Raw genomic sequence first — 115,055 nt, forward strand, 5'->3', positions numbered from 1 at the left:
CCACTGTCGCACCCGGCGCCTGGCCGGGACTGGTGGGAACGGACGAAGATCGCCGGCCCGCTTCGTCGGTTCGCGCATGGCGGCCTGCGGGCGATATCACGTAGCCCTGCCGATCTTGGCCCGCTACACTGGACGACGCGGTCCGCTCAGTTCTGCCTCGGGCCGCGCTTCACTGTTGTCGACGACCACGCGCCGCAGCCGTCCGAGGCCGCGCCGGGCAGGACAACCGCCGCAACGTACGGAGATACCGGACGCCTCTGCGCGTCCATACCGCCATGACGACTTTCACTGAACTCGGCCTGCCCAAACCCCTGGTCGACGCCCTCGCGCAGCAGGGTGTCACCGAGCCGTTCCCGATCCAGGCCGCGACGCTGCCGCACACGCTCGCCGGCCGCGACGTGCTCGGCCGCGGCCGCACCGGCTCCGGCAAGACCTACGGCTTCGTGCTGCCCGTGCTGGCCCGCCTGGCGGCCGGCCCGACCCGGCGCCGGCCCGGCCGCCCGCGCGCGCTGATCCTCGCGCCGACCCGTGAGCTGGCCACCCAGATCGAGGCCGCGATCGTGCCGCTGGCGCGCCCGCTGGGCCTCAAGGCCACCACGATCTTCGGCGGCGTGAGCGCGAACCCGCAGATCACCCGCCTGCGCGACGGCGTCGACATCGTCGTCGCCTGCCCCGGACGGCTCGCCGATCACATGCGCTCCGGCGAGGCGAAGCTGGACAAGATCGAAATCACCGTCCTCGACGAGGCCGACCACATGGCCGACCTGGGCTTCCTGCCCGAGGTCCGGCGCATCATGGCGGCGACCCCGGAGCGCGGCCAGCGCCTGCTGTTCTCCGCGACCCTGGACAACGGCATCGACGTGCTGGCCAAGCAGTTCATGAACGACCCGGTGCTGCACAGCGTCGACTCGGCGCAGTCGCCGGTCTCCACCATGACGCACCACGTGCTGCACCTGGAGGAGACGCACCGGCTCCCGGTCCTGGTCGATCTGACCGCCGCGCCGGGCCGCACTCTGGTGTTCACCCGCACCAAGCACCGCGCGAAGGCGCTCACCCGGAAGCTCATCGCCAACGGCGTCCCCGCGGTCGAGCTGCACGGCAACCTGGGCCAGAACGCTCGCACCCGGAACTTGGAGGCATTCTCCTCCGGCACCGCGAAGACCCTGGTGGCCACGGACATCGCGGCCCGCGGCATCCACGTGGACGACGTGACCCTGGTGATCCACGCGGACCCGCCGGTCGAGCACAAGGCGTACCTGCACCGCTCCGGCCGTACCGCCCGAGCGGGCGCGTCCGGCACCGTCGTCACGCTGATGACCGACGAGCAGGTCTCCGACGTCCGGGCGCTGACCCGCAAGGCCGGGATCTCCCCGACCACCACGCGGATCTCGCCGTCGCACCCGCTGCTGTCCGAACTGGCCCCCGGCGACCGGTCCTTCACTGCCTCGCCGCGCCGCCCGGTCGTGGACGACCGGCCGTCCAAGGTGACCGCTACCGGTGCCGCGCCTGGTGCTGGCCGTCGCCGCGGAGCCCCTTCGGAAAACCGCGGCGGGCAGGGGGCGCGGGCCGCTTCGCAGGCGCGTCGCGCCGCCGGGACGCGAGGTGGCCCTCGACAGGGCGCGGAGCCGCGAGGCGCTCGCGCCGGGTCTGCTGAGCGGCAGCCCCGCCGGGAAGACCAGCCCCGCGCTTCGAACACGGGCGGTCGCCGCGCCGCCGATGGCAGCCGCGCTTCCGGCAACGCCCGCCGCGCGTCCGGCGGACAGCCGTCACGGGGCCGCCGCAACGGCAGCTCCGCTGGCGGACGCCGGGATTCCTGAACCGGGGCACGTCCAGGCAGGCGCACCAGGCAGACCGGGTGCCGGGTCACCGCACTGGGAACACCAGATGGGTGACCCGGTCTCCTTGGACGCAAGCGGTCGGGTTGCCGAGCAGGACGTCCGGCGACGAGAGCCGGCCGAAGAAGGGCCGGTTCCCCTCGCCCATCACCACCGGCACGAGGTCGATGGCTACCTCGTCGAGCAGTCCCAGGTCCAGGCACTGCTGGGCGATGGTGCCGCCGGTGACCGCGACGACCCGGTCGCCGGCGAGCTCCTGCGCGGCCGCGACCGCCGCCTCGACGCCGTCGGTGACGAAGGTGAACGGCGCGTCGGGATGGGCCTCGATCCAGTCTTGCGGGACCCGGTGCGTCACGACGACGACCGGGACGTCCATGCTGTGCCGGCCCTGCCAGCCCTGAGTCACGTCGAACAGCGTCCGGCCGCAGATCAGCGCTCCCACTGACGACACCCAGTTCCGCCAGTGCTGCGCGCTCGCCGGGTTGAGGTGCACGGTGAAGTCGCCGGCCGGGGTCGGGATCGCGACCTCGCCGTTCTGCAGCCAGTCGAACAACCGGCCGATGCTGTTGTCCTGCTTGGCGACGTACCCGTCGAGGGACATGATGGCGTTCGCTACTACCTTGCCCATGGCTTCTGTCTCCTGACTTGTGCTTCCGTGCTTGCCATCCCGTCGAACGAGACCAGCGGATTTCGACACGGCTCCCCAGCCGCCTTCCGAGCGGGTACTTTTCGGCGCGCCGCCCGGTAACGCGTGCGCGCAACGCCAGGCGGCTTCGATCGCGTCCCGAGGTGCGGATTGGCGCCCTTCGCCGGGCCGGGCCGGTCCGGTCCGGGACGCCTTCGCCAGGTGCACCCGAATGAGTGACAGCGGTACCGAACACCTGTTCTATACACTGGTGGCAGGCGTTTCCCGCTGTTTGACAACTCCATCAAAGACCGAAACCGGACGGCGTCGGCTACCGTGATCACGGTGGAGCATCAGGGAAAAGTCGTGCGCTGGGACCGGGAGCGCGGCCTCGGCGTGCTCGAATCGTCCACTGTAGAAGGCCCAGTGTGGGCCCATTACTCGATGATCGACGAGAACAGCCGCGGCGTGCGCGAAGCTGGCGGGTTCCGCGCATTGGCCGTCGGCGACGAGGTGCGGTTCACCGTCGAGCAGGCGGAACAAGACGGGTACCACTGGCGCGCGATCTGGATCTGCACCGTCTGATCAGCGCGCGTACCAGAACAGCAAGAACGGTCCGCCGGCCAGCACGAGCAGCACCAGTGCGTTCGTCTTCCGGTACTGCAGCAACAACGCCACGAATTCCCGCAGAAACGCGCTCGGCACGAAATAGGACGCCGTCTTCGCGCCGATCACGTTCAGCTTCAAGCCCAGCTTCCGGGCGAGCACCGCGGTGCGGAACACGTGGTAGTTGTTCGTCACGGCCAGCACCGCGCCGGAAAAGCCGCGCCGGTCCAGCACCGCGACGCTGAAGCGCAGATTCTCGCCGGTGGTCGTCGCCCGGTCCTCCAGCAGCACTTGATCCGCGGGGACGCCGGCCTCGACCAGGTAGCGCGCCATGGCGTCGGCTTCCGAGGTCAGTTCGTCCGGGCCCTGCCCGCCGGACACCACCAGCAGCGCCCCTGGCGACCGCTGGTGCACCTGCACCGCCCGGTCGAGCCGGCTGGCCAGCAAGGGCGGCACCCGGTCGCCAAGCAGGCCGGAACCGAGCACGATGACCGCGTCGGCCCGGGCGAGGCGGTTCACCCGGCTGTACAGGATCGAGTACAGCATCAACGCCACGAACAGGAAGGCCAGATAACCCGTCACCAGCAGCACCGTCGCGGCCAGCACGAGCAGCCACGGCGGGTCGTTGAGCGCCAGCGCGCTCACCGAGAGGACGAAAACCGCCAGCAAGCCCAGGCCGGCCAGCAGCGAGAGCAGGTTCGCCAGCCGCCGCCCTTCCCGGCGCAGCATCACCACGCCGTTGGCGATCAGCGCCCACGGCAGCACCAACGCGGCCAGAGCGCCGGCGATCGCGACGCCGGCGATCACCGCCAGCTGCGCCCATTCGGAGTGCCGCAGCAAAGACAGCAGCCACAGCCCGGTGAATCCGAGCGCGATCGCGAACCAGATCGCGTTGCCCACCCGCCTCGGCTCGCGCGCGAACCGCACCACGAACACGAGCACGGAAGCCGCTGCGAACACTCCGGGGATCATGATCGAACATTCTGACCGGCCTGCCTGGGCAGCGCTCGTCAGGCGCGGTCGCCGCGCCGGGCCGTTCCGAGGAGGAGACCGGAAGACTTCTCCCTCACAGCGACGCGGTCAGCCCCCGAGCCCGCAGCACCGACCGCTCCAGCGGGCGGAACACGATCAGCTCGATCGCCACCCCGACGAACAAGATCAAGAAGATCGCCGCGATCACCTTGGGCATCGAGTTGTACGACGAGCCGTCGTTCAGATACGTCCCCAGCCCGACGCCGAGGCTCGGCGAGCGCGCGATCAGCTCCGCCGCCATCAGCGACCGCCACGAAAACGCCCAGCCCTGCTTCAAGCCGGCGAGAAACCCGGGCAACGCTGCCGGCAGCAGGATGTGCCGCGCCGCCGCCAGCCGGCCGGCGCCCATCACCTGGCCGACCCGCGGCAGGATCGGCGGAATCTGGTCGATCCCGGACACCAGGCCGTTCGCGATCGACGGGACCGAGCCCAGCAGCACGACGAAGTAGATCGCCGCGTCGTTGATGCCGAACCAGATCACCGCGGCGGGCACCCACGCGACCGAGGGCAGGCTCTGCAACCCGCTCAGCAGCGGTCCGATCGCGGCCCGCACCAGGCGCACCTTGGCCACCAGGATGCCCAGCGGCGTGCCGATCACCACTCCGGCGGCGAAGCCGAGCGCGGCGCGGTGCACGGACGTCCAGATGAAGCCGAACACCGAACCGTCGGTGACCGTGCTCCAGAATTCCGCCCACACGTCCAGTGGCGCGGGCAGAGTGGTTTCCGGCCAGAACGCGGCTGCCCACAGGATCTGCCAGATGAGCACCAGCAGCACGAGCGCGCCGAGCGGCGGCAGGAAGCCGCGCGCGAAGCGGCGGCGCAGCGACGGCGGTCGCGCGGCGGTGGGCGCGTCGAGCCGGTCCAGGCCGGCGCCGACGGCTTCGTCGAGGTCGGGGGCCGCCTGGTCAGGCTGCGGCATGGGTGCTGATCACCTCTCGCAGATCGGCCGTGATCTCCTCGGCCAGCAGTTCCGCGGCAGCGGACGCGACGTCGGTCCACTCGCGCACCACACGGCCGGGGCGCGACGAAAGCAGCACCACCCGCTGGCCCAGCCGCACGGCCTCGCGGACGTCGTGTGTCACGAACAGCACCGATGTGCCGGTGCTGCGCCACACCCGCAACAGTTCGCTCTGCAGCACGTCGCGCGTGATCGCGTCCAGCGCGGCGAACGGCTCGTCCATCAGCAGCAACGCGTTGCCGTCGTCGCCGCCGACGCGATGGGTGGCCGCCAGCGCCCGCGCCAGCGCGACCCGCTGCCGCATCCCACCGGACAGCTCGTGCGGTCGCTTGCGGGCGGCGTCGCCCAGCCGGACCAGGTCCAGCAGCTCGGCCGCCTTGTCGCGCCGCTCCGCGCGGCCGAAGCCGGCCAGCCGCAGCGGCAGCTCCACATTGCGGGACGCGGTGAGCCACGGCATCAACGCGGCCTCCTGGAACATCACCGCGGGCCGCGAAGTGGTGAGCGTAATCCGGCCGGCCGAGGGCCGGTCCAGGCCCGCGACCAGGTTCAGCAGCGTGCTCTTGCCGCAGCCGGACGCGCCGAGCAGGCAGACGAACTCGCCCGGCGCGACGGTCAGGTCGACACCGTCGAGCGCGGTCACCGCGCCACCGGCGGAGCCGAACACCTTGCCGACGCGGTCGAGGTGCACGGCCGCGACGGTGGCGGCGACGGGTCCGGGCAGGGTGGTGGTCATCGAGGATCGCCTTCCGGTCGGGACGTCACTTGGCCAGCTCGGGCGCGTTCACGGTAGGCAGCTGCTGTGCCTTGAGGACTTCGTTGAGTGGGCCGAAGTCGGCGAACCCCTTCAGGTCCACGACCTGGTCGACCACGCCCGCGGTTACCGAGTCCTTGGCCAGCTGCGGGAACTGAGCGGGCACCGGGTCGGCGGTCAGCTCGATGTTCGCGAACGCGCGGTCGAGCACGGCTGGGCTGAGCGAGCTGCCGGACAGCTCCTTGAGCGCCGCGTTGACGACGGTCTTCGCCTCGGCCGGGTTCCGCTTCGCCCAGTCGATCGCCTGCAGCTCGCCCTTCAGCAGCGCGCGCACGGTGTCCGGGTGCTGCTTGAGAAACTCGCTACGCACGATCGCCACGGTGCTCGGGAACCGGCCGTCCGGCCACAGCGACTTCTCGTCGACCAGCACCTTCGCGCCCGCGTCCGCGACCAGCCGCGAGGACCACGGCTCGGGCAGCCAGCCGCCGTCGACCTCGCCCTTGCGGAACGCGTCGAGCGTCTTCGGGTTGTCCAGGTTCGTCACGTTCACCTGGCCGGTCAGGTGCTTCCCGGCCAGGAACTTCTTGAGCGCGACGTCCTGGGTGTTGGCCAGCTGCGGCGTCGCGATCGTCTTGCCCTTGAGCTGGTCGACCGAGGTGATGTCCGGTTTCACCACCAGCTGGGCGCCGCCGGTGACCGCGCCGGCCACCAGCTGAATCGCGCCCTTGGACTTGGTGAACGCGTTGATGGCCGGCCCGGAGCCGATGAACGCGACGTCCAGCGAGCCGCCGAGCAGCGCGTTCACCTCGGCCGGGCCGGCGTTGAAGGTCTGCGTGGCGAGCTTCGTCCCGCCCAGGTTCTGTGCGAAGAAATCCTTCTTGACCCCGATCAGAGCGGGCGTGTGCGTGACGTTCGGGAAGAAGCCGACGCGGACCTCGCCGGCCGCGCCCTCGTTCGTCGCGGCCTCGCCGCGGTCCGCGCGGGAACACCCGGCGAGCGCTCCGAGCACCGTGAGCGCGGTCAGCGCGGAAGCGATCGATCGAGTTCGCCGAAATGTACGCACAATAGCCCTTTCCCGGTAAGCAGAACGGAGCGAGAATGGCACGTTCACCCACCGGGTTGCCTACGCATCCGCATCCCGGGAAATTGCGCGGAATTACTTGACAGCCGCGGGGCTCACCTGCTTGTCAGGAGCGAGACGTCGCCGAACTCGTGCCACAGATACCCGCGCTCCACCGCGGCGTCGTAGGCCCGCTGCACGAGCTTCGGACCCACGACCGCTTCCAGGAGCAGCAGGTGGGACGCCTCGGGCGCGTGCAGGCCGGTGAGCAATCCGTCCACCGCGCGAGCCGGCCGGTCCGGGCCGAGGACCAGTTCGGTCCACCCGGCCGCGGCGGTCGCCAGGCCGCCTGGGTCCGTCGCGGATTCGAGCGCCCGCACCGCGGTAGTCCCGACACCGATGACGCGTCCGCCCTGGTCCCGCACCCAATTGACGAGCGCCGCAGTGGTTGCTGGAACGCGGAACCGTTCGGCGGATGGCGGTTCTCCCGCCTCGGGCGACGAGACGCCGGTGTGCAGCAGCACCGGGGCGAACAGGATGCCGCGTGCGACGAGCCGGGTCACCAGCTCAGTGGTGAACGGCCGGGCAGCGCTCGGCATTTCCGCCGATCCCGGATCCAGCGCGAACACGGTCTGGTAGTTCGGCAGCGGCCAGGCGCGCGGAACGTAGCCGTAGCGAATCGGGCGACCGACTTTGGCCAGATAGCGCGCGACGTCGCCTTCCAGGTCGATTTTCGCGCGCCACAACCGTTTAGCCCCGGCGACCGATGGCTCGATCAAAGTAATTGCCGCGCCCGCGGGCAATGCCAATTGTTCTCCGGGGTGCCCGTCGAGCAGCGGGCCGCCCGGGGCGCGCAGTTCCGTCACCCAGGTACCGTCGTCGAGTTCAGTGGAAAAATGCACGGTGACCACCTGGTCGCCGCGAATCGCGTCGACCGCGGCGGGCAGCGTGCCGGAGGTGTTGACCACCAGCAGATCGCCGGGCCGCAGGAAAGAATCCAGGTCCCGGAAAACCGTGTGCCGGATGTTCGCCGGATCGGCCGCGAGCAAGCGGACCTCGTCACGGGCCAAGCCGCGGGCCTCCGGCGGTGCGGAGGCGCTGCGGTCGGCGGTCAGGTCGAATCGAGTGCGCGGGACGGTCATGACCGCACCCGCAGGTCCGCCGCCCGGTACCGGCCGCTCGGCGGGCGTTCGGCCAGCAGCCGCAGGAAAGCCGGCACCGCGGTCTCCGGCAGCGGCCGGTCCGAAATGTCCTCGCCGGGGAAGGCGGCCTGGTGCATGGCCGTGCGCAGGTCACCGGGGTCGACGGCATACACCGCGACCTTCGGGTTCTCGACGCCGAGCACGGCGCTGACCTGGTCCAGCGCGGCTTTCGCCGAGCCGTAGCCGCCCCAGCCCTCGTACGGCTCCGCCGCGGCGTCGGAGCTGATGTTCACCAGCACGCCGTGCGCTGCGGTGAGCGCGGGCAGAAGCAGCCGGGTGAGCGCCAGTGGAGCGAAGACGTTGGTGCGGAAGACAGTTTCCAGCTCGTCCGGCGGATACTCGGCCAACGGCGGCAACGGGCTCGCGCCGAGCGTGCTGGCATTGTTCACGAGCAGGTCGAGCCGCGGGCCGGCGGCTTCCGCGAGCCGCGCGCGGTGCGACGGGTCGGTCACGTCGCCGGGCACCGCGGTGAACCCGAGCTCCGCGGCGGCGGCGCGCAGCGGTTCCGGGTCGCGCGCGGTGCCCAGCACTGTCCAATCGCGACGGACGAGGGCCGCGGCGAGCGCCCGGCCCAGACCGGCGGAGGCGCCGGTGACTACTGCTGCTGGCATGGTCCCTCCAGAGATAGGCACCTGCCAGCGTGCGACCTCAACCTTACTTGAGGTCAACCGTACGGCGGCCGCGTAGCAGCAAATACGCCACGAGCGAAACGACGAACCCGGCGTAGTAGGCGAGGTCCGCGCCGTGCAGTGCGGCGGCGACCGGCCCGGTGTAGACGGTCGTGTTCATGAACGGCACCGCAGCCGCGAAGCCGACCACGAACGCGACCAGCGCGGCCCAGCTCCGCACCGGACGCCGCAACTCGGCCAGCACGTCGACGTCGCGGCCACCGCGGGTGCGGCGCAGCCAGTCCGGTGCCACGACGCCGAGGAACGGCGGGATCCAGTAGCTGACCACCAGCAGCACATTCTGGAATTTCGCGGCCAGATCGCCGGTGTGCATCCACAGGATCAGCGCGAACGCCAGCACCGTCACGACCACCGCCGAGACCGGCCGCCGCACCCGCACGCCGACGGTCTGCAGGGCCAGCGAGCCGCTGTAATCGTTCATCGCGTTGGACGAGACCGCGGCCAGCGCGATCACCAGCAACGCCACCGCGCCGAGCACTCCCCCGCCGAGCAGCGTCGCCACCCCGGCCGCGGTCTGGTCGCCCAGCGCGGTGCCGAGCGCGAGGCCGATACCCTCGCCGAGCGCGTACGACGCGGTCAGGCCGAGCAGGGTGAACCAGAAAACACCGCTCGGCCGGGTCGAGGCGGGCAGATAACGGCTGAAATCCGAGGCATACGGCGCCCAGGAAATCGCGAGGCTGAGCGTGATCGTGGAAAACAGCACGACCGCGCCGGCGAAATCGCCGCCGGTCGCGGAATCGGTGAAGGCGATCGGGTGATCGAGCACCACTTTGACGGCGAGCGCGACGAATGCGACCACCAGCACCACGCTCATCACCGCCTGCACCCGGTGGATCACCGCGTAGCCGAACACGCCGAGCGTGCACTGCAGCACCAGTACCACGAGCACCGCGGCCCAAAACGGCATGCCGGTCAGCTGTGCCAGCGCTTCACCGCCGAACAGCCCGACCAGCGCGTCCCAGGCGATCGAGCCGAGCCACTGCACCAGGCCGGGCACCACCACGCCGCGGCCGAACGGAAGCCGGGCGAGCGGCAGCTGGCCGGTGCCGGTGTGCGGGCCCCAGGTGGACAGCCAGGCAACCGGCAGCGAGCCGATCACGGTGCCGATCAGCGCGACGACGAAGCCAGTGGTGAAGCCGAGTCCGAGCGTCGCGCCGAGAGTGCCGGTGAACACCGCCGTCATGGTCAGGTTCGGCGCGAACCACACCCCGGCCAGCCGCCACGGGCGGCCGAACCGGTTGGCCTCCGGAATCGGGGTGATTCCGTGCGTTTCGATCGCGAAATCCCCTGCTCCAGACGGCATCCGGCCGCCGAACACCTCGGCGTCGATCCCGTTCATGCGTTGCCCTTTCTCCTGGCTGACACGTGAGTCTGGGCCTCCGCTCGCCCGCGCGCCAATATTGTGTGGCGTTCCCGACCCGGCGGCGGCACGATCGGCGGGTGGGGGATCAGCCGCGCACACCGCTGCGCCATCGTCAATTCGCCGTTTTCTTCACCGGTCGCCTGATTTCGCTGCTGGGCAGTGCCATGACCCCGGTCGCGCTCGCCTTCGCCGTGCTGGACAGCAGCCACCGCACGACCGACCTGGGGGTGGTGCTCGCCGCCGGGATAGTGCCGATGCTGGCTTTCCTGCTGGTCGGCGGCGCGGTCGGCGACCGGTTCCCGCGCAACCGGGTGCTGCGGCTGTCGAACTTCGGCGCGGGCGCGGCCCAGCTGGCAGCCGCGACCATCCTGCTGACCGGCAACTACTCGCTCGCCGCAATGGCCGCCACCGAGTTCGCCGGCGGCATCTGCACCGCGTTCACCACCCCGGTGCTGCGCGGGATCGTGCCGCAGATCGTCCCGGCCGAATCGCTGCGCCAGGCGAACTCGCTGCTGTCCACCGGCCGGAACCTCACCAAGATCGCCGGTCCGGCGGCAGCCGGGGTGCTGGTCGGCACCGTGGGCGGCAGCTGGGCGATCGCCGCGGACGGGGCATCGTTCCTGCTCGCCGCGCTGCTATACCAGACGATCCGGCTGCCCGCCGCGGAGCCGGCCGGGCAGGCGGCCGGGGTGTTGCACAGCGTGCGGACCGGCTGGCGCGAGTTCTGGCAGATCGGCTGGCTGTGGCGGGTGGTGACGGCGTTCAGCGTCTACAACATCGCCTTCACCGGCTGCTGGCTCGTGCTCGGCCCGGGCATCGCACAGCAAACCATCGGAGCGGCCGGCTGGGGCGTCGCGCTGAGCATGCGCGCGGTCGGCGGGCTGCTGGCCGGGCTGGCGATGTACCGGTTCGCGCCGCGTCGGCTGCTGCCAGCGGGGCAAACGTTTGCGGCGCTGACCGCGCTGCCATTGCTCGCGCTCGGACTGCACGCGAGCTTCGCGGTGCTGGTGGCGACCACGTTCGTGTCCGGGTTCAGCCAGGGCTCGATGAGCGTCGCCTGGGACACCACGATGCAGGAGAACATTCCCGGGCACCTGATGTCCCGGATGGCCGCCTTCGACGACTTCGGCTCCTACGCGGGCATCCCGATCGGCGAACTGCTCGCCGGTCCGCTGGCCGCCGCGTTCACGCCGCAGTCGGTGGTGCTGGCCGGCGGGATCGTGCTCGCGATCGCCGCGCTTTCGCCGCTGCGCTCCGCCGAGGTCCGCGCGCTGCGGCATCCCCCGGCGCCCGTCCCCTGACGGCGAAGGGCCTGCCAGGGAAACCCTGGCAGGCCCTCGGTCAGCGACCGCCGGTCAGACCAGCAGCAGGAACGCGACGCCGTTGGGCGAGCCGAGGCCCGTCACGTCGTCGTAGCCCTTGGTGGTGTGGATCGTCAGGTTCGGGTAGTCGAGCACCCGGGCGGAGGTCTTGAGCCCAGCCTTGTCGTCGACCCCGTTCGCGAAGTCCACGCGCTGGACCGCACCGTCCACGTGCTGCACGTCGTAGATCGCCGACGTGTGCGACGTCAGCTGGTACAGCACCGGGTTGATGAACCCGTGGTGGAAGTGGTCGAGGCTGTCGGCGACCGCCATCACGCCGGCGAACACCGGCGAGGCGAGGCTGGTGCCGCCGATCCGGTACTGGTCGTAGTAGACGCCGTCCGGGAAGGTCTGCGTCTGGCCCACCAGGAACCCGGTGTTCGGGTCGGCGATCGCGGAGATGTCCGGGACCACGCGGCCCTTCGCACCACCGGTCTGGTTCTTCGTGGACAGTGCGTCCGGCACGACTCCCTTCTGGTAGAAGGGCTGGCCGAACAGCCGGCTCGTGCCGCCGCCCGCGCCGCCGAAGAACGCGCCCGGGAATGCCGGCGAGTAGGTGCCGTTGGCGAGCGTCGACTTGCCGGTCTCCCAGCCGGTCTCGAAGATCCGCTTGCCGTCCTTGCCGACCGCCAGCGAGGTTCCGCCGACCGCGGTCACCCACGGCGCCGAGGCGGAGAAGTCGGGCGACGGCGTGCCAAGCCGCGCGACCTCGTCGCCGTTGTCGCCGGAGGAGAAGTACACGCCGATGCCCTCGAGCACCGCCTGCAGCGAGATCTGGTTGAACACCTTGACCTCGGCGGCCGGGATGTCCTCGCCGGTGTCGCCGTAGGAGTTGGAGATGATGTCGGCCTTGTGGCCCGCGACGACGTAGTTCAGCGCGGTGTCCAGCGACAGGTCTTCGCAGTCCTGCCCGCCGACGTACAGGATGTTCGCACCCGGCGCGAGACCGTGCGCGGCCTCGACGTCGAGCGTTTCCTCGCCGTACCAGCCGGACGCGTCACACTGGTCCGGCGGCTCGAGCACCGGGTTCGGCGGGAAGATGTGCTGTTTGAACTGCCCCTTGGTGAGCGGGTGCGCCGGGTCGTTGCGCTTGGCGTACTCCGCCGCGTCGGCGTAGATGGTCGGCGACGCGAAGGCGTCGACGATGGCGATCGTGGTGCCGTGCCCGTCCGCGCCGAACTTCGCGACCTGGTCGAGGCCGTACGCCGAACGCAGCTGCGCGGGCGTGTAACCGCACGGCGCATACGGCAGCTGCTTGCCGTTGTAGGCCGGGTCGGTCGTGTCGGTCTTCTCGCCGTAATAAGCGCTGCACGGCCCGGAGTTGCGGAACCCGTTGCTGGGCGGCGCGGTCGTCGGACTGCTCTTCGCCTCGGCCTGCTTGGCCGAAGACGGGTCCGCGCCGTCAGTGTGGTTCGGCTTGAACAGGTTGGTCGCCTGGTCGACGCCGACCACGCCGAGAACGTCGTTCGCCAGCGAGGCGGGGACCGACAGGTCCTTGTCCGCCGCGCGCAGCGTCTGGCCCTTCACCTGGTACTTGCCCAAGGTGACAGCGAACGCGCGCTGCACCTGGTCCGCGGTGCCGGTCGCCTCGACGTACGCCTTGTTCGACGGCACCTCGCCGATGCCGAAACCGCTTGCCGACAGCCAGTTCTTGACCGCCGACACCGTCTGGTCGGTGGCCGCGAACTGATCGCGCACCTGGTCCGGCGACAGATAGTGCCGGTAGTTCCCGCTCTTCGGGTCCGAAACGGACTGCGCGGCCGCCTCGGCGGCGGCCTGGTCCTTGAGGTTCAGGTAAACCCGAAAGTCCATAGTGGACGACGCAGCCGTGTCGGCGACCTTCGTCTGCGGGTTGGCCCAAGCCGGGTGCGACTGCGGGATGTCCGCTCGCCCCTGGGCCGACGCTACGGCAGGCGAGGCGGCTAAGCCGCCCACCACCGCCAGCGAGAGAAACATGGTGACGCTTCTACGCACAGCAACTCCCTCGTGTTTCGCGACCTCCACGACGCGACGCGCGATCGAGACTAGGACTGGGCAGCAGGACGGGGGAAGCGTCCCATTGTCCGGTGCGGAACCGTTATCTGGTTCACCCGAGAGGCGCTCGGGAACGATGGGGACAAAGTCTGGTTCGTCCATATTGGATTGGACTGATTGCACGGTTTTATCCTCTTTGTACTATATGGGTGGTTTGCCGGAGAACGCGGTAAGGCCCGCAGGGGTAGCTACGAAGGTCGGGGGTTGTTGATCAGGCGGGGGATGTTCCGTGGGCAGGGCAGGGTTTGCGCGTTGTTTTCGCCTCGGCCGATGAGGACGACAACGGATATGCGGCGCAGGGCGAACAACGGTGCGCGGCCGTCCCCGCAAGACCGGCCTGCCCACGGCTGCCAGGCCTCCGTCGGCGCGACACAGCCGCCGAAGGCGCATCGGCACCACCGCGGCACGCGGCGGGCAGGGCCTCCTCGTTCGCGCCCTTCATCCGACCACCGCTATCCCTCGCGACCGGCCCAGCCCGCGATCGCCACCCTCACAACCGCCCCACCCTCGCAACTGCCTCAACCCCGAGCGTCCGCGACCGCCTCCCGTTGGACACGGCGCCCGCTCAGCCCAAGACCGGCCCCGCGCAGCCGCCCCGTCGAAAAGGCCAAGCCGAACAGTGCGACCAGCGCTCCCATTCCCGTCCCACCTGAAAACGTTTCACAACGCCCTCTGCGAACAGACAGTGACAACCCCGGAAAGAAATAACGCCGTACGGAGGATTCCGCCCCAAGTGGATCTAGCAAACTGGCACAAACGCTCCTAGCATGCCGACCTATGGGGACCTTGCCGCCAAGGCGGGTAAATTGATTTCGCTGACCTTCCGCATCCTGGGGCCGCTGGAGGTCGCAGCCGAAGGGCAGGCCGTGCCGCTGGGCGGGCCGAAGCCTCGGCTGCTGCTGGCCGCGCTCGCGCTGCAGCCCAACACTGTCGTGTCCACCGAATCGCTGGTCGAAACGCTCTGGCCGGCCACCGCGCCGCGCTCCGCGGCGGCCAACATCCGGACTTACATCCACTCTCTGCGCCGCCGGCTCGGCGAGATCCACCCGGACCTCGCCGACCGGATCACCAGCCGGGCGTCCGGCTACCTGCTCACCGTCCGGCCGGAAGAGCTCGACCATCTCGCTTTCGCCCGGCTCGCCGCGGAAGCGTGGCGAATGCTCGAGGAAGGCAATCCGGAAGCCGCGCTCCCCCTCCTCGACGAGGCGCACGCGCATTGGCGCGGCGAAGTCCTCGAAGGACTCCCGCACGACCCGAGCTGGGGACCGGCGGTGGCACGGCTCGACGAGTTGCGGCTTTCTGTCCGGGAGCAACGCTTGCGCGCCCGGCTCGCCCTCGGCCGGCACAGCGAAGTGATCGCCGAGCTGCGTGCGCTCGTCACCGAACATCCGTTGCGCGAAGAACTGTGGCACCATCTGATCACCGCTCTGCGGGACGCGGGCCGAAGCAGCGAAGCAGCAGAAGCGTACGAACAAGTGGAACGCATTCTCGCCGACGAACTCTCCGCCCGTCCGGGTGCCGCGCTGCGCGAACTCCGGGCGACTCTGGAATTGCCTCGCGCCGAGTTGCCGCCGGTGTGCCAGCTGCCGCTCGATCTTCCGGATTTCACCGGCCGCGCCGAGGTGATCAGCAGTCTCGTCGCGAAGCTGCACCGGCACGCCGAGACCGGGCGGCCGACCGTCGCGGTCCTTTCCGGGCCGCCGGGGATCGGGAAGTCGTCGATCGCGGTCCGGGTCGCGCACGCGGTGCGCGAGCTGTTCCCGGACGGGCAATTGCATGTCGACCTGGCCGGCACCTCATCCTCGCCGCGTTCTCCGATGAGCGTCCTGGCCGAGCTGCTCCGCGCGCTCGGCATCCCCGATTCCGGGCTCCCGCGCGACCTGGCCGAACGTGCCGCGCTGCTCCGGTCCCAGCTGACCGGCCGCCGGATGTGCGTCGTCCTGGACGACGCGGGCAGCGCCGCGCAGGTCCGGCCGCTGCTGCCGGGCGCGGGCACCTGCGCGGTGCTGATCACGAGCCGGATCCGGCTCCCCGGCCTCGCCGGGGCGCTGCCGGTGGACGTCGACCTGCTGCCGGGGCCTGAAGCCGCGCGGCTGCTCGAAGGGATCGTCGGCCACGACCGGGTCGCGGCCGAGCCCGAGGACGCGGCGGCGATTCTCCGCCAGTGCGGCCATCTTCCGCTGGCGATCCGGGTCGCGGGCGCGAAGCTGACGCATCGGCCGAGCTGGTCGCTGCGGATCCTCGCCGACCGGCTCCACGACGAGCACCGCCGGCTCGACGAGTTGCGGGTCGGCGACCTGGCCGTCCGGGCGAGCGTGACGTTGAGCTACGACCTGCTGCCGATGTCGGCCGCCGCGGCGTTCCGGCGCCTCGGCGTGCTCGGGCCGGTGCAGTTCCCGGCGTGGACGGTCGCGGCGGTGCTGGGCCGTCCGACCGCCGACGACGTCCTCGACGTGCTCGTGGACGCGCACCTGGTCGAGCTGGTCACCACCGACGTGGCCGGCCAGCCCCGTTACCGGCTGCACGACCTGCTCCGGGTGTACGCGGCCGAGCTGGCCGATCCGGAGGAAACCAGAGCCGCGGTCCACCGGGTCCTGGAGGGCTACCTCGCCCTCGTGATCGAAGCCGACGACCGGATGCCCATCCACTTCTTCGGCCAGTACCGCGACCAGCCCGCGCCGGCGCTGCCGCCGGAAGCGGACCGGCTCCTGGCCGACCCGGCGGCCTGGTTCGCCGCCGAACGGGCCACCTGCGTCGCCGCCGTCGCGCTGGCCGCCGAACTCGGCTTCGATGATCTGGCCTGGCGGCTCACCGCGGCCCTCACGCCGTACTTCGACCTGCGCGGGCACCAGGACGACTGGCACGCCACGCACCTGATCGCCCTGGCGGCGGCCCGGCGCGCGGGCGCGACCCGCGGCGAGGCGATCGTGCAGCGCAACCTCGGCCAAGTCCTGCTCTACCAGGACAACGACGCCGACGCGCTGCTCGCTTTCCAAGCCTCGCTGGAGCTGTACCGCAGCATCGGCGACCCGCAGGGACTCGGCGAGGCGCACGCGGGCATCGGCACCGTGCTGCGGCTGCAAGGCCAGTCCGAGCGGGCGCTGGAACCCAGTCACGAGGCGCTGCGATTGTTCGGCGAAGCAGGCGACCCGCACGGCGAAGCGGTGATCCGGATCGCGATCGGCTCGATCTGGGTCGCGCGCAAGTGTTACGCGACCGCGCGGCGCTGGTTCACCGACGCGCTCGAACAGTCCTGCGAGATCGGCGACCGGCACCGCGAAGCCCATGCGCTGAAACGGCTCGGGCTGCTGTACCAGCGCGAAGGCAACCTCGCCGAAGCTCGCGAGCACGTCACCCGCGCCATCGCCGTGTTCACCGACCTCGGCGACGACCATTGCGTCGGATACGCGAACCAGAATCTCGGCGAACTGTGCCTCTACAGCGGCGACCTCGCGCACGCGCAGCTGCTGCTGGTGAACTCGCTGAGCGTGCACCGGCGCAACGGTGACCGCCGCTCGGAGGCGGAGGTGTCGCAGCTGCTCGGCGAACTCCACGCGGCGCTCAGCCAGCCGGAGCGGTCTCGCAGCTACACCGAACGCGCCAGTGCGATCCGCCGGGAACTGTCCGCCGACCTCCCGTTCCCCGACCCGCGTCGCGAAACCGGACCGCACCGGATCGTGTCCGCCTAACGTGCGGGCGCGCATTACGCGTCCGCACGCCGTCAGCGGGTCAGGATTCGCTGGTGAAGACCCGGAATGCCGCTGCTCACGCCCTCCTCGTCGGCATCCTTGTCGCTATGTCGATTTCGGCCCCGGTCGAGGCGCGGCCCAAACACGACCGGAGAGCACTGGAAAGACCCTTGACCTATCGGCTGTTCGCGACCCGCGAAGGACTCGTCGGCGGCACAACGGCGAGCGGGCACCAGATCGTCGAACGGGACCATTTCGTCGCGCTCCCTTCGCCGAAAACCCTGCCCCGCAAAGGAAACTTCACCGTCCGGGTGTGCCGGACCGACGGCCGGCGCTGCGAGTACGCGCCGGTGTGGGACGTCGGCCCGTGGAACGAGCACGATGACTACTGGAACCCCGCCGGAGTGCGCGCCCAGTTCGGTTCGCTGCCGCAAGGCGTGCCGGAAGCCCAGGCGGCGTACGAAAACGGCTTCAACGGCGGGAAAGACGAACGCGGCCGCACGGTGCGCAACCCGGCCGGTCTCGACCTCGCCGACGGCACTTTCTGGGACGGCCTCGGCCTCACCGGCAGCAGTTACGTGGACGTCGCGTTCCTCTGGACCGGCACCGCGCCGGACACCGCTGTCGTGACCACCGCCGGAGCGCCGCTGGTCCTTCGCACCGGGACCGGCACCACCGCCCCGGAAGCCGGCTTCGCCGCCAATGGTGCGCAAGTGCCGGTCGAATGCACTGCGGAGGGCGAAGCGGTGGATGGCACGACCGCGTGGGACCGGATCGGGCCAGGTCATTACGTGTCCGAGGCGTATCTGCGGCGGAGCCGGGCGGCCGTGCCGGTGTGCTGACCCGGCGGCCGGGAAGCGGAGCGCGGACTACGCCATCCAGCGGTTGAACTCACTTGAGTAACCGTTTGCACACTAACGGTTGACCCCGGACAGCAGTACCCCTACCTTCGCCTCCAGGTCGAGTTGCCGGGGAACGGTGGGGGATGCGAGGGCGGACGAAGACGCTCGTTCTGGGGGGCGCGCTGCTGGCGAGCGCGACGATAGTCATCGGCAGTTGCACACCGGCATTGCACAGTTCCGCGCCTCAACCGACCACCATCGCGTTCGTGCCCAAGGTCGCCGGCATCCCGTACTTCGACGCGATGAACGCCGGCGGCGTGCTGGCCGCCAGCCGGCTCGGCGCGAAGTGGATCACCCGTGCCCCGGCGACGGTCGACCCTGCCGCGCAAACGGCGATCGTGAAGCAGCTGACCGCCGAGCACGTCGACGTGATCGCGGTGGCTCCCAACGACCCGGTCGCGCTCGCCCCGGCGATCGCCGACGCGCGGGCGCAGGGCGTCCACGTGCTCACCACGGACACCGACGCGGCCGGTTCACGGCGCGAGGTCTTCGTCAACCAGACGACCGCCCCCCGCCTCGGCGCGGCGCTGATCGACTCGCTGATGCGGAAGACCGGCGGTTCCGGCGAGTACGCGATCGTCTCCTGCGGGGCCGCCGCGGAGAACCTCAACTCGTGGATCGCAGCCGAGAAAAGCTATGCGGCGCAGAAGTATCCGCGCGCGAAGCTGGTCGACACGGTATATGCCGGGGAAGACACCACGAAAGCCACTGCGCTCGCGAAGGAGCTTCTGTCCGAGCATCCGCGGCTCACCGGGATGATCGGCCAGTGCACGACAGCCACGCCGGGCGTCGCGCAGGCCGTGCGCGATCAGCAGAAGATCGGCCGGGTGTTCACCGTCGGCACCGGCACGCCGCAGACGATGAAGCCGTACCTGACCGACGGTTCCTGCTCGATGACCGTGCTGTGGAACGTCGAATCCCTCGGCTATCTCACCGCCTGGACCGCCGAGCAGCTCGCGACCGGCACCGCGCTCAAGCCCGCCAACAACGTCAGCCCCGAGCTTCCCGCGGTGCGCTACGACGCGGCGACGCGGACGGTCCTGCTCGGCGATCCCTTGCTGATCACACCGGACAACGTCGACCAGTTCAAGTACTGACGCACGTCCACCGGGACCGGCAGCGTGCGTGGGCGGCACGCCTGGCTCGGCGTCGGCGGCACGATGCGGAACGCTCGCAGGTCAACGTCCCGGCCGGGTCAGCCCGTCGTCTCCCGCCCCGCGTGAAAGCACCACCCGGTCGGTGTTCGCGAGCGCGTCCTTTCCGCGCGGCGTCGGCGGGGCCGTGGTCAAGTCGCGCAACCGGATCGGCGGTCCGAGATCGATCAGCGTCGGCACGTACTCCGCTTTCCGGACCGTCCAGTTCCCGTCCGTGCGCGCGAAGGTGAACCGGGCCGCGACGCCTTCTTCGGTCGAGCCGCGCGGCTCGTCGTGCCGGGCGATCTCGTTGCCCAGCCCGAACGCGACCCACTTCCCGTCGATCTTCTGGAACGGCTGCACCACATGCGCGTGATGGCCGATGATCAGGTCGAGGTCCGGCGACGCCATCAGCTTTTTCGCCAGCTTCTCCTGATCCGCGGTGACGTCGTGCTGGTACTCGACGCCCCAGTGCAGGCTCGCGATCACCACTTCGGCACCGGCCGCTTTCGCCGCCTTGGCCGCGGCAAGGATCTCGTCGCCGTCGATTTCGTTGGCCAGCCACGGTTTCCCGGCTGGCCGCTTGATCCCGTTGAAACCGAACGCATACGACAGCTGCGCGACTTTCACCCCGTGCACGTCCAGGATCAGCGGCTTCCCTGCTTCCTCGGCCGAACGCGCGGAGCCGGTGTGCTTCAAGCCGGTCTGGTCGAGCTTGTCCAGCGTCCGCGTGACGCCCGCCGCGCCCTGGTCGAGCGTGTGGTTCGACGCCGTCGAGCAGGTGTCGTACCCGGTGTCCTTCAGCGCATCCGCGATTTCCGGCGGTGCGCTGAACGACGGATACCCGCTATAGGGACCGCCTTCCGGCGCGAGCGGCGTTTCGAGATGGCAGATGCCGAGGTCGGCACCGGACACGAGCGGCTTCACCCCGGCGAGCAGCTGGCGGTAGTCGATGCGGCCGCCGCCGTCCGTCTCGGCCTGATCGGTGAGGCGCGGGTGGATGAGCACGTCGCCGGTCGCCACGACGGTGAAGGAGTCCTGCGACGCGGCGGCCGACGGCACCGGTCCGCCCGATGCCGGTGCGGACGCGGCAGGCGCGGGGGCAGGGTCACCGCCACACGCCGCCAGCAGCAGCGCGACCCCGGCGAGGGCGGCGGCGCGGCGTACGTTCGTCATCATCATCCCCTTTGCCCGGCTGCCCGGCCCATCCTGCCGCATCACTCTTGTGGGTCGCCTTGCTGGTCTTGACCAGGGGAAAGAGCCAGGCAGTCGGCTGGCTGCCCCCGCGTCAGCGCCGGGTCGGACTGGTCGAACGTCCGCGCGACGCCCGGGCCGGATACGCGCGTCTCGAACCGCACGGTCACCCGGCCGTGCCCCGCGCCCTGCACCCAGCCGGTGCCGTGCTCGGCGTGGACCACGTCGTCGCCTGGCCGCCAGCCCGACGACGGCGGCGCGCTCCCTCCGGGCGACGGCTCCGAAGAGGTGAGCACTGGTTCCGCCGCCGGAACCGTCAAGCTGAACAACGCGTCCTGATGCGGCACGGAAAGCCCGCTGAACGCGACTCCCGCCAGCCGGACGCCGCCGAACTCCTGCGGGTCGAGCAGCAGCCGTTCGGCGGTCGCGGCAAGCTGTTCCAGATCGTCAGTCGGCGACGCGGCGGTCTCGGAACGAGTCACCGTGCTCATGTCGGTGTGCCGCAGCTTGATCACCACCGTCCGCGCGACGCGTCCCGCCTTCACCAAGCGCGCGTGCGCACCGGCAGCGATCTTCCGGACTTCCGTGCGCAGCCGGGCGAGGTCGACCACGTCCACGTCGAACGTCGTCTCGGCGCTGACTTGCTTGGCCTCGCCGCGTTCGGCGACCGGCCGGTCGTCGAATCCGCTGGCCAGCCGCCGCAAGTCCCGCCCGACCACGCCGCCGAGGGTCGACACCGCGTCCGGCTCCGGCAAGGCCGCCAGCTCGCCCAGCGTGAGGACGCCGATCGCGCGGAGCTTGGCGTCCGCCACCGGCCCGATCCCCCACAACGCGCGCACCGGCAGCGGCGCGAGGAATTCGCGTTCGGTTCCCGGTGCCACCACGAGCAAGCCGTCCGGCTTCGCCCGGTCCGAACCGATTTTCGCCACCTGCTTGCCGGTCCCGGCCCCGATCGACGCGGTCAGCCCGGTTTCGCCGCGGATCCTTCCGCGCAGGTTCTCCGCGAACTCGACCACCTGCTCGACCGAGGCCCCGGCCAGCGCGGGCGGTTCGGCGAACGCCTCGTCCAGCGAGATCCGTTCCAGTACCGGCGCGACCTCGCTGACGACGTCGAAGACCTGCTTGCTCAGGATTTCGTACAACCGGAACCGCGGCGGCAGCACCACGCTGCCCGGCGGGAGCATCCGCCGCGCTTGCGACATCGGCATCGCCGAACGCACGCCGTACTCGCGCGATTCGTAGCTCGCTCCGGCGACGACCCCGCGCGGCCCGGTGCCGCCGACGACCACCGCGCGCCCGCGCAGCGTCGGCCGGGTGAGCTGTTCCGCGGAGGCGTAGAACGCGTCGAGGTCCAGGTGCACGACCCAGCGGGACATGTCAGGTCCCGGTGTCCAGGAGCCGGTGCAGCGCCTTCGTGTAGCTCTCGAACGCGGCGCGGCCGGTGCTGGTGAGCCGCACCAGCGTGACCGGCGTGCGGTGCTCGTACGCCTTGGTGATTTCGACGTACTCGGCGTCTTCGAGCTTGCGCAGGTGCGTGGAGAGGTTGCCCGCGGTCATTTCCAGCAACTGCTGCAAACGCGGGAACGTGATCTGGTCGCCGGGACGCAGGCCGGCGAGCGCGACCGTCACGCGCAGCCGCGCCTGCGCGTGGATGACGGGGTCGAGTTCCGGCAGCTCAGTCACCTGGCCGCACCACAGAGACCAGGGCGGCGACCGCGAATCCGCCGCCGCCGGCGAGGGAGAGGACGAGGAAGTTTCCCGGCACGCCGACCAGCACGCTCGCCCCGCTGCACACGATGATCCAGCCGCCGAGGAAGTACTGCCGGAAGTCCTGCCAGAGAATCCCGCCGGCGAGGTAGATCGTCCCGGTGAGCAGCAGCGACGTGCCCGACCACAGCAGCGGCGTCAGCTCCGAGCCCTCGGGCAGGAGCTTGGTGATCCGGATGTCGATCAGGCTCATCCCGGCGTAGGAAATCAACCACATCCAGCCGTACATCGCGCTGATCCGCTTCGACGGCCCCCGGATCCCGCGGCTGCCCTTGCTGCCGTGCCAGGCCGAATAGACGATCGCGCCGATCATCAGCACGCCGACGACGACGCCCGCGACCCAGCCGGGCACCAGCGCCGCGGTCGTGTCGTCGGACAGGTAGACCAGGCCCCAGCCGACCAGCCAGGTGAACGACCAGACGGCGAACAGACGCGCCGGGCTGACTCGCAGCTCCCGGCGCGTCCGTTCGTGCTGACGGGCGATGAGTTCGAGCGATTCCGCCGCGGACAGCGGCTCGCCTTCGTCCTCCACGGGGTCCCCCGCGTCGTCGTTCACCCTGACCGCCCTTCCCCCGTACTGACCCCGCATGCAGCACGGAAGCTAACACGTCACGCGATTTTCACCGGTCCCAGCCGGAACCGCCGCACCACCACGAGAGCGGGCACGACCAGCCACGCCGCCAGCACGCCGGCCGCGACGCCGAGCCCTCCGCCGTGGTCGACCGGCAGCGTGCCGACCCGGCCGAGCCAGTAGGTGGGGAAGAAGTGCGCGAGCGCGGTCATCCATTCCGGCATGATCGACAGCGGCATCCAAAGCCCGCCGAACACGCCGAGCGGCAGCATCAGCGCACCGGTCATGGCACCGACCGTGTCGCCCTTGCCGAAGAGTCCGAGCAGCAGCCCGAGCACCGCGAACGGCAACGCGCCGAGCCACAGCGAAATACCGCTGAGCAGCCACTGCGCCGCGGTCAGGTGCACGCCGCGCAACGCGCCGGCGAGGAAGATGACGACCACGACGGGCAACGCCATCGCCATCGCGGACGCCAGTTTGACGGCCACATAGCCCGGCCCGCGCATCGGGGTGAGCCGCAGCTGCCGCTGCCACCCGTCGGTGCGCTCGGTGGCGACCCGGGTGCCGGTGAACAGGGCGCCGCTCATCGCGCCGTACGCACCCATGTTGATCATCGTGGTGACACTCGCCTTGATGCCGTTCACCCCGACCTGGTTCCCGAACAGCCCGCTGAACAGCAGGAACATCCCAAGCGGCACCGCGATGGTGAAGAGCGCGAACTGCGGGCTGCGAACGATCCGCACGATCTCGAGGCGGAGATAGACGAGGTTCATCGGAGCGCTCCCTGCGACTCGTCGGAAGTGAGGGCGAGGAACGCTTCCTCCAGCCCCGCGGAGGTGATCTCGATGGAACTGGCGTCAGGGAAAGCGCTGAGCAACGCCCGGATCGCACGATCGGAATCGGAGCAGTCCAGCTCAGCTCGCTGCCCCTGCATCCGCGCACTGGCCACCCCGCCGAGCGCGACGAGCGCGGCTTCGCTCGCCCCTGGCACGACGGCCCGCAGGACCCGTCCGGAAACGTTCGCCCGCACCTCGGCGACCGGCCCGTCCGCCACGACCTTCCCGCGCCGCATCAACACGACCCGGTCCGCGAAGTCCTCGGCCTCGGCGAGGTAGTGCGTCGCGAAGAGAACGGTTCGCCCGCTGGCGGTGAACTCGCGCATCGACGCCCAGAACGCCCGCCGCGCGTCGACGTCCAACGCCGCGGTCGGCTCGTCGAGCAGCAGCAATTCGGGGTCGCCGGTGAGCGCGAGCGCGTACCGGACCCGCTGCAACTGCCCGCCGGACAACTTGCCGCACCGCCGCTTCGCGAAGTCCCCGATGCCAGTCCGCTCGTAGACTTCCTCAGCGGACAACGGCTTCCGAAACATCGACCGCTGCAAGGCGACGAGCTCGGCCGGCGTGACGTCTCGCAGCAGAAACCCGTTCTGCACCATCGCCGCGAGCCGCCCGGAATCGAGCGCCGCCCGCGGCGGCCCGCCGAACACCTCGACGCTCCCCTCATCCGGCGAAGTGAGCCCGAGCAGCATGTCGATGGTGGTCGACTTGCCCGCGCCGTTCGGCCCGAGCAACGCGACCACCTCGCCTCGCTGGACCGACACGGACACGCCGTCGACCGCGCGGACCTGGTTGAACTGCTTGACCAGGCCGGTCAGCCGGAACGCTTCTGTCATCACTGCCCCCAGTGCTTCGGTGTCCTGAACTTTGTAACACAAAGTAGGTTGTGATGGAAAGTGGTGGGTGGGGCGAAGTCGTTCGCGGAAGCGAGTTGATCTCACCCCGGAGCCGCACCCAGGACCTCACCGCTGCGGGTCCGACGCCCGGATAATCCGGTTGCTCCCCCGTCCGGCCGGCACTACCGTCTTGATCATGTCCTTCGTCTTCGGTCGCCTCCGCCAGCACTGACCCGGCACGACTTTCCGGCCAGCCCGCACCCGGGCGGCCCTTCCCTGCGTGCCGTGCCCTTTTCCGTCCGGAAAGGACACTCTGCCTCATGGGCAAGCACATCGTCATGGTCGGTTGCTCGGCGCCGAGCCATGTCTACCCTTCGCTGGGCATCATCCGCGAGCTGGTGTCACGCGGGCACCGGGTCAGCTATGTCGTGGGCGCACCGCTCGCCGACCTGGTCGCGCCGACCGGCGCGGACGTCGTCGCGCATGCCACGATTTTCCCGCTCGGTCCGGAAGCCGCATGGCCCGAGGACCCGGCCGACGCGATGCGCGTCTTCCTCGACGAAGCCATCGCGATCCACCCGCAGTTGACCGAAACCTTCGATCAGGACCGGCCGGACCTGGTGCTGCACGACATCGGCGGCCTCGCCGCGCCGCTGCTCGGCCGCCGCTACGGCGTGCCCGCGGTGCAGCTCTCCCCGACTTACGTCGCCTGGGACGGGTACGAGGACGACCTCGCCGAAGTCCTCCGGCCGCTGCGCGCGTCCCCGTCCGGGCTGGACTACAACCGGACGTTCACCCGGTGGCTGAACGAAAACGGTGTCGACCAGGACGGCTGGACCTGGCTCGCACGCCCGGCGGAAATCCTGTCGCTGATTCCCCGCGCGATGCAGCCGAACGCCGACCGTGTACCGGAAACCGTCCAGTACGTCGGGCCGTGCCTCGACCCGGCGCGGCTGGCCGAGACCTGGAGCCCGCCATCCGGCGGAAAACCCGTGCTGCTCGTCTCGTTCGGCACGGCGTTCACCGACCAGCTGGACATCTACCGGCACTGCATCGCGCAGTTCCCCGACTGGCACGTCGTGCTCTCCGTGGGCAAGCACGTGTCGAAGGATGACCTCGGCCCGTTGCCACCGTCGGTCGAAGCGCACGAATCCGTGCCCCAGCTGGCGGTCCTGGACGTCGCGTCGGCCTTCGTCACTCATGCCGGCATGGGCGGCTGCACCGAATCACTGTGGTACGGCGTCCCGACGGTCGCCATCCCGCAGGCCGCCGACCAGTTCGGCAACGCCGCGCACCTGGAAGCCCTAGGCGTCGGCAGGCACCTGCCCGCCGCCGAGGTGACCGCCGAGTCGCTGCGGGAAGCCGTCGACAAGGTCAGCAGCTCGCCGGACATCGCCGCGCGACTGGCCGAACTGCGCACCGAAATCCTTGCCAACGGCGGGATCCACGCTGCCGCGGACGCGGTGGAGCGATTCCTTGAGTGATGACGAGGTGCGCGTCGCGGCCGGCTGAGCCGCGGACGTGTTCCCTAGCGTGGGTCGTCGCGCGGGCAAAGCGTCGCCGAGCCGGGTCTGGCAGCATCGCGCTGCCCGGCCCGGCTCAGTCGGCACGGCCCTGTCATCGACCGCACGCTCCGCGCACAGAGTCACCAACTCCACGACCGCAGCTGGGCTCGCACTCGGGGATGCGGCCCTCACGTCCCCCGAATCTCGTTGAGATAGTTGTAAATCGTGTACCGGGTCACCTCGAGCTGTCCGGCCAGATGATCCACCGCGTCCTTGATCAGGAAATACCCGGCCTCGTCCAGCTCCCGCACCACCGCCGACTTGTGCCGCTTCTTCATCAGCTCCACCGGGATCCCGGATTTCCCGATCGCCCGGCCGACCAAGAACCGTTGCAGGCTGTCGACGTCCGGCAGGAACGTCTCTTCCTGCCGCTCCTCCGCCGCGTCCCCCGCGACCGGCATCTCGCTGTTCACGCACAGACAACCGATCGCCACGCCGTCCGCGTCCCGCAGGAACAGCGTCGACGACCGGATCGCCCGCCCGTCCGGACTGTGCGTGCGGTAGTTCGTCAGATCCTGCGTCGTGCCCCGGCGCACCAAGCCGAGCAGCAGATCCGTCATCGGCCCGCCGACGGTCCGCCCGGTGAGCCCGCCCGCGATCGCGACGATGGAATCCGGCAGCCGCGACAGGTCGTGCAGCAGCACCTCATTTCCTGGGCCGAGCATCGCGGCGAGCCCGTCGACCGCCGGGATCAACGCGGTGAGCAGCTCGTGCGTCGCCGTGCCGGAAGCCGACGCGACCGGAACCGTCGTCCGCGGCCGCACCACCGACGCCAGCGCCTCCCGCACCAGTTCCGCGGCCGACGCCGGAGTGGACGCGTGCGGCGACAGCCGGACGTGCTCCGGCCGGACGGTCGCCGCGATCCCGGCCGCTGCCAGCGCCGCGCCGACCTGCTCGGATGGCTGGTCCGGCACCGAAAACGCGAGGATTCCGGCTCGCCGCTCGGTCGCTGACACGATCTGCGCGCCGGCCGCGCGCAGCACGTCCTCCAGCTCGCCGACGCGTTCGGCGATCCGGCTCGCGATCGCCTCTACGCCGGTTTCCTCGACCAGTTCGAGCGCCGCCGCGAACGCACCGGACGTGACCGGGCTGAGGTTCGAAAGCGACCAGCCCGCCGCGGTCGGGTCGGCCGGGTGGATCTCGTCGTCGAACAGGCCGGGGTCGCGCGCGCCGGTCCAGCCGGACAGGATCGGGTCCATCCGCTCCAGCGCCCGGTCCGACAGCACGGCGAATCCCGTGCCCCAGCCCGCCCGGAGCCACTTCTGGCCGCCGACGACGAGCACGTCCGCGACTTCCCACGGCGCCTCGATCACGCCGAAGCCCTGAATCCCGTCGACCACCAGCAGCCGATCGCCCACTACTTCGCGCAGCGCGGCCAGGTCGGCACGGTACCCGGTGCGGAAATCGACCGCGCTCACCGAAACCACGGCGGTGTCCGGGGCTAATGCTTCGGCGACCCGTTCCGCCGTGACGCAGCCGCCTTCGAGCCGTCGCAGCCGGACCCGGCCGGCCTGCTCGGCGCGCGCCCACGGGTAGGTGTTGGCAGGGAACTCCGCGGCCGACACCAGCACCTCGCCCTGGCTGTTGAACGCGGCTTGGAACAGCCCGAGGCTGGTGTGCGGCAACAGCACAGTGTGGTCGGTGTCGCTGCCGCACAGCCGCGCCGCCGCTGCTTTCGCCCGGATCTCCTGCCGCATCAGCTCGTCCACAGTGGACGGACCGGCCTTGGTGGCGGCTTCCAGCAGCCGCGCCGTGGTGTCGAGCACCGCGTGCGACGGCGGCCCGAACCGGGCGAAGTCCAGGTAGCCGGCCGGCTCGTCGAACTGGAGCAGGTACCGGGGCGGGATCCGGGTCACGCGAGCACTCGCGCGAGGAACTGCCGCGTCCGCTCATGTTCCGGTGCCTTCAGCACCCGCTCCGGCGGCCCGGTCTCGACCACCGCGCCATCGGCGAGGAACACCACCTCGTCCGCGGCTTCGGCGGCGAAAGCCATCTCGTGTGTCACGACCACCATCGTCATTCCCTCCCGAGCCAACGTACCCATCACCGACAGCACTTCCCCGACCAGCTCCGGGTCCAGTGCCGAGGTCGGCTCGTCGAACAGCATCAGCTTCGGCTTCATCGCCAGCGACCGGGCGATCGCGACCCGCTGCTGCTGCCCTCCGGACAGCTGCGCCGGGTAGGCATCGGCCCGGTGCGCGAGGCCGACCCGGTCGAGCAGCTCCAGCGCCTCCGCCCGAGCGGTCGCCGGATCGGCGCCCAGCACCCGCACCGGTCCCTCGACGACGTTCTCCAGCGCCGTGCGGTGCCCGAACAGGTTGAACCGCTGGAACACCATCCCGATGTCCCTCCGCTGCCGCGCGACGTCCTTCTCCCGCAGCTCGTACAGCTTGCCGCCGCGCAGCTTGAACCCGATCGGCTCGCCGTCGACCCAGACCTGACCGCCGTCGATCGTCTCGAGGTGGTTGAGGCAGCGCAGGAACGTGCTCTTGCCCGCGCCGGAGGGCCCGAGCAGGCACACCACTTGTCCTTTGCGTACTTCCAGGTCGATTCCCTTGAGCACCTCCGTGCTTCCGTAGTTCTTCCGTACTCCGACGGCCTTCAACAGCGGTTCAGACACGCGCACCTCGCACCAGCGGAATTCCCTTGAGCGCCTTCCCGGCGCGCGCGGCCGGGCTCCGGTCCGCCGTCCCGAACGCGCGCTCCAGGTAGTGCTGCCCGACGCCGGCCACCGTCACCACGACCAGATACCAGATCGCCGCCGCGATCAGCGTCTCCATCACCAGCAGGTTGTTGGAGGAGATGTTGTTCGCCGCGTGGATCAGCTCGGTCACCCCGATCACCGACGCCATCGACGTGCCTTTCAGCATGTTGATGAAGTCGTTGCCGGTCGGCGGGATGATCACGCGCATCGCCTGCGGCAGCACGACCCGGCGTAGCGTCTCGCCGGGCGTCATGCCGATGGACTTCGCCGCCTCGGTCTGCCCTTCGTCCACACTGGACAGACCGGCGCGGACGATCTCCGCCATGTACGCGCTTTCGTTCAACGCCAGTCCCAGCAACGCCGCGGTGAACGCACTGATCAGCACGTTCGTCGGCTCGTGCACCAGGAAGCCGCCGAACGGCAGCGGAATCGACACCGTCGGGAAAATGAGCGCGAGGTTGTACCAAATCAGAATTTGCAGCAATACCGGAAGGCCTCGGAACAACCAAATGTACGCCGCCGCGAACCACTTCGCCACCGGATTCGCGCTCAGCCGCAGCAACGCGATCACGATGCCGAGCACGATCGCGATCGCCTGCGCGATCACCGCGAGCACGACGGTGTTGAGCAGGCCGAGCGCCATCACTCGGTAGAAGACGAAGTCGGGCACCGAGCCCCACTTGATCTGCGCCTGCGCGAAAGCGACTCCCAGAAGGGCAAGCAGCGCAACGATGAGCACCGCACTGACCCACCGGCCCCAGTGCTTCAGCCGGACGATCGGCAGCGCGTCAGCTTCCGCCATTGACGGCCGCCTCCTTCACCGCGCCCTGCTCGACGCCCCACGACTGCAGGATCTTGCCGTACGTGCCATCCGCGACGAGTGACTGCAGCGCCTGCTTCACCGCGTCGCGCAGCTTTGCGTTGTTCTTGGCGAAGCCCATCCCGTACGGCCCGCCTTCGATCGGCTGGCCGGGTACGACCTCGAAGAAACTGCCATCGCCGGCGGTACGCGAAATGTAGACCGCGCTCGGCAAATCGTTGAGAATCGCCGCGACCCGCCCGGTACGCAGCTGATTCTGGTTCTGATTGTCACTGTCCGTCGCGGTAACCGTAATCGCGGGCTTGCCCGCCTGAACGCACTTCGCGCTCTGCGCGGTCGCGAACTTCTGGTGACTGGTCCCCTGCACGACAGCGACGTTCTTGCCGCACAACGTATCCGGTCCGGTGATGCCGTCCGGGTTTCCCTTGCGGATCATGATCGTGATGCCGGACGAGAAGTAGTCGACGAAGTCGATCTGCTTCTGGCGTTCCTTGGTGTCGTTCATCGCGGCCATGGTCAGGTCGACTCGACCGGACTGCAGGCTGGTGATCAGCGAGCCGAACGCCAGGTCCTGGTACGTGACGCTCACGCCGAGCTTCGCGCCGACCGCCTTGGCCAAGTCGACCTCGTAACCGATCGGGGTTTTGCCGTCCGCCGCGTAGAAGTTGTTCGGCGCGGACTGGATGTTGGACGCCAGATGCAGCGTCTTCGCCTGCGCGACGGCAGCAGGCAGCTGTCCGGCCAGCTGCGGGTCGGGCTTGATCGCGCTGAGCAGCGCCGTGTTGTCCGGGACAGCGCTCGGCTTCTGCTGTCCGCCGCCGCCGGCCCCGTCGGGGCCTCCTCCGCAAGCGGCGGTGAGCATTCCGGCCAGCACCAGGGCCAGCCAAGCGCGGGAACGAAGCGACGGCATGCCGGGACCTCCAGGTCGTCGTGGTCCGCCGGACGCTACAACTCGCTGTTTAAGAGGTCAACATGCAGTTGAAATTCTGTCTCGTCTAGCGTTCCGGACATGACACTCGGCGAGGGCTTCCGTCAGTTCTGGACCGAACGGCGGCTCGCGTCGCTCACGACGGTGCGCCCGAACGGGACGCCGCACGTCGTCGCGGTGGGCGTGACGGTCGACTTCGACCAGGGCATCGCCCGCGTGATCGCCTCCGGGACGTCGTACAAGGCGCGTTTGGTCCGCGCGGCCGGCGACGGCGGACTGGCCGGGGCGATCTGCCAGTTCGAGGGCCGGACCTGGTCGACGCTGGAGGGCCGGATCCGCCTGCTCGACGACGAAGCGTCGGTGCAAGACGCGGAGGCGCGGTACGCGGTCCGGTACCGCCAGCCGCGCGAGAACCCGCAGCGGGTCGTCCTTGAGCTCACTATCGGACGCGTGCTCGGCAACGCTTAACCCGCGCGCGTCAGACGTACTGCGCCAGAAGCCCTTCCGCGCTGCGCACCACAACCTGTGCCGCTGCCCGTTCCGCCGGAGGACGGTCCGGACGCTCGGCTTCGTACCGCCACCGCATCATCGCGTCGAGCGCAGCTTCGTAGATCTCTCGCGGCTCTATGCCGCTTTCCAGCCCCAGCCGTTCATCCGGCGCTGTCCCCTCCGCACCGAGCAGTCGCGCCGCTTCTTCGGCTGCTTCGCCCGCTAGCGCGGTACGCCCGCCGCGGATGTCCGCGATCAACCGCAGCTCGCGAAAGTCGTGCGCAGACGCCGAGAACCGCTCAATGCGCGCCGCCAGCCGGTCACTGTGCGGCCGAGGCTCCGCGGCGAGGACCATCTCCAACCGCAGTACCGCTGTGCGCGCGCGCAGCATGTCGGCGCGCGCAGCGAAACAGCCGGCGATGGTGTCGCGAAGCTCGCCGAGGCCGCTACGCCGCACCAGTTCGGTCGACAGTTTCATTCGGTTGTCACAGCCGGTGCGGATCAGCGTAAGCGCGAGTCTCACCCCGAACAGACCGAACCGCACTACCAACGAACGCCGCGTCTCGACCGACACGGGCCCGGGAAACGCCGGATCGGTGAAGGCGTCCACGGAAAGCAGATACCGCTCCAGCTCCTCTCTCGGAACAGCCGCGAAGGCCGCGAGAAGCTCAAACTCGTCGTCTGTGAACGCGCGCGCCCCGTACGCAAGCTGCGCGGCTACCGCGATCACGCCTTGGAATCCGCCGCACAGCGGATCTTCGCGCCACGCGCGCCGCGCGATCTGCTTCGCCGTCATCAGTGCGTCGATTCGTCCCGCGCCCACTTCGTCCGCGCGCGCAAGCACGAGGATCGTGTCGACTGCTGTCTGCCGCGCGAACGTCGAAGGAGCCACCGGACGCAACACTGCCAGCTCTTCCGGCTCTAGGTGCCGAAGCAGCCGTACGGAAACATCGGTGAGCACGGAAGGCGGCGGTGCGTCGACGAACTCCACGTCGCGCAACGCCCGGGTCGGCCAGTCCCCCAACGCCGCGGCGAGCATCGACTTCCCGGTGCCGGCAGCGCCGCCGATCGCGACCCGTAGCGGTTCGTCGAGGTGGTCGAGCGCTTCGCCCAACAACGCCGACGCCCGCGGACTGTCGCGGTAGTACGCGAAGGCGTCCGACAGCAGGCTCCGTACGTCCTCACTCACGCGCGACACCACTCCCCACTTCGCTCACGCCCGTCGCCGCAACATCTTTTACTACCCGGTCTTGTCCCGCCGCACGAACGTCACAACTCGTCCATCACCTGATCCGGCGCGGAGGTCCTGATGCGGAAGCCCGAGCGCTGCGAGGGATCACGGACAGTCGCACGGACGGCTCCCGGATCCGCGTGCCCCCGCCGACCGCGGCCTTCCGTCTGGCTTCGCAGTCGCCATGCCTGCCGTCCTTCAGCCAGCTCGCCCGGGTGCGTCACCTCGGACGCACCGCCGCCACCGCTCAAGCAGGAAGCTCCCGAGGCGTCCGGTTGGCAATCATCCCCAGTTCCCCGGCCCGCTTGTGGAGCCCGGCGAGCCGATCGATCTCCTTCCGCAGCTGCGCACTGCGCCGCTCTCGCTCCGCCGACCCGGCGATGATCATCTCGCGCTCGCGCGTCAGCTCGTCGGCGAGACCGTCCGCGAGCGCCGTGAAGTGGTCGCGCAACCGGCGATGCACGAGCCGGATCGCATCGCGGCATTCCTTGCTGAACCGGAGGAACACGTCGTCCACATGGCGTTGCGCGGTCAGCTTCGCGACCGCCTGCCGCCGCTGCAGCCGCATCCCGCCTTCGTCGCTGATCGTCTTCGCCGCGAACGCGACGCCCGCGCCCAGCGACACCGGGTTGATCAGCGGCAGTCCCGCCAATCCGGTCACCAGGCCGAACATCAGCACACCGCCGTACGAACCGCGCAAACCGGTGAACGCCTTCTGCCCGATCTTGAACCGTTCGATTCGCGGTTGCCGGACCTCGGCGATCCGGTCCGAGCCGGAGTCGGTCAGCGGCAGCTCGGGCAGGTCGTACTGCGCGCCGAAGCTCACCGCCACCGCCTGCGCGATCCACTCCGCGCGCTCGGCAGTGAACGTGTAGGTCGTCTCGACCGCTTCCGCGAGCGTCTGGTCCAGCCACGGCCCGAATTCGTCCCACACCTTCACCGGGTCGCCGCGGTCGAAGGTCTCGTCGATCGTCTCGACGATCTTCCGAGTGCGTTCGCGCAGGTCGTACTCCGCGTCGGACTGCAGGTCGGCGATCTCGTCGGACAACAGGTTCTGCCAGCGGCTGTTGCGCCGCCGCAGCTCGTCAGCCCGGCGCTGCGACCGTTGCAGCAACGTCGTCTGGTCGACGCCGACTTCCTGCCCCGCCGCCTCCGCGCGCGCCCGCAAGGTCTCGACCAGCTCCGCCGCGGCAGCCCGTACGCTCACCGCGGCCAGGACCGCCGCCGTGCTCTCCGCCGGCCGGGAAACCTGAGCCGCGATCCAGGTGAGCAGCTCCGGGAACCCGGAGCGCACATTCAGGTCCTGGTCGCCGCCCTTGGCCGCGGCGAAGCGCACCGTCGCGGACACCGGCAGCACCGGCGAGTCGATCCCCGCGCCGGACAACGCGGCGCGATTCTGCTCGGCGACCGCCCGCCAGCCAGCACTGACGTCGATCTTGGTCAACGCGACCACCACGTGCGGGCACCACGTGCGAATGTGGTGCGCCAACGCCAGCTCGGCCTGGTTCAACGGCGCCGCCGCATCGGAGACGAGGATGACCGCGTCCGCCTCGGCGAGAACGTCGAGCGCAGCCGCGGTGCGCGGCGATCGCGGATCACCGATCGCGGGAGTGTCGATGAGCACCAGCCCCGCCGACAGCAGGTCCCGCGGAACCCCGACCTCGACCCGCCGCAACGAGCCGGCCGGCCGGGCGCCGACTTCACCGGTCAGCTGCTCGACGTCGACCGGAATGCGTTCGTCCGCACGCCCGACGAGCGTCGCCGCGGGTTCGGCGGCGTAACCGATCTCGATCGGCACCGCCGGCGTCGCCGCGTCGCCGACCGGGCAGACCAGCGCGTTCAGCACCGCGTTGACCAGGTAGCCCTTGCCCTGCTTGGGGAATCCGAGCACCGCGACGCGCGTGCCGGAGGGCGCTCGGTCCCGCCGCCGGCGGAGACGTTGCGCCAGGTCCTCGCGACCGTGCGTCCGGCAGGCGTCCGAGGTCTCGTCGAGTACTTCGAGCCACGAAGGAGCCGTCACGACGAACCAGTGTCCCCCGTGTACGCGGAGTATCCGAACCGGGTAGCGGCTCCGCGGTCGCACCCAGACCGCGGAGCCGCTCCCGAATCACCCTTTGTCAGAGGGAAAGGTGCAGCTCACCGCCGCCGTGCGAGGTCTCCGCGCCGGCGTGCAGGTCGATGCCGAGACCCTGGTGGGCGGCATCCGACAGCGTCGAGACGGTGTCGTGCACCGCGCTGACGCCAGCGTCGGTGCCGGCGTGCGTCTCGGAAACCGCCTCGGACCGCTCGGCGTCGCCGTGCGACATGATCGAGTGCGCCTGCTGTGCCACGCCGTTGACGGCGTGGTTGAGGCCGTCCGCGCTGAGCGTGTTGCTCAGGCTGCCGACGTTGTCGGTGACGATCCCGGCGGCGTCGCTGACGTGCCCGGCGATCCCGCCGCCGACCTCGGTGGCGTGGTCAGCCGCCTGGTCGAACGCGTTCGCCCCCGGCAGGCTGCCGACGCCCGCCGGAGCCGCGGACTGGACTACGCCGCCGAAGTGCTGGACCTCGGAAACGACGCCACCCGCCGAAGCCGCCGCCTGCCCGTTCGCGAGCGCGACCGCGGTGGAGTCCAGCCCGTTGCCGAGGTCGTTGCCGAACGCAACCGCCCCGCTCGGGTTCTGCGCCAGCGCGGTGACCGAAGCCGCGGCGTTCTGCGCGTCGGCAAGGCCCGGAACTGCCGCAACGCCCGGAATCGCCGGCACGGAGGGCATCTCACCCGCGCCCGGCATGGCCGGCACGGAGGGCAGCTCGCCCGCGCCCGGCAACGCCGGAACGGCCGGGATCGCACCGGCGATGTTGCCGACGACCGGCAGCGAGCCGATGGCCGACAACGCGCCAGCACCCGGCACCGCGCCCACGACCGGCAGGGTCGGTACCGCGTCCGTGCCGGGACCCTGGAGCGCGCCCGGGCCCGGAAGCTCGCCAACCGCCGGCAGCGCCGGGGCCGCCGGAACCATGTCCGCGACATCGCTGACCGCGTGCAGCGCGCCAGCACCCGACAGCTCATTCACCGCGGGCAGCGCACCGGCGTTCGGCAGCGCACTGGCCGCCTCGCCGACGCCCGGCAGCTCGCCCACCGTGGGCAGCGGCGAAACACCGGCGACGTCGCTGACGACCGGCAGGTCACCCGCGCCCGGCAGCGCGCCAAGGCCGGGCAGCTCGCCCGCGCCCGGCACCGCGGGAACGCCCGGCAGGCTGCCAAGGCCAGGCAACGCACCGGTGCCCGGCAGTTCGCCCGCGCCCGGCAGCGCGCCCAGACCGGGCAGCTCTCCCGCGCCCGGCAGCGCACCGAGACCAGGCAGCTCGCCCAGCCCCGGAAGCGCCGGAACGCCCGGCAGTTCGCCGACGACCGGCAGAGCCGGCGCGCCCGAGGCCGACGCCGAACCGTTGGCCGACGCCGAACCCTCGAATGCGGCCGACCCACTGGCGGGGTGGCCCAGCGACGCCGTCAGCGCCTGCAGCTGCTCGATCGCGCCCTGCGGCCCGCTCGACAGCGCGCCAGCCAGGTCGCCCGGCTGCGGGAGGTGGCCGAGCGCGGCGTTGTCGACCGGGACGTAGTCGAGCACCAGGGGGACGACCTCGTGCACGTCGGCGGCGCTGATGTCGCCCAGACCGGCGGCAGCCAGTGCGGCCTGCGGATTCTGGCCGAACGCGGCGAGCGCGGACGGGTCTTGCAGCAGCGTGAGCGTGAAGTCGTGCAGAGTCTGCACCGGGTCCATCGAGGATCTCCACTTGTCGTGATTACGGGGGATGCCCGGCCCTCCCCGGCCGAGCGTGGCGCTCAAGCTAGGGAGGGGATACCCCCGCTCACATCGGGGTTTACACCCAGTCGCGCCTCGCTCAGCCGTTAGGGGGTCGATATGAGATCGTTAGGGAGTTAGGGGATCGGACACGCGGAACCCGGTTGGGTTAAATCCCACCCCACCCTTGCCCGACTGACCCGAACGGGTGAGGATGCGTATCCGTTCAGTCAATACGCCTCTCGGCCGAAACCCGACTGCGACGAAGGGAGGAAGCGGCGGTGCCCTACGTGCTCGGCATCGACCTCGGCGCTGCCCGGACCCACGCCGCCCTCCGCCGCCGGCAGGGGGACCGGTGGGACGACCCGGAGCCGCTGTGGCTGGGCGAAAGATCGCCCGCGACCGCGACCGCACTCTTCCTCGACGACGAGGGCTACCTGCTCAGCGGCGACACCGCGCGCCATGCCGGAGCGACTGAACCCACCCGGCTGATCACCGGTTTCCAGCGCCGGATCGGCGACGACGTACCGATTTTCGCCGGGACCGAGCCGTTCACGCCGGAATCGCTGACGACGGTGTTCGTCGAAGGCATCGCGGATGTCGCCGCCGGGCAGGCCGGCGGCCCGACCCGGCAGCTGGTTGTCACCCACCCCGGTGACTGGGGTGGTTACCGGCGCGAACTTTTGCGCCAGTCGCTCGCCGAGTCCGGTTTTTCGTCCGTTACGCTCGTTCCGAGCGCGATCGCCGCGCTCTGCGCACACCTTCCTGACCCCGGCCCCGGCGACCGGGCTGCCGCCGTCTGCGAGTTCGGCCCAGACGGAGTCGTGGTCACCTTGGCGACCGCGTCCGGGGCCAGCGGCTGGATCGCCCGGACCAGCACCGAAGGCGTCGCACCGGCTTCCGCGGTCAGCACCGCGTTCGGCCTCGCGCAAGCCGCCAACGTCTCCCCGGAATCGCTGGCAGGCATCGTGTTCTGCGGCGACCCCGCTCCAGGCCAGCTGCCCGCACAGCTGCCCTGCCCGGTCTTCGCCGGCCAGCAGCCCGCCCTCACCGCCGCGCTAGGCGCCAGCGTCCTCGCCAGCCAGCGGACCAGCCCGCTCGCCCGCCGCGAGGCCCCGGCTGCCGAAACCACCCTGCTGCCGCGAGTCGACCGCGAACCCGAACTTCCCGAGCGCCCCGAGCGACCGCCGGTGGAAATCACACCGTTCACGCTGCCGGAGCCCGACGGCGCTGCCAAACTGTTGCGTCGATGGCGACCGCTCGCCGCTACGGCGGCAGTGCTCGCGATCAGCTCTTCGATCCTGGTCGCGGTCCTCACCTCGCATGAAGCGACCGCGGACAAAGAACCGGCTTCTCCCCGTCCCCCTGCCCTGAGTTCGTGTGCCCACCCAGCCACAGCTCCCTCCAGCGAAGGCCACTGTTGAACGCTCTGCTGGCGAAAACCGGCAATGACGCTGTCCACCCCGCAGCCCGCCGCCTCCTTGCCGAAGTCGCCGCCACGCCGTCGACCCCGGTACGGCTCGTTGTGGTGGCACCAGGCGGGTACGGCAAGACTGCCTTGCTGGCCGCGCTCGACCGCAGCTACCGCGAAGCAGGCATCGACGCCACCGTCATCGACGACGCCGACCAACTCGGCGACGAAGACCTCACCCGGCTCACCATGCTCGCGGCCGCCAAAAACGCACCGCTGGTGGTGGCACACCGGCCGAACCCTCGCGGCCAAGCGCTCCGTGGCCTAGGCGAGACTCTGCTGCTGCCGCCGCTGACGGTCGACGAGGTCGGCAAGCTCGCGAAACAGCTCACCGGCCGCGCCGCAGACGCGGCTGCCCTGCACACCAGCACCGGCGGAGTGCCCAGGCTCGTCGAACGGGTCGTGACCGCCCGGCTCGGCGACTTCCGCGCCGAACTCGCCGCGCTCGACGACGACGTGCTGCGCTACCTCATCGCCGCCGAAGCCGGCGCGGCACGCAACCTGGATTTGCTCTGTTCCTTGCTGAACCGCACACCGGACGAACTGCCCGAAGTCGTCGACGGCACCCGCGCGACCGGCTTGCTGGACACCGAAGACACTCTGCTGCCCGCCGCGGCCGAGGCAGTCCGGGCGTACGGACCACCGGCCCGGCGGCTGGCCGTGCTGCAACAGCTCGTGGAGGTCCAGCTGACGCGCGGCCTGCCGGTGCTGGACCTCGCGACTTCGCTCCTCGACGCGGGCAGCTCCGGCGCTTCCGCCGCAGCCGCGTTCTCCACCGCGGCCAGCGAGGCACTGGTCAGCGACCCGAAGCTCGCCGCGCGTCTCTTCGAAGCCGCCGCCGACGCTGGCGCCCGCGACGCCGCGACCACCGCAGGCTGGGCTCGAGCCGCAGCGCTCTCCGGAGATCTGGACACTGCGCTGCGGCTGGGCGACGGGATGCTGTCCGGCGATGACCCGGAGGCCCGCGCCGCGGGTGCCGAGATCGCGGCGACGGTCTTGGCCCACCGCGGCGAATTGGCCCGAACCGCTGAGCTCTACCGCTGGGCCGCCGCGACGGACGCCTGGTCCCGAGTGCAAGCTGCGGCCGCAACTCACCTCGACGATCACCCCACTCCGCCCAGCGGTCAGCACACGACCCCGAGCGCCTTCGGCAACCAGAACCCGAATCTTCTTGCTCCGGATACGGCGACCAAGCACCCCACGCCGACGAACGTGCACAGCCTCGGCCCAACGCCTGCCGCCGACCACGGCCGCGTCCCCGTCTCGGCCGGGCACCGGAATGGCAGTACCGCACAGCCTGACGACCAGCGTGCGCCTTCCGCGTCTACCAGCAACCATTCCGCGCCGCAGCGGCCGTCTGTGAGTTCGGCTCAGCTGCACACCACCGCGTACGGTGCCGCCGAGCACTCGTTTCACACGGCGCACCAGCCAACCGGGGAAACCTACCGCTGGGCCGGTCCCGGCGCGGTCGAAGCATTCGCCACGGTCGCACTCGTCGGAACCGGCCAGGCGATCAGCGGCCACGGTCACTCCGCTCCGATGCCCGGCGTCGCACCGACGCTGTTCACCGGCGCGGCTGCCCGGACCGCAAATGGAATCGTGGAATCGGTATCCGGTTGCGGGACCGAGGCGTTGCCGACCTTGGTCGGCGCCGCAGCCATGCTGGAACCGGCGGTCGGCGGCGCACCCCTTTCGGACAGCCCGGCCGCCCTTGCCGCCCTTGCCGGCCTGCACGCCGGCGAACTGGCACTCGCCGAGTCCGTCCTGGAACGAGCACTGGCCAGCGGCGTCGGCGGCGACCTGCTGACTGTTCGGCACCGGCTGCTTCTCGGCTGGGTAGCGATGACCGGCGGCCACCTCGCCGCCGCGACCAGGCATCGCGACGCCGTCGCCGGTGCCAAGCTGGAAGCCCGCGACGAGCTTTTCTTCGCGACGCTGGAACTCGGCCTCGCTCGACGAGCGAGCGACTTGGTCGGGCTGCAGCAGTCGTGGGAGCGGGCATACCAGGCGTCGATGCGGCAGCAGGTCGATCTGTTTACCCTGCTGCCCTTGGGGGAACTGGCCATCGCAGCTGCCCGAACCGGTGCCCACGCGAAGCTGTCTCGTCGGCTCGAGCGAGCGCACGCGATGCTGGAACGGCTCGGATATCCTCCATTGTGGACAGTATCGTTGTCATGGCACGAGCTGCACGCCGCGATCACCACCGAAGACCGCGCGACAGCGGAGAAACAGCTGGCGGCGTTGACCCGATTCGCGGACTGTGGCCGCTATCCGGCCGCGCTCGCGCGCGCGGCCGGATGCTGGCTTGCCGTTCTCAGCGGAAGTTTCGACCCCGGAGCGATCTCCGCGGCTGCCGCGGAACTCCACGAGCTGGACTTGTGCTGGGACGCTTCCCGGCTGGCCGGCCAGGCCGCGATCCGCACTTCGGACCGCAAGGCGATGGTGCAACTGCTGGAAGCGGCGCGACAGTTCCAAGGCGCGACCGGACGTCTCGAATCCACCGCACCGGCTACTGGCACGGCACCAGGGCTGAGTGCGCTGAGCGAACGCGAACTGGAAGTGGCGCGCCTGGTCGTCGACGGCCTGACCTACAAACAAGCGGGCAGCAAGCTTTTCATCTCCGGCAAAACTGTCGAACATCACATGGCTCGCATCCGCGGAAAGCTTGGTGCCGCGGACCGTCGCGAACTGCTCGCGACCCTGCGAGAACTGCTTGCCAAACCGACAGCGCACTGAACGCCGCCGCCGGCTCAGTCCCGGCTGGGGCCGAACCGTTCGGTCCGAATCGAGTCCGGCGTGTGCCCCAGTTCCAGCATGAGGTCCGCCGCCGTCTCGACGAACCCGGTTGGCCCGCAGATGTATGTGGTGGCACCGAATTCGACCGGCCAGGACACGGCGCTCATCGTCGCCAGGTCGACCCGCCGCGGAACTCCGGAATGTCCGGCCGGCAGTTCCCGGGTATAGACGTACGTGATGTCCAGCCCCGCATAGGGTTTGCGGAGTTCTTCTGCGTAGTACAGCTCCGCCGGCGTACGCAGCGAATAGAGAAGCCGGAACAATGCCTTGCTGCCAGCTTGGCGGCGAGCCCGGATCATCGCCATCAGCGGAACGATGCCCGCGCCGCCCGCGATGAGCAGAACTGGAGCCGCGTCCGCCGGTCGCCATACAAACCAACCGCCGATCGGGCCGCGGATCTCTACCGGGTCACCGATCGCATACGGACCCGCGAGGTGTTCGGACACTTCGCCGTCCGGCACCCGCTGCACGGTGAGCTCGATCCGGTCGCCGTTCGGCTGCCCGGCGAGCGAGTAGCTGCGCTGCGCCGTGTATCCGTCCGCAGCGGTGAGTCGAACGTCGACGTGTTGCCCTGCGAGATGCCCGGGCCAGCCCTCGATGTCGAAGACAAGCGTGCGCGCCGTCGCCGTCTCCTGCCGGACGTCTGCGAGCCGAGCGACACGCCACGCTAGTCGCCCTGATACCGCTGTTCCCGCCATGGATCTCCGTAATCGTGGTAGCCGACCTTCTCCCAGAAGCCCGGTTCATCTTTCGTGGCGAGCCGCAGCTCGCGTACCCACTTCGCCGATTTCCACAGGTAGAGGTGCGGAACCAACAAACGCGCCGGCCCTCCGTGTTCCGGAGTGAGGGGCTTGCCGTCGTATTCGTACGCGATCCAAGCCTGGCCGTCGAGCAGGTCGGCGAGGGGAAGATTCGTGGTGTAGCCGCCGTAGGAATGCGCCATCAGGTAGTCGGCGCGAGTTTCGAGGTCACCGATCAGCGCGTCCACCGGAACACCACGCCAGCGCGTGTCCAATTTGGACCACTGAGTCACGCAGTGAAGATCTGTTGTGATCTTCTCGCTCGGCAGGTCCATCAGCTCACGCCAGGACCACGAACGGCGCTCACCGCTTTCCGCCACGACCGCGAATTCCCACCGATCCGTGCTGACCCGCGGCGTCGGCCCGGCCGACAGCACCGGGAAGTCTTCGGCCAGGTACTGCCCCGGCGGCAGGCGCGGGTTGGCACCGCGCTCGCGCCCGGTGAAACCTGGCGTGACAACCCCCATCGCTCTCCTTCCGATACCCCAGCCAGCTGCGAGGCTACCCGCGCACCTGCAGGCCAAGCGATGTGACGAGCACAGCGGCCTGATCGGGCGACACAATCGCACCGGTCAGCACCGCACGGGTCAGATCCAGCGCCGACAGGTCGCTCCCGCGCAGCTCGGCACGCGCGATGTTGATGTCCTGCAGGTCCGCCCCGGACAGGTCCACATCGGCGAACACCGCGCCGGAGCAGTTCGCCTTGGCCAGGTCTGCCTCGCGCATCCGAACGCCCTGGAACGTGACTCCACGCAGGTCCGCCCCGGACAGTCCAACGAATGACCAGTCGCCGCCCGTCACTCGCAACGGGCGAAGATCGCATTCCTGGAATCGGCTGCCGACCAGCTTGCACCCGGTGAACTCGGCGTCGAACAGGTTGCATCGCTTGAACTCGCATCCGGTGAATGCCGAGTCGGTGTGCCGGGAGGCGTTGAACTGCACGTTGCCGAAGACACAGTCCAGGAACGTGACGCCGCGGGTGACCGCCTCGGTGAGGTCGACCTGATGGAACTCGCAGCGCACGAACCGGCGCGACACGAACTCTTCCGCGTACCAGTCTTCCTTCCGGTAAGTGCGGCCTTCGACCGTCTCGACGCTGGCCGGTTCCTGGTCGTGCTCAGACATTCGCCCAGCGTAGTTCGACCATGCCGAACCGGACACCGTCCGTGGCCGCTCTCCTGCCGGACTCCACCCGGTGGCCAGGATCACCGCGGCCCGACAGGATGCCGTACCGCTGGCGAACTGCTGTCTGAGTGGCCGACCGCCCCCTCTCCGCAACGCTGCTCAGGCCACAGCGAGGAGCGCTCGCCGCGACCGCGCCATACGATGGCTGGATGAGCGAAGGCCGGTGGTTCGATGCCTGGCTGCCTTGGCCCGAACTGTCGGGCCTGGCTGCCGCGGGGCGAGCACTGCTGCCCGCAGTACCCGCGACCCCGGCCGCGCTCGCCCGGACCGTCACCGAACAACTGGTCGGCCGACGCCTCGCGACGACGGTGCAGGGCTACGAGGTCGGCCTGACCCTCACCGAACTCGACTATCCGGCTGACTCTCTTCGACTCGCCACGGGCAGAGTCGGTGATGTCCGCATCGTCGCGGAGGACATCGACTGGCCGGTCCCCGGCACTTCGGCGGGCCCCGCTCAGCCCACTGTCGACGGCCCTGACGGCCCTTCCGCCTCGAGGGGCTCGGCGCGAACTGGAACGGCCGGAGCAACGTCGCGCGCACGTGGTGAAACGACGGGCCCGCCCACCGCGGACACCTCGCACGTGGCTGTTCGGGGCGACTCCCGCGTTCGCGCTGGAACTCCCCGCCCAGCCGGCCCTCCGGACAACGCGCAGCTCGCACCCGGCCACAACGGGCAGCCAGACTCCACCGGCCGCCGCCCCGCCGAGGGGCCGACCGTCCGACGGGAAAACGCCGGAGCGCCGGGTTCTGCTCAGCCTGCACCCGACCGCCCGTCTGGCAAGAGCGCGACGGCTGGGGAGCGGAACGCCACGACTGCGCCTGGGGCACCGAACGCGCGATCACGCGAAGTCGCGCAGCCGACCTCACGACGCGATCCGGAATCTTTGCGCACTGAGCGTGAAGCCAGCTCCACGCAGCCGCCAACAGCCGGGAAACCCGCTCGGCAAGCCGTCGACCGCATTCCGCTGCGTCGCGTAACCGTGTTCGCCAGAGACGTGCGGCTTCGCGGATTGCCTTCACCAGCGGCGATTCCCGCCTCTGTCGAACTCGACATAGAAGTGAGCGGAACCGTGGTGCGGGATCGGGTCGCCACCGCTCGCCCGGACCTGATCGCGACCCCGCACTCGGACGGCTTCCGGGTGCGGTGGCGGAAACATCCGCACTGGGGCTATTTGGCACTCGCCGCGGACATCGAAGACTCAGCAGTGGTACTGACCCCCACCGAGCTCCACATCGGACGGTGGACGAGGCGTCCGCCGAAACGGATCCAGCCGATTGTGCTGCCGTTGCCAGATCTGCCGAAAGGCCTGCGGCTGACCGGAATCCGGCCAGACGAGGACGAGCTGACACTGACGATCGCAGCCGACGAATGGCCCGGCAGACTCGCCCGGATTCCCTTGCCGGACTTGCTGAGCTGGCTGACGACGGCGGCAATGACGTTGACGCTTCCCGGATTCGGAACACGGTCCCTCCCCTGAACCGGCAGCGGTGCCCACCGGACCCCTCGGGCCCGTCTCATGAGCACTGATGGTGCTCTCTGAATAGGGCCAGTCCTGCTCTCTGAAATTCCCCAGCTGGGGTGTCCTGTCGGCGCGTCGTTTGCGCTGGTCAGCGGCCTCGGGGTGACGGTTTCGGTGTTGATCACCGTGATCGTGACCGGAGGCGTGGATGCTCACTCTGGAGGAAGACGTGGAGGCGCAGGCGCTGCGTGCTCAAGGCTGGTCGGTCTCGGCGATCGCGCGACATCTCGGACGCGACCGCAAGACGATCCGCCGCTACCTGGCCGGCGAGGTGGTGCCGGGCAAGCGACGGCCAGCGGGGCCGGACCCGTTCGAGCCGTTCCTCGGCTACTGCCGCGCCCGGCTGGCCGACGACCCGCACTTGTGGGCGGCGACGCTGCTGGACGAGGTCACCGAGCTCGGCTACCAAGGCGGCTACTCGACGTTCACCCGGGCGCTGCGCCGCTATCAGCTGCGCCCGCACTGCGAGCCTTGCCAGGTGTCCCGCGGCCGGGACGTCGCGATCATCACCCACCCGCCGGGCGAGGAAACCCAGTGGGACTGGCTCGAGCTGCCGGACCCACCGGCGAGCTGGGGCGCCGGGAAGCAGGCACATCTGCTGGTCGGCGCGCTGGCGCACTCGAGCAAGTGGCGCGGCGTCCTGGCCGATGCCGAGGACTTCCCGCACCTGGTCGAGGCCCTCGACGCGGTGGTCCGGCGCCTGGGCGGGGTGACCCAGGTCTGGCGCTTCGACCGGATGGCCACGGTCTGCCACCCCGCCTCAGGCCGGATCACGCCCGCATTTTCCCAGGTCGCGAAGCATTACGGGGTCCGGTCGGTGACGTGTCCGCCGCGGCGCGGGAACCGCAAGGGTGTGGTCGAGAAGGCCAACCACTCGGCCGCGCAACGCTGGTGGCGCACCCTCGGCGATGACGTCACGATCGCCGAGGCGCAGGCCGGGCTGGATCGTCTCGCGGCCAAGCTCGATAGCCGCCGCCGGGTCCTCGACGGTGAGCGCACCACGGTCGCCGGCCTGGCCGCGGCCGAGCGGCTGCACGCCCTGCCGCTGGTCGCGTTCCCGGCCGAGTTCGACCTCGGCCGGATCGTCACGCCGCAGGCGCTGGTTTCCTTTCGCGGCAACTCCTATTCCGTCCCGCCCGGGCTGGGCGGCGCGCAGGTTCAGGTCCGTCACCGGCTCGGCGCGGACGTGCTGCGGATCGTCACCGAGGGCGGCGCGACGGTCGCGGTCCACCACCGCGCCCCGGACGGGGCCGGCCGGGTCGTCCGCGACGACGGGCACGTGATCGCGCTCGAACACGCCGCGATGGGCGCGTTCAGCACCGATCGGCCCTGCACCCACAAGACGCGCCGGCCGCCGTCGGCGGCGGCGTTGGCCGAAGCAGCACGACTGCGCGGCCTGCCCGCGACGGGGCCCGCGGCCCACGTCGTGATCGACCTGGCCACCTACGCCGCCACCGCGGCGAAGCTGGGCAGCGCACCCACCTATGAGTCCAAGGAGGACTGATCACTTGTCCGGAAACCGTTCAGGGCCACAGATGAGCGAGGCCCGCCGCTATCAGCAACTCCGCTCGCACTTCTCCTACCTCAAGCTCGACAACGCCGCCGAAGCCCTGCCCCGCATCCTCGACCAGGCCCGCGCGGAGAACCTGTCGATGACCGCGGCGCTGGAGAGGCTGCTGGAAATCGAGGTCAACGCCACCGAAGAACGCCGCCTCGCCGGCCGGTTGCGGTTCGCCTGCCTCCCGGATCCCTGGACTCTGGCGGACTTCGACTTCGCCGCCCAACCCGGCGTCGACGAGAAACTCATCCGCGACCTGGCGACGCTGCGGTTCCTCGACGACGCCTCCAACGTGTTGTTCGTCGGGCCGCCCGGAGTCGGAAAGACCATGCTCGCCACAGCACTCGCGCGCGGCACGGCCGAAGCCGGCAACCGGGTCTACTTCACCACCGCAGCCGACCTCGCCGCCCGCTGCCACAAGGCCGCGGTCGAAGGACGCTGGGCCACCTGCATGCGGTTCTTCGCCGGACCGAAACTGCTCGTGATCGACGAGCTCGGCTATCTCCCACTGCCCGGCGACGGGGCCTCAGCGTTGTTCCAGGTGATCAACCAGCGTTACCTCAAGTCGAGCACGATCCTGACGACAAACGTCGGGATCGCTGACTGGGCAACGGCTTTCGGAGACGCGACCGTCGCCGCAGCGATGCTGGACCGGCTGCTGCACCGCGCGACCGTCGTCGGTATCGACGGCCCCTCCTATCGACTCCGCTCACATCAGTCCACATCGGACAAGCTGCGCAAGGCGGTGAACGCACATGTCTCCTGACCCACACGACCCGAACTACAACGCGACCCGCAAGACCTGCCCGATCTGCTGGGAAGCGTTCGTCGCCACCGGCCGGCAAGCCAAGACCCGGCTCTACTGCTCGCGCCAGTGCAAACGCACCGCAGCCGCCCGACGGGAGGTCGAACGCACCACACCCGTCTCAGTCACCGCCAGGTCCTTCGGGACACCGCCTCCGGCGGCGCCCCCGCTGGCGCCTGCAGTGCCCCTGCCGCACATCGCGGCCCAGCGGGACTGCCCGCACTGCGGCGGCCCGGTCACCATCGTCGCGCTGCTCACCACACCCGAAGCCGCACGCCCGCAGATGCCCGTCGCGGCACCCGACGGAGTGATCCCGCTCCGCCGCTGACACCGGCTACGCTGCACTCCTCAGCTGGCCCATTTCGGAGAGCAGGACTGGCCCATCTCGGCGAGCGCCATCAGCACCGCACTGCCGCAATCCAGGATGCTCGAACAAGGGTTCGAAAACATCACCCGATCAGGGAAAAACTGAAAACCGTTGGCACACAAAGAAAACGCGAAAAAGGCCAAAAATCCGGTCGTCACGGTCAGCTAACCTCGGATGTGAGCCGTCAGCCCGCTCCGAGGGGGTAGCACCGATGACAGTTTCTGCCGAAAGAACCCGAAGACCTCGTCCCGCCGCCGAATCCGACAGGAAGGGAACCACGCGTTCAGAGCGACGCCTGCTCCTCCACCGGAAGACAGACCTCGAACCGCGTGTCGCCAGGTTCAGAAGTCACCTTGATGTCGCCCGAGTGCCGCTCCACGATGATCCGCCACGAGATGTCCAGCCCGAGCCCGGTCCCTTCGCCGACACCTTTCGTGGTGAAGAACGGCTCGAAAATGCGCTGCCGCACCTCTTCCGGGATGCCTGGCCCGGTGTCGCCGATCTCGACCCGCACTTGTTTGCCGACCTGCCACGTGCGCAAGGTGAGCGTGCCCTGGCCGCCCATGGCGCCGACCGCGTTGTCAATGATGTTGGTCCACACCTGATTCAGTTCGGCGGCGTAGGCGGGAACCCGGTCGACGGAGCAGTCGTACTCCTTGACCACGCGGATTCCGTCGCCGAGCTTGCCCGACATCATCACCAGGGTGGAGTTGAGCCCTTCGTGGACGTCGATGAACTGATGCGGCGCGCGATCCATCTGCGAATACTGCTTCGCCGCGCCGACGAGCGTGGATACCCGGCTGGTGGAATCTTCGATCTCGCCCATCAGCATCTCGGTTTCGAGCGCATACGCGAGCCAGCGAACCGCGCCGTCGAGCAGCCCTTCGCCTACGGACTCCAATACATGGTCGAGGTTGTCCGAGGTGAGCCCGGCGGCGACGAAGATACTCGCGAGGTCCCAGCCCTGGTCGATGCCGTGCTCGTCGAACCAGTCGCCGATTTCATCCTCGCGGTCGGCCTGCTGCATAGCGCTCAGCCGCGGCGCGTCGCCGACCTGCTTGACGAGCCGTTCCTGCACGTCGAGCAGCAGTTCGAGCAGGTCCGGGTCGATGTCCTTCTTGGCCAGTATCGCGAGCTTGTGCCGCATGCCGGCCACCCGTTCTCGCAGCGCCGCGGTGGCTCGCACCGCGGCTGCGGCCGGGTTGTTGAGTTCGTGCATCAACCCGGCGGAAAGTTCGCCGAGAGCAACGAGCCGACGGCGCGAGGACACCAGCGCGTCGGTGTTGCGCCAGCCGAGATACATGCCCTCGAGCAAGTGCGCCGCCATCGGGAACCATTGCCGGAACTCGACGGCGAACTCCGCGGCGGGAAGCGCGAGGAACGTCAGGTCGCTCACCGCGTAAATGGTCGCGCCGTAAGTGGCCTCGCTGTCCTGGTAGGCCAGGAATTGCGTTGCCCCGCAATAGGAACCGCGTTGATCGGACCGCTTCATCTCGACTTCGGCCCCCGCCACCACGCGCGTCATCCGCAACGCGCCGTTGAGCAGGACGTAGAAGCAGGTCGCCGGGTCGCCCTCGCGGATCACTACGGAGTCGGCTTTGAACTCCTCGCGGACCGCGTTCTGCTCGATCCAGTCGAGCTGCCGGTCGCCGAGGTGCTCGAACAAGAACAGGCCGCGCAGTTCCTCGCGCGGCAAAGCGGGCTGAGTCACTGTTCCTCCAAGTAACGGTGGACCAGGGTCACGGCCATGGCACCCTCGCCGACGGCCGAGGCCACGCGTTTCACCGACTGCGATCGCACGTCTCCGGCGACGAAGACACCGGGCACGGACGACTCCAGGTAGTGCGGATCGCGGTCCAGATGCCATCCCGGCGGCCGCCGGCCGTCCTCGAGCAGATCCGGACCGGTGCGGACGAATCCGTGGGCGTCCCGCAGCACGTCCGTCCCCAGCCACTCCGTGCGAGGAGCGGCTCCGATGAAGATGAAGAGGTGCCCGGTGTCCACTGTCTCGGTCACGCCGTCTTTGCAGATCGTGATGGCCTCGAGGTGATCGGCCCCGTGAGCTTTGACCACCGACGTGTGAGTACGCACGTGGATATTCCCGATGCCGGCGATCTGCTCGATCAGATAGTGCGACATCGACGTTTCCAGCGACGCGCCCCGCACCAGCAGGGTCACCTCGGCGGCGTGCTGCGCGAAGAACACCGCGGCTTGGCCCGCGGAGTTCGCTCCGCCGACGATGTACACGTGGTCGTCCGTGCACTCCGGGGCTTCCGTCGCGGCAGACCCGTAGTAGACGCCCCGGCCGGTCAGGTCCTCGACTCCGTCGGCTTCGAGAGCGCGATAAGTGACCCCGCTCGAGAGAATCACAGAGTGGGCCGCGATCTCGGATCCGTCGCCGAAGGACACCACCCGGCTCGATCCGCGCGCCTCGAGTCCCACCACGTCTCGCGCGGTGAGCACCTCCGCGCCGAACTTCTGCGCCTGTCGCCTAGCCCGGTCGGTAAGCTGCGCGCCGGAGACTCCGTCGGGGAAGCCCAGGTAGTTCTCGATCCGCGAACTGGTCCCAGCCTGGCCGCCAGTCGCTTTCCGCTCGACGAGAACGGTCCGCAGGCCCTCGGAAGCGCCGTAGACCGCAGCGCCGAGTCCGGCCGGCCCGCCGCCGATCACCACCAGGTCGTAGAAGTCCTGCGCTGGCTGCGTGGACAAGCCCACCGCGTCCGCGATCTCGCTGCCCGAAGGCTGTTTCAGCACCGCACCATCCGGCGTCACCACGACCGGAATGTCGGTCTGGCACGCACCGGCGGCCTGAAGGATGCGACCAGCTTCCTCGTCTTCCACCGAGTACCACCGGTACGGCACCGCGTTGCGGGCGAGGAAGTCGCGGATCTGGAACGACGGCGCCGAGTACCGGTGACCGATCAGCTTCGTCTGCTCCACCGGACGGTCGCCGACTGCCCGCCATGTCTCCACCAGGGAGTCGATGACCGGGTACAACTTCTCCTCGGGCGGGTCCCACGGCTTGAGCAGGTAGTGGTCAACATCGACGACATTGATCGCCTGGATCGCGGCGTCGGTGTCGGCGTACGCGGTCAGCAGGGCACGCCGGGCGTTGGGGAACAGGTCCATCGCCTTCTCGAGGAAGACGATGCCGTCCATGTGCGGCATTCGGTAGTCGGCGAGGATCGCCGCCACCGCGTCGCCGCGCAGTTTTATCTCGCGAAGGGCATCGAGGGCGTCAGCACCGGAATCGGCGCGGATGACGCGATAGTCCTTGCCGTAGCGGCGACGCAGGTCGCGCGCCACCGACCGCGAAACGGCGGGGTCGTCGTCGACGGTCATCAGGATCGGCTGGCTCACACGCGACAGCCTACGGCCTCGCGCCGGCGGCCGGGGCAAGCAACGGCATCGTGTGACGCGTGCAGCTGGCAAGCCGACCGGATGCTATGGATGGCGCGTTACGTTCACCGGCTGCGTGTCCGCCGGCGTCGTCGCTCCGGTGCCGTTGATCACGTGCGCGATGGTCCCCTGATAGTTGAGCGACACTGTGACCAGGCTGTGGAACCGCACACCCGGCGAATCCGGCCCAGAGAACGCACACTCCGAGGCCACCGACGGGTTGGCGTTGAAGTAGCAGTAGCTGCCCAGTCCCCAGGCCTCGTGCCGGGTCGCCGCCGAGGTGACGAGATACGCCGGGTAGCCCTCCGTCGCGCCGTTCATCCAGACAGCTTGGTCCGGGACGTCATAGGGCATCTCGTTCTGGAAGAAGTAGGTGCGCCCGCCGTCTCCGTTCCACACCACCTGGGTTTTCTGGAAGTGCTCGACGAAGAGGCCGTAGACCGTGACTTCGTCGCCGTTCACGACCAAGCCGGTGTCCCCGGTGTTGACGCTCCAGCCGACGCAGCTGTCGTCCGCTCCGTGGTCAGCCCGCCAGATCCACAGGTGATCGCCGATGACATGGTTGCTGTTGACGACCAGGCTGGTGTGCGCCTTGCCGGCCACCGCCCCGCCGACGCGGAAGAACACGTCGTGCAGCGAGACCGGGTTCGCCGAGTGGTCGGCGTCCGCGCCCGGCGGCCCGATCTGCATCAGGACAGCCGACGCGGTCGTCCCGGCTTCCACCAGCAGACCGGCGATCTTCACACCGTCCACATCGGCCACTTCGACCGCGGCGATCCCGCCGAGCGGCACGAAGGTCGCGATGCCGAGCCCCAACACCACCGTGTCCGGCCGAGTCACCCGCAGTGTCTCCTCCAGGCAGTACACCCCGGGAGTGATCAGGAGGTTCTTTCCCGCCGCAAGCGCCGCATTCATCTCGGCCGCGCTGGCACCCGGCAAAACGACGAAGAACTCCTCGATCGGCAACGAGACGCCTGGCCCACCGAAGTGCTCCCAGGTGACGCCCGAGGTAGCAGACCGGAGCGCGGGCACGAACACGCAGTAATTCCCGGCCTCGTCCACTTGCAGGCAAGGCTTCTCGCGAACGACAGGAGTTCGGTCCACCGTCGTGTACGGCGGGTCCGGGAACGTGCCAGCTGGCGCACCCTCCACGCCGACGAACACCATGTTCCAGGTCGACCCGGTCCAGCCGCCGAACTGCGAATCGCGCGAGATCCACTGCTGCTGAGACCCGGACCGGACCCGGCCGTCGATCTTCGTGTCCGAGATCCAGCCTCCACTCGACCAGCCGCCGTCGTCGAGCCGGAGGTCTCCGCGGATGTGCATCCGGCGATACGGGCTCGCCTGCGAAACCGCCCATTGATCCGCGCCCCCGACCGGGTTCACGGACAGGTTCTCCGCACCACGCCAGAAGTTTCGCGTCGCGTTGTTCGGCGGGAACCAGTCCGCCTCGACGTGCACGGCACCGTTGATCGTGACGTCGTCCGGAGTCCGGCCCAGGCCCAGAACCTGGGTATAGAAACCGACGTTGACGTCAGCGGCGTACTCCCCCGGCTTGAACAGCACGGCATAGCGCTGGCTGCCGAACTGGTTCTTCTCCTGCTCCGCGAAGATCCCGTCCACCGTGCGCTGGATCTCTGCGCCCGGCATGGACGGATCGAACACGACTACGTTCGGCCCCAGATCCGGCTGCCCCAGCGGCCGAGGAGTAATCCCACCCACACAGCCAGTGTGAAGGACCAGCCAGACTGCCGGAACGGCCGTACTGACGGCAAAGCGCGATGCCAGCAGCAGCCCGTTCCGCGGCCGGTTCGATGACCACGGCCGCTGCCCAGAGCGCGCGTAGAACGACGGATTCGCTGGCCATCGGGGTCCGGGCGGACTGAGCAAGGCCGCCAGACACCGACCCTGAATACCCCGTCGAGGCATGCGCGCGCCGCGTCGACGAGGCGAAACAGGGACCGAAGGTCGTCTCCGTATCGCTCTCCAGGGGTGAGTCGGAAGTGCCGATTGTGCGCGTTCGTTCCGCTGCCGGTGTACGGCCGGACTGGCAGACTTGATTTCGGACGACGCAAGCAGTGGCCGGCACAGGCGGGCTCGCCACGCAGCTCGTCGGCCCGAAGGCTCGGCAGGTCGCGTACTGCGGGGTTCACCCTCTGTCACCCCCGCCCCTTCCCGGCGATCCCGTCGGAGCGGTGACTGTCCGACAGCACCGATGCGCGAGGTGTCAGGACTGGGGCTCGGAACGCAGCTCCACCGACCACGCCCCCAGCCCGCATCTGCCACCGCGGCGGATCCAGGCTCCGGATTCGACCGACCGGCGCTGACGTGCCGGAGCGTCTCGCCGACCTGCACTAACCGGCCCCAGCAAGCGACAGCGAAGTGCGGTTCGGAGAAGGTCGAAGCGGGCACTTCGGGCTGCCGAGACGCCTAACCGACCCCCCTGAGGACGGCCTCAAACGTGCCGTGTACTGTATGTCCATACGAGATGCGGAGTTCACCTTCGCCTCGGGGCTATGGCGCAGCTGGTAGCGCACCTCACTGGCAGTGAGGGGGTCAGGGGTTCGAGTCCCCTTAGCTCCACCGTGACGAAACACCGCCCATCAGGTCGAAAGATCCAGGTAGGGCGGTTTTTTCGTCGCAGCGGATCTTGAGTTTTGCCGGGCCGGACTTCAGCTACTGTTCAGTAGCTGGAGCAATCCTGGAGCACGCCCTGACCCTATTTCGGGTTTGGCGCAGGTTCTGCTCCAGAACATGTCGCCGATCGGGTGGTTGTCGTGAAGGTCCTTCGGTGCACGACAAGCTGATGCTCGCCGCCTGACCACTCAAACGTCAGACCAACCAGCCGCCATCGGTGCCGGCCCGGCGCAGCTGGACCGGCACCGCAATAGGTGCGGTTCCGAGCCGCCGCTCGGAAGAGCTGGCACGCCGGCGCTCAGCCGCAACGACCCCGGGTCCCCACCGCTCCTGGTTCAGCAGGTGCGTACGCATTCACCAGGGAATGCGGCGGGGTACAGATGAACTCCGAACATGGCCAGAAAGCGACGAGTCCTTAGTCGACGACCTACTGCGCGTTCACGAGCGCGGCTGCTGAGATACATCGAAGGACGCGTCGGAGACACGGGCGTCGCCCAGAACATCCGTCAGACGACCCTTCTGTGCTTCCTGAAGTACTGGCGCGATCGTCCCGGGCAAGGCAGCGGCGAGCCTGTCCGCGTGCTGCATGGAATCGTCGGACACAAGATCGGCAACTGGCGCTGCGAACAACTCAACGCCAAAGTCGCCACCTGGGTGACGCGTTACATCGAAGCATGCACTCGCACCGGCCGGGACGCCGACGCTGCGGTTGCTCCGCCAGCGCGGAGCCCAGATACGGCCTCGGCCGGCCATCCCAGCAGTCGCCGCGCGCCCAGTTCTGCCCCGCGTGTCGAGCCGGACACACCAAACCCGAAACAGTCCCGGCTAGCGTGTAGGCATTGGAATGAAATCCACGGGGACGTCAGTGAAATCCCACTTCAGAAGGTTGGCTTCACCGGTGTTTGTCAGGATTTCGTAGAGAAGTCGCGTGGTCGGGCCCGGGTGTTCGCCACTCGTCAGCGCCTTGGCTGTGGCAAGCGATCTTCCAGGTGTCCGGGCCTGTCGATGCGGTGACCCAGCAGAAGGTTCCGCCTTGACCGTCGCGTCCCCAAAGCAGCAAGCCGCCCGGTTCGGGGAAGAGATGCTAGTCAACGTCGGCGAGGTATTCAAGGTCTTCGTCGCCGAGAATGTTCAGGAGTTCATCAAGATCGACCTTGTACTCGATCCAGGCTCGCTCAGTCGCGACCGGACCATAAATAGCGATCCTGCGAAATACGCCACCCGGGAAGCGATTCAAGAGTTACTTATAGTCGACTGGCTGTGGTGTGCAGAGTTCGCGTTCCACGTCTGTCCACCCTTTTTCGGAAGTGAACTCGTCGTGCCAGTCGAAGATTCGAGCGATCTCGTCGAAAAAGGAGGGGCCATGGGCTTCGGTCATCGGTTCCCCCAGGGACTGGCGGCGACAAGCAAGCGCATCTGACCTCCTGGTGCCAGCATCGTGTCTTCGTCTCGTTTCCATTAGGAAGGTTCTGTATTTCTGCGGAGCAGTTGAACCCTTTGGGTCCTACGGCATCGATGAAGATACATGCTGGCATAGCGGCTGTCGGACTGGAGTATTGTACCCACACTTTGTAGAGGACGGTCACACCCGAGTTATTGTCAAGCACCCCGGCAACTGCGTTCTCGATGATCCTGACGTCCGAGCAGTTGACCGTGAGGTACTGGGTGACGATGTCGTCTACCAAGTTGGAGCCGTGCAGTCGGGCTGCGACGAGTGTCCCTTCTCGACCTTTTTCCCGTTCAGCTGCCGTCGAGAGGGTGCCCGACCGGGGTGGCCCGAGGACTATCATCCTGGGGTTGCGTTGGTTGCGCAGACGATGCCGCCGGTAGCGCGCTGCGCGGGCGCGCCGAGCCAGAAGAACGGCTCCTTCGGGAAATTCTGCGGCACGTTGGCTTGCATCTGCCCCTGGAAGCAATAGTCACGGTCCGCTCTGCTGGTGACATCGGTGAGGCGACGTGCGGCCTTCGCGTCGACCTTGAACTGGCTGTTCTGCTCATCCATCTCGTCTTTGCGGCGCTTTTCCTGCTCGACGACAATACAGGTCTCTCCTCCGCTGCCGGCTAGTGCGGGACGATAATGAAACAGCTTTGCCCAGCTGGCGGGAACAATCGTCCGAGGGTGCGCTCTCCTGAACGACTCCGCCGGCCGCTGGTGCCTCGCCCCGGTTCGCGAAAAAAATCGGACGCCCTCTTCTGCCGCCGTGCGCGCCTTCCAACCAATACACGCACGTGCCGATTAGCGAATGTGGGCCGCTTAGGCGATTCGCCTCAGCAGTCGTTTAGCCGGCAGGAGGCGTTGCCGTTTCTCGGGTGGACGCAGGCGACTTGTCGCCGCGGCGTTGCCGCTGCGCGAGCAGCCGCAACGGCTGCAGAAGGCCTCCCTCATGAGCAACCGGTCGCTGCTGGGCCGGCCGCTGGCGGATCTCGACGGCTTCGATGATCGCGGCCAGCCCTCTCGTTCTCCTCGCGCGAGCGGGGTGGTCTCAGCGTGGAGGCGAACCCGGTGGCACGGCTCTTGCCTTCCCCGTGCGAGCGGGGGTTCGCCCTGGCTCAGTCCGGCCCCTCCGCTGTCCGCCGAGGGGTGATCACGCGGGTACGACTGCCCGCGTGATCACCCGCCCGCGCAACGTGAACTAAGTCAACCGTCGCGCTATATACTCCGAAACTTGATCAAATTTGACATAATCGTCGAACAAGCCAGCATCATCCTCAAATGCCGCGGTCTTTGTGTCATACGCAAGCAAGGCCTGGAATTCAGCACTGCCGACTTCTATCCACAGAAACCAGTCCCAGGACGTTTGCTCCGCAGGTTCCGAGCCCGGGTGCAGCTCGACCGAGACCGCCTCCGCGCCAGCGAGAAGGTTCGAGATTTCAGCCTGCCAGCGCTTAGAGTAGGCAAGCATGCCGGAGTGCTCCCTCGACCACTTGTCAGTGCTCATCCGTCCATTTTCCCTTGAAACTCATATGCCCGTGAAAGATATCGTAGTGCCGCTTCTTTCCTACTCCCACGCGGAAACTTGCCAGCCCCGCCTTCTTGATGCCCATGTGCTTGAGTCCGGTCACACTCCATCCAACTCTGACGCGGGATCCTTGACGGTTCAACCAGCCTTGCCGCGACCCGTTGATGGAGTGGTTCCCGAACAAACGGCTATTGTATCCGAAATACTTGCTCGTGAAAAGTTTCGGAGCGAACCTGGTCTTCACGGCTGCGCGGACGGCGCGGACAGCCGAAGTTGCTTTGCGAACGACGCTCACGGCTTTGGCCACACATTTGCCGATACCGCCGGTTATCGCGCCGAAGGCGCACTGTGCGGCCGCCGCCCAGTTTCCTTGGATCGCATTGCCGGCTGCTGCGACGCCGCCGGCGATCGCACCAATCGGTCCAGGAATCCATGAAACGGCCTCTGCGACGCGAGTAACGGCGCTGATTAGCGAGCTGAACCAGCCGTGCCCGTTCAGATCGAGGGTGTTAATGGGGTCGCCGGCGACGTAGTCGTAGTCGTTGGCGGAGCCGCTTTCTTCCGGGTCGACGGAGAGGAATCGGCCGAGCAGTGGGCTGTAGGGCCGGGCACCCATCTGCACCAGCGACAACGCGCCGGTGTGCTCGTAGGGCCGCTGGTACTGGCCGAGCCGGCCGTAGTCCATCGCTCCCGGCGAGTTGTCCGGGACGTTCTGCGTGTCCACAGCACCCGACGGGCCCAGGGGCTGGCCGTAGGGGTCGTAGGAACGCAGTTCGCTGACCTGGTGCCCCGCTGTGTCGGTAGTGAGAACGAGATCCCCCCGGACGGAGGGGTGGTCGTAGCTGGTAGTGAAGGCACCGTCAGTGCCAAGTTTGCTGGTAAAGAGAACGCCGCCAGGCAATGAGAGCGACAGCGAAGTGAGACGGTTGTCGGTGTTCAGGGTCAGGTCAGGCGTGTCGCCGTCGCCGGTGAAGCCGTAGCGGGTGACGGTGTTGTTGTCGCAGTCGCGGGGGTCGCGGCGGACGATGCGGTCGGTGGCGTCGCGGGTGTAGGCGATGTCGGCGTTGAGCGCCGTGGTCGGGCCGGTGGTGCGGGCTCCGGTGTTGCGATCGGAGCCGTCCCAGGTGAGCGTGGTGGTGCTGCCGTCGGCAGCGTTCCAGCTGGTGGTGTTGCCGTCGGCGTCGTAGGTGAACCCGGTCAGGGCGGTGGCGCCGTCGGTGGCCAGGAGCCGGTCTGCGGCGTCGTAGCAGTAGCGGGTTTCCGCAGTGCCGGAAGCTGTTTGGTCGAGCAGGCGCATCCGGTTGGTGTTGAGGCCCGCGTTGGCCTGGGTGCCGGTGGGGCAGGTCGCGGATGCGGCGGCGGTGTAATCGTAGGTGTAGTGGTGACCGGTGACGTAGGCCTCTGTCAGGCGTCCCGCGCCGTCGTACACGTAGTTCGGCGAGTTAGGCCGGGCGTCGTTGCCGGCGAGGGACTCGTCGATGATCGTGCCCGCCGCGGTGCGGCCGACTTGGGAGACGATGTGCTTGTCGTCGCTGGTTTTCCAGTCGAGCAACAGTGGCCGCGCGGCGTTGTCTTTGCCGACTGCGCTGAGGCTGGCGCCATTGGCATAGGTGACTGATGCGAGTTCGCCCGCGTTGTCGTAGGCGACGCTGGCCAGCACGGTGCTGTCCAGCGTCTGGGTCTGGACGCGTCCAGCGTCGTCATAGGTGGAGGTCAGCGTGTGCGGTGCGTCGGCACTGTCGGGCGGGGTGATGGTGCTGGACGCGGCCCGGCCGACCTGGTCGTAGCTGGTGGTCGTGCGTACGCCGTTGACGTCGGTGTAAGCGACGACTCGGCCGAGTACATCGACGGTCGTGGTGATGGTGCCCTTGTCGTCGGAGACTGAGCCGGTGAGAGGGTCGCCGCCAACTGCGTAGTCGTGCTTGACGGTGCGTGCCGGCGATGTCGCCGATGCGGGGATGCGTTCTTCGACCGGTCGGTCGCGATTATCATATGTGGTGCAGGTCCAGTCACCGCCGGTCGCCTCGGCGACCACCCGCCCGGACGCGTCGTAGACCTGTTCGTCCACGCGGGCAGGCCCGGCCGCCGGGGCTGCCGAGGTGACGAGTTTCGCCAGGCCACCCTGGTTGACCGGTGCGCTGCCTGCGACGCAGGGGTTGGCGCGGGTTTCGGTGTCGCCGTAGTAGGCGTAGGAGGTCTTGGCGCCGGTGGCCATGGTCTTCCCGGTCTTGCGCAGGTAACCGGTACCGGGTGTCTCGTAGGAGACCGAGCCGTTGATCTTCAGTCCCGCCGGGTTGCCCTGGCCGGAGGTGGCCAGGCCGTAGACAGGGTCAAGTCCGTTCTCGTCGAACCGGGTGGTTGCGGCCTTGTCCGGCACGCCGTCCGATTCTGACGCGGTCGTGGAGGTCTTGAGTCCGTAGCGCGGGCGCAGTGCGGTTCCGGGAACGAGTTCTTCGGCTTTGCCGGGGGCGATCCAATTGGCGGTTTATTCGGTGGCCCTTATCTTGAGTTTCGCTCCGCCCGAACTTCAGCTACCGCTCAGTAGATGGAGCAATCCTGGAGCAGTCCGTGACCCCATTCAGATCCGGGCATCAGCACTGCTCCAGAATGATCACCCGATCGAGCGGTGCCGAGAAACGTCTTCTGTGTGCGCCAAGGCGATGCTGACCGCGTCGCCGTCATCATCCGATCTGCCTATCTCCAGCCATGCCATGCCGAACGCCCGACCTATAAATTCCGTAGCAAGCATAGCCCGGGTCGCATTCTCGGGCCGACAAGGAATGCGACGTCCCTGCCTGGCCGCCGAGCCTGTGGTGATCGGGATGCTCGAGGTGTCCTGGCGTGCCGCGTCAACGGCGGCTCCCAGCGACATCAGCGGGGCGCGTGAGCGGATGCATTCGGTCAGCGCCCCGATGTCTTTGTGCAGCAGGACCACCGCCGCGGCTTCGGTCCCGACCGCTGTCAGGTCCCTGCGGGGGCGAGGACGATGTCGAAGCGAACGCGCGACCATGTTCGTTCGCCGAGGGGCCGGGCATCAGGCGCGGGTGTGCCGGACGGCTGTGGAGCGAACTGCTTGACCAGTGAATCCTTGACGCCGAATACGCTGTCATTGGCGAGAAGTTCGTCACCGGCAACGAATATGTGGGTGATCAAGGTGCGAAGGTTCTCGGCGGTGACCATGAAATGCAGGTGAGACGCGCGCATCGGTGAGCGGCCCGTTGCGGTGAGCAGTCTGCCGACCGGGCCGTCGTGCGGTATTGGGTATGGAGTGGGGGTGAGACCCCAGAATTTATAGGTGCCGTTCCGGTCGGTGTACAGGTGAGCTCGGCCTGCTATCCGGCCGTCGGGATACTGCACGTCGTAAAGTCCGGCCTCATCGGCTTCCCATACCTCGATCCGAGCCCCTGCGATGGGGTTTCCTGCTGTGTCGGTGACCGTGCCCTCGAACCAACAGGGCTCGCCTGGCGCGCCACCGGCGATGTCTCCGCCGAGAGGGACGCGCGGGGCGTCGTCGACGAAGAACGGACCGAATACCGTGGCTTCCGTCGCGTTTGCGTAAGCCTGGTTGTTTACCGCGACGGTTTGCATGGAGGCGCCGAGTACATCGGAGAGCAGGATGAACTCCTGGCGCTTGTCATCAGTGATGTTTCCGCATTCGGTCAGGAATGCGATGGCGCTGTTCCACTCGGCCTCGGTCAGCCGCACATCGCGGATGAAGGCGTGCAGATGCCGAGCCAATGACTGCATGACCTTTCGAAGCCTTGGGTCGGCCGTGTGGTCGAATGACGCAACCACACGGGCTACGAGGGCGTCCTCGACGGCCTGTTGCTGGTCGGATGGCTGTTTTGCGCCGACCTGGGGCTCGGTCGCCGGTGCGCGCTCTGTCATCGTTTGTTCCCCCTTCCGTATGCGAACGATGCCGGGTCGGCTCCGCTGTATGCTGCGTCGAGCAGGCGTCGCAGATCGTCGGCGGTGACCGGTCGGGGGTTGCTGACAGGCACGGCGGGAACGATGGCGTCCACAGCGCGTTCGATGTCGGACCGGTTCAAGCCGTATTCGCGCAACGCTGTCGGCGCGTTTAGTCGTTTCCGGAGTTGTTGGAGGCCGTCAAGTGCGTCGGTCGCGCTAAAGGCTGCCGCGATCTGCTGTTCTGCTTCCGGTGCCGCTGGTGCGTTGTAGGCGAGCACGTAGGGCAGCACGATCGCGTGGGTTTGCGCGTGTGGCAGGTCGAAGGTACCGCCGAGAACGTGGCAGATCTTGTGGTGCAGTCCGGATCCGGCCGATGAGAACGCGCGCGCGGACAAGTAGGCTGCGTACAGGGCGTGCTCGCGGCCATCGAGGTCAGCCGGGTTCGCGGTCACCTGCGGCAGGCCGATCCGCAGGGCGCGGATGCCTTCTTGAGCGAGTGCCCGGTCGATGGGGTCCGCGCGTGGGCCCCACATCGAGTCGACGCAGTGCGCCAGGGCGTTGAGCCCGGAAGCGACGCTCATCGGCACCGGCAGGGAGAGTGTCAGCGTCGCGTCGTAGATCACCGCCCGAGGCAGCACTCGTGCAGCGGAGCCGGTGGTCTTGCGAGCACCTTCGGTCAGGCCCCATACGGTCGTGGCCTCCGAGCCCGCATACGTGGTGGGAACCGCCACGATTGGCAGCCCGCTGGTCAAGGCGATCGCCTTCGCCAGCCCAGTCGTGGAACCACCGCCGACACTGACCAGCAGATCAATTTCATGCCGGGCCGCGGTCGCGCGCGCTCGCGCGGCGGTTTCCACCGGCACGTGCATCACGACCTCGTGGTGGTGATGCGCTACTGGCAAGTCAGCGGTGACGTCCTCTGCGAGCGCTGATTCTGCCGGTGCTGCGATCACCATCACCCGGGAGGCCCCGAGCCGCGCGATCTCGTCGGTCAGCATCGCGGCCGCTTGCCCCGAGCCGAAACGTACCCGTTGGGGAAAGCTTTCGTGTTCAAAAAACAACGTCAACCGCCTTCTCCGCGGAGCTGGTTGTCTTGGGCGCTTCGCGATCGGATTTCGCAAGCCGGTCGGCGAACCAATCCGCGACTAGGTCGTTTCGTTCGTCGGCGTGGTTGTAGATGGTGTGCTCGCCGTCGTCCCAGATCCGCACTGTGGCATCGTCGTTGGCCGCGCCGTCGAGGAAGGGTTGTTGGTCGTCGAGAGAGACAAGCGGGTCGGCGGCCCCATGGAGCACCAGCAGGGGACAACGGATCCGGTCGTTGGTCGGATCGAATCGAAGCCGGGCGAAGTTCGCGTCGATGGCAGCTTCGTCGGTGGTGCCGAGCATGGCCGCGGCTTGTTCGGTGAATGTCCGGAACGGCAGCAGCCGCGGCGCTGCGAAGGCGCCGTTGATGCAGCAGGCTCGAACGTCGGCATTACGGGCAGCGGTCAGGGCGGCGAACAGGCCGCCGATGCTGTTACCCCACATCCCGACCGGTCCGCCCGACGATTCCCGGGCGTAGCTGACGAATGCGCTGTAGGCGGCGGCGACGTCGGCATCCAGCTTGATTCCGTACCGCAGCCGGCTCTCGCCTTGCCCTGGGCCTTCGGCAAGGATCGCGGCCAGCCCTCGCTTGGCGAGGGCGTCGGCATAGCGCAGGTACGCCGCGCCCCAACCGCTTTGGCCGCCGAACACAACCACTGTCCCGACGACCGGCGAGGACTTCGGCTGCACGTGCCAGCCGACCAGCCGGCCGTCCGCGAAGGGCAGCTCGATCTTGCGCATCGTGGACGGCGGCACTGCCGCTGCGGCTGCGACTGCGCCGCCGAATCGCTCGTACAGTTCGCGTTTGCGGCCGGTGTCGAAATTGATCGACATCTGCGCGAACAGGTAGTCGGCGGCAGCTGCCCGGAAGGCGCTCCGGGCGGTCGCGGTGTGCCCGGCTCGCAGGGCGGATTCGGCCAGTGCCAGCCGGCGCTGTGCGAGTTCCGTTGCGGCAGAGTCCCACGTGCAGCCTGCTCGGGTGGCGCGCTCGAGCTGAACGACGTCGGCATAGAGCATGCCGCCGTCGACCAGCCGGGTCGCGGGCATCGCTCGCCAGTGGGCGGCGTTCTCGACTGACAGCGGGGGTTCTCCCCCGAAGTTCTCAGCCGGGGCTTCGCTGGCATTGCCATGTCGGTCGGGGTTGGCCACGTAGCAAAGCGCGGACCGCAGGGAATCGACGAGCGCGGGCAAGTCGCTCATCCCGCCGGCCCCGTAAACGTAGAAGTCAGGGCGCGCAACGTATGCCTCGATGTCGTGAGCGGCCATATAGCCGGCATAGGTTCCGTCGACGTCATCGATCGAATCGGGACACCCGCCTTGAGTGGTCGCGACGATGGCGCCGACGTCGTCCAGGAAGGCCAATCGGTCCTCGTCGAGCACCGAGCGGGGATCGCCAGCCGCGACGAGGACGAAGCCCCAGCCGAGGACGTCGTCAAAACGACCGGCCTTCCCGCCAGCGGAGATAGTGCCCTGCGGGGACAGCGTTCCCGCCAGATGCTGCAGCTCGCCGTCCGCCGCGGTGGCCAGGACACCTGCTGTGAGTGTCGGAAACTCCGGCAACGGGGGGACCTCGCCGCGCAGGAACGCGGCGTCGCGGGCTGCGGCCGCATCCGGATCCTTCAGGTTCGCGACCTTGCCCAGCTCAATCGCGCAGCGTTGGATGACCTCGACGTGCGGGCGGCGCTCGAGTTCGTACGTGTCGAGCAGGTCGTCGGCGGCCCGGCCCGACAACACCAAGTCCAGTTTCCAGGCCAAGTTGATCCCGTCGCGCATCCCCGAACACGCTCCTTGCCCCATGTAGGGCGGCATCGTGTGCGCAGCGTCGCCGGCCAGCAGAACACGTCCGCTGCGCCACGCCTCGGCCGTGCACGCGGAGAAGGTGTAGACGATATGCCGCAGGATCCGAACGTCCTCCGGTCCCAGGTCGTGACGTTCGCGGAACCAGCGCCACGCGAATTCCGGAGTCTCCATCTCCTCGGCATCGTCGGTGGGCAACACTGCCAGTTCGAACCGTTGTCGGCTGCGGCCGATCGGCATGAACATGTTCGGCTGTGCCGGATCGCAGATCTGACGGGGAGTATCGAAGTCGGGACCCAGCGGACGCACGCACTCGGTATCGATGTTGAGCCACCGGTCGTGCACTCCGTGATCGGAGCGTTCGATGCCCAGCGCATTGCGGACGAAGCTGTTGGCACCGTCGGATCCCACCACGTAGCGCGCAGTGACCGTGCGGTCTTCGGTCCCTACGGACCACTGCTCGTCCCGATCTCGCGTCCAAGGCCGGACCACCAGAGCGACATGATCGGGCTCGCGCTCGATCGCCACCACGCCCACGCCCTGGTTGATCTGGACGTTCGCACAGGAGCGGTTGCGATTGTGGATCGCCAGTTCGATATCCGGCTGATACATCGAGTAATGCGCCGCGAAACCGCTGGATTCTCCAGCCCAATCCACCTCGAGCAAACGATCGCCCAGTCCGTTGTGCCATTCGTAGGTCTGCTGAGGCGAGGCGTCGCGCAGCGCGAATTCGATATCGCCGGCCGCTTGTACGATGCGTGCGGTCTCGCCGTCGATGTGGGTCAGGCGCGGCAGCCCGTACAGGTCCGGCCATCGTTCGAACACGACCACGCGGTGACCTGCGCGGCCGAGAAGCGACGAGAGCACAAGGCCGGTTGGCCCGTACCCCACGACTGCGACATCGAAGTCTGTGGACACGGCTAAAACTCCCTGCTCATACCTGGGGCTTACTGATTGGGTGACCCAGGACGCTACGAGCGTGCGATCTGAGCTGCTATCCGCTTCGCGTCGGAACGAGCCGCTTCGCGCCAGCAGTCTTCGACGGGTGACCCCGGATGCCTCCCGCGCTATAGTCACCAGACAGTGGTCACCAATCGACCGAGGTAGACGTGGGCAATCGCGGCTCTGAGGGCCTCGTTCAGCCAAAGGCGCACCGGCCTGAGGCATGGTCGCCAGGGTCCGTGCGCGGAGCCGGTCCGCTCGCGCGCCACAGCAGGCTGGCCACAGCGAGCGTCGACGAATTCTGCGGTCAGGCGTCCAAGCTGCTGACCGCACACCGGATCCGCCGCGCCGATGCCGTCGATGCGTCCCCGTTTCGCGGACAGGTGCGCGCTGTCCAAATCGCCGACCTCCAGCTCATCTACCTCGAGCAGGGCGTCAACGTCCAGGTCGACATCCGTGACCCGATCGACTACTACGACTTGATGCTCGCGGTCTCCGGAACGAACGAGCTGGTCAGCGACCGCGGCGAGAGCACGCAGATCACCCGGCTGCACGGCGCTCTGCTCTCGCCTCGCAGGCGAGCGCAGATGCGCATGGACGCCACCTACCGGCAGCTGCACGTGCGGATCGAGCGACACGCCTTGGAACGCCGGCTCGAGGACCTGATCGGCCCCGTGTCGTCCAGTCCGGTGATCTTCGATTTGCCCGTCGACCTGGAATCACCGCGTCTCGCCACCTGGATGTCGTCTCTGCGGTTGCTGCTCAGCGATCTGGACCAGGACAACGGCATGACAGCGCATCCCCTGGCAGCCGCGAGCTGGCAAGACCTGCTGATCACCGGCCTGCTGCTTGCCCAGCCAAGCAATTTCACCGCAGCCCTCCATGACTGCGACCCGCCGAAGGCTCATCGCCGCCTGCTGCGCGAGGCGCTGGACTACTGCGAGCAACGCGTAGCCGAACCTGTGACTGTCGGAGAGATCGCCCGGCACGTCGGTGCCAGCGTCCGATCGCTCCAGCGCGCGTTCCAGGACGACCTGGGGATCTCGCCAACCAATTACCTCCAGTCGCTCCGTCTCGCCCGAGTCCGCCAGGACCTTCTGACGGCAGACTCGAGCTCCCCCGACTCCGTGACCGAAGTCGCTCTCCGGTGGGGGTTTGTTCATCTCTCGCGTTTCGCCGCGGCATACCGGCGGCGGTACGGCGAGGCACCCTCGGACACGCGGTCGCGCGCAAGAGAGAGGAACTGATCCACGCGCGCGGTCTTTGCGATGGTGTCGAATGCACCGGCACCTCCGGCATTGGCGATGAGACGACGCTCTGTTCAGGTCAGCGGATGCCCGGTGGCCGCGAGCCCCGGCGCCGAGGTCAAGACAAGCAGGGCAGCCGGCGACGAGGTTTACCGCGGCCGCCGGGAATGCGAACGAACACCAGACGCGCTGGCGGCTGCCCCACAGCGCCCGACGGCCGCAGCAGCGGGCAAACGCCATTGCTGCAGGCGCGGCCAAGCAGGCACGGCAACGCGTCTCGGCCGGTAACGGCGCAAGAGACTACGGCTGCCGCGGCCTGGTCCCAATCGACGCAGCAGCCGGTGCGCAGGGCGAGCATCGCCGGCTCCCTATGGCCTGCCATTCCGCTGCGAGCCGAGGCAATCCCGCTCTGGCGCGGCGTTCACGCGGATTGACCGAGGCAGGAGTTCCGCGAGGCTGCCTCGCGGGTTCGCATCGCGTGCGGGCAATTGCTTTGTGTCACCGAGTTCATTGGCCCGGGTCCGTGCTGGTCCTCCGGTCACGCAGGACGCGGGCGGGGCATATGCAGGATCGGAGGATCCGCAGTCCCCGCGCTGCCAGGCGGTGAACCGCACCACCGCGGCCGCCCGGTGCCATCGACGAGTTCAGAAACCTCAGCGGACGAGCCCGCCCAGAAAGGCAGCCTCGGGACAAGTTGCCGTCCCCGGAGCAGATCGACCAGCAAGGCCGCAACCGCCGGGAATAGCCCCGGCTTTCGGGCTGCGCGGAAGCAGCCTTCCGCAGAGAAGATCCCACTTCCAGGCCGTCGACCGGGGTCTCCGTCATTTTCTCCGCTCTCAAAGAGTCGATCTTGTGCACTACTTGCACAGCTTGTGCACTATCTACTACATTCCAGCGCTGACAAGCGCCGGGCGGAACTCCGCGGCGCGACCGTGGTCAAGGAGGATCGCGATGGACAGGACGTCCTCGGCTGCCAAGCCGGGCATCGCACGAGGCGGAATCGCCGAGACGACGCTGCGCCGCGTGCGGTGGCGGATCTTGCCGCTGATCGTGGTGCTGTACCTGGTCGCCTATCTGGACCGGAACAACGTCGGTTTCGCCAAGGCCGGGCTGGCGCACGATCTCGGCATCCAGGACGCCGCCTACGGGCTCGGCGCGGGTATCTTCTTCATCGGCTACGTGCTGCTGGAGATTCCCAGCAACGCGGCGATGTACCGGTTCGGCGCGCGGCGGTGGATCTCGCGCATCCTCGTCAGCTGGGGCGTGCTGGCGACCGCGATGGCCCTGGTGTCCGGCGAGACGTCGTTCTTGGTGCTCCGGTTCCTGCTCGGCGCGGCGGAGGCGGGGTTCTTCCCGGCCGTGGTCTTCTACTTCACCCTGTGGTTCCCGGCCGCGCAGCGAGTGGCGGTGCTCGGCATCTTCGTGCTGGCGCAGCCGGTGGCCAATGCGGTGGGCGCGCCGTTGTCCGGCGCGATCCTCGATCTGGACGGCCACTGGGGCCTGCACGGCTGGCAGTGGGTCTTCGTCGTCGAGGGGCTTCCGGCGATCGTGCTGGGCGTGCTGACGTTGTTCTGGCTGACTGACCGGCCGGAGGACGCCGCCTGGTTGAGCGAGCAACAGCGTGCCTGGCTGACCCAGATGATGAACGCCGAACTCGCCGCCAACGCCTCGCCCGCGCGCCGGCCTTTCCTCGCCGGGTTGAAATCGCGGCGCGCATGGGTTTACGGGGTGCTGAACTTCGGCATGGTGTGCGGGATCTACGGCCTGGGCCTGTGGCTGCCGACGATCGTCAAGAGCCTCGGCCATTTCGGCAACTCCGCGCTGGGCTGGCTGGTGATGGTCCCCTACGCCGCGGCCGTTCCGTGCGTGTACTGGTGGAGCCGCCGCGCCGACCGCACCGGGCGGAGGGCGCTGCACGCGAGCGTCAGCATGGTCGTGGCCGCTGTCGGCCTCGTGGCCGCGGGTTACCTCTTGCCGGTCAGCGCGACCCTGGCGCTGATCTTCCTGTCCATGGCCGCGATCGGGATCTTCTCGGCCATCGCGCCGTTCCTCTCCATCCCGGCCGCGCTCTTCTCCGGCGCCGCGGCCGCCGCGAGCCTTGGCCTGGTCAACTCGCTCGGCAATATCGGCGGTTTCGTCGCGCCGTACGCGGTCGGCCTCATCAAGTCGGCGACCGGGAGCGACCGGCTCGGGCTGACGTTCCTGGCCGCCTGCCTCATCGTCACCGCCGCGGCCACCTACCGCTACGCCAACCGTCGTCCCGAGGGCAATACCGCCGCCCGCGCGTCATGACGAACGCTCCAGCACACCATCTGACGGGAGAGAACATGGATCAGCTGCTCGCCGGGAAAACCGCGTTGGTGACCGGTGGCGGGGTCGGCATCGGGAAGGCGATCGCGCAGCTGTTCGCGCGGGAGGGGGCCCGGATCGCGATCACCTACCGCACGCACGAACCGGATCCCCAGTTCTTCGAAGACGTCACGCGTTCGACCGGCAGGGAACCGCTGGCACTCGCGGCCGACGCCACCGACCCGGCGCAGGTCTCCGACGCGATCGCGGCCGTCGAGGACGGCCTGGGCGGGTTGGACGTGCTAGTCAACAATGTCGGCGGGCTGGTCCAGCGGGCCACCCTCGGCGAGCTGACGCTCGAGCTGTGGCAGTCAATCCTCCGCGTCAACCTCGACAGCACCTTCCTCTTCAGCCAGGGCGCCTTGCCGCTGCTGCGCCGCGGATCGGGCGGGCGCATCGTCAACGTCGCCTCGCTGGCCGGCCACACCGGCGGGCACCCCGGCGCGCTGGCCTACGCCACCTCCAAGGCCGCACTGTTCGGGTTCACCCGTGCCCTGGCGACCGAACTCGCGCCGGACGGCATCACCGTCAACAGCCTGGCGCCAGGTTTCATCGAAGCGACGCCTTTCCACGACACCTTCACCACCGCCGAGTCCAAAGCGCGCACCGTCGCCGGCATCCCGCTCGGCCGCGCCGGTGCCCCCGAGGACGTGGCCGGAGCGGCCCTGTGGCTGGCTTCGCGCTACGCCGGCTACGTCACCGGCACGGTCACCGACGTCAACGGCGGCCAGTACCTCCGATAAGCCGCACAAGGAGAATTCAGCGATGATCGCGAGCACCGTCACCCACCCCGAAGTGCTGGCCTCGCTGGCCCGCACCGGGCACGGCTCCACCGTGCTCGTCACCGACGGGCACTGGGCGGTCAACCGCGTCGGGCGCCAGGCCCGAACGGTTTTCCTCAATCTCACCGCCGGCACGCCGACCGTGCCCGAGGTGGCATCCGCCGTGCGCGACACCGTCCGGATCGACCGCATCACCCAGATGCGGCCCGGCCCGGAAGGCCTGCCCAGCGAAGTCCAGGACCAGACCGCGGAGCTGTTTCCCGCCGACGTGCCACGCTCGCTGGTGTCCCGGGAAGAGTTCTACGCGCTGGCCGGCAGCGACGACCTCGTGCTGGCGGTCGTCACAGGAGACCTGCGGAAGTTCGGCAACGTACTGCTGCACGTCGGCGTGCTCCCCGCCGCCGAGCTCTCGTAGCATTGTGCGGTCAGCGCACTCGCGGCGGAAATGCTGCACCCGGCGGAGGAGCACCAGCCCAGAATGGCCCAGACAGTCCAGCGCGCGATCGACATCCTGGAGTTCTGCAGCATCCGGCCGCGCGCCCTGGCGGAGATCAGCGACATGTGCGGGGTGCATCGCACCACTGCGCTGCGGCTGCTGCAGACGCTCGAAGGAGCCGGTTTCGTCCGCAAAGACGAGCGCGGCCGGTACGGCGTCGGGTTCCGGCTGGCGGCGCTGTCGGAGTCCGCGTTGGCGCAATTCGACCTCCGCACGCTGGTCCACCGCCACATCGTCGACCTCAGCGAGCGGGTCGGGCAGACCGTGCAATTCGCGGTCCGGCAACGCGACCGCATCGTCTACGTGGACAAGATCGAACCCGCCGGCTCGATCCACCTGGACACGCGCATCGGCGGGTACGTCGTCGTGCACACCGCAGGCGTCAGCAAGGCGATCCTCGCCCATCTGCCGCCTCAGGAGGCGGACGCGATCCTCGACCGCGCGACTTTCGAGAGGTTCACCGACGCCACGCTGACCACCCGCGCGGCGTTCGAAGAACGCCTCGGCGAGGTCCGGCGGCAGGGCTGGGCCTACGACGACGGCGAATACGAGACCATCTCGAACTGCGTCGCCGCGCCGGTGTGGGACTACACCGGCGACGTCGCAGGCGCGATCAGCATCACCTCGATCAAAACGCAGGCCGACCTCGGCGAACTGCGCCGGCTGCTGCCCGAACTACTGGCCACCACGGAAGCGGTTTCCCGGGATCTCGGCCACCTCCGCGAGCCGGAGAAGCCGGCGGCCGGCGAAGACGACTGAGCCGTCTTCGCCGGTGCCCCAGATCGACCGGCTGGATCAGACGTCGGCGGACTGCCCGCGACGCCTAGCCCGCCTGGCGAGTGCGACGTAGAGACCGGCCGAAACGCCGAGGCCGACGAACGCGGAGAGATCGGCCTCGCCCAGTGCCTCCGCGACGGGACCCACATAGAGGCCGGGAACGCTGAAGAACGGGACCATCACCGCGAAGCCGGCCAGATAGGCGGTCAACCCGGCGGCGGACCACCGGCCGTACTGGCCGCCGTAGCGGCGGAGCAGATCGCCGACGTCGTACTCGCCCCGGCGCAGCAGGTAGTAGTCGACGAGGTTGACGGCCGTCCACGGAATCATGAAATAGAGCAACAGCAACAGAAAGTTGTGGAAGTTGTCGAGAAACTGGCCCGGCGCGAACAGGGCCAGCAGCAGCCCGGCTCCCCCGCCGGCCGCGACCGCGGCGATCCGCTTGGCGCGGGTCGGCCGCAGCGCGCGAATCGAGTCGGCCATCGACAGCAGCGTGATGCTCGCGGTGTAGAGGTTGACCGCGGACACGGCGACGAGGCCGAGCACCGAGTAGATCGCGACCAGCATGCCGAAGCCGTGGAACACCGTGTCGCCGGCGATGATCACCGCGCGGACCGGACTGAGCTTCGGATAGGCCGTGCCGAGATAGCTGCCGAGACCGATGAGCCAGATCGCCGCGACGGAAGAACCGGTGTAGGTCCAGGCGAACGGGGCGACGTGGCCCACGCTGGGCTTAAGGTAGCGCGAGTAGTCGGAGACATAGGGTGCCCAAGCCAGCTGCCAGCCCGAGACCAGCCCGAACATCACCAGGAATCCCGACCCGCTGAACGACGAGGGCGCGAACTGGCCAGCGGACAGCGGAACGTGCAATGGGACAGCCACCGTCAGCACGCCGAACAGCAGCAGGAACGGGTAAGCGAGCCAGCGTTCGGCCGCGTGGAGAGCGCGATAGCCCACGACCGCGAGCACCACCGCGAGCACCCCGCCGCCGATCACTCCCCACGGTGCGGCTTCGCCAGTGCCGCCGGCGGCCGCCTGACCGATGAGCTGCAGGTTGAAGATGTTGAAGCCGAGCAGCATGAGCACCACGAACACCATCGGCAGCAGCACGCCCAGGAAGCCGAACTGCGCCCGCGACTGGATCATCTGCGGCAGGCCCAGGTGCGGTCCCTGCGCGGAGTGGAACGCCATGAAGAACGTGCCGAACAGCGCCCCCGCGACGATGCCCGCGATCGAGGTGAAGAACGAGGCGCCGATCTCCGGGCCGATGAAGCCGACCGCGAGCGCGGTCAGCTGGGCGTTCACCATGAACCACAGCGTGCCCAGGTGCCAGGTCCGGCCGTGGCGTTCGGCAACCGGCACCACTTCGATGGAATGGCGTTCGACCACCGATGCGGCACGGTGCGTGGCCGAGGCGTCCGGCGGTGCGTCCGCGGAACCCCGTGGGGAGGTGCTCATCCGTTTCTCCGTCCTGCGAGGGTGCGCCGTCGGAAGGCGACGGTAAAGCCGCGCCGACCGGGATCGTATGTGCGCCTGCCCAGCGTTGCGGGTGTTCGGCTGGGCAATTGCCCGACGCCTGCCGCGGCCTGATGTGGCAGGCTGGGCCGATGTCGGTGTACGTCGCGGATCTGCTCGCCGACGAACAGCTCCGCTTGTCGGCGGTGGCTGGACCGAGCAACGGATCGGCGTCGCCGATCAGCTGGGTGTCCACCACCGAGCTCGACGATCCGGTCCGGTTCCTGCGCGGCGGCGAGCTCGTGCTCACCACCGCGCTCCGGCGCCGTTCCCGGGACCAGTGGGACCGGCTGGTGCGGGATCTGACGGCCGTTCCGGTCGCCGCGATGTGCGTCGGGATCGGGCTGGTGCACGACAGCGTTCCGGCCGGCTTGCGCCAGGCGGCGAAGCGGCACGGGCTCGTCCTGCTGAGCTCGCCGGTCGAAGTGCCGTTCATCCAGATCAGCCGATGGGTCGCAGACCGAATCTTCGCCGAGCAGTACCGCCGGATCCGGGAAGCCGCACTGGTGCAGGACGAGATCACCGCCGCACTGCTGGCCGGCCGCGGACTGGAGCACGTCGTGCCCGCGCTGGCCCGGCGGCTGGACGCCGAGGTCGCGGTCGTCGGCGCGGCCGGCGAGGTCTGGGCGCAGTGGCCGCGCGGCCGGTCCTGGGGAATCGACGAACTAGTCCTGGCGACCGCGGCCGGGCCGGCGGAGGCGGACGCGGCCCGGCCCGGGGACACCGCGGTCGTCGCGTATCCGCTCCGGGTGGACGACGGGGTCGCCGGGTACCTCGCCGGCCGAGGCACACAGGACAGGCTCAGCGTGCTGTCCGCTGCCGCCAACCTGGTCGGCATGGAAGTCGGCAGGCGGCAGGCGCTTCTCTCCGGCCGCCGCGAGCTCCTGGCACAGGTGCTCGCCGATGTCCTGCACGAGTCGGTGCCGGTCTCGGACGCGCGGCGCAAACTCGCCGCGGCCGGCATCGACGCGGCGCAGGAGCACCGGGTGGTCGTCGCCAGCTCGGCGCGGCTGGGCGAGGTGTTCCGGAACCGGCCGCTCGACCTGGCCGCGCTGTTGCGCGGCGAGACCGACCTGCACCCGACCTGCCAAGTGGACGGCGACATCGTCGTGGTGGTGCCGGGATCCGCGGACGCGCTGGCCGCGGCCGGCGCGCTGGAGGGCTATCTCGCCGACAGAGACCGGCAGCCCCGGATCGGCGTGAGCGGCGGTCACCGCGGGCCGCGCGGCATCCGGATCGGCTACCACGAGGCCCGGCACGCACAACGGCAGGGAACCGGCGTGCAGGTGTGCCGGACGTTGTCGCTGACCGGTCTGCTGACCAGCGGAGCGGATCTGCCGATAGCCGAGCTGGCGACCGCCCTGCTGGCCCCGTTGCGCGGTTACGACGCCCAGCACGGAGCGGAGCTGGAACACACCCTCCGGACCTACTTGGAGCACGACGGGTCCCCGGCCGCGACCTGCCGGGTGCTGCGGCTGCATCGCAATTCGCTGCGGTACCGCCTCGACCAGATCGAGCAGCTGGCCGGCAAACGGCTGTCGGCGACCGAGGACCGTCTCGAACTGTGGCTGGCCCTGCGTGTGCTGGGCCCGTCCGAAGGCAGTTCGCCGGCGCGATGAACGTCGTCGCCGGCGAGGACGTTCCGCAGTGGTCGCGTCGCGCCATTTCCTGATGCGGTCTTCGGCGGAACGCGGTGCGACGTCGAGGCAAATGACGGCTGCCCGGCCCGGACCACTGCAGGCGCACACTCGCGGGGGATCGCATGAACCACCTACTGCGTGGCCCCGTCGCGCGGTGGCTGGACTAGGCACTGTGATCCGCAAGGCGGAGACAGCCCGCTTCACCGGTCAACCCGGAACCGGCAGCCGCAGCCGCGCATGAGTGCGTGTTCCATGGCGGTGGCTGTCAGCACGGTCGCGATGGCCTTCTCCGAGGAGCGGAACCATGCATCCGCTTTGCGGTGGCCCGACCGAGCCGACGCCTCGGCAGCCGGCCCGGACCACCGGGCTCAGGGCCGGATCAGCCCTTCAGCAGCGCCCGCGCCATCACCACCCGCTGGATCTGGTTGGTGCCCTCGTAAATCTGGGTGATCTTGGCGTCGCGCATCATCCGTTCGACCGGATGGTCGCGCACGTACCCGGCGCCGCCGAGCAGCTGCACGGCGTCGGTGGTCACCGACATCGCGGTGTCGGAAGCGAGGCATTTCGCCGCCGCACCGAGGAAAGCGAGATCGGGGGCACCGCTCTGCGCCGCCGCAGCGGCGCGGTAGGCAAGGGCGCGGGCGGCTTCGATGGCCATCGCCATGTCGGCGATCATGAACTGAACGCCCTGGAATTCCGCGATCGCCTGGCCGAATTGGCGCCGCTCCCGGACGTAGCCGACGGCGTAGTCGAGCGCGCCCTGGGCGATCCCGACCGCCTGCGCGGCGATCGAGACCCGAGTGTGGTCGAGCGTGGCCAGCGCCAGGTGCACTCCTCGGCCGCGCTCGCCGAGCAACCGGTCCGCGGGAATCCGGACCCCGTCCAGGTGCACTTCCCGGGTCACCGATCCGTGCAGGCCCATCTTCCGTTCCGGTGCCCCGTAAGCGATTCCGGCGTCGGCGGCCTCGACGAGAAACGCCGAAGCCGAGCGGCTGCCCGCGCCCGGGTCGGTCACCGCGAACACGACCAGCAAGCCCGCCTCGCCGGCCGAGGTGATCCAGCTCTTCGTGCCGTCGAGGCGCCAGCCGTCGCCGTCGCGCACCGCCCGGCACCGCATCGCGGCCACGTCGCTTCCGGCTTCGCGTTCGGAGATCGCGTAGGCGCACAAGACGTCACCGGTCGCCACTGAAGGCAGGTACCGGGCACGCTGCTCCTCCGTCCCGCCCAGCAGCAGCGGTGTGACGCCGAGCTTGTTCGAGGTGAGCACCGTGGAGATGCCGGCCGAGACGCGGGCGATTTCCTCCACCGCGACTGCCTGCGCCAGCGCGTCCGCCCCAGCGCCGGAGTACCTTTCCGGCACGCCCAGCGCGTGAAAACCGGCCGCGGTCAATTCCCGGTAGGCCGCGGGGGAAAACGCGTCCGCGGCATCGACCTCGGCCGCGATCGGGCCGAGCCGCTGCTGCGCGAACGCACGCACCGACGCGCGCAGGTCCTGGTACTCGTCCGGCAGCCGGAACGCTTCGCCCGTCGCGGGCGTCTGCTGAGTCGTCGTCATGCTGCCAGTCAGGCAGGTCCGCCGCGCTGTCGGCAATGTGCGACTGCCTGAAAGCCGTTGCCTGCTTCAGGCGACTGCCCATTTCCCGTGCGGCCACGGCTTCCTAGCGTCGGGCGCAGTCGACGCAAAGGAGCCAAAATTGTCCACATTGGACGGAATCCGGGTGCTGGACCTGTCCCGGGTGCTCGCCGGGCCGTTCTGCACGAGCATGCTCGCCGATCTGGGCGCGGACGTCGTCAAGGTCGAGCCCCCGGGCGGGGACGACACCCGGCACCTCGGTCCGTTCCGCGACGGGACCAGCGTCTACTTCGCCATGCTCAACCGCGGCAAGCGCGGCATCAGCCTCAATCTGAAAGACGACGGCGACCGGGCGGAGTTCCTCCGCCTCGCCGAGCGCGCCGACGTGGTCGTCGAGAACTTCCGGCCCGGAGTCGCCGACCGGCTCGGCGTCGGAGCGGGCGAAGTCCTCCGCCGGAACCCGCGCGCCGTGTACGCCAGCATCTCCGGTTTCGGTCAGCACGGCGCACTGGCCGGGCGACCGGCCTACGACCTGATCGTGCAGGCGATGTCCGGGCTCATGGCCGCCACCGGCGAGCCGGACGGCGAGCCGACGAGAGTGGGCGAGTCGCTGGCCGACGTGATCGCCGGACTGTACGGCGCGTGGGCAGTGTGCGCCGCACTCGTCCAGCGCGAGCGCACCGGGGCAGGACAGCATCTCGACATCGCCATGCTCGACGCCATGGTGTCGCTGCAAGTCACCAATGCGAGCCTGCTCGCGGCCACCGGTGCGGCACCGGGCCGAGTCGGGAACCGGCATCCTGTGACGACCCCGTTCGGTGCCTACCGCGCCGCCGACGGGCAGGTGGTGCTGGCCGCCGCCAACGACCGGACCTTCCAGGCGGTGCTCGCCATGATCGAGCGCCCCGGGCTGGCCGGCGACCCGAGGCTGCGGACCGATGCCGACCGCACCGCCCACGAGCCTTGGCTGCGGGGCATCATCGAGGACTGGACGAGCACCCGCAAGATCGAGGAGATCGTCGGCCACGCGGAGACGCACGGCGTGCCCGCCGGGCCGGTACAGGATCTGACGGCGGCATTCGGCGCGGTGCACGGCCGGGGCGTGCTCGGCCGGCTGCACGACGCCACCCTCGGCGAACTGGCCTGTCTCCGCCAGCCGGTCCGCTTCGGCGCGGCCGATCCCCAGCCTCGCCGGGCCGCCGAAGTGCCCAGGCTCGGTGCCGACCGCGCCCAAGTGCTCCGGGACTGGCTGGACGCGTGAGCAGGTAATGCGTTTCGTTATGGACAATGCGCGAAGGGCATAGTACGCGTGTCGGCTGGTCCCGGTTCAAAGCCAACAATCGCGGCTCTGGTTCGCCCATTCCCGAAAGGCCACCCAGCCCGCTCCGATCAGTCCGCACGCCTCCGCCGCTGGTGGCAACTGCATCCGACGGGTCCAGCATGGTCGGCTGCCCCGTGCCTAAGCATCACCCGGGGCATAGGCGTCGAGGTAAAGGCCATTCTCGGCGTTGTGGACGAGTTGGGAGGCCGCCGATCACTGGGCCCGCGTCTACGCGACCAAGACCCTCGTGACAGCCCTGGACAGCCGTCGCGGCGCAGCCCGAACCCGCATCGTCGAGCACCAACCCGGAACTCATGGTCCGGATGCTGGAAATGCTCGACATACGCGACGGTCGCCGGGTCCTGGAGATCGGAACCGGAACCGGATACAACGCCGCGCTCTTGTGCCACCGCCTCGGGGACGACAGGGTCTTCTCCGTCGACATCGACCCGGAGCTGATTGCTCTGGCGCGTCAGCGGCTTGCCGACGCAGGGTTTCGGCCCACCGTCGTCGCTGTCGACGGCGAGCGCGGCTTGCCCGAGCACGCGCCGTACGACCGGATCATCGCGACGTGCGCGGTCCCCGCGGTTCCCGCGTCGTGGACGCGTCAGCTGGCCCCCGGCGGAGCCCTCCTCGTCGACCTCAAGCTCGCCGTCAGCGCCGGCAACCTCGTCCACCTTCACCGCAAGGACAACGGCACCTTGGAAGGACGATTCGCCGCTAAATGGGGATCGTTCATGACGATGCGACACAACGGCGAAGCCGGGAATCCATTGCCCGCAACCCATCACACCGAAGCAGAGCGGTCCTTCGGCACTTCCGCGCCGGTGCCGCCGTGGGAAAACCGTGTGATGTGGTTCCTTGCTCAGCTCGTCGGACTGCCGCGAGACGTGGTCTTCGGCGCGCTTCTCGACGAGGCGACGCGACGACCGTACGCGCACACCTTGACCGCACCGGACGGATCTTGGTCGCGTGTCGACATCGCCGACAACACGGTGACCGAAGGCGGGACAACGTCGCTGTGGCAACCCGTCGAGTCGGCGTACCGCCTGTGGCGCGACAACGATGAGCCCACGTGGAGCCGTCTCGGGTTGACCGTGGACACCGAGGGCGTCAACACGGTATGGCTCGACGATCCGGACGGCGAACATCGGTGGTCGATCGGATAACACCATGAGCGGCCCTCGGCGATCGAGCCCGTCAACACCACGCCGAGAGGATCCTGGGCTGGCGCGTCACCGATCAGGCGCAACTCGCCCAGCTCGGCGACGCCTCGCTCTGCCACGGATGGGCCGGGCTGGTCCACAGCGTCTGGCGCGCCGGCCAGCACGGACCACCAAATGTGCGGCTTCGTGCCCCTGCGGAACGGGATCGCCGACGACCCGCGCGGAAGATTCCGCTGACCGCTGACAAGGCGGTGAAACTCCAGCTCAACCAGGAACACACGATCGACTCAGCAGGGCTGTTGGGGGTGTTTGACCGTCCGCGATTCGAGGCGTGGACCGGTGTCAGGTTCGTGCCGATCCAGTCGCTGGAATGGCTCTACCTGTGGCTCGCGTGCGTGCTGGACACCAGCCTGTGCTCCATGTCGGTTGACCACGCCGCGATCGATGCCGGTGTGGTTGAACCGATGTTCCGTGCGAGCACGATGGCCGTGCCTGGGGAGCGTGAGCTCGCCTATTTGACGTGGCGTCTTGCCGGGCACACCGAGAGCGGCGGCAAGATCATGGAGGTCGGGTTCATCGGTCACAGCGAGGCGGGAGCCGGCCTCGCCGATCGTGTTGCCGAGGAAGTTCGCGCCTGGAGCGAGGACCACCGCAACCGCACCGTCCAGTTCGAGATTCCGCAGACCGGCGGCAGCGATCCGAAGGCACGCAGGTTCTTCCTCGACCGGCCGCACCATGGCCTGACAGTCATCTGGTGGTGGCCCCTTGCACGATCGAAACCGTTGGCGCACTGTGATCGATAGGTGACCCCGGGCGTGTGATTCGGGTTGGCACCGTCGAATGCCAGCGGCCAGTTGGAATTCCCCACGGACGATGGGTTAGCGAGGAGTTAGCTGGCCACGTATAGGCACGGAACGTGACGTTAACGAGCTTGCCAAGGTTCGAAGTCGTCTGCACAGCCGCGAATGGACCGATCTGATCGATGGGGCTGTTCTGTGAGCCGGGTATTCAGTGGGCGTTAGCGTGGCGGTTGGGCGCCCAGAGTTGGTCAGCATCGCCGGCAGCGAGTCGGCCTCGATAGACGTCGATCTTGTGATCGATGAGTTCGAGGTTTTCTTGTAGCTCAGCGAGTTTAGCGGTCACCTCGGCGCGATGCGCCTCCAGAAGGGAGAGTCGTTCCTGCTCGTTGCCGCGCCCGGCGCAGACGAGTTGGGCGTACTGTCGGATGGTCTTGATAGGCATGCCGGTGGCACGCAGCTTGGTGCAGACGGTGATCCAGTCGAGGTCGAGTTGGTGGTAACGGCGCCGGCCGCCAGTGGTGCGGTCGACAGGGTTGACGACCAGTCCGGCGCGTTCGTAGTAGCGCAGGGTGTGCACGCTGACCCCGGTGCGGCGGGCGGCCTCGGCAATGCTCAGGCCCTCCTGGAGATCGGAGCGAGCGGGTCCGGATTCCGACTGTGACTTGACTTCGAGCATGCTCTAAAACGTAGCGTGCATGGTCATGACAGCAACGCTGATCACCGGAGCGAACAAGGGGCTCGGCTTCGAGACCGCCCGCCGACTCATTGCCGCAGGTCATACCGTCTACGTCGGAAGCCGGGACGCCGAACGCGGGCGCCGTGCCGCCGAGCAGCTCGGCGCACGGGTAGTCCAGCTCGACGTTACCGACGATGCGTCCGTGGCGGCCGCGGTCAAGGCCATCGAGGCCGACGGAGGGCTGGACGTGCTGGTCAACAACGCCGGAATCGCACCGGAATGGCGAGACACCAATGACGTGATCGGCGCCGCGGACCTGACAGTTGGCCTGATGCGGCAGACCTTCGAGACCAACGTCTTCGGCACGGTGCGCGTCCTCCGCGCGTTCCTCCCGCTGCTGCGGCGTTCCACCGCCGCAGTGGTGGTCAACGTCAGCAGCGCTCTGGCCTCGCTGACCCGGGCTACCACCCCGGGTACCCGGCAATACGCCTATACGCTCGTCGCGTACCCCGCGTCGAAAACCGCGGTCAACATGATCACTGTGCAGTATGCGAAGGCGTTCCCGAACATGCGGATCAATGCGGTGGAACCTGGATTCACCCAGACCGACCTGAACGGCAACACCGGCCTCCAGACCGTCGAGCAGGGCGCCGAGATCATCGTGCGCATGGCACAGGCGGGGACTGACGGCCCCACCGGAGGCTACTTCGACGCCGAAGGCACCCTTCCCTGGTAATCCGAACGGGGCGCGGCAGGTGTTCGCGACGGTCGATCCCAAAACGAGGTCAACTTGCTCACAGAGCAGCAGACCGAGGGGCCGCCTATCGATCACAGGGGCCAACTACCAATCACAGGCACACGCACAACATAAAATTGCGATTGGCTGCTTCCTCGCGGTGCCTGCGGTGTCCCGCTTATTCGTCGACATGAGGACGGTGCCTCTCGTCTGCCGCGATGAGCACCGCACGCCGGGCGAGGCGTGGTGGGCGACCGCCGACAGCCCAGAGGGCTGCCGCGGGCTCCTCCGCGCGCACGCCTCGATCGTCGTCCACCGGTCCCCTGTTAGGACTGCCGGCCCAGCCGTGTAACAACGGCTCGTCTCACGCGATTGGACCTGAGCGCGAAACGCGCACGGGTGGCGTGGGTAGACGAAGCCCGCAGCGTCCTGGACAGCCGAAGGAGTGCCGTGGCTCGGCGACGAACACAGGTCGACGGCTGTACGTCAGTGCTCGCCCTTGGGATTGCTGCCGGGCTTCTGGGCGGGGTCGTCCTGGTCGCAGGGCTCGTCGTCGCACACCCGGTCATCTCGATTGTCGGCTTCCTCGCGATCGCGGCGGCAGCTGTCACAGGCGTGGTGCTGCGGTACCGGTCCCGAGCGCGCGCCGAGCTCGCGCGCGCAACGGCTGCCCGCCAAGCCTACGAGCTGGAAGTCATCAGATCGCAGGAAATAGCGCGATATCACATGATGGGCGCACCCGAGTTCGAGGAAGCCCTCGCGTTCCTCTGCGCTCGCGACGGCTGCGCCTACGCAGAACGCGTCGGACGCGCAGGCGACCTCGGCGCCGACGTGATCGCGACCGCTCCGGACGGTCGAAAGATCGTGATCCAAGCCAAGCGCTACGTCCCGACGAACAAGGTCACGGGCCCAGATCTGCAGAGATTCGGCGGAACCTGCTACAGCGTGCACGGCGCACACATCGCCGCGGTCATCACTACGTCGACGTTCACACAGCAGGCCCGACAGTACGCCGCGCACCACGGCATACGCCTCTTCGACGCAGACGCTCTCGCCGCATGGGCCAGCCGCACTGGTCCGGCACCATGGCATTAGCCGAATTACGGCAATAAGCGCAGGCTGAATTCCGGAATGCTGAGAACGAAGCCTTGCGCGAGTGTGGCGACACGCCCTTTGGCAACGCCCCATTCGCCGGAGGTCGCGACGGCGTCGACTGGAAGCTCCAGTGTGCGCAGCGGCCGGGCGGCCTTCTCTGTCTGGTTGTCGACAACATCCACCCACGCCCCGCTCGCGCGGAGGGCAGCCAACGCTGGCTGGGCACCCGGATAGAGGTCACACCCCTCGATCGCCTCGCCGGCACCGGCATACCTCACGCTGCTCGGCTGCGAGGCCGGAACCGGGCCGCAGCATTTGGAAGGTCTCGGCGTTGTTCAGCCCTGCCGCCGTGACGGTGCCCAAGACAGTGGAGAACGTGTGCCGGGGACGCCGAGCCAATCCGTCGATCTGCCGAACTCGGCGCTGTCGTCCAGCACAGGTTCGCCAGCGCCGAGCGCTACCGACTCGATCGCAAATCTCCCGGCCCTCTCGATGTGGTGCCATCCGCGCCGCAGCCAACCACTTCTCGCCGTTGCGCGCGGCGGGCGAACCTCGTCAAGGAGCGTCAGGCTTGGCGTCCCAGGTTGCGAGTTCTCCACCAGGCATGGAGACGACCAGGAATCCGTCGGGCCCTGATACTGTCCATGCTTCGTATTCGTCGTCTTTCTCCGCCTGGATCGCAGCGCCATTGTCGAATGCGATTCTTAGCGTGCCAGAATCATCGACATCGGAATTCGCTACGACCTGGGACAGCAAGATGTCCATCGGCTGGAATGATTCTTGCGGATCGCTCTCCGGGGAAAAACTGTACTGCCTCCCCGGCACGCTGAAGCTGAACGGTGATTCGATGCGCGCCGTGTAATCGTCGGAGAAGTGCAGGACGGCACTGTATTCGACCGTTATGGAGAGCAGCTTCTTTCCCTCAAGGCCGAGATTCACGGCTACCATCCTTCCGGGGTCGGGTACGATCCGTCTGCGTTGCGTGGGATATGGGTTTCCGCCCTGGATCCCGGCTTGCCGTCAAGCTTAACAGGCTGGTTGTGTTCGTTGGTGAACTTGACGTAGCCGTTCGGGTATCGCGGATCCGCTCCGGGTTCCATGACTCGGACGGAATTCGCGTCACCGCCAGCTTGCGGAACCGATCACCGAGCGGCTCCTCTCCCTCCGGAGGCCGGTTGCCCGGGGTGCCGGGGAACGAAGGTAGTTCGTCAGGCCGTAAGCCGCCCGCACCCAGCTCCTCGGCCCGCCGTCAAGCTTGCTCCGCCACGGGTAGCCGGCACACAGCTGATTCAACGACGCGATGAGCGTGGTCGTGAGCGCGACAGCTTCGTCGATGTTCTTGCCGACCGGCTTCTGGGCCCGGCCGGTGTCGGTGTACTCGGCGAGCGCCTTGTTCAGGTTGTCCGCCAAGGGCGCGTAGGCGACGAGCAGTCCGTCCGGCTTGCCGCGGAAGGTACGGTTCACCCGCGCCAACGTCTGCATCAGCAGAGCGCCTTTGAGCGGACGGTCAAGGTAGAGCGTATGCAGCGGAGGCGCGTCGAAACCGGTCAGCATCATGTTTTTGGACGAGGACGATCTGAAGCTCGTCCTCGGCATCGCGGAGCCGCTTCTGGATGACCTTGTTCTGCCCGTCGCGGCGGACATGCCGAGCCCCGGGCATGACGTCCTGAGCCTTGCCGGAATAGACGACTTTGATCACGCCCTTGTCATCGGCATCGTGATGCCACTCGGGCTTGAGCTTGACGATCTCGTCGTACAGGTTGGCGCAGATCTCCCGCGTCGCCCCGACAATGAACGCCTTGCCGGGAGAACCGATGAACTTGCGCATCTCCTCGGACCGCGTCTCCCAATGCGCGAAGATGTCTGCTGCCAACGCCTCCAGACGGGCTGGCGCTCCGTACACGGCGTTGATCACCGCAACGGACTTCTCGATCTTGGCGCGCTCGGCCTCGTCGAGTCCGAGCGTCGCCTCGTCCGCAGCCTTGTCGAGGTCGTCCTCGGTGACGTCATCGATCAGCTTGACCTTGCAGGAGAAAGGGCGCACGTCAGTCGGCGAAGTTCCTACGTGGCTGCGCTGGCGAGCTGATCGGGGTCGGTGTCTGCTGGCTCGGGCGCGGCCGGTCTGCCACAGTGGGAACCGGGGCTCGGAGTTTCACGCGGCGCCGCCGGACGAGGCCGGGACTCCTGCTGGCTGCGCGGGCCCCATGGACGTGGCTACACCGAAACCGTCCGGAACAGGGCGGGAGGCTCTGCCTGCGACAGAGGAGGCGACGGGAGATGGATCAACAGCTGCCACTCGCGAACATCATCACCCTCGGCGTACATGACTTTGGGCGCGAGCGTGAGTTCTACCGCGGACTGGGCTGGCCACACGCATTCGACAGCGACAGCTTCACCGTCTTCGAACTGCGCGGCACCCTGCTCGCGTTGTTCGGTATTGACCAGCTCGGCGCCGATGCTCGCGTTACGCCGGAGCCCGGGCTCGGCGGCATCCGCAGCGCGGTCATCATCACCGTGGATCGGCCGGAGGAGGTCGACGCCCTCATCCGACGCGCCCGCGAGGCCGGTGGCACCGTGACGAAGGAGCCGACGGACGCGGAGTTCTTCGAGGGGCGCGACGCGTACTTCGCCGATCCCGAGAACAACTACTGGGAGGTCGCGTGGGCCGCGGGAGACAATCCGGTTTCTGCGGCGGCTCGGCGCGCCGCCGGCATCCGGTCAGAGTGACGTCCAGATATCAGCGGGCGATGATTGCGGCAGCTTGAGTCCCGAAACGGACTTCGGTGGCAGTCGGGCGCGGTACCGCCAAAAGTCGAGAACACACACGTCAAAGCCAACAGTCCACCTCCTTGCGCGGTTGCACATCACCTTCGGCTGGCCGGGTATCAGACACGAGCGCCAGTGCCCGCCTGTCGATCATCGACGTAATCAACTGTTGACTAAATCCAAAAACAACCGAAACAAGGAAGAAATCCTGCAAATTTCTTATGGTAATTATGCCGTTGAAAACTTGAATTAGTGGAAACTCCAACTAAGGCAGTCAGCGAGCCTGCCAGAAGCTTAACGAGCAGCTGCGGCGTGTCGCGGACATAACGGGCTTCAACACTTGGAGCCGGAGTATTCGTGAGTTTGGCGACGATGATTAGGCATGAACCGACGGTGCCAGACAACGCTATCAGAAAGGTTTCCAACAACTTTCCAATGTAACCCTGCGCATTACACGGAGGAATATGGCAACCAACAGCAAAGTGATACACCTTACGGCAATAATGAGCCAGTCGGCCGGGATTTCCGTCCCAGGTCAGCCGAAATGGTCGCCAAGGCCGCCACGAAGCAGGTCGAAGGCGTGGTTGGCGTTGGCCACGGCCTCGGGGTAAAGATCGTCGGCGCAGCGCCCCTCGGCCAGCTGCCGCCAGTTCAGCTCGACCAGGACCTGGAGGGTCCGGTTGATCTGGCGGGCGGCCAGGTGTGCGGTCGTTTGAGCGGCGTTGGCCGCACGCAACGCGTCGGTCAGCGCGTCGTCGCCGCGGGTTCCGTACTGCTTCAAGCGGGCCCTGAGGCTGTCGGTCATGGAGACCATCCGATAGAAGGCGAGCACCTCAGGGTCGTCGCACAGGCCATAGGCCGGATCGCGCTCGGCCAGTCGGTCCAGGAAGAACCGGTGCAGCGCGGCCAACGGCGTCTCCCCCGCCGCACGGTCTAGGACCACCCGGGCGGTCTCGGTCTCATGGTCGGCGAAGCGGTGCAGCACCAGGTCTTCCTTGGTCGGGAAGTACTTGAACAGGGTGCGCTTGGAGACCTCCGCCGCCTCGGCCACCTCCGCGACCGAGACCCGGTCGAAGCCGGACCTCAGGAACAGTGCGATCGCCGCCTTGGAGATCGCGGTCCTGGTCTGCAGCTTCTTACGCTCTCGCAACCCGGTCACCGGTAAATCCTACACCAAGGCGATAAGTAGACCTGGTATATATATCTACCGGGTTTACCGAAGGAGCGGAGGGGCGATGGAGACCGAGGTCATCGTGGTGGGCGCTGGGCCGACCGGGTTGATGCTGGCCGCCGAGTTGGGCCTGGCCGGGGTGCGGACCGTGGTGGTGGAGAAGCTTGTCGAGCGCAGCGGCCAGTCCAAGGCCGGCGGCCTGCAGCCGCGCACCGCCGAGGTGTTGGACCAGCGTGGCCTGCTCGACAACGTGCTGGACCGCGCGAGGGCGCGGCACGGGGCGGGCGGTCACTTCGCGGCGCTGCCGGTGCCGCTGGACTGCCGGCCCTGGCGGACCCGGCATCCGTGGGGTGTGCCGATTCCGCAGGCCCGGGTCGAGGAGGTGCTGGAGAAGCGGGTCGTCGAGTACGGCATCCCGGTGCTGCGCGGGCACGAACTGGTGGCACTGGATCAGGACACCGAGGGCGTAACCGGGAGCGTGACCGGTCCGGACGGCGAGGCGGTGCGGCTACGCGGGCAATATCTGGTCGCTTGCGACGGCGGGCACAGCAGGGTGCGCAAGCTGGTCGGCGTCGGTTTCCCCGGCACGGCGGGCACGATCTCCGCGGTCGTCTCCGATGTCGTGCTGACCAGCCGGTCGGACGCGGTACCGACCACAGTGGAGCATTTCAGCCGGCACGTCCGCGGCAGGGACGGCCACTGGACGGCACTGTCCCCATTGGATAATGGGTGCTACCGACTGATGTTCGGCTCGCCGACCCGGGTCCCCCGGGATACCCCGGTCGCCTTGGCCGAGGCACGCACCGCACTGCAGGCCGTGTACGGCGAGGAAACCGACCTCCAGGAAATCCGGTGGGCATCGCGGTTCAGCAACGCCTCGCGGCAGGTCGACCGGTATCGGGTGGACCGGGTGTTCTTCGCCGGCGACGCGGCGCACATCCACCTCCCGGTCGGCGGGCAGGGCATCAACCTCGGCATCCAGGACGCGGTCAACCTCGGCTGGAAGCTCGCGGCGCGACTGCGTGACCGGGCGGGAGACGCGTTGTTGGACGGCTACCACGTCGAGCGCCACCCGGTGGCCGCCCGCGTGCTGAACAACACCAGGGCACAGGGCGTGCTGATGAACGCGATCGAGGACGAGAACGTCGCGGCGCTGCGCGACATCGTCCTCGACCTCGCGCGGACACCCGATGGCAACCGTTACCTGGCCGGCATGATTTCCGGCCTCGACGTGCGCTACGGCGACTCGGAGCATCCCCTGGTGGGCTCCCGGATGCCCGATCTCGGGTTGACCACGGCCGTCGGCCCGACCCGGACCTGCGAACTGCTCCGCGGCGGTCGGGGCCTGCTGCTGGAACTCGACGGCCAGGCGACGCTGGCCGGCCACGCGCGAGGCCGGGTCGACCACGTGTCGGCGACCGTGACCGAGAACTGGCGAGACGCGGTGGACGCGCGGGCGGTGCTGGTTCGCCCGGACGGCCACGTGTGCTGGGCAGCAGGTGCGGAGAGCCCAGAAGCCGCGCTGCTCCAATGGTTCGGCCGGTAACGATCGTCCGGGTTCCCCCTCGGACAACGAGGGGGAACCCGGCCACGGAGAGCCTGCTGGCCGATGCGACCAAGGCGATCGAATCACCGCCCACCCCAGCCGAGCGAGGACCGACGTCCATGGCCATCCCGCGCATCGACCGGGACCGCGCTCAGCCAAACCGCGAGCTGTGGGCGCTCGAGGGCGGCGGGGTCGCCGTAGCGCTCCCCGAACACGGTGCCCGAAGCGTGCTCGCGCAGCGCGGCCTCCAGCACGGTGCCCGCGACTCGGCCTAGCACGCGTGCGGTGGTGGCCAGGGTGCAGGCGGTTGATCATGAAGGCTAGAGGACTCAGAGGCGGAGAAGGTCGGATTTGGCGCAGCCGAAAATGGCGCGTTTGATCAGCTTCAGCCGGTTCATATCCCAGCGCACTGTCCGGATAGTGGCGGGCGACGCTACTGCGGGAAACCCTCATGCGAAACCTGCCGTGATTCCTGGCATTTCGGCGTTCGACCGGCCCGCGCGGATGGTCGAATGTCGGGATGCCGGGTGCAGGGCGTCGCTGCCGGTCGACGCGGCGTCGATCGCGGCGACCCGGTTGTGCAGGTCGAATGCCCGCGCGTCGTCGGGACGCGGAATCTCGAGCCGACCGGAGACTCCTGCGGTCTCCTCGATTCAGCGGAGGAGCGCGTGCAGGACACGGGCGTTGGTGTCCGGGTCCGGCGCGTTGCCGGTGATGGCTGGGGTGTGGATGAAGGACTCGGTGATGCGCACGGTCGCGTAGGCCAACTCGTCCGCCTCGAGATCGATGCCGGTGATCCGGTCGCGCTCCCGGTCCGCGCTGATCAGCTGCGCCACGCGGTCGATCAGCCGGCGCTGGAACTCACTGTGGTTCAGCATCGCCAGGCGGGCGAACATTTCGCCCTCTTCGGTCTGCAGCCGGCGGACGCCGGCGTGGCCGATCACCTCGGCACTCCATCGGCTGAGGACCTCCGCCGTGTGGCTGCTCGGCACCTGTTCAGCCACAACCGCGTCGTGCAGGCGGGACAAAGCGCGATCGGTGCTCGCCCAGAGCACTTCGGTCAGCAGCTGCTCGCGCGTGCCCACCCAGCGGTGCAGCGTCACCCTGCTCACGCCGAGTTCCGCGGCTAGCCCCTGGATGTCGATGCGGCGCCCTTGGTTGAACCACTTCCGCGCGAGCTCGAGGGCCGCCAGCGGGGTGGCCTTCGGCGGTGCCGCCCCGTCTTGAAGCTGGCGTTGCAGCGGCGTCGAAAACTCGCCTCGCCCAGGTTGCGCCGCCACTGGTCACCTGACTTCCCGATCTCCGCCGCCGTTCCTGTTGCACATATTACATCTTCCAATCTATGCTCCGCCGTGTAACGCAATGTCGCGTGTGTAACGGAGATGAACATGAACGGTAAAACGTTGCGCGTCCTCGCGGTCGTAGCGGTGACCGTCGCTTCGGCCTGCGGCTTGGTACCCGGCGTGGCGACCGCCGCCACCGAGGGGCGGTTCGCTCCGGTCGATCAGCCCGGTCCGCCACTGTCCGTGCCGCAGTCCGTGCTGGACGCGGCCCTCACCTGCACCGCCAACGCTCGCTCCGCGAGCAGGGAAGTGGTCCTGTTCGTGCCGGGCACCACTTTGACGCCACGCGACGACTACGGCTGGAACTGGTTTCCCGCGATGGACCGGCTCGGGCGCCCGTACTGTTCGGTGACCCTTCCGAACAACGCGATGACCGACGCGCAGGTCTCGGCCGAGTACGTGGTCAACGCCATCCGCCGGGTGCGCCAGCTCAGCGGCCGCAAGGTCGACATCATCGGCCACAGCCAGGGCGGCACCGAGCCGCGTTTCGCACTCCGGTTCTGGCCCGATCTCCGCGCCGACGTCGATGACTACATCGGGCTCGGCGCCACCAACCACGGCAGCATCGTCATCGACGCGATGTGCGTGCCCGGCTGTGCGGAATCACTGTGGCAGCAGCGGTACAACTCGAACTACACGCAGGCGATGAACTCGTACCAGGAAACCTTTCCCGGAATCTCGTACACGCAGATCTACACGCGTACCGACGAGTTCGTCCAGCCGAACCTCGACGGCAACGGCACCACCTCTCTCCACGGCGGGGGCGGTGACATCACCAACGTTGCCCTGCAAGACATCTGTCCCGCCGACGTGGCTTCGGAGCACCTCGCGGTCGGGACCTACGACCCCGTCTCCTACGCCCTCGCACTCGACGCGCTCGACCACCCCGGATCGGCGGCGCCCGAACGGATCGACCGCGCCGTCTGCGGCAAGCTCTACATGCCGGGCGTCGACCCACTGGCGTTCACCGCGAACTATGCGGCTTTGACCGCCGTCATCGCCCAGCAGCTCACGCTCGCCCCGAAGTCATCGCACGGCGAACCGGCCTTGAAGCCGTACACCTTGCGGCAGAACTGACCGCCAACGCCGGCTGGCCGCACACGCCGGGGGGATCAGTGGTGCACCCCGTCGTCGGAGGCACTCGCGCGGAAGGCGATGCCGGTGATGGCCGAGGCCACGATTGAGCCGATGTAGCCGAAGGTACGCAACAGGCCCGATGCGGTGCCGAGTTGGGACGCGAAGACGTGGCCGGCTACCGGCAGAAGATGACGGGGCCGAGCTGACCACGTCGACCTGCGCGCCCGCTATCCGTGGGGAACCGTCTCCAGGACGAATCCCCGGGGCGGCCCGGACAGCGCGGCCTTCGCCTCCGCGCCGAACCGGTCGGCGATGATCTCGGTCGTGCCGGCCTCGATCCCGTCGAGCGCGGTCCGGACGACGTCCACCGGGTCGTTCATCACCGCGTCACTCGCGTGCGTGCGCATGGGATCGGTCGCGGTGGGGCCGAAGACCACGCCGCTGACCAGCGTGCCCTGACTGGCCAACTCGAGCCGGACGCCGTTCGTCAGGCTCTACTCCGCGGACTTGGCGACGGCGTAGGCGTTGTTGACCGGCAGGGTGACGTCCCCGGCCACGGCAGCGGCCGCCGCGACCGACGTGGGTTCGGTGACGTCCAGCGGCAGCGCTGCGGCGTTCGAAGCTGCTGGCAGGTCAGTCGTGCTTCGAGGGTGCCGGGAATGCGGCCAGTCCTGCTTCGGCCAGGCGGGCCGCGCGGCGGACCTCCCGGGCCACGGCGTCGATCGCATCCGGCAAGGGGCGGCCGGGGCGCACGTGGGTGCGAAGAGCGCGGAACTGGACTCGCCACAGGCCGAGGAGCGTCGCCGCGGCGATTTGGGGTTCAGGGTCGCCGGGGCGCAGTCCGGTCCGGGTGGCGAGCGCTTCCGCGGCGATGTCGACGAAGCGGTCGGCGGTGTCGCTCTGGTATGCCCGCAGAGACGGGGTGTTCCGGATCAGGTCGCCGAACTTCCGGTACTGCGCCAGCGCGCGGTCCTGGTCGGCGTCGGCGGCGAGAGCCGCCGCGAGGCCGCCCAGTTCGTGGTCGAGGATCGTCAGCATCGCGCTGACCGGGGTCAGCGCCGGGTCCGGCAGATGGGTGCGCAACGCGTCGGCCGTTGCCTCGAGCCGGTCCAGGAGCAGCGCTTCCTTGCTCGGGAAGTAGTTGAAGACGGTTTTCTCGGACACCCCGCACGCTTCGCCGACGTCGGCCACTCGGACGGCGTCGAAGCCGCGTTCGAGGAACATCCGCGTGGCGGTGTCGGACAGCTGCCTGCGCGTCGCGCGTTTCTTGCGCTCGCGCAACCCCTCGACGGCCGGCCGGCCGGTTCCCGCTGCGGTCATACGGCCATCCTACTTCAGCCACCCGAAAAATTCTGCTACCGTAATTTTATAGCGACTGAAGTTAGGAGGCTGAAAGTGACCGAGATCCACGTCGTTCGCGACTACTCGCACTCGCCGGTGAAGGTCTGGCGGGCCATGACCGACCCGGCGCTGATCCCGTACTGGACCTCGACGGGCAAAGGCGCCCGCGCCGTCGGGTTCGAGCCGGCGGTCGGCAACAAGTTCCAGTTCGTCGCCAAGCCGATGCCCGGCTGGCGGGGGATCGTCGACTGCGAGGTGCTGGAGGTCCGCGAGCGGGAACTGCTGCACTACACCTGGGTGGGCGCGGAGGGGGAGACACCCAGCCACGTCCGCTACCTGCTCGAGCCCACCGCCGAAGGAACCCGTTTCACCTACCACCACACCGGGTTCACCGGCATCGGCGGGTTCGCCATGGCCAAGCTGCTCGGCTCGGTCCGGACCAGGATGCTCACCGTCGGCGTGCCCGCCCTGCTCGCCGAACTGGACGAGACCGGCGCACTGCTCCCGGACGCGACCCGGCGGCTGACGCGACCGTCGCGCCCGTCACGGCGCTGACCGCGGCCCACTCGGGCGCGGCCCGGAACCACGGAAGGAGCCCTAACAACGGGACTCGCCGATCCGGGGCGGAGGCCGCACGATCGTGCCTCCCCCGCGTTTTCGGTTACCCGATGCGCTTTCCGCTCCCGGTCCAGGCCTTGTCCCGCAACACGAACTTCTGGACCTTCCCGGTGGAGGTCTTCGGATGTCGGTGAGCCGCTGCTCGAGGTGTCCACAGACAAGGTCGACACGGAAATCCCCTCCCCCGTCGCTGGTGTCGTTGGCGCGCTCCTCGCCGCCGAGGACGACTCGGTAGACGTCGGGGGCCTCTTGCACGAGTCGGCGAATCCACAAGCCAGATAACGCAGCCCGACAGGGACGGCCCTGTCGGAAGCACGGCGTCTAAGACCGAACCCCGCGAGCAGACCACGGAACCGGGACCTCCGCAGCACATCCCTGAGGCCGAGGCGATCCTGGATGACGCCACACTCTCGTGCCCCAGCGGATACCCAAGACGCCCGCTGACACCGGCTCCCGCGATCTGGCGGGAACAGCGGTCCCGATGTCGCGGCTGCGGCAGATCATCGCCCAGCGCATGAACGAATCCCTGGCTGACGTTCCTGCCGTTCTTCGCGAAGGCGGTCATCGAGACGCTCGTCGCATTCCCCGCGTTCAACGCCTCGGTCGGTGAGGACGGGAAGTCCGTGATCCACCACCGCGGGATACACCTGGCGATCGCGGTGGACAGACCGCGCGGTCTGCTGGTGTCAGTGATCCGTGATGCCCAGGACCTGAGCCTCAGCGGTCTCGCCAGGAAGATCGCGGACGTCGCGGAACGCACCCGCTTGAACACGATCAAGGTCGACGAGCTGAACGGAGGAACCTTCACGATCACCAACATCGGGAGCGTGAACGCTTTGCTCGACACCCCGATCATCAACCAGCCACAGGTCGCGATCCTTGCGACAGGCGCGATCTACCGCCGCCCCGCGGTGGTCACCAGTCCCGACGGCGAGGATCAGATCGCTGTGCGGTCCGAGGATGGCGACGGCAGTCGCACGTCCGGTACCGCCGAAGAGTGCGCGGCTGAGATGCCCCAGGTTTCGGTGAATGTGTCATCGGGATTTCATCGCGGACGCCTACCGTCAGCGGACAGGAACGATCTGTGGTGGTGGCATGGTCGGGTGGTGGCGGGCGCTTTGCCTGCTCATCTACGTGGTCGCGTCGGTCGCGGCTGTGGGATGGGCGGTGACGGTCCAGTGGGAGCTGCGCTGGCCGCGCAGGACGGCGCTGCGACGGCCGTTGTCCATCGACGAGGCCGCCTACCTGCTCGGCGGCGCGACGCGGTTGGCCGACACGGCCATCGTGCGGCTGGTCGACCAGGGGACGCTGCGCGTGTCCAGCACCGGCTTGACGAGGATCGCCGGCGCGGATCTGGCCGAGGCCAGGAAGAACCGGGTGGACGCGGCCGTGCTGCGTCAGCTCAGCCAGTGGCGTCCGACACCGGTCGCCGGTGCGGCACGGGACGCGATCGGCGAACCCGAGTTCACCGCGGTCCGACGCAGGCTCGCCGACCTGGGGCTGATGGCGGGCGGGCGGACGCGTCGTCGTCGTGGTCGCTGGCAGTCGTGCGGGGCAGTGCTCGTGATGTTCACGGTCGGCGCGGTCTGGTTGGTCGCCGAGGCCGGACCACGCCGGCCGGAGGGATGGCTGGGCATCTGCCTCGCCGCGGTGGCGATCTCACCGCTGTGGTGGCGGCGCGACTCCCGCACCATAGGCAGGCTTACCAGCCTCGGCCAGCAGGCAGCGGCACAGATTCGTGCAGACGGGGCGGCCGTCGGTCTGTGGAGCACACCGGCGGGCCTGGTCGCGCTTGGCGGACTGGGTGCCCATCCCGACCCCGACCTGCGCACGCACTTGCAGACCGCCACCACCGAATACGCGATCCCGCGCGGCCCGCTGCCATCGACAAACCGGACCAGCGCAGCCTCCTTCCCCCGCCGCACCAGCCCGCGCCAGGCTACGACCAAACGCCACCACGACCACTGGGGCGGCGGTTGCGGTACCTACGGCGGGAACGGCGGCGGCCACGACAGTCACGGATGCGGTTCTGGGGGCCATGGCTGCGGCGGTGGGCACGGCTGCGGTGGGCACGGCTGAGAGCCCTTGACCGATCCGCGCGTCGCCGCTCAGTTCGTCAACGCGATCTTCTCGATGCTGTCTTTCCTGGTCTTCTCCAACTCCGCGGTGGACACCGACTCGCGGGGCATGGCGACCGGGATGGCCCCGCAGCGCCAGCAGGTCGATATCGCCATCGGCATCCCGTTGACGAGCGCGGCGTTCACCGCGGCCGTGGCGGCTGGGAGCGGACCGGCGGTGGAGCTGTCGGGCATCCAGGTGGCGATCGCCGTCGACGCCTTTACGCTCATCGGTACCGGCGCTCTCCTGCGGCTGGCACTGCACCGGACGTCGCGTTGACCGAGCCGCGCGGAGAGCGCGCGTCAAGTGCGAGTGCACGGGGCTGCGCGCCGGAACCGCGGTGGCTCGGCGAGGACCCCGAACAGCCAGCCCTCGACATGGCGCTGCCCGGCTGCCCGATCCTCGAAGTGCTCGACCCGGCGTCGGCTGTCACCGTGACTGCGGCAGCTTGGGCTGCATGCGGTCCGAAAGCAAAAAGAGCCCGCCGGCGAGCAGGACCGGAAGCCCCACCGTAACGGCGGCGGCGCCCGCGGACAGGGCCAGCAGCGCACCCACTGCCAGCAGCAACCACCCCGCTCGCACGGGCCGGCGCAGGCCGAGCACGCCGAGGGGCACGGCGACCGCGAACACGCTGATGAAACCGACTGGACCGGTCCTCAGGCGCAGCGCCGCGTCGAGCAAGACGAACACCGCCACCACCGCCGCCGCTGCGGTCAGCACCCCGGCCGCCGCATGTGGCCACCGGGCCGCGCAAAACGTCAGGCCGGCCATGGGCACCAGCCAGGCCAGAACGAACAGGACGCCCCGCACCCCGCCCGGGTCGGCCATCGTCTCCCCGATGATGAACAGCCCGCCGAACGCGGCCAGCGCCATCAGCAAACCGAACGCGACGTACTCGGTGATCCGCGCCGGACCTGCCATGTCAGCACCTCCACGACGAGGGTTCTCCCGCACCCGGCATCCGGAACAGGGACGAAGACCCTCGCCCGGCGCGACATTCGACTCTTTCCGCCGGATGGTGAACCGGCGAGGCTCGGCCTCGGCAGCACTGGATCCGCGGACGGAGGCAGAAGTCGTGCAGGACTACACGGTTGACACTCGCCACCAAGCCGAACAGGACACAGCGGTCCTCGAAACCACCTTGTCGGTACCCGAGATCGGTCCCTGGCTGGGCCGGGCGTACGCAACTGTCGCGGAAACCCTCGCCGCCCAGCACCTCCGGCCCACCGGGCCGCCGTTCGCGCGATACTACGGGCCCGACGGAGGCCATTTCCGGGTCGAGGCGGGGTTCCCGGTCGAAGCTCCGATCGCGCCCGCCGGTGAAGTCCACCCCTCGCGGCTGCCGGGCGGCACCTCGGCGGTGACCGTCCACACCGGACCGTACGACGCGATGGAGCCGGCCTACGACGTGATCACTTCGTGGATCCGGTCTCACGGCGGCGAACCGGTGGACGCCCCGTGGGAGACCTATCTCGACGACCCGGGCCAGCACCCCGATCCCGCCACCTGGCACACGGAAATCGTCCAGCCCTACCGAGTGCCCGGTCACTGATCACTGCCGACGGCGATATGCCGGCCCGTGCTCACCTCCGAACCTGTTTCTCGACGCGGCCGCCCCCATGGCAGGTTCCGCGCTTACTGCCGAAAAACCCGCACCCCGGCAGGGGCCTGAACCGCCTCAGGACGGGCGGCCGTCGATAGCCCGGCGGAAAAGCGCTTCGATCTCTTCGCGGGTGGGCCGGGGATCGGCCAGGGCCGCCTGCATGAGCAATCCACAGAACAGTCCGGCCAGGAGGCGGCCGGTGAGCGGATCGGTGCGCAAGCCGTACAACTCGGTCAGTGCCTCGTCCCAGGCGGCACTTGCTTTCCGCAGCCGGGGGCGGTGCAGCGCGGCGACATAAAGGTCGTACTCGACCACCGTCGCCCGGTATTGCTCGTTCACGTACCCCATGACCAGGTCGGCGAGTGCCGCGGCGAAGTCGGCGTCGGGCGGGAGCGCCGCCTCCCATTCCTTCAGCGCGCGCACGTTGTTCTCCGCGGCCTCGTGCAGGGCGACTTCCAACAGGTCGTCCAACGTCGCGAAGTGGTAGGTCGTCGAGCCGAGCGGCACGTTCGCGGCGGTCGCCACTGCCCGGTGGGTCAGCCCGTCGATGCCCCGCTCCGCGACCACCTCGATCGCCGCTTTGGCGATCCGCGCCCGCCGTTCCGGATCATTCGGGCCGCGACGCCGGGTCGAGGCGGGCTCGCTCTTCACCATCGAATCTCCTTGTGGACATCCGTACACACTTCGCGTACAAATGTACGCACTCTTCACGCGCAGCCGCCACCACCTATCGGGGAAGGGGCCGCATGAAAGACCTCTGCATCGACGGCATCTGGCTGGAAGCCTCCGCCGGGACCCGGTCGGACGTGCTGAATCCCGCCACCGGCGAGGTCCTCGCCACCGTCGCCGAAGCCGGGCCGGCGGAAGTCGATGCCGCGGTCAGAGCCGCGAGACGGGCCTTCGACGAGGGCCCGTGGCGCCGCACGACGGCGGCCGAACGCGGCCGGCTCCTGCGCAAAACGGCCGATCTGCTGGTCCGCGACCGCGAAGAGCTCGCCCGTACCGAATGCCTCGACACCGGCAAGACACTGGGCGAAGGCCGCATCGACGTCGACGACGTGACGGACGTGTTCCGCTACTACGCCGACCTCGCAGGCAAAGACGCCGGCCGGATGGTCGACGCCGGCAGCGCGACCGTGGTCAGCCGGATCGTGCACGAACCGGTCGGCGTCTGCGCGCTGATCGCGCCGTGGAACTACCCGCTGCTCCAGATGTCCTGGAAAATCGCGCCCGCGCTGGCCGCGGGCAACACCGCGGTGCTCAAGCCCAGCGAGGTCACCCCGCTGACCACGATCAAGCTGGTCGCGCTCCTGGCCGAGGCGGGCGTGCCGGACGGCGTGGTGAACCTGCTGCTCGGCGACGGCCGCGTCGGCGCGGCGATGGTCGAGCACCCGGGCGTCGACCTCGTTTCGTTCACCGGCGGCTACGCCACCGGCGAGAAGATCATGACCGCGGCCGCGAAGGGTGTCCGGCGCGTCGCGCTGGAACTGGGCGGCAAGAACCCGAATGTGGTTTTCGCCGACGCCGACTACGAAACCGCGCTCGACTACGCGCTGACCGCCGCGTTCGTCCATTCCGGACAGGTGTGTTCGGCGGGCGCGCGGCTGATCGTCCAGGACGCGATCCACGACCGGTTCGTCGCGGATCTCGCCGCGCGCGCCGACCGGATCCGGGTCGGCGACGGGCTCGACCCGGCCACCGAAACCGGTCCGCTCGTCTCCGCCCGGCACCGGGAGAAGGTCGAGGCGTACCTCCGCGGCGCCATCGACGCGGGCGCCACCCTGCGCGCCGGCGGCCGACGGCCCGAGGAACCCGCCCTGCGCAACGGGTTCTTCCTGCGGCCGACGGTTTTTTCCGGCTGCACCAGAGACATGGCCATCGTCCGGGAAGAGGTATTCGGCCCGGTCGTCACGGTGGAGAGCTTCGCCGAGGAGGCCGACGCGATCGCGTTGGCCAACGACACCGAATACGGGCTCGCCGGGGCGGTGTGGACGTCGGACGCGTCCCGTGCCCAGCGAGTCGCCGCGGCCCTGCGCCACGGCACCGTGTGGATCAACGATTACCACCCCTATCTGCCGCAGGCGGAGTGGGGCGGGTTCGGCCGGTCCGGCATCGGCCGCGAGCTCGGACCGGCCGGGCTCGCGGAGTACCAGGAAAGCAAACACGTCTACCAGAACATCGATCCCGTTCCGCAGCACTGGTTCAAGGGTTGATTCCCCTTCCCCCACCACGTGAGGACGCACCCGATGACCATAGATTCGAAACCGGCGGGCGGGGGGCGCGCCGCCGACGACAGCTCCGAGCTCGCCAAGTTCGGGTACCGCCAGGAGCTCGAGCGCTCGCTCGGCTCGTTCTCCAGCTTCGCCGCCGGGTTCAGCTACATCTCCATCCTGACCGGCGTGTTCCAGCTGTTCTTCTTCGGCTTCGGCTCCGGCGGCCCGGCCTTCATCTGGACCTGGCCGCTGGTCTTCCTCGGCCAGCTCGCGGTCGCCCTGTGCTTCGCCGAACTGGCCGGCCAGTTCCCGCTCGCCGGCTCGGTGTACCAGTGGGCCAAGCAGATCGCGAAACCCGCGACCTCGTGGCTGGCCGGCTGGATCATGATCATCGGCGCGATCGTCACCGCGGCCGCGGTCGCGGTCGCCTACCAGATCATCCTGCCGCAGGTCTCGACCGCGTTCGAGATCGTCGGCAGCGCCTCCGACGCCGGCCAGACCTCGACGCCGGGCGGCGCGGAGAACGCGATCATCCTGGCGCTGGTGCTGGTCGTGTTCGCCACGATCGTGAACATCATCGGCGTCAAGCTGATGGCGAAAATCAACAACTTCGGCGTCGCCGTGGAACTCGGCGCGAGCCTGCTGCTGGTGATCGCGCTCGTCGTCCACCTCAAGCGCGGGCCCGGCCTGGTCTTCGACACGCACGGCACCGAGAGCGGGCACTCGTGGGGCTACCTCGGGGCGTTCCTGGTGGCGTCTCTGATGAGCGCGTACGTCTTCTACGGCTTCGACACAGCGGGGTCGCTGGCCGAGGAGACGACGCAGCCGCGGCGGCACGCGCCGCGGGCGATCCTGCGCGCGCTCAGCGCGGCGTTCATCGTCGGCGGGCTGATCATGCTGTTCGGCATGATGGCCGTCGGCAACCTGAACGCACAGGAGCTGACCACCTCGGGCATGCCGTACCTGTTGAAGAGCACTCTCGGCGAAGGGCTTGGCGACGCCTTCCTGATCTGCTCGGCCATCGCGATCACCGTGTGCTGCCTGGCCGTGCAGACCGCGGCGATCCGGATGGCCTGGGCGATGGCCCGCGACGGCCGCCTGCCGTTCAGCCGCGCGATGGCGAAGGTGTCGCCGCGGTCGAAGACGCCGGTGCTGCCCGCCCTGCTCACCGGCGGCCTCACCGTCGTGGTGCTGCTGATCAACCTGGGCAACCAGCGGGCGTTCTTCATCCTCACCTCGACCGCGATCGTCCTGTTCTACATCCCGTACCTGATGGTCACCGGGCCGATGCTGGTGCGCCGTCTGCGCGGGCACTGGCCCACCGCGGAGCACGGCCCGTACTTCAAGCTCGGCCGCTGGGGCACCGTGGTCAACCTGGTCGCGGTGCTCTACGGCGGCGCGATGACGGTCAACCTGATCTGGCCGCGGCCCGAGGTCTACGGCAGCGACCACTGGTACTTCCAATGGGGCGCGGTGATCGTCACCGGACTGATCGTCGTCGTCGGCGCGATCATGCTCTACGTCCGTCGCCGCACCTGGGGTTCCGCGCACACCAGTCCCGAGCACCTGCCCGCGGGCACCCCGGACACGCTGCCCGGCTGAGGAGGACGCATGAGTTCCGAAACCTACGACTTCGTCATCGTCGGCGGCGGCTCGGCGGGCTGCGCGCTCGCGAACCGGCTGTCCGCCGACCCCGCGAACAAGGTGCTGGTCCTGGAAGCCGGCCGGTCGGACTACAAGTGGGACGTGTTCATCCACATGCCGGCCGCGCTGACGTTCCCGATCGGGTCGAAGTTCTACGACTGGGGATACCGCAGCGAACCCGAGCCGCAGCTGAACCGGCGTCGCGTCTACCACGCGCGCGGCAAGGTGCTCGGCGGATCCTCCAGCATCAACGGGATGATCTTCCAGCGCGGCAATCCGATGGACTACGAACGCTGGGGCGCCGACCCTGGAATGTCCACTTGGGACTATGCGCACTGCCTGCCGTACTTCCAGCGTATGGAAAACTGCCTCGCCGATCCGCCGAACGGGAAGTGGCGCGGCCACGACGGCCCACTGGAGCTGGAACGCGGACCGGCGACGAACCCGTTGTTCAACGCCTTCTTCGACGCCGCCGAGCAAGCGGGCTACCCGCGCACCGACGACGTCAACGGCTACCGGCAGGAAGGCTTCGCGGCCTTCGACCGGAACGTCCGAAAAGGACGGCGGCTGTCCGCCGCGCGCGCTTACCTGCACCCGGTGCAGGGCCGGCCCAACCTGACAGTGAAGACGCACGCGTTCGTGTCGCAGATCCTCTTCGACGGCAACCGCGCGATCGGCGTCGAGTACGCGCAAGGCCGCGGCGCGCCGGGCGAGGTGTACGGCAAGGAGATCATCCTCTGCGGCGGCGCGATCAACACGCCGCAGCTGCTGCAGCTCTCCGGCGTCGGGAACGCGGCGGAGCTGGAAAAACTCGGCATCGACGTCGTACGGGATCTGCCCGGCGTCGGCGAGAACCTGCAGGACCACCTGGAGGTGTACATCCAGTACGCCTGCAAGCAGCCGGTGTCGATGCAGCCGTCGCTGGCCAAGTGGAAACGGCCCTACATCGGCGCGCAGTGGCTGTTCCTGCGGTCCGGTCCGGCCGCGACCAACCACTTCGAGGGCGGCGGCTTCGTCCGCTCGAACGACGAGGTGGCGTACCCGAACCTGATGTTCCACTTCCTTCCGGTGGCGATCCGGTACGACGGTTCAGCACCCACCGAAGGGCACGGCTACCAGGTGCACGTCGGCCCGATGTACGCCGACACCCGCGGGTCGGTGAAGATCACCTCCACCGATCCGCGGCAGCACCCGGCGATCAAGTTCAACTACCTGTCCACCGAGACCGACCGCAAGGAATGGGTCGAAGCGGTGCGGGTGGCGCGGAAGATCCTCAACCAGCCCGCGCTGGAGCCGTACAACGGCGGGGAGATCTCGCCCGGGCCGTCGGTCGAGACGGACGAGGAGATCCTGGACTGGGTCGCCAAAGACGCCGAAACCGCACTGCACCCGTCGTGCACCGCCAAAATGGGCGTGGACGAGCGGTCGGTGGTCGACCCACAGACCATGCGGGTGCACGGCACCGAGGGCCTGCGGGTAGTCGACGCGTCAGTCATGCCCTACATCACCAACGGCAACATCTACGCCCCGGTGATGATGACCGCCGAGAAAGCCGCCGACCTGATCCTCGGCAACACCCCGCTGGCCCCCGTCAAGCTGCCGTTCTACCGGCACGGCGACAAGGCCGCGAGGTAAGCCGAGGAGCCGATGGCCCGTTCCGCCGCTCCCCGGCACGGGCCATCGGCACATCCCGAGCCCGCAGAAGGAACCCGCGAAGGCCGCCGGGCCGAATTCCCGCATCAATGACTCGGTAGTCGCGTGCACCGAGCTCGGCCGAGGTCGTCGACCAGCCACTTCGTCCGAACAGACGGACGCTGTCGGCAGCGAACCCACGAGGTGCCGCAGGAGAGTCGTCTTGCCGCACCCCGACGGTCCGAGGACCACCGGGACCGGTCCCGCCGGCACCGACCCCCGGACACCGGTTCTTCGCCGAGAACCGCCGTCACGTCTTCGAATTCGATCTCCGAGGCTAGCGGCGCGCGCCATGCGCTCACCTCCGCACAGCCGGCTGCACCGCGAGCGAACTTCATGGCGCGGCAGACCAGTCGAGGGTCTCCACCTTCAACCGGCCGTTCGCGTGGTCTCCGCGCAGTACCTTCTTGTCAAACTTCCCCACGCTGGTGCGGGGAATCTCCTCAACGAAGGCCCACCGCTCCGGCAGCCACCACCGCGGCAGCTTGTCCGCCAACCAGGATCGGAGTTCCCCCGGCGAGACGACCGCTCCCTCGCGAAGGACGACAGCCGCCAGCGGGCGTTCCTGCCAGCGCTCGTCCGGCGCGGCGATGACCGCCGCTTCGAACACGTCGGGGTGCCCCGCCAGGGCGGATTCAAGCTCGACCGACGAGATCCACTCACCGCCGGACTTGATGACGTCCTTCATCCGGTCGGTCAGCGTCAGGAAGCCTTCGGCGCTGAGGTGCCCGACGTCGCCCGTTCGCAGCCATCCGTCGTGGAAGCGCGCGTCGTCGTCGACCTGGTAGTACGAACCGGTCACCCACGGGCCTCGGACCTCCAACTCGCCGACGGCCTGCCCGTCCCGCGGCTGAGGCGTGCCGTCGTCGCCGACGATCCGCATCTCGACCCCGCAGACCGGGCGTCCCTGCGTCGCCCGCATCCGCCACGCGTCGGCCGGTCCCGCGGTGACCGCTGGGCGGGCCACCGACGCCAGCGGCGAGGTCTCGGTCATTCCCCACGCCTGCAAGATGGTCACCCCGAGCCGGTTCTCGAAGGAATCCAGGAGAGAGCGCGGCACCGCGGACCCGCCGCAGACGACCAGCCGCAACGACGAGAAGTCCAGGCCGGGTTCCTTCTCCGTGTGCAGGAGCACGTCGTTCCAGATCGTCGGCACCGCCCCGGCCACGGTGGGCCGTTCCGTGTGGACCATCCTGGCCAGCGGAGCCGCCTGCATGAACCGGTCCGGCATCAGCAGTTCCGCACCGGCCATCAGGGCCGCGTACGGCAGGCCCCACGCGTTGGCGTGGAACATCGGCACGACCGGCAGGATCCGGTCCTGCTCCGCGATGCCCAGTCCGTTGCCCGTGCAGGCGGCCATCGAGTGCAGGTACAGCGAACGGTGGCTGTACACCACTCCCTTCGGGTCGCCCGTCGTGCCACTCGTGTAACACATCGCCGCCCCGGCGTCCTCGTCCGCGTCGGTCCAGGCGAACTCCGCTGACTCCGCGGCGAGGGCGTCTTCGTAGCGGAACACCGCCTTGCCGCTGCCCTCCAGCCCTGCCAAGTCACCGTCGTCGCCGGTGACCAGCACGACTTTGACCGTATCTAGCCCGGGCAGGACGCGGGCCAGCAGCGGCACGAGCGACGAGTCGACGATGACGACCTTGTCCTCGGCGTGTCCGGCGATGAAGCAAATCTGCTCGGCAGACAACCGGATGTTGAGCGGGTGCAGCACCGCGCCCATAGCGGGCACCGCGGCGTACGCCTCCAGGTGCTCCTGGTTGTTCCACTGGAACGTGGCCACCCGGTCGTCGCCGGCGATCCCGAGGCGGCGCAACGCATTGGCGAGCTGACCGCACCTCCGGCCCACCTGCTCGTAGCTCGACCGGCGGAACCCGCCGTCCGTCGCGGTGATCACCCGCCGGTCGCCGTGGACCTCCACGCCGTGGCGCAGGATCGACGCGACCGTGAGCTGGGTTCCCTGCATGGTGCTGAGCATTACTTGACCTCCGTCACGCCGAGGACGTCGTCATCGGAACTCCGTTCTTAGCTCACGCCTTCAGCAGGTCGTCCCGGCCGTCGCGCTCGAGCAACGACTCGTAGGCGGGGAACAGCGATTTCGCCGCCGGCACGAGCTTCAGGATCTTCGAGACCGGCCCCTTCGCCCGGACCTGTCCCTTGGCCATCGCGACGGACAAGTTCACCTTGCCCAGCCAGAACCGGTTGCCGGTGTCGGCGGTCATGAACAGCTCGACGTGCGGCGTCAGGTCGCTCGCGCCGGTGCGCACTTCACCGGCGGGGAAGTCGACCGTCAGGATCGAGTCGGGGTCGGTGTAGGTGATCTGGAGGACGACACCGGAGCCTTTCAGCTTCGGGCCCACCTCCGGGTCGGCCAGACCGTTTTCGAAGACGCCGCCGATGTACTTGTAGACCTCGGAGTCATCCTTGAACGCACCCATTTTGCTCTCCTCGCTGAGTTTTTTGCGGAAAACTGTGTAATGTGGACGGACGGCGGGTTCAGTCCATCCCGATCCAGACCGACTTGGTCTGCGTGTAGCCCAGCAGCGACTCCTCGCCGAGGTCACGGCCGTAGCCCGAGGACTTGTAGCCGCCGAAGGGAGCCGCCGGGTCGATCATGTTGTACATGTTCACCCAGACCGTGCCCGCCTCCAGATCACGCGCGACGCGGTGCGCTCGCTTCAGGTCGTTGGTCCACACGCCCGCGGCGAGTCCGTAGACGCTGGAGTTGGCGCGGCGCACCGCTTCGTCCTCGTCGTCGAACTTCAGGACCGAGAGCACCGGGCCGAAGATTTCGTCCGCGGCGATGGACATCTCGTCCCGCACGTCGGTGAAGATCGTCGGCTCGAGGAAGTGCCCGCCGGCCAGCGCGCCCGCGGGCCGTTCGCCGCCGCACACCAGAGTCGCGCCGTCGCGAACGCCCTCGCCGACAAAGCCTTCCACCCGGTCCAGCTGCCGCGCGGAGATCAACGGACCCATCTGGGTTTCCTCGTCCAGGCCGTGCCCCAGCTGGATTCCCTGGGCCTCGGCGGCGAGAGCGGCCACGACCTCGTCGTGGATGTCGCGGTGGACGAACAACCTCGAGCCCGCACAGCACACCTGGCCCTGGTTCAGGAAAATGGCGTTGAGCGCGCCCTGCGCCGCCGCCTCGACATCGGCGTCCGGGAAGACGATGTTCGCCGACTTCCCGCCCAGCTCGAGCGTGAGCTTCTTCAAACTCCCGGCGCTGGCGGTCACGATCCGCCGCCCCGTCTCGGTCGAACCGGTGAAGGAGATCTTCGCGACGCCGGGGTGGTCGATGAGGGCTTGCCCGGCTTCTGGTCCCAGACCCGTCACCAGATTCAGCACGCCCGGGGGCAGACCTGCTTCGAGCGCGACCTCGGTCAGCCGCAGCGCGCTCAACGACGTGAACTCGGAAGGCTTGAGCACCGCCGTGTTCCCCGCGGCGAGCGCCGGTGCCACCTTCCACGACGCGATCATCAACGGGAAGTTCCACGGCACGATCGCCCCGACCACGCCAAGCGGCTCGCGCTGGGTGTAGACCAGCGCCTCGCCCACCGCCGGCGACACCGGCAGCGTCTGGCCGCCGAGCTTCGTGGTCCACCCGCCGAAGTACCGCCAGATCTGCGCGGACAGGCTGACGTCGAGGTAGGTCGACTCGGTGAGCGGCTTCCCGTTGTCCAGCGTCTCGAGGATGGCCAGCTCCTCGGCGTACTGGTCGATCGCGTCGGCGACGTCCAGCAGCACCCGGCCGCGCGCGGCCGGGCTGAGACGCCGCCAGCTGGCGAATGCCTTGTGCGCGGCCTCGACGGCGCGGTCCACGTCCTCCTTGCCGCCCGCCGCGATATTCGCCAGCAGTGCGCCGGTGGCCGGATCAGTGGTCGGTATCTCGCCTCCACCGGCCGCCGTCGTCTTCGCGGCACCGATGACGATGCTCGCCGCCGCGTTCTCCAGGAAGGGAGCCACCGCCGGCGGAATCCCGACTGACATCATCGTCATCAGCGAACGCCTTTCTGACTGGGTTGTTCACGAAGCACCTTGTGTTCCACCTCGGGTTTCACTCCACCGCGACCGGGTCGACCAGCTCGGCCAGCCGGCGGACGGCGCGGTGTTGCAGCGCGCGCACGGCGCTGCTCTTCCGCTGCATGGCCTCCGCGGTTTCCGACACGGACAGACCGTCGAAGAACCGCAGCCGCAGGCAGATCCGCTGGTCCTCGCTCAACTCGAACATCTGCCGGGCGATTTCGTCCCGGCACGGCTGCGAGAAAACGCTGAACTCCGGAAGCAGGACGACCTGCTCCTGCTCGGAAAACTCGGAGACCGTCACCTCGTGCCGGAAGCGGCCCGACTTGATCTGGTCGAGGATGATGTTCCGGGCAATAGTCAGCAGCCATGCCCGGACACTGGACCCGACGTACCGCACCGTGCCGATGCTGCGGAGCGCGCGGAGGAACGTTTCGCTGGTGACGTCTTCGGCAGCGTGTTCGTCGCGCAGCCGTCCTCGCGCGAAGCGGAACACATCCGCCGAGAACCGGCTGTACAGCAGGCCGAACGCCCGGGGGTCACCCTCTTGCGAAGCGCGGACCAAAGACCATGGATCCGTGTCGGAAGACGCGAAGGATGCCTGGCCGTGCCCTCTGGCCTGGTCCACCCGTTCGCAGTCGATCGTCGCCATTGACGTCATCCGGAACTCCTTTGTGGCCGCCCGCGGCCGAAACCGGTCCGGAGCGCGCAGTGTCGCGGCTAGTTCTTTTCGAAGTTCTTCACGTACTCCGTGTCCTCGATCGGGACGTCGACCTTGGTCGACCCGCCCGGGCTGCCGAGTACGTCGAACGCCGACTTCGCCGATTCCTGGAACGGCCGCCAGCGGTCGTCGACCTGCTGGGCCGGCTTGATGGCCTCGACCGGGCAGACCGGTTCACAGGCCGCGCAGTCGATGCACTCGGAGGGGTGAATGTAGAGCATGCGCTCGCCCTCGTAGATGCAGTCGACCGGGCATTCCTCGATGCAGGTCATGTCTTTCACGTCCACGCACGGTTCTCCGATGACGAAAGCCATCAGTTCCACCTCCTCGGGTCGTTCGTTGAATGTCGCTGTGCTTCAGGCGCCGGTCGGCGCGGGAATCGTCAAGTCACTCGAGTGCCCCGGCGCGAGCCCGGCCCGCGGGTCGAGCGCCACGGCCGCGTTGTTGACCGCGGTCGCCACTTCGCCGAAGCCGACCGCGATGAGCTTGACCTTGCCGTCGAAGGTCGCGGCGTCGCCGGCCGCGAAGACCTCGGGCAGGTTGGTCCGCATCCTGCTGTCGACCCGGATCGCACGACCATCGAGTTCGAGCCCCCATTCCTTGATCGGGCCCAGGTCCATCAGGAACCCGAGCGCGGCGACGACAACCTGCGCCTTGGTCTCGCGGACCTCGGCTTCACCAGCCACCTTGATGGCGACGCTCTCCACTCGGTCCCGTCCGCGCAGTTCGGTCACGTTCGCGTCGACCAGCACGGTGCAGGCGGACTGGTGGAGCAACTGAACCGAGTGCTCGTGCGCGCGGAACTGCCGCCGGCGGTGCACGAGTGTGGTCGAGCGCGCCCGCGGCAACGCGGCGAGCGCCCAGTCGACGGCGGAGTCGCCGCCGCCGACCACCACGACGTCCTTGCCGTCGAGCACATCCAGCCTCGGGACGAAGTAGCACAGGCCGCGACCGAGGAAGTCCTCGCCTGCCGGGATGGGCCGGGGGGTGACCGCCCCGACGCCAGAAGTGATCACGACCGCGCGTGCGTCGACCACCGCACCGGCCGACGTCGTGGCCCGCCACCCGCCGGCACGGCGCTCGAGCCGCAGTACCTGCTGCGAAAGCAGGTACCGCGGAGCGAACGGCGCGGCCTGCCGGACGAGGTTGCCGATCAGCTCCTGTCCCGGCACGCCCGGCAGGCCGGCGATGTCGTAGATCTTCTTCTCCGGGTAGATCGCCTGGACCTGGCCGCCGACCTCGGGAAGGGCGTCGACCACCGCCATGCTCAGGCCGCGAAATCCTGCGTAATACGCGCCGAAGAGACCCACCGGCCCGGCGCCGATGAAGAGCAGATCGACGTTCGTGTTCGCTTCTTGCGCAGAGCGGTCCTGCAGCATGACGGTGATTTCCTTGGGTTCGAGGTCGGCATCGACCTGGTTGCCGGGGAGAACGCGAAAGGTCAGGAGCCGACGGCCGCCAGCGCCTGCTCGACCGCCGCTTCGTCTTCCGCGGCGAACTTGTCCTCGAGCTGCATCGGCGAGTAGTCCTCGTCGATGTCCTCGACCTGGCAGCCCCGCGCGCTCTCGATCGACCCGAGCCTGCGGTTGACCTTGTCCAGCGCGTAGTCGGTCATCTCGTCGATGTTGATGCCGAACGGCGTGTTGTCACCGAAAGCGTCGAACAGCCCGACGATCAGCTGCAGCGCCGGCTGGAGCAGCTCCTGCATCCGCTCGTCGACGACGTCCCAATTGCGGTCGTCGGCGGCGACGTGCCGCCGGCAGGTGAAGGTGCCCCACGCCATGTGCCGCCGCTCGTCGTCGCCGATGTACTTCACGACCTGCTGCATGCCCGGCAGGATGTTGCGGCTCTTGCACACCTTGGCCCACGCGAAGTAGCCGGTGAGGGCGAGACAACCTTCGACCACGTGGTTGTAGGTCACGGACGCACGGATCTGGGCGGCCGGGGACGGGTCCGTTGTCAGCGCGTACAGCGATTTCGGCAGCTCTTCGGTGAAGATCTTCGTGTACGCGTCGCTGTACTCGACGAATTCGTGGAGGTCGGTGCCGAGACCGACCGCGTCGAACCACAGGCGGAACGCCTGCATGTGCTTGGCCTCTTCGAAGGTGAACTGCGTCAAGTAGGCCTCGTCGGCCAGCCGGCCTTCGGCGGCCATCGCCGTCGTGAACGGCTGCAGGTCCTGCGTCACGGACTCCTCGCCGGCCATGAACTGGGCGGCCAGGATCGACGTGAGCCGCTTCTCGTCCGGGCTCATCGCCGCGAAGTCCTTGGCATCCTGGGAAAAGTCGATGTCTTCGGGGTTCCAGAACTTCTTGTTCCCCTTGCGGAACAAGCGCATCGGGAAAGACTCCATGCGGAGACCTCCCTCGCTCAGGCTGCCGTAGCCGGTGCGCTTGCCGTGTTCGATGTTGCGTTCGATAGCCATGAAACCGTCCTCCATCAAGAAGTTGAGCCGTTGCGGGCGAGCGGGGCGGGTCAGTACCGAATGAGGCCGCGGATGTTCTTGCCGTTGCGCATGTCCTCGTAGCCCTGGTTGACGTCCTCCAGGGAGTACTCGGTGGTGATGAGCTCGTCGAGCTTCAGCAGCCCGGCGTTGTAGAGCTCGAGCAGCCGCGGCACGTCGTGCTGGCCGTTGGACGAACCGAACAACGAACCGCGGAGCTGCTTTTCGTACAGCGTCAGCTCGATGAGACTGGTCGTGATCGACGTTTCGTCGGGGTGGCCGATGGCCGTGACGACGACCCGGCCGCGCTTCCCGACGAGCGAGAGGGCGGGCGTGATGTGCGCGCCCTCGGCGACGTCCGTGGTGATCACGCAGACGTCGGCCAGCTGGCCGCGAGTCAGCTCGCTGACGGTGTTCCACGCTTCGTCCATCGACGCGGCCGTGTGAGTGGCCCCGAACTCGAGAGCCTTGGTGCGCTTGAATTCCACCGGGTCGATCGCGACGATGAGCCGGGCGCCGGCGATCCGGGCGCCCTGGATCGCGTTGACGCCGATCCCGCCGGCGCCGACGACGACCACCGCGTCACCGGCCCGCACTTCGCCGGATCGGACCGCGCTGCCGAAACCGGTCGTCACGCCGCACCCGACGAGCGCGGCCTTGTCCAGCGGAATGCCAGCGTCGATTTTCACGACCGACGCCGCCGGCACGACGGTGTATTCGGAGAACGTGCCGAGCAGGCACATCTGGCCGACGTCTTCGCCGCGGGCGTGGAAGCGGTAGGTGTTGTCGAGCTGCGGGCCGAGCATTACGGCGGCGCCCGCGTCGCAAAGGTTGCCCAGACCGCGCGCGCAGTAGGAACACCGGCCGCACGCGGGCAGGAAGGTCATCACCACGTGGTCGCCCTCGGCGATGTCCGTGACGCCGGGGCCGACGACCTCGACCACACCGGCGCCTTCGTGGCCGCCGACCAGAGGGTAGGGGAAGGGCAGGTCGCCGGTGACGAGGTGCTCGTCGGAGTGGCACAGTCCGCTGGCGGTCAGCTTGACCAAGACCTCGCCGGCCTTCGGTGGATCCAGGTCGATTTCCTCGACTTGCCACTTTTCGTGCTGTCCCCAAAGGACCGCAGCCTTCGTCTTCATTGACGTCAACTCCTCACAGCTGAAGGACTTGAGCCATCATCACAAGATCCGGCGCGAGGAACACCGATCGCGCGAGCCATCGGTGGCCCGCGTGGGCCAACCCCGTCTGCCCGCGTGGGCCAGGCAGCCGGAAACGGAAGAGAAAGGCGTCGGAAACCGAGAAGTACCCGGCCGGAACGGCGAAACGTGCTCAGTCGACCGGCACGTCGAGGCAGACGACCAAGCCGCCGCCCGCGCGCGGCCGGAACCGGATCCGGCCGTCGAGCGACTGGACGATCTGGTCGGCGATCCACAGCCCGAGTCCCGCGGTGCCCCGGCGTTCGCCGATGGACACGAACCGCTCGGTGACGACCGGCGCGAGTTCGGCAGGGAAACCCGGCCCCCGGTCGAGGATCAGGACCCGGAGCCGTCCTCGTCCCAGCCGTGCGACGACCTCGACGGGCGTGCCCCGGCTGTGCCGTCCGGCGTTTTCCACCAGGTTGGTGATGACGCGTCGCAGCAGTTGTGCGTCCAGGCGGGACTGTGCGCCCGGCGGCGTGACGGTGATCCGCAGCTCGGAGTCCTCCAGCCCGGCGGCGTCTCCGGCCGCGTGCAAGAACTCCTTGATGTCGACGAGCCTGCGGCGCCCGGTGCTGAAGGTGGGGCGCCGGCTCGCGGCGACGTCGCCGAGCGCGTCCATCATCGACGAAAGGTGGCCCGCGTGGGCGGCCAGCAGCCGCAGGCTGGTCCAGCTGTCGTCGTCGGCCACCGCCGTGCCGGCTCGCTCGACCAGGTTGTCGGTCAGCGCCTTGAGCGAGGCGATGGGAGTGCGAAACTCGTGCAGGATGACGTGCAGGCCGGTTTCCTGGGCCTCGTAAGACTTCAGGAGCCGGGCGCGCAGGTCCCGTTCCTCTTCCGCCGCCGCCCGTTCCGCGACCGCCTGTGCCCGGGCGGCGCTGTGCGCTCGGGTCGCCCGTTCGGTCAGCAGCGCGAAGCCGCCTGTCAGTGCTGCGGTGAACACCAGGTAGACCGGCCACCAGAACCCGGCCTGCGTGCGAGTCTCCGAAGACGTCTGGCCGACGTCCATCAGCATCGCGACCAGGAAATAGGCACCACCGAGTGCCATCGAAACGGCCACTGTCGCCACGAACGACAATCGCATCGCCGCGGCCGCGATGACCAGGAACAGCAGCGACACCGCGACGCTGCTGGCACCTCCGGTGAACGCGATGATGGCCAGCGAAAGCACCGCGTCCAGACCGGTCACCACCGCGGCGGACCGGATGCTGCGCAACTCGATCGTGGGGTCCCAGAAGACGATCAGCGCGTAGATGCTGCCGACAGACAGCCACACCAACCCGATCGCGAGGTGGTGCCGCACGGAGTCCGGCCCGAGCGCGAGGAGCAGGCCGACGGACACCACGACGCCGAGCCGGACGCTGGCCGGCACCCGTTCCACGATCCGGATGTCTTTCTCCCGGAACGTCTCCGTCTGAAGGATCGTGCTTGACCGCACAGAACGCCACCACGGTACGGTCGACATCGGTGCCTCCACGACGCTGCCGCCAGCGCCTCTGCTGACGGCTCGTATAGTGACTTTGTCATCCTCCGATGAGGAGAGCCATGCAAGACGACAAACTCGTTCTGGTGCTTGTCGATGACCACGACCTGTTCACTCAGGGGCTAGCTCTGCTGCTCAAGGCGAAAGCCGGTGACCGGTTCGAGATCGGCGGTACGACGAACCGCGCGGAGGAAGCGGCCTCGCTCGTCGGTTCGTGCGGCGCCGACATCGCGATAGTCGATCTCGCGATGCCGCCCGTCAACGGGATTCCGGCGATCCGCCACATCAAGTCCCGCCATCCCGACACGAAAGTCCTCGCTTTGTCGGGCACGTCGGACCTGAAGCTCGCCGAAGAAGCTCTCCGGGCCGGTGCCGACGGATTCCTGCCGAAATCGGCTGATCCGGATGTGCTCGTCGCTCCCCTGCTGTCCGTGGCGGCCGGCTTCCGAGTGGTCGAGGACACCTTGTTCACCGCGTTGCTCGATGCGGTGCGGCGGCCGCCGGAGGAGATCTTCGGTCCGCTGGCGGTGGAAGAGATTCGGCTGTGGGTGCTGTTGTCCCGCGGCTTGGAGACCACCGAAATCGCCGAACGCATGCTGGTTTCCGAGCGGACAGCGAAGCGCCTGGTCGCCTCGCTCCTGAACAAGCTGGGGGCTCCGAACCGGATCGTCGCCGCCGGCATGGCCGGTCACTACGGCTTGCTCGGCAAGGAGGCGCCGAGCCTGGGCTGACCAGGCGCGGCGCCCGCCGGCTAGAAGAGCGCGGCAACCGACATGACGACGAAGACGGCGGCGACCGTGTAGGCGCTGACCGCGCCTCGGCGGACGACTTTCGCGCGCCGCTCGCGCTCGGCCATCGGCAGGTTCGCCGGCACCAGATCCAGTGCGCGCACGCTGCCCCACCGTCCCAGAAGGACGAGCAGAACCGCCAGGACGAGGAACGGGACGGCCGTACTCATCGCGAAGGAACCGGCTGTCCTTGTGAAGGCCCGCCCGGATTCGCCGCGCCTTGCTGACCGGTCACCGGGCTCTCGCCGGGCGTCACGTCCGGTGCGGCGTCGGGATTGTCCGGCCGGTACTCGTCCGCGTACTCCACGTCGGCTCCCTTGATCTGCTCTCCCAGCCAGGAACGCCACACTGCGAGCATTTTTTCCATCTGCAGCTGCTGTTTGAGATTGTCGTGCACCTTGTCGAAAGTCGCCGGCACCGGAGCCGTCACTTCATTGACCCGTCCGACATTCCAGCCGAACTGGTTCTGCACCGGGCCGAAGACCGTCCCCGTCGCCGCGCCGAATGCCGCTTTCCCGTAGTCGTCCTGCAGCTGGCGCCGGGAAAGCGTGCCGAGGTCGCCGCCCCGGTCGCGCGTCGCGGTGTCGATGCTGCGCTGCTGGGCCACGGTTTCGAAGGTCGCTCCGTGCGCCAGGTCGGCGATCACCTGGTCGGCTTCTCCCCTCGTCCGGACCACGATGTTGCCGATCTTGCGCTGCTCCGGAGTGCCCAGCTGGTCCTTTCGCGTCGCGAAAGCGTCCTTCACTTCCTGCTCGCTGACCTCGCCGGATCCCTTGGCCACCGCGTCGAACAGTTGAGAGAGAGCCATCTGCTGCTTGATTTCCTCGAGCACGGCCGGTTCGGACGTGCCGACGTTGCCCAGCTGCTGGACGAACTTGTCGTGCGCTTCCGTCCCGTCTCCGAGCTGCCGCGAGATCAACCGGGCCAGCGCGTCCTGCGCCACCTTGTCACCGATCACGATTCCACGGTCTCGCGCGGCTTTCTGCAGGATCAGGCTCACCGCGTACGCCTTGGCGGAGTCTTTGCGGAACTTGCCGAGGGTCGCTTCGTCCTGCGGCGGCTGGACCCCGTACATGGCCCGCCAGGTCTCGAGGACACCGCTGAGCTGGTCGGCGGTGACCGTGCGGCCCGCGACGCGGAAGGCCGCGCCGGCCGGCAGCCGCTGGGAGTCGTACCAGACGTAGCCGCCTGCTCCGCCGCCCGCCAGGAGCAGCAAGACCGCGAGCAGGATGACGCGCATCTTGCGGGTTTTCGGCAGCCTGTCCCGGATGACGCCCTTCAGACCGGCCTTCGGTTTCCGCGGCCCGGCTTCGGCGTCCTCGTCCTCGGCAGGCTCGTCGGCTTCGTCCAAGTCAGATGAGTCAGATGAGTCGGACGCGGGGTCGCTTTCGGCTGGTTCTTCCGCCTCCTCGCGGCCTTCTGGGAGGTCGGCGTCGACTTCCTCGTCTTCGATCGTGCTGGGCCGCGAAGTCTTCACGGTCGCCTCCTCGTCGTCAGTCTTCTTCTCGCGTTCGACTCGCAGGCTCATCGACCCGCCTCCACCACGACTCGTCCGACAGGTTCGGGAACGGGCGTCGCCGCCCCGGCAACGCGGTCACGCGGTGGCCAGAGCCACACCACGCAGCCCGCGGACAGCAACGCCAGCACGACCGAGCCAGCCAGCAGGATGCCGAACTCGCGTACGGCGGCCAGCTTGGACAGCACCAGGACCGCGTACCCCACGGTGGAGGTGGACGCGGCGAGCAGGATCGACACCCGAAGTCCCCTGCTGCGACGGCGGGCGGCTTCCGACAGCAGCACCGTGAACTCGCACCCGACCGCCGCGGTCAGCGATCCCAAGCCAGCCGTGACGGGGCTCAGCGGCACCCCGGCCAGCCACAGGAAGCACAGCCCCGCACCGGTGGCGATAGCGGCCGCCGCGACCGCGCGCGCCGCGTCGGCCCGCTGCCGCAGCGCGATCAGCAGGACCGCGCCCGCGGCCAGGATCCCGGCCAGGTTGGTGAGCAGGCGGTCGGCCGACACCAGCTCGTTGCCGCGGACCGCGACCATCGGCAAGCCGGTCAGGTCCACGTGATACCCCTGCGGGGGCGGCGGCAAGTGCCGCACCACGTCGTCGCGCAGGGCTCGCAGCTCGCTCAGGTCTTCCATCCGCACGCCGAAGCTCAGCAGCGCGGAGGTCCGGTCGTTGCGCAGGACCGCGCCCATGAGGTACGGCGGCAGCAACCGGACCCCGGCCGCGATCTGGCTCGCCGTGGGCGAGCTGCCCAGAAACTGCAGCAAGGTCGGCGGCGACACGACGGGGCGCATCTGGTCACCGTGTCGCGAGACGATGCTTTCTTGCGCATCGCTGGTCCATTTCACGGCCTCGGGCGACAGCACATCAGGACCGTTGAGGACGAGGGCGACCTCGCCCGACGACCCGATGACGGATTCGACGTGCTGGGCATCGGTGAGCGCGTCCAGTCCGGCGGCGAAGCTCTGGAAGTTGCTTTCCAGCTCGATCCGCGGGAGCGCCATCCAGCCGGCCAGCGCCACCGCGCCCGCGACGGCGCCAGCGGCGACCCGAACCCATCGAGGCGACGTCGCAGCGCGCGACGAGGAGACCGTCTCATCGAGCGGCCGGTCCGGTTCGGCGGTGAACGAGAGACCGCGGATGAGGAGCATGCCGACCAGCGCGGCGATGAGCACCCCCATCGAAAGCGCAAGACCGAGTTGACGGACGAACGGCAACGGGGACAGCAGCAGCATCGCGAACGCCGCGGCGGTGGCGGTGGCGACTGCCAGTACCACCCGGCGTCTGGCCTGCTGGGCGAAGTAGGTCGGGTAGTAGCTCCCGACGCCGAGCAGGACGGGCAGGAAGGCCACGACGCCGAGCGACAACGGCCGCCCGAGCCACCCGAAAACCGAGAGCGTCAGCCCGATCGCGACGACGGTCGTCATGACCGGCACCAGCCTGCGGCGCACCTTCCGCGTCCAGGGAATCGCCAGGAAGCACGCGGCCACCGCGAGCAGGGCGGTCCCGCCGATCCACGGGATCTCGCGTTGCACCTGCTCGCCCAGGGACACGGCGATGACCGGGACCCCGGACACCGTGATCCGCCGCGCGTCCGGCTTGGCCGTCGCGACGGCGTCACGGACCGCCCGGACCAGCCGTTCCGTGCCCTGCTGGTCCAGGCCCTCGCGCGGGCGGACGAGAATTGCCACCGACCGGTCGGAGGGCACGACGAACCGCCACTGCGGACGGGGTTGGCCGGTACCGGTGTACACGACCGTGTTCACGAAGGACGGATTGTGCAGGGTCGGGAGGCCGGCCGGCATGCCCTGCACCAGCAGCGGCCCGTACCGGGCGTCGAACGCGGCGACCGCGGCGTCGCCGGCCTTCTCCGCGTTCTTGCCGGTCTTGCCCTGCTGGGCTTGGGACCGGACGGCGTCGCGCCGTCCGGACAGCTCCGCGAGAAGGTCCTGCGTCCGCCCGGCGATCTGGTTCAGCGTGGTACCGGGACCGTACGCGGCCGCGACGTCGGGCAGCCGGGACAGCCGGCCTTCGAGGTTGAGCAGTGCCGGCAGGTGCTGCTGGTCGAGCTGGGCCCGCGGCTGCTCGGACTCCAGCAGGACGACGATCGGGTCCCCGCCGAAGGAGCCCGACTCCGCCTCGAACTGGCGCACCACCGGGTCGTCGGTGGGCAGGAACGAGTCCACGCTCGTCTCGACCCGCACCTTCGCGAGCCCGCCGAGCACGAAGCCCGCCATCGCGAGCACGCCCACGGCCACGAAAAGGCCACGCTTGGTCGGCCGTCGCCAAAGAGCGCGCGCCCTTCGCGCCCCTCCGCGAAGGAAGGGCCTCGGGGACAGCTTGCGCAACGACGGCCGACGCACCATCACTTCGTTCCCTTCTCCACTCGCGGGTATGCGCCGCCCGGGTACGGCCCAGGGTTCAAGGACTGGCCGGGTGCCGGGTACGGGTTGCTCTTGTCCAGGGGCGGGATGTTGTTGAGGTTGAGCGGGTTCCCGCGCAGGCTCTGCTCGTTGAGGATGATGAAGACGCGCAAAGCCGTGCCGTTGTCGTCGCCCCTCGCCAGGGCCTGCCCCATGTTGGTGAACATCGCCGCGACGTCGTGCCCGTACGGCTGCAGGTAGGACAGCATCGGGTTGACGTCGCCGAGCGCGACGTTCAGCGTCGGCAGCAGCTGATGGGCGTCGGCGGCGACCACCGGCACCCGCGCCAGCGTGTCCGGCGCGTGGTCGAGCACGCCGTTGAGCGAGGGCAGCAGGCCGCGCAGGTCGCCGGCGGTTTGCGGCAGCTGTTCCAATGCCTTGCTCAAGTCCGGGGCGGCGGCGTTGAGGTTCTTCGCGACGGGCGCGAGCGCACCCGACAGCTCGTTCAGGCCGTCGCTCGCGCTCTTGGCGTCGTCCAGGACGCCCGGCAGCTCCCGCAGGACGGTCTGGAGGTCTTGCCCGCCGTCCGCGGTGGTCTTCGTCAGGGTGTCCGCGTCACGCACCAGCTGCGCGATCTGGCCTTGCCGGGTGTCAAGTGCGGCGAGCAGGTTCGCGGCGTTCCCGCTCAGCTTCTTCAGGTCATCGCTCTGCGCGGCCAGCGCGGCCAGCGCGCCTTGTCCCTCCCGCCCGAGGTCGCCGAGACCGCTCAAGGCGCGGGAGATGCTGTCCTGGCTGTCCTTCGTGGACGCCCCGAGCGAGCGGACGGTGCTCGCCAGCGCCTGCCTGGTCGAGGGGTCGATGCTGGCCAGCACGTCGTTCAGGCCGACAGCGGGCTTGCCCGCGTTCGCCGGCAGAACTGCTCCGCTGTCGAGCGCCGGACCGTCGCCGTCGGTCAGCTGGAGGAAGGTTTCCTCCACCAGCGTCTTGTTCCGGACCTGGACCGTCACCCCGCCGTGCAGCGGGTACTGCTGATCGAGCTCCATGGTGACGTGCGCGCGGCCGCCGTCGTTCTTGATCTCGGCCACCTTGCCGACGGCGACACCGCTGATCATCACGTCGGAGTCGGGCACGAGGTTCGCCACGCGCGGGAAGGTCGCCGTGAGCGTGTAGCGGGGGCTGCTGAAGGGGAGCTTGCCGCCGGAGTTCACCCAGAGGTAGCCGAAGAACACGGCGCAGGCGGTGGCGAACACGACGAGCACGATCAGCCGGATCACCGGCATCGCGGAATGGGGGATCCTCATGGCAGCCACCTAGCGGGGAGTCTGGCCGGACGGGGCGCCCACACCGGCGATCCGCAGGCTGCTCGGAGTGAACTCGAGCAGGCCGCGCAGGATCCCGCCGTTGGCGTCGTGCAGGCTGGTCAGGGAATTCGTCTGGTAGACGAAGGCCGACAGGTCGTTGAGGTAGGGCAGGACGGCCGCCGTGACCTGGTTGAGCCGGCCGGTGATCTCGTGCAGGTCCGGCAGCGTCCCGTTGAGGTCGCCGACGAGCGGGCGCAGGTCGTCGACGACGGGCTTGGCCTTCGCCACGACCGGGGTCGCCTGGTCCACCGTGTTGCCGGCCTGGTCCACCGCCTTCGTCAGCTTCGACAGGGAATCGGGCAGCTCGCCTGACGCCTTGCGCAGGTTTTCCAGCGTCGGATCGAGCTGGTCGCTCAGCCCGACCACGCTGCTCGTCGCCTCGTCGAGCTGGCGAGTCAGGTCGGGCAGCTGCGCCAGCGACGCGTTGAGCGGACCGCTCTGCGCGCCAGCGGCTCCGAGCGTCTCCCGCAGGCTCTTGGCCAGTGCCGACAGCCGCGCGTCGTTCCCGCCGACGGACTTGGAGATCTGCGCCAGTGCGGTCACCAGCTTCGCCAGCGTGTCCTTGCGGGTCTGCAGCGCCGTCACGACCGGCTTGAGGTCGGTCGCGACTTGGTCGGTCGCCGAGAGACCGTTCGCGAGCGACTGCGGTGCGTGCGCCAAGGCCGCG

At 68.6% G+C, this 115,055-nt stretch carries 100 protein-coding genes, 1 tRNA gene and 4 pseudogenes (1 of these 105 running past the window's edge); 41 read left to right on the top strand and 64 right to left on the bottom strand.

All coding sequences use genetic code 11. The features are described 5' to 3' along the window. The first annotated feature begins 275 nt into the window (after positions 1–275). Positions 276–1,817: a DEAD/DEAH box helicase gene (locus tag AMYBE_RS0124290; RefSeq protein WP_020661995.1), complete on the top strand. Its 1,542-nt coding sequence runs from the start codon at positions 276–278 to the stop codon at positions 1,815–1,817. Positions 1,818–1,863: 46 nt separating this feature from the next. Here AMYBE_RS0124290 and AMYBE_RS0124295 read toward each other — a convergent pair whose 3' ends face one another. Then, entirely contained in the window at positions 1,864–2,463 is a 600-nt protein-coding gene (locus tag AMYBE_RS0124295) for a dihydrofolate reductase family protein (RefSeq protein ID WP_020661996.1), read from the bottom strand. Between the two features lie 342 nt (positions 2,464–2,805). On the opposite strand from AMYBE_RS0124295, the gene AMYBE_RS0124300 reads away from it, so the two are divergent. Beyond that, a complete protein-coding gene (locus AMYBE_RS0124300) occupies positions 2,806–3,045 on the top strand; it encodes a cold-shock protein (RefSeq protein WP_154676287.1) in 240 nt (79 codons plus the stop codon). Here AMYBE_RS0124300 and AMYBE_RS0124305 read toward each other — a convergent pair whose 3' ends face one another. The 7 genes from AMYBE_RS0124305 to AMYBE_RS0124335 all read right to left on the bottom strand — a co-directional run bounded on the left by AMYBE_RS0124305 (position 3,046) and on the right by AMYBE_RS0124335 (position 10,097). Further along, positions 3,046–4,038 (bottom strand): YdcF family protein, encoded by a 993-nt coding sequence (locus AMYBE_RS0124305; RefSeq protein ID WP_020661998.1) that lies wholly within the window; start codon positions 4,036–4,038, stop codon positions 3,046–3,048. It lies immediately after the preceding gene. Positions 4,039–4,132: 94 nt separating this feature from the next. After that, entirely contained in the window at positions 4,133–5,017 is an 885-nt protein-coding gene (locus AMYBE_RS0124310) for an ABC transporter permease (RefSeq protein ID WP_020661999.1), read from the bottom strand. Beyond that, positions 5,004–5,789 carry an ABC transporter ATP-binding protein gene (locus AMYBE_RS0124315; protein WP_020662000.1) on the bottom strand — a complete coding sequence of 262 codons (786 nt, stop codon included), beginning with the start codon at positions 5,787–5,789 and terminating at the stop codon, positions 5,004–5,006. Before AMYBE_RS0124315 ends, AMYBE_RS0124310 begins: the two co-directional genes overlap by 14 nt. Positions 5,790–5,814: 25 nt before the next feature. Beyond that, positions 5,815–6,870 (bottom strand): ABC transporter substrate-binding protein, encoded by a 1,056-nt coding sequence (locus AMYBE_RS0124320; RefSeq protein ID WP_020662001.1) that lies wholly within the window; start codon positions 6,868–6,870, stop codon positions 5,815–5,817. A gap of 113 nt (positions 6,871–6,983) precedes the next feature. Beyond that, on the bottom strand, positions 6,984–8,009 hold the full coding sequence (locus AMYBE_RS0124325; protein WP_020662002.1) for an S-adenosylmethionine:tRNA ribosyltransferase-isomerase: 1,026 nt from the start codon (positions 8,007–8,009) through the stop codon (positions 6,984–6,986). Continuing rightward, positions 8,006–8,680: an SDR family NAD(P)-dependent oxidoreductase gene (locus AMYBE_RS0124330; RefSeq protein WP_020662003.1), complete on the bottom strand. Its 675-nt coding sequence runs from the start codon at positions 8,678–8,680 to the stop codon at positions 8,006–8,008. The genes AMYBE_RS0124325 and AMYBE_RS0124330 overlap by 4 nt, the downstream gene beginning before the upstream one ends. 43 nt (positions 8,681–8,723) lie before the next feature. Next, a complete protein-coding gene (locus AMYBE_RS0124335; RefSeq protein WP_020662004.1) occupies positions 8,724–10,097 on the bottom strand; it encodes a purine-cytosine permease family protein in 1,374 nt (457 codons plus the stop codon). A gap of 101 nt (positions 10,098–10,198) precedes the next feature. On the opposite strand from AMYBE_RS0124335, the gene AMYBE_RS0124340 reads away from it, so the two are divergent. Further along, the gene (locus AMYBE_RS0124340) at positions 10,199–11,422 is read left to right on the top strand and encodes an MFS transporter (protein WP_020662005.1); all 1,224 of its coding nucleotides are present in this window, start codon (positions 10,199–10,201) and stop codon (positions 11,420–11,422) included. Positions 11,423–11,476: 54 nt separating this feature from the next. Here the strand turns inward: AMYBE_RS0124340 and AMYBE_RS0124345 are convergent, their stop codons facing one another. Then, the gene (locus AMYBE_RS0124345) at positions 11,477–13,438 is read right to left on the bottom strand and encodes a S53 family peptidase (RefSeq protein ID WP_245573244.1); all 1,962 of its coding nucleotides are present in this window, start codon (positions 13,436–13,438) and stop codon (positions 11,477–11,479) included. Positions 13,439–14,283: 845 nt separating this feature from the next. On the opposite strand from AMYBE_RS0124345, the gene AMYBE_RS0124350 reads away from it, so the two are divergent. From AMYBE_RS0124350 to AMYBE_RS0124360, 3 genes are all read left to right on the top strand, one after another. After that, a complete protein-coding gene (locus tag AMYBE_RS0124350) occupies positions 14,284–17,205 on the top strand; it encodes an AfsR/SARP family transcriptional regulator (RefSeq protein ID WP_020662007.1) in 2,922 nt (973 codons plus the stop codon). Between the two features lie 107 nt (positions 17,206–17,312). After that, positions 17,313–18,047, top strand: a complete 735-nt coding sequence (locus tag AMYBE_RS42240; RefSeq protein ID WP_211226847.1) for a hypothetical protein — start codon at positions 17,313–17,315, stop codon at positions 18,045–18,047. A 266-nt stretch (positions 18,048–18,313) separates the two neighbouring features. Further along, a complete protein-coding gene (locus AMYBE_RS0124360; protein WP_342663898.1) occupies positions 18,314–19,204 on the top strand; it encodes an autoinducer 2 ABC transporter substrate-binding protein in 891 nt (296 codons plus the stop codon). 81 nt (positions 19,205–19,285) lie between these two features. Here AMYBE_RS0124360 and AMYBE_RS0124365 read toward each other — a convergent pair whose 3' ends face one another. From AMYBE_RS0124365 to AMYBE_RS0124390, 6 genes are read right to left on the bottom strand one after another with little or no spacing between them, the layout of a single operon-like run. Beyond that, on the bottom strand, positions 19,286–20,422 hold the full coding sequence (locus AMYBE_RS0124365; RefSeq protein ID WP_020662010.1) for a CapA family protein: 1,137 nt from the start codon (positions 20,420–20,422) through the stop codon (positions 19,286–19,288). A gap of 35 nt (positions 20,423–20,457) precedes the next feature. Next, positions 20,458–21,810 carry a DNA polymerase IV gene (locus AMYBE_RS0124370; protein ID WP_020662011.1) on the bottom strand — a complete coding sequence of 451 codons (1,353 nt, stop codon included), beginning with the start codon at positions 21,808–21,810 and terminating at the stop codon, positions 20,458–20,460. 1 nt (position 21,811) lies between these two features. Further along, the gene (locus AMYBE_RS0124375) at positions 21,812–22,117 is read right to left on the bottom strand and encodes a transcriptional regulator (protein WP_020662012.1); all 306 of its coding nucleotides are present in this window, start codon (positions 22,115–22,117) and stop codon (positions 21,812–21,814) included. Then, a complete protein-coding gene (locus AMYBE_RS0124380) occupies positions 22,110–22,757 on the bottom strand; it encodes a hypothetical protein (RefSeq protein WP_020662013.1) in 648 nt (215 codons plus the stop codon). The genes AMYBE_RS0124375 and AMYBE_RS0124380 overlap by 8 nt, the downstream gene beginning before the upstream one ends. A 53-nt stretch (positions 22,758–22,810) precedes the next feature. Further along, the gene (locus AMYBE_RS0124385; RefSeq protein WP_020662014.1) at positions 22,811–23,545 is read right to left on the bottom strand and encodes an ABC transporter permease; all 735 of its coding nucleotides are present in this window, start codon (positions 23,543–23,545) and stop codon (positions 22,811–22,813) included. Further along, a complete protein-coding gene (locus tag AMYBE_RS0124390) occupies positions 23,542–24,444 on the bottom strand; it encodes an ABC transporter ATP-binding protein (protein WP_020662015.1) in 903 nt (300 codons plus the stop codon). Before AMYBE_RS0124390 ends, AMYBE_RS0124385 begins: the two co-directional genes overlap by 4 nt. Before the next feature lie 320 nt (positions 24,445–24,764). Between AMYBE_RS0124390 and AMYBE_RS0124395 the strand changes: the two genes are divergently transcribed. Next, positions 24,765–25,928 (top strand): macrolide family glycosyltransferase, encoded by a 1,164-nt coding sequence (locus AMYBE_RS0124395; RefSeq protein ID WP_020662016.1) that lies wholly within the window; start codon positions 24,765–24,767, stop codon positions 25,926–25,928. 209 nt (positions 25,929–26,137) lie between these two features. On the opposite strand, the gene AMYBE_RS0124400 is transcribed toward AMYBE_RS0124395, so the two are convergent. The 4 genes from AMYBE_RS0124400 to AMYBE_RS0124415 are packed head-to-tail and all read right to left on the bottom strand — an operon-like array spanning position 26,138 to position 30,443. Further along, positions 26,138–27,865: an aminotransferase class V-fold PLP-dependent enzyme gene (locus AMYBE_RS0124400; protein ID WP_020662017.1), complete on the bottom strand. Its 1,728-nt coding sequence runs from the start codon at positions 27,863–27,865 to the stop codon at positions 26,138–26,140. Then, entirely contained in the window at positions 27,862–28,629 is a 768-nt protein-coding gene (locus AMYBE_RS0124405; protein WP_027927959.1) for an amino acid ABC transporter ATP-binding protein, read from the bottom strand. Before AMYBE_RS0124405 ends, AMYBE_RS0124400 begins: the two co-directional genes overlap by 4 nt. Then, on the bottom strand, positions 28,622–29,515 hold the full coding sequence (locus tag AMYBE_RS0124410) for an amino acid ABC transporter permease (RefSeq protein WP_020662019.1): 894 nt from the start codon (positions 29,513–29,515) through the stop codon (positions 28,622–28,624). The genes AMYBE_RS0124405 and AMYBE_RS0124410 overlap by 8 nt, the downstream gene beginning before the upstream one ends. Further along, entirely contained in the window at positions 29,502–30,443 is a 942-nt protein-coding gene (locus AMYBE_RS0124415; RefSeq protein WP_020662020.1) for an ABC transporter substrate-binding protein, read from the bottom strand. Before AMYBE_RS0124415 ends, AMYBE_RS0124410 begins: the two co-directional genes overlap by 14 nt. Before the next feature lie 99 nt (positions 30,444–30,542). Between AMYBE_RS0124415 and AMYBE_RS0124420 the strand changes: the two genes are divergently transcribed. Beyond that, on the top strand, positions 30,543–30,929 hold the full coding sequence (locus AMYBE_RS0124420) for a pyridoxamine 5'-phosphate oxidase family protein (RefSeq protein WP_020662021.1): 387 nt from the start codon (positions 30,543–30,545) through the stop codon (positions 30,927–30,929). Positions 30,930–30,939: 10 nt separating this feature from the next. On the opposite strand, the gene AMYBE_RS0124425 is transcribed toward AMYBE_RS0124420, so the two are convergent. The 3 genes from AMYBE_RS0124425 to AMYBE_RS46700 form a co-directional block, all read right to left on the bottom strand. After that, positions 30,940–32,139: a P-loop NTPase family protein gene (locus AMYBE_RS0124425; RefSeq protein ID WP_027927960.1), complete on the bottom strand. Its 1,200-nt coding sequence runs from the start codon at positions 32,137–32,139 to the stop codon at positions 30,940–30,942. A 289-nt stretch (positions 32,140–32,428) separates the two neighbouring features. After that, positions 32,429–34,201: a P-loop NTPase family protein gene (locus tag AMYBE_RS0124430; RefSeq protein ID WP_020662023.1), complete on the bottom strand. Its 1,773-nt coding sequence runs from the start codon at positions 34,199–34,201 to the stop codon at positions 32,429–32,431. A gap of 97 nt (positions 34,202–34,298) precedes the next feature. Further along, on the bottom strand, positions 34,299–35,942 hold the full coding sequence (locus AMYBE_RS46700; protein WP_020662024.1) for an IniB N-terminal domain-containing protein: 1,644 nt from the start codon (positions 35,940–35,942) through the stop codon (positions 34,299–34,301). 302 nt (positions 35,943–36,244) lie between these two features. Between AMYBE_RS46700 and AMYBE_RS0124440 the strand changes: the two genes are divergently transcribed. Both AMYBE_RS0124440 and AMYBE_RS46315 read left to right on the top strand, forming a co-directional pair. Next, entirely contained in the window at positions 36,245–37,387 is a 1,143-nt protein-coding gene (locus tag AMYBE_RS0124440) for a molecular chaperone DnaK (RefSeq protein WP_020662025.1), read from the top strand. Next, positions 37,384–40,170 (top strand): LuxR C-terminal-related transcriptional regulator, encoded by a 2,787-nt coding sequence (locus AMYBE_RS46315; protein WP_020662026.1) that lies wholly within the window; start codon positions 37,384–37,386, stop codon positions 40,168–40,170. Before AMYBE_RS0124440 ends, AMYBE_RS46315 begins: the two co-directional genes overlap by 4 nt. Before the next feature lie 14 nt (positions 40,171–40,184). On the opposite strand, the gene AMYBE_RS0124450 is transcribed toward AMYBE_RS46315, so the two are convergent. Genes AMYBE_RS0124450 through AMYBE_RS0124460 form a run of 3 tightly spaced genes read right to left on the bottom strand, consistent with a single transcriptional unit; the run spans position 40,185 to position 42,155 of the window. Beyond that, entirely contained in the window at positions 40,185–40,928 is a 744-nt protein-coding gene (locus tag AMYBE_RS0124450; RefSeq protein ID WP_020662027.1) for a ferredoxin reductase, read from the bottom strand. Next, on the bottom strand, positions 40,898–41,497 hold the full coding sequence (locus AMYBE_RS0124455; RefSeq protein ID WP_020662028.1) for a sulfite oxidase-like oxidoreductase: 600 nt from the start codon (positions 41,495–41,497) through the stop codon (positions 40,898–40,900). The genes AMYBE_RS0124450 and AMYBE_RS0124455 overlap by 31 nt, the downstream gene beginning before the upstream one ends. Positions 41,498–41,531: 34 nt before the next feature. Further along, positions 41,532–42,155, bottom strand: coding sequence for a pentapeptide repeat-containing protein (locus AMYBE_RS0124460; protein ID WP_020662029.1), 624 nt, complete (start codon positions 42,153–42,155; stop codon positions 41,532–41,534). Positions 42,156–43,273: 1,118 nt separating this feature from the next. On the opposite strand from AMYBE_RS0124460, the gene AMYBE_RS42250 reads away from it, so the two are divergent. From AMYBE_RS42250 to AMYBE_RS0124480, 4 genes are all read left to right on the top strand, one after another. Further along, positions 43,274–43,693, top strand: coding sequence for a DUF2993 domain-containing protein (locus AMYBE_RS42250; protein ID WP_211226848.1), 420 nt, complete (start codon positions 43,274–43,276; stop codon positions 43,691–43,693). 190 nt (positions 43,694–43,883) lie between these two features. After that, a complete protein-coding gene (gene istA, locus AMYBE_RS0124470; protein WP_020661065.1) occupies positions 43,884–45,239 on the top strand; it encodes an IS21 family transposase in 1,356 nt (451 codons plus the stop codon). Between the two features lie 31 nt (positions 45,240–45,270). Further along, positions 45,271–46,059, top strand: a complete 789-nt coding sequence (gene istB, locus AMYBE_RS0124475; RefSeq protein ID WP_020661064.1) for an IS21-like element helper ATPase IstB — start codon at positions 45,271–45,273, stop codon at positions 46,057–46,059. After that, on the top strand, positions 46,049–46,426 hold the full coding sequence (locus tag AMYBE_RS0124480) for a hypothetical protein (RefSeq protein WP_020661063.1): 378 nt from the start codon (positions 46,049–46,051) through the stop codon (positions 46,424–46,426). The genes istB and AMYBE_RS0124480 overlap by 11 nt, the downstream gene beginning before the upstream one ends. Before the next feature lie 20 nt (positions 46,427–46,446). Here AMYBE_RS0124480 and AMYBE_RS45040 read toward each other — a convergent pair whose 3' ends face one another. From AMYBE_RS45040 to AMYBE_RS0124495, 4 genes are all read right to left on the bottom strand, one after another. After that, positions 46,447–46,623 (bottom strand): hypothetical protein, encoded by a 177-nt coding sequence (locus AMYBE_RS45040; RefSeq protein WP_154676289.1) that lies wholly within the window; start codon positions 46,621–46,623, stop codon positions 46,447–46,449. A gap of 125 nt (positions 46,624–46,748) precedes the next feature. After that, positions 46,749–48,176: an ATP-binding protein gene (locus AMYBE_RS0124485; protein ID WP_020662031.1), complete on the bottom strand. Its 1,428-nt coding sequence runs from the start codon at positions 48,174–48,176 to the stop codon at positions 46,749–46,751. Continuing rightward, a complete protein-coding gene (locus AMYBE_RS0124490) occupies positions 48,173–49,825 on the bottom strand; it encodes an NAD(P)/FAD-dependent oxidoreductase (protein ID WP_020662032.1) in 1,653 nt (550 codons plus the stop codon). The genes AMYBE_RS0124485 and AMYBE_RS0124490 overlap by 4 nt, the downstream gene beginning before the upstream one ends. A gap of 84 nt (positions 49,826–49,909) precedes the next feature. Then, a complete protein-coding gene (locus AMYBE_RS0124495) occupies positions 49,910–51,514 on the bottom strand; it encodes a coagulation factor 5/8 type domain-containing protein (RefSeq protein ID WP_245573245.1) in 1,605 nt (534 codons plus the stop codon). A gap of 860 nt (positions 51,515–52,374) precedes the next feature. On the opposite strand from AMYBE_RS0124495, the gene AMYBE_RS0124500 reads away from it, so the two are divergent. Beyond that, positions 52,375–52,447: transfer RNA gene (locus tag AMYBE_RS0124500), tRNA-Ala, on the top strand. Positions 52,448–53,534: 1,087 nt separating this feature from the next. Then, the gene (locus AMYBE_RS46320) at positions 53,535–53,921 is read left to right on the top strand and encodes a hypothetical protein (RefSeq protein ID WP_245573246.1); all 387 of its coding nucleotides are present in this window, start codon (positions 53,535–53,537) and stop codon (positions 53,919–53,921) included. Positions 53,922–54,060: 139 nt separating this feature from the next. Here AMYBE_RS46320 and AMYBE_RS46910 read toward each other — a convergent pair. The 7 genes and pseudogenes from AMYBE_RS46910 to AMYBE_RS46325 form a co-directional block, all read right to left on the bottom strand. Beyond that, positions 54,061–54,291: pseudogene (locus AMYBE_RS46910) on the bottom strand (DNA/RNA non-specific endonuclease); the annotation flags it as partial. Further along, positions 54,288–54,503 carry a hypothetical protein gene (locus tag AMYBE_RS0124510; RefSeq protein WP_020662035.1) on the bottom strand — a complete coding sequence of 72 codons (216 nt, stop codon included), beginning with the start codon at positions 54,501–54,503 and terminating at the stop codon, positions 54,288–54,290. The gene AMYBE_RS0124510 and the pseudogene AMYBE_RS46910, both read right to left, overlap by 4 nt. A gap of 631 nt (positions 54,504–55,134) precedes the next feature. Continuing rightward, on the bottom strand, positions 55,135–55,440 hold the full coding sequence (locus AMYBE_RS0124515) for a hypothetical protein (protein ID WP_020662036.1): 306 nt from the start codon (positions 55,438–55,440) through the stop codon (positions 55,135–55,137). Further along, positions 55,430–57,838: an RHS repeat-associated core domain-containing protein gene (locus tag AMYBE_RS0124520; RefSeq protein WP_020662037.1), complete on the bottom strand. Its 2,409-nt coding sequence runs from the start codon at positions 57,836–57,838 to the stop codon at positions 55,430–55,432. The genes AMYBE_RS0124515 and AMYBE_RS0124520 overlap by 11 nt, the downstream gene beginning before the upstream one ends. 584 nt (positions 57,839–58,422) lie before the next feature. Then, a complete protein-coding gene (locus tag AMYBE_RS0124530) occupies positions 58,423–59,349 on the bottom strand; it encodes a dioxygenase family protein (RefSeq protein WP_034287224.1) in 927 nt (308 codons plus the stop codon). Beyond that, the gene (locus AMYBE_RS0124535; RefSeq protein WP_034287227.1) at positions 59,346–60,437 is read right to left on the bottom strand and encodes a maleylacetate reductase; all 1,092 of its coding nucleotides are present in this window, start codon (positions 60,435–60,437) and stop codon (positions 59,346–59,348) included. The genes AMYBE_RS0124530 and AMYBE_RS0124535 overlap by 4 nt, the downstream gene beginning before the upstream one ends. Then, complete coding sequence (locus AMYBE_RS46325) at positions 60,421–63,168, bottom strand: bifunctional 3-(3-hydroxy-phenyl)propionate/3-hydroxycinnamic acid hydroxylase (protein WP_245573247.1); 2,748 nt, start codon at positions 63,166–63,168, stop codon at positions 60,421–60,423. Before AMYBE_RS46325 ends, AMYBE_RS0124535 begins: the two co-directional genes overlap by 17 nt. A 191-nt stretch (positions 63,169–63,359) precedes the next feature. Between AMYBE_RS46325 and AMYBE_RS0124550 the strand changes: the two genes are divergently transcribed. The 5 genes from AMYBE_RS0124550 to AMYBE_RS0124570 all read left to right on the top strand — a co-directional run bounded on the left by AMYBE_RS0124550 (position 63,360) and on the right by AMYBE_RS0124570 (position 68,825). After that, positions 63,360–64,439 (top strand): helix-turn-helix transcriptional regulator, encoded by a 1,080-nt coding sequence (locus tag AMYBE_RS0124550; RefSeq protein ID WP_211226849.1) that lies wholly within the window; start codon positions 63,360–63,362, stop codon positions 64,437–64,439. A gap of 951 nt (positions 64,440–65,390) precedes the next feature. Continuing rightward, entirely contained in the window at positions 65,391–66,731 is a 1,341-nt protein-coding gene (locus AMYBE_RS0124555) for an MFS transporter (RefSeq protein WP_020662043.1), read from the top strand. Positions 66,732–66,766: 35 nt separating this feature from the next. Continuing rightward, positions 66,767–67,531 carry an SDR family NAD(P)-dependent oxidoreductase gene (locus AMYBE_RS0124560; RefSeq protein WP_020662044.1) on the top strand — a complete coding sequence of 255 codons (765 nt, stop codon included), beginning with the start codon at positions 66,767–66,769 and terminating at the stop codon, positions 67,529–67,531. Between the two features lie 22 nt (positions 67,532–67,553). After that, entirely contained in the window at positions 67,554–67,985 is a 432-nt protein-coding gene (locus AMYBE_RS0124565) for an RbsD/FucU domain-containing protein (RefSeq protein WP_020662045.1), read from the top strand. Positions 67,986–68,048: 63 nt separating this feature from the next. Then, on the top strand, positions 68,049–68,825 hold the full coding sequence (locus tag AMYBE_RS0124570; protein WP_020662046.1) for an IclR family transcriptional regulator: 777 nt from the start codon (positions 68,049–68,051) through the stop codon (positions 68,823–68,825). A 36-nt stretch (positions 68,826–68,861) separates the two neighbouring features. On the opposite strand, the gene AMYBE_RS0124575 is transcribed toward AMYBE_RS0124570, so the two are convergent. Next, a complete protein-coding gene (locus AMYBE_RS0124575; RefSeq protein WP_020662047.1) occupies positions 68,862–70,301 on the bottom strand; it encodes a purine-cytosine permease family protein in 1,440 nt (479 codons plus the stop codon). 149 nt (positions 70,302–70,450) lie between these two features. Here AMYBE_RS0124575 and AMYBE_RS45050 point away from each other — a divergent pair, with 149 nt between their 5' ends. Beyond that, on the top strand, positions 70,451–71,977 hold the full coding sequence (locus AMYBE_RS45050) for a PucR family transcriptional regulator (RefSeq protein WP_020662048.1): 1,527 nt from the start codon (positions 70,451–70,453) through the stop codon (positions 71,975–71,977). Positions 71,978–72,377: 400 nt separating this feature from the next. On the opposite strand, the gene AMYBE_RS0124585 is transcribed toward AMYBE_RS45050, so the two are convergent. Further along, positions 72,378–73,553: an acyl-CoA dehydrogenase family protein gene (locus tag AMYBE_RS0124585; protein ID WP_020662049.1), complete on the bottom strand. Its 1,176-nt coding sequence runs from the start codon at positions 73,551–73,553 to the stop codon at positions 72,378–72,380. 139 nt (positions 73,554–73,692) lie between these two features. Here AMYBE_RS0124585 and AMYBE_RS0124590 point away from each other — a divergent pair, with 139 nt between their 5' ends. From AMYBE_RS0124590 to AMYBE_RS42275, 3 genes and pseudogenes are all read left to right on the top strand, one after another. Continuing rightward, a complete protein-coding gene (locus AMYBE_RS0124590) occupies positions 73,693–74,832 on the top strand; it encodes a CaiB/BaiF CoA transferase family protein (RefSeq protein WP_027927964.1) in 1,140 nt (379 codons plus the stop codon). Between the two features lie 362 nt (positions 74,833–75,194). Then, positions 75,195–76,061: pseudogene (locus AMYBE_RS42270) on the top strand (methyltransferase domain-containing protein); the annotation flags it as partial. A 248-nt stretch (positions 76,062–76,309) separates the two neighbouring features. Then, complete coding sequence (locus AMYBE_RS42275) at positions 76,310–76,861, top strand: class I SAM-dependent methyltransferase (RefSeq protein WP_020662052.1); 552 nt, start codon at positions 76,310–76,312, stop codon at positions 76,859–76,861. Between the two features lie 205 nt (positions 76,862–77,066). Here the strand turns inward: AMYBE_RS42275 and AMYBE_RS0124605 are convergent, their stop codons facing one another. Beyond that, complete coding sequence (locus AMYBE_RS0124605) at positions 77,067–77,534, bottom strand: MerR family transcriptional regulator (protein WP_020662053.1); 468 nt, start codon at positions 77,532–77,534, stop codon at positions 77,067–77,069. Positions 77,535–77,559: 25 nt separating this feature from the next. Here AMYBE_RS0124605 and AMYBE_RS0124610 point away from each other — a divergent pair, with 25 nt between their 5' ends. After that, entirely contained in the window at positions 77,560–78,270 is a 711-nt protein-coding gene (locus AMYBE_RS0124610; RefSeq protein WP_027927965.1) for an SDR family NAD(P)-dependent oxidoreductase, read from the top strand. 450 nt (positions 78,271–78,720) lie between these two features. Continuing rightward, complete coding sequence (locus AMYBE_RS45845) at positions 78,721–79,365, top strand: restriction endonuclease (RefSeq protein ID WP_027927966.1); 645 nt, start codon at positions 78,721–78,723, stop codon at positions 79,363–79,365. Between the two features lie 5 nt (positions 79,366–79,370). Here AMYBE_RS45845 and AMYBE_RS45060 read toward each other — a convergent pair whose 3' ends face one another. The 4 genes from AMYBE_RS45060 to AMYBE_RS46335 all read right to left on the bottom strand — a co-directional run bounded on the left by AMYBE_RS45060 (position 79,371) and on the right by AMYBE_RS46335 (position 81,409). Next, positions 79,371–79,547, bottom strand: a complete 177-nt coding sequence (locus AMYBE_RS45060) for a hypothetical protein (protein ID WP_154676292.1) — start codon at positions 79,545–79,547, stop codon at positions 79,371–79,373. A 373-nt stretch (positions 79,548–79,920) separates the two neighbouring features. After that, on the bottom strand, positions 79,921–80,304 hold the full coding sequence (locus tag AMYBE_RS0124630; protein ID WP_020662058.1) for a DUF6188 family protein: 384 nt from the start codon (positions 80,302–80,304) through the stop codon (positions 79,921–79,923). 180 nt (positions 80,305–80,484) lie between these two features. Further along, the gene (locus AMYBE_RS46330) at positions 80,485–80,961 is read right to left on the bottom strand and encodes a type I restriction enzyme subunit R domain-containing protein (protein ID WP_425386912.1); all 477 of its coding nucleotides are present in this window, start codon (positions 80,959–80,961) and stop codon (positions 80,485–80,487) included. Beyond that, complete coding sequence (locus AMYBE_RS46335; protein WP_027927968.1) at positions 80,873–81,409, bottom strand: hypothetical protein; 537 nt, start codon at positions 81,407–81,409, stop codon at positions 80,873–80,875. Before AMYBE_RS46335 ends, AMYBE_RS46330 begins: the two co-directional genes overlap by 89 nt. Positions 81,410–81,642: 233 nt before the next feature. Here AMYBE_RS46335 and AMYBE_RS42285 point away from each other — a divergent pair, with 233 nt between their 5' ends. Beyond that, positions 81,643–82,092: a VOC family protein gene (locus AMYBE_RS42285; RefSeq protein WP_020662059.1), complete on the top strand. Its 450-nt coding sequence runs from the start codon at positions 81,643–81,645 to the stop codon at positions 82,090–82,092. Between the two features lie 574 nt (positions 82,093–82,666). Here AMYBE_RS42285 and AMYBE_RS0124650 read toward each other — a convergent pair. Continuing rightward, positions 82,667–83,290 carry a TetR/AcrR family transcriptional regulator gene (locus tag AMYBE_RS0124650; protein WP_020662060.1) on the bottom strand — a complete coding sequence of 208 codons (624 nt, stop codon included), beginning with the start codon at positions 83,288–83,290 and terminating at the stop codon, positions 82,667–82,669. A gap of 76 nt (positions 83,291–83,366) precedes the next feature. Between AMYBE_RS0124650 and AMYBE_RS0124655 the strand changes: the two genes are divergently transcribed. Continuing rightward, positions 83,367–84,848: an FAD-dependent monooxygenase gene (locus AMYBE_RS0124655; RefSeq protein ID WP_020662061.1), complete on the top strand. Its 1,482-nt coding sequence runs from the start codon at positions 83,367–83,369 to the stop codon at positions 84,846–84,848. A gap of 119 nt (positions 84,849–84,967) precedes the next feature. Beyond that, complete coding sequence (locus AMYBE_RS45065) at positions 84,968–85,123, top strand: hypothetical protein (protein WP_020662062.1); 156 nt, start codon at positions 84,968–84,970, stop codon at positions 85,121–85,123. A 378-nt stretch (positions 85,124–85,501) separates the two neighbouring features. On the opposite strand, the gene AMYBE_RS0124665 is transcribed toward AMYBE_RS45065, so the two are convergent. Then, positions 85,502–86,128: a TetR/AcrR family transcriptional regulator gene (locus AMYBE_RS0124665; RefSeq protein ID WP_020662063.1), complete on the bottom strand. Its 627-nt coding sequence runs from the start codon at positions 86,126–86,128 to the stop codon at positions 85,502–85,504. 108 nt (positions 86,129–86,236) lie between these two features. On the opposite strand from AMYBE_RS0124665, the gene AMYBE_RS0124670 reads away from it, so the two are divergent. Then, entirely contained in the window at positions 86,237–87,268 is a 1,032-nt protein-coding gene (locus tag AMYBE_RS0124670) for an esterase/lipase family protein (RefSeq protein WP_154676293.1), read from the top strand. A 227-nt stretch (positions 87,269–87,495) separates the two neighbouring features. Here AMYBE_RS0124670 and AMYBE_RS42290 read toward each other — a convergent pair whose 3' ends face one another. Together AMYBE_RS42290 and AMYBE_RS0124680 are read right to left on the bottom strand one after the other, a co-directional pair. After that, entirely contained in the window at positions 87,496–87,735 is a 240-nt protein-coding gene (locus AMYBE_RS42290; RefSeq protein WP_020662065.1) for a Rossmann-fold NAD(P)-binding domain-containing protein, read from the bottom strand. Between the two features lie 166 nt (positions 87,736–87,901). Continuing rightward, positions 87,902–88,588, bottom strand: a complete 687-nt coding sequence (locus tag AMYBE_RS0124680; protein ID WP_020662066.1) for a TetR family transcriptional regulator — start codon at positions 88,586–88,588, stop codon at positions 87,902–87,904. A 75-nt stretch (positions 88,589–88,663) separates the two neighbouring features. On the opposite strand from AMYBE_RS0124680, the gene AMYBE_RS0124685 reads away from it, so the two are divergent. The 5 genes and pseudogenes from AMYBE_RS0124685 (at position 88,664) to AMYBE_RS0124700 (ending at position 91,624) form a co-directional block, all read left to right on the top strand. Then, positions 88,664–89,164, top strand: a complete 501-nt coding sequence (locus AMYBE_RS0124685; RefSeq protein ID WP_020662067.1) for an SRPBCC family protein — start codon at positions 88,664–88,666, stop codon at positions 89,162–89,164. Positions 89,165–89,365: 201 nt separating this feature from the next. Beyond that, the gene (locus AMYBE_RS46340) at positions 89,366–89,509 is read left to right on the top strand and encodes a biotin/lipoyl-containing protein (protein WP_169515335.1); all 144 of its coding nucleotides are present in this window, start codon (positions 89,366–89,368) and stop codon (positions 89,507–89,509) included. A 248-nt stretch (positions 89,510–89,757) separates the two neighbouring features. Further along, positions 89,758–90,183: pseudogene (locus AMYBE_RS44200) on the top strand (2-oxo acid dehydrogenase subunit E2); the annotation flags it as partial. Between the two features lie 139 nt (positions 90,184–90,322). Beyond that, on the top strand, positions 90,323–91,306 hold the full coding sequence (locus AMYBE_RS0124695) for a TIGR04222 domain-containing membrane protein (protein ID WP_020662069.1): 984 nt from the start codon (positions 90,323–90,325) through the stop codon (positions 91,304–91,306). A gap of 6 nt (positions 91,307–91,312) precedes the next feature. Next, complete coding sequence (locus tag AMYBE_RS0124700; RefSeq protein ID WP_020662070.1) at positions 91,313–91,624, top strand: hypothetical protein; 312 nt, start codon at positions 91,313–91,315, stop codon at positions 91,622–91,624. A gap of 150 nt (positions 91,625–91,774) precedes the next feature. On the opposite strand, the gene AMYBE_RS0124705 is transcribed toward AMYBE_RS0124700, so the two are convergent. Next, complete coding sequence (locus AMYBE_RS0124705) at positions 91,775–92,266, bottom strand: hypothetical protein (protein WP_020662071.1); 492 nt, start codon at positions 92,264–92,266, stop codon at positions 91,775–91,777. A 154-nt stretch (positions 92,267–92,420) separates the two neighbouring features. Here AMYBE_RS0124705 and AMYBE_RS0124710 point away from each other — a divergent pair, with 154 nt between their 5' ends. Further along, positions 92,421–92,897 (top strand): GyrI-like domain-containing protein, encoded by a 477-nt coding sequence (locus AMYBE_RS0124710; RefSeq protein WP_020662072.1) that lies wholly within the window; start codon positions 92,421–92,423, stop codon positions 92,895–92,897. A gap of 126 nt (positions 92,898–93,023) precedes the next feature. Here the strand turns inward: AMYBE_RS0124710 and AMYBE_RS0124715 are convergent, their stop codons facing one another. Beyond that, the gene (locus AMYBE_RS0124715; protein WP_020662073.1) at positions 93,024–93,602 is read right to left on the bottom strand and encodes a TetR/AcrR family transcriptional regulator; all 579 of its coding nucleotides are present in this window, start codon (positions 93,600–93,602) and stop codon (positions 93,024–93,026) included. A 92-nt stretch (positions 93,603–93,694) separates the two neighbouring features. On the opposite strand from AMYBE_RS0124715, the gene AMYBE_RS0124720 reads away from it, so the two are divergent. From AMYBE_RS0124720 to betA, 3 genes are read left to right on the top strand one after another with little or no spacing between them, the layout of a single operon-like run. Next, the gene (locus AMYBE_RS0124720) at positions 93,695–95,161 is read left to right on the top strand and encodes an aldehyde dehydrogenase family protein (protein ID WP_020662074.1); all 1,467 of its coding nucleotides are present in this window, start codon (positions 93,695–93,697) and stop codon (positions 95,159–95,161) included. A 33-nt stretch (positions 95,162–95,194) separates the two neighbouring features. Continuing rightward, complete coding sequence (locus AMYBE_RS0124725; RefSeq protein WP_020662075.1) at positions 95,195–96,763, top strand: amino acid permease; 1,569 nt, start codon at positions 95,195–95,197, stop codon at positions 96,761–96,763. Positions 96,764–96,772: 9 nt separating this feature from the next. Beyond that, the gene (gene betA, locus AMYBE_RS0124730; protein ID WP_020662076.1) at positions 96,773–98,440 is read left to right on the top strand and encodes a choline dehydrogenase; all 1,668 of its coding nucleotides are present in this window, start codon (positions 96,773–96,775) and stop codon (positions 98,438–98,440) included. Positions 98,441–98,632: 192 nt separating this feature from the next. Here betA and AMYBE_RS46800 read toward each other — a convergent pair. From AMYBE_RS46800 to AMYBE_RS0124775, 10 genes and pseudogenes are all read right to left on the bottom strand, one after another. Beyond that, positions 98,633–98,791 (bottom strand): annotated as a pseudogene (locus AMYBE_RS46800) (ATP-binding cassette domain-containing protein); the annotation flags it as partial. 40 nt (positions 98,792–98,831) lie between these two features. Then, positions 98,832–100,478 carry a long-chain fatty acid--CoA ligase gene (locus AMYBE_RS0124735; RefSeq protein ID WP_020662077.1) on the bottom strand — a complete coding sequence of 549 codons (1,647 nt, stop codon included), beginning with the start codon at positions 100,476–100,478 and terminating at the stop codon, positions 98,832–98,834. A gap of 52 nt (positions 100,479–100,530) precedes the next feature. Beyond that, a complete protein-coding gene (locus AMYBE_RS0124740) occupies positions 100,531–100,938 on the bottom strand; it encodes an SCP2 sterol-binding domain-containing protein (RefSeq protein ID WP_020662078.1) in 408 nt (135 codons plus the stop codon). A 58-nt stretch (positions 100,939–100,996) separates the two neighbouring features. Then, positions 100,997–102,496: an aldehyde dehydrogenase family protein gene (locus AMYBE_RS0124745; protein ID WP_020662079.1), complete on the bottom strand. Its 1,500-nt coding sequence runs from the start codon at positions 102,494–102,496 to the stop codon at positions 100,997–100,999. Positions 102,497–102,554: 58 nt separating this feature from the next. Further along, positions 102,555–103,181, bottom strand: coding sequence for an RNA polymerase sigma factor (locus AMYBE_RS0124750; RefSeq protein ID WP_211226850.1), 627 nt, complete (start codon positions 103,179–103,181; stop codon positions 102,555–102,557). A 59-nt stretch (positions 103,182–103,240) separates the two neighbouring features. After that, positions 103,241–103,555 (bottom strand): ferredoxin, encoded by a 315-nt coding sequence (gene fdxA, locus AMYBE_RS0124755; RefSeq protein WP_027927969.1) that lies wholly within the window; start codon positions 103,553–103,555, stop codon positions 103,241–103,243. 42 nt (positions 103,556–103,597) lie between these two features. Beyond that, on the bottom strand, positions 103,598–104,620 hold the full coding sequence (locus tag AMYBE_RS0124760) for an NAD(P)/FAD-dependent oxidoreductase (protein ID WP_020662082.1): 1,023 nt from the start codon (positions 104,618–104,620) through the stop codon (positions 103,598–103,600). A 62-nt stretch (positions 104,621–104,682) separates the two neighbouring features. Beyond that, complete coding sequence (locus AMYBE_RS0124765; protein WP_020662083.1) at positions 104,683–105,666, bottom strand: R2-like ligand-binding oxidase; 984 nt, start codon at positions 105,664–105,666, stop codon at positions 104,683–104,685. A gap of 50 nt (positions 105,667–105,716) precedes the next feature. After that, positions 105,717–106,823 carry an NDMA-dependent alcohol dehydrogenase gene (locus AMYBE_RS0124770; RefSeq protein WP_020662084.1) on the bottom strand — a complete coding sequence of 369 codons (1,107 nt, stop codon included), beginning with the start codon at positions 106,821–106,823 and terminating at the stop codon, positions 105,717–105,719. Positions 106,824–107,013: 190 nt separating this feature from the next. Then, a complete protein-coding gene (locus tag AMYBE_RS0124775; RefSeq protein ID WP_020662085.1) occupies positions 107,014–108,345 on the bottom strand; it encodes a sensor histidine kinase in 1,332 nt (443 codons plus the stop codon). A gap of 80 nt (positions 108,346–108,425) precedes the next feature. Between AMYBE_RS0124775 and AMYBE_RS0124780 the strand changes: the two genes are divergently transcribed. Then, positions 108,426–109,094, top strand: coding sequence for a response regulator transcription factor (locus AMYBE_RS0124780; RefSeq protein ID WP_020662086.1), 669 nt, complete (start codon positions 108,426–108,428; stop codon positions 109,092–109,094). 20 nt (positions 109,095–109,114) lie between these two features. Here AMYBE_RS0124780 and AMYBE_RS0124785 read toward each other — a convergent pair whose 3' ends face one another. From AMYBE_RS0124785 to AMYBE_RS0124805, 5 genes are all read right to left on the bottom strand, one after another. Next, on the bottom strand, positions 109,115–109,321 hold the full coding sequence (locus AMYBE_RS0124785) for a hypothetical protein (RefSeq protein WP_020662087.1): 207 nt from the start codon (positions 109,319–109,321) through the stop codon (positions 109,115–109,117). Beyond that, complete coding sequence (locus AMYBE_RS42295) at positions 109,318–110,679, bottom strand: peptidylprolyl isomerase (protein ID WP_020662088.1); 1,362 nt, start codon at positions 110,677–110,679, stop codon at positions 109,318–109,320. The genes AMYBE_RS0124785 and AMYBE_RS42295 overlap by 4 nt, the downstream gene beginning before the upstream one ends. Continuing rightward, entirely contained in the window at positions 110,676–112,922 is a 2,247-nt protein-coding gene (locus AMYBE_RS0124795; RefSeq protein WP_020662089.1) for an MMPL family transporter, read from the bottom strand. The genes AMYBE_RS42295 and AMYBE_RS0124795 overlap by 4 nt, the downstream gene beginning before the upstream one ends. A 107-nt stretch (positions 112,923–113,029) precedes the next feature. Continuing rightward, on the bottom strand, positions 113,030–114,328 hold the full coding sequence (locus tag AMYBE_RS0124800; protein ID WP_034287233.1) for an MlaD family protein: 1,299 nt from the start codon (positions 114,326–114,328) through the stop codon (positions 113,030–113,032). A gap of 9 nt (positions 114,329–114,337) precedes the next feature. Then, positions 114,338–115,055: the 3' portion of an MlaD family protein gene (locus AMYBE_RS0124805; protein ID WP_020662091.1), read on the bottom strand. The gene runs 548 nt beyond the window's last position; 718 of the gene's 1,266 nt are visible here — the last part of the coding sequence; its start codon lies beyond the right edge, outside the window; it ends in the stop codon at positions 114,338–114,340.

The organism is Amycolatopsis benzoatilytica AK 16/65 (genome assembly GCF_000383915.1).
Classification (GTDB): domain Bacteria; phylum Actinomycetota; class Actinomycetes; order Mycobacteriales; family Pseudonocardiaceae; genus Amycolatopsis; species Amycolatopsis benzoatilytica.

Coding starts and splice junctions, on each gene's coding strand:
- AMYBE_RS0124290 (WP_020661995.1), top strand. CDS start 276: ATGACGACTTTCACTGAACTCGGCCTGCCCAAACCCCTGGTCGACGCC.
- AMYBE_RS0124295 (WP_020661996.1), bottom strand. CDS start 2,463: ATGGGCAAGGTAGTAGCGAACGCCATCATGTCCCTCGACGGGTACGTC.
- AMYBE_RS0124305 (WP_020661998.1), bottom strand. CDS start 4,038: ATGATCCCCGGAGTGTTCGCAGCGGCTTCCGTGCTCGTGTTCGTGGTG.
- AMYBE_RS0124310 (WP_020661999.1), bottom strand. CDS start 5,017: ATGCCGCAGCCTGACCAGGCGGCCCCCGACCTCGACGAAGCCGTCGGC.
- AMYBE_RS0124315 (WP_020662000.1), bottom strand. CDS start 5,789: ATGACCACCACCCTGCCCGGACCCGTCGCCGCCACCGTCGCGGCCGTG.
- AMYBE_RS0124325 (WP_020662002.1), bottom strand. CDS start 8,009: ATGACCGTCCCGCGCACTCGATTCGACCTGACCGCCGACCGCAGCGCC.
- AMYBE_RS0124330 (WP_020662003.1), bottom strand. CDS start 8,680: ATGCCAGCAGCAGTAGTCACCGGCGCCTCCGCCGGTCTGGGCCGGGCG.
- AMYBE_RS0124335 (WP_020662004.1), bottom strand. CDS start 10,097: ATGAACGGGATCGACGCCGAGGTGTTCGGCGGCCGGATGCCGTCTGGA.
- AMYBE_RS0124345 (WP_245573244.1), bottom strand. CDS start 13,438: ATGTTTCTCTCGCTGGCGGTGGTGGGCGGCTTAGCCGCCTCGCCTGCC.
- AMYBE_RS0124350 (WP_020662007.1), top strand. CDS start 14,284: ATGCCGACCTATGGGGACCTTGCCGCCAAGGCGGGTAAATTGATTTCG.
- AMYBE_RS42240 (WP_211226847.1), top strand. CDS start 17,313: ATGTCGATTTCGGCCCCGGTCGAGGCGCGGCCCAAACACGACCGGAGA.
- AMYBE_RS0124365 (WP_020662010.1), bottom strand. CDS start 20,422: ATGATGATGACGAACGTACGCCGCGCCGCCGCCCTCGCCGGGGTCGCG.
- AMYBE_RS0124370 (WP_020662011.1), bottom strand. CDS start 21,810: ATGTCCCGCTGGGTCGTGCACCTGGACCTCGACGCGTTCTACGCCTCC.
- AMYBE_RS0124385 (WP_020662014.1), bottom strand. CDS start 23,545: ATGAACCTCGTCTATCTCCGCCTCGAGATCGTGCGGATCGTTCGCAGC.
- AMYBE_RS0124390 (WP_020662015.1), bottom strand. CDS start 24,444: ATGACAGAAGCGTTCCGGCTGACCGGCCTGGTCAAGCAGTTCAACCAG.
- AMYBE_RS0124395 (WP_020662016.1), top strand. CDS start 24,765: ATGGGCAAGCACATCGTCATGGTCGGTTGCTCGGCGCCGAGCCATGTC.
- AMYBE_RS0124410 (WP_020662019.1), bottom strand. CDS start 29,515: ATGGCGGAAGCTGACGCGCTGCCGATCGTCCGGCTGAAGCACTGGGGC.
- AMYBE_RS0124415 (WP_020662020.1), bottom strand. CDS start 30,443: ATGCCGTCGCTTCGTTCCCGCGCTTGGCTGGCCCTGGTGCTGGCCGGA.
- AMYBE_RS0124420 (WP_020662021.1), top strand. CDS start 30,543: ATGACACTCGGCGAGGGCTTCCGTCAGTTCTGGACCGAACGGCGGCTC.
- AMYBE_RS46700 (WP_020662024.1), bottom strand. CDS start 35,942: ATGGACCCGGTGCAGACTCTGCACGACTTCACGCTCACGCTGCTGCAA.
- AMYBE_RS0124450 (WP_020662027.1), bottom strand. CDS start 40,928: ATGGCGGGAACAGCGGTATCAGGGCGACTAGCGTGGCGTGTCGCTCGG.
- AMYBE_RS0124455 (WP_020662028.1), bottom strand. CDS start 41,497: ATGGGGGTTGTCACGCCAGGTTTCACCGGGCGCGAGCGCGGTGCCAAC.
- AMYBE_RS0124460 (WP_020662029.1), bottom strand. CDS start 42,155: ATGTCTGAGCACGACCAGGAACCGGCCAGCGTCGAGACGGTCGAAGGC.
- istA (WP_020661065.1), top strand. CDS start 43,884: ATGCTCACTCTGGAGGAAGACGTGGAGGCGCAGGCGCTGCGTGCTCAA.
- istB (WP_020661064.1), top strand. CDS start 45,271: ATGAGCGAGGCCCGCCGCTATCAGCAACTCCGCTCGCACTTCTCCTAC.
- AMYBE_RS0124480 (WP_020661063.1), top strand. CDS start 46,049: ATGTCTCCTGACCCACACGACCCGAACTACAACGCGACCCGCAAGACC.
- AMYBE_RS0124495 (WP_245573245.1), bottom strand. CDS start 51,514: ATGCCGGGCGCAGAGATCCAGCGCACGGTGGACGGGATCTTCGCGGAG.
- AMYBE_RS0124510 (WP_020662035.1), bottom strand. CDS start 54,503: ATGGATGAGCAGAACAGCCAGTTCAAGGTCGACGCGAAGGCCGCACGT.
- AMYBE_RS0124515 (WP_020662036.1), bottom strand. CDS start 55,440: ATGAGCACTGACAAGTGGTCGAGGGAGCACTCCGGCATGCTTGCCTAC.
- AMYBE_RS0124530 (WP_034287224.1), bottom strand. CDS start 59,349: ATGACAGAGCGCGCACCGGCGACCGAGCCCCAGGTCGGCGCAAAACAG.
- AMYBE_RS0124555 (WP_020662043.1), top strand. CDS start 65,391: ATGGACAGGACGTCCTCGGCTGCCAAGCCGGGCATCGCACGAGGCGGA.
- AMYBE_RS0124560 (WP_020662044.1), top strand. CDS start 66,767: ATGGATCAGCTGCTCGCCGGGAAAACCGCGTTGGTGACCGGTGGCGGG.
- AMYBE_RS0124565 (WP_020662045.1), top strand. CDS start 67,554: ATGATCGCGAGCACCGTCACCCACCCCGAAGTGCTGGCCTCGCTGGCC.
- AMYBE_RS0124570 (WP_020662046.1), top strand. CDS start 68,049: ATGGCCCAGACAGTCCAGCGCGCGATCGACATCCTGGAGTTCTGCAGC.
- AMYBE_RS0124575 (WP_020662047.1), bottom strand. CDS start 70,301: ATGAGCACCTCCCCACGGGGTTCCGCGGACGCACCGCCGGACGCCTCG.
- AMYBE_RS45050 (WP_020662048.1), top strand. CDS start 70,451: ATGTCGGTGTACGTCGCGGATCTGCTCGCCGACGAACAGCTCCGCTTG.
- AMYBE_RS0124585 (WP_020662049.1), bottom strand. CDS start 73,553: ATGACGACGACTCAGCAGACGCCCGCGACGGGCGAAGCGTTCCGGCTG.
- AMYBE_RS0124605 (WP_020662053.1), bottom strand. CDS start 77,534: ATGCTCGAAGTCAAGTCACAGTCGGAATCCGGACCCGCTCGCTCCGAT.
- AMYBE_RS0124610 (WP_027927965.1), top strand. CDS start 77,560: ATGACAGCAACGCTGATCACCGGAGCGAACAAGGGGCTCGGCTTCGAG.
- AMYBE_RS46330 (WP_425386912.1), bottom strand. CDS start 80,961: ATGCCGAGGACGAGCTTCAGATCGTCCTCGTCCAAAAACATGATGCTG.
- AMYBE_RS42285 (WP_020662059.1), top strand. CDS start 81,643: ATGGATCAACAGCTGCCACTCGCGAACATCATCACCCTCGGCGTACAT.
- AMYBE_RS0124655 (WP_020662061.1), top strand. CDS start 83,367: ATGGAGACCGAGGTCATCGTGGTGGGCGCTGGGCCGACCGGGTTGATG.
- AMYBE_RS45065 (WP_020662062.1), top strand. CDS start 84,968: ATGGCCATCCCGCGCATCGACCGGGACCGCGCTCAGCCAAACCGCGAG.
- AMYBE_RS0124670 (WP_154676293.1), top strand. CDS start 86,237: ATGAACGGTAAAACGTTGCGCGTCCTCGCGGTCGTAGCGGTGACCGTC.
- AMYBE_RS0124680 (WP_020662066.1), bottom strand. CDS start 88,588: ATGACCGCAGCGGGAACCGGCCGGCCGGCCGTCGAGGGGTTGCGCGAG.
- AMYBE_RS0124695 (WP_020662069.1), top strand. CDS start 90,323: ATGGTCGGGTGGTGGCGGGCGCTTTGCCTGCTCATCTACGTGGTCGCG.
- AMYBE_RS0124705 (WP_020662071.1), bottom strand. CDS start 92,266: ATGGCAGGTCCGGCGCGGATCACCGAGTACGTCGCGTTCGGTTTGCTG.
- AMYBE_RS0124715 (WP_020662073.1), bottom strand. CDS start 93,602: ATGGTGAAGAGCGAGCCCGCCTCGACCCGGCGTCGCGGCCCGAATGAT.
- AMYBE_RS0124720 (WP_020662074.1), top strand. CDS start 93,695: ATGAAAGACCTCTGCATCGACGGCATCTGGCTGGAAGCCTCCGCCGGG.
- AMYBE_RS0124725 (WP_020662075.1), top strand. CDS start 95,195: ATGACCATAGATTCGAAACCGGCGGGCGGGGGGCGCGCCGCCGACGAC.
- betA (WP_020662076.1), top strand. CDS start 96,773: ATGAGTTCCGAAACCTACGACTTCGTCATCGTCGGCGGCGGCTCGGCG.
- AMYBE_RS0124735 (WP_020662077.1), bottom strand. CDS start 100,478: ATGCTCAGCACCATGCAGGGAACCCAGCTCACGGTCGCGTCGATCCTG.
- AMYBE_RS0124740 (WP_020662078.1), bottom strand. CDS start 100,938: ATGGGTGCGTTCAAGGATGACTCCGAGGTCTACAAGTACATCGGCGGC.
- AMYBE_RS0124745 (WP_020662079.1), bottom strand. CDS start 102,496: ATGACGATGATGTCAGTCGGGATTCCGCCGGCGGTGGCTCCCTTCCTG.
- AMYBE_RS0124750 (WP_211226850.1), bottom strand. CDS start 103,181: ATGACGTCAATGGCGACGATCGACTGCGAACGGGTGGACCAGGCCAGA.
- fdxA (WP_027927969.1), bottom strand. CDS start 103,555: ATGGCTTTCGTCATCGGAGAACCGTGCGTGGACGTGAAAGACATGACC.
- AMYBE_RS0124760 (WP_020662082.1), bottom strand. CDS start 104,620: ATGCTGCAGGACCGCTCTGCGCAAGAAGCGAACACGAACGTCGATCTG.
- AMYBE_RS0124765 (WP_020662083.1), bottom strand. CDS start 105,666: ATGGCTATCGAACGCAACATCGAACACGGCAAGCGCACCGGCTACGGC.
- AMYBE_RS0124770 (WP_020662084.1), bottom strand. CDS start 106,823: ATGAAGACGAAGGCTGCGGTCCTTTGGGGACAGCACGAAAAGTGGCAA.
- AMYBE_RS0124775 (WP_020662085.1), bottom strand. CDS start 108,345: ATGTCGACCGTACCGTGGTGGCGTTCTGTGCGGTCAAGCACGATCCTT.
- AMYBE_RS0124780 (WP_020662086.1), top strand. CDS start 108,426: ATGCAAGACGACAAACTCGTTCTGGTGCTTGTCGATGACCACGACCTG.
- AMYBE_RS0124785 (WP_020662087.1), bottom strand. CDS start 109,321: ATGAGTACGGCCGTCCCGTTCCTCGTCCTGGCGGTTCTGCTCGTCCTT.
- AMYBE_RS42295 (WP_020662088.1), bottom strand. CDS start 110,679: ATGAGCCTGCGAGTCGAACGCGAGAAGAAGACTGACGACGAGGAGGCG.
- AMYBE_RS0124800 (WP_034287233.1), bottom strand. CDS start 114,328: ATGAGGATCCCCCATTCCGCGATGCCGGTGATCCGGCTGATCGTGCTC.